General features: G+C 37.8%; 124 protein-coding genes and 1 pseudogene (2 of these 125 running past the window's edge). 51 read left to right on the top strand and 74 right to left on the bottom strand.

The features are described 5' to 3' along the window. The 7 genes from QPL79_RS06455 to QPL79_RS06425 form a co-directional block, all read right to left on the bottom strand. On the bottom strand, positions 1-554 hold the start of the coding sequence (locus tag QPL79_RS06455) for a DNA double-strand break repair nuclease NurA (RefSeq protein WP_285273984.1). The gene continues 679 nt to the left of window position 1, outside the view; 554 of the gene's 1,233 nt are visible here — the first part of the coding sequence; its start codon is at positions 552-554; the stop codon falls past the left edge of the window. Beyond that, the gene (locus tag QPL79_RS06450; RefSeq protein ID WP_285273983.1) at positions 544-2,109 is read right to left on the bottom strand and encodes an ATP-binding protein; all 1,566 of its coding nucleotides are present in this window, start codon (positions 2,107-2,109) and stop codon (positions 544-546) included. The genes QPL79_RS06455 and QPL79_RS06450 overlap by 11 nt, the downstream gene beginning before the upstream one ends. Positions 2,110-2,292: 183 nt before the next feature. Beyond that, on the bottom strand, positions 2,293-2,568 hold the full coding sequence (locus QPL79_RS06445; RefSeq protein ID WP_285273982.1) for a hypothetical protein: 276 nt from the start codon (positions 2,566-2,568) through the stop codon (positions 2,293-2,295). Positions 2,569-2,967: 399 nt separating this feature from the next. Next, entirely contained in the window at positions 2,968-3,114 is a 147-nt protein-coding gene (locus QPL79_RS06440; RefSeq protein ID WP_285273981.1) for a PIN domain-containing protein, read from the bottom strand. Then, on the bottom strand, positions 3,111-3,344 hold the full coding sequence (locus QPL79_RS06435; RefSeq protein ID WP_285273980.1) for an AF_0619 family ribbon-helix-helix protein: 234 nt from the start codon (positions 3,342-3,344) through the stop codon (positions 3,111-3,113). Before QPL79_RS06435 ends, QPL79_RS06440 begins: the two co-directional genes overlap by 4 nt. 481 nt (positions 3,345-3,825) lie before the next feature. Further along, the gene (locus QPL79_RS06430) at positions 3,826-4,047 is read right to left on the bottom strand and encodes a hypothetical protein (protein ID WP_285273979.1); all 222 of its coding nucleotides are present in this window, start codon (positions 4,045-4,047) and stop codon (positions 3,826-3,828) included. A 155-nt stretch (positions 4,048-4,202) separates the two neighbouring features. After that, on the bottom strand, positions 4,203-4,667 hold the full coding sequence (locus tag QPL79_RS06425) for a hypothetical protein (RefSeq protein WP_285273978.1): 465 nt from the start codon (positions 4,665-4,667) through the stop codon (positions 4,203-4,205). Positions 4,668-5,449: 782 nt separating this feature from the next. On the opposite strand from QPL79_RS06425, the gene QPL79_RS06420 reads away from it, so the two are divergent. Further along, complete coding sequence (locus tag QPL79_RS06420; RefSeq protein ID WP_285273977.1) at positions 5,450-5,602, top strand: hypothetical protein; 153 nt, start codon at positions 5,450-5,452, stop codon at positions 5,600-5,602. Between the two features lie 69 nt (positions 5,603-5,671). On the opposite strand, the gene QPL79_RS06415 is transcribed toward QPL79_RS06420, so the two are convergent. Next, entirely contained in the window at positions 5,672-6,193 is a 522-nt protein-coding gene (locus QPL79_RS06415) for a hypothetical protein (RefSeq protein ID WP_285273976.1), read from the bottom strand. A gap of 288 nt (positions 6,194-6,481) precedes the next feature. On the opposite strand from QPL79_RS06415, the gene QPL79_RS06410 reads away from it, so the two are divergent. Next, positions 6,482-6,805 (top strand): hypothetical protein, encoded by a 324-nt coding sequence (locus QPL79_RS06410; RefSeq protein WP_285273975.1) that lies wholly within the window; start codon positions 6,482-6,484, stop codon positions 6,803-6,805. A gap of 1 nt (position 6,806) precedes the next feature. Here QPL79_RS06410 and QPL79_RS06405 read toward each other — a convergent pair whose 3' ends face one another. Next, positions 6,807-7,526 (bottom strand): purine-nucleoside phosphorylase, encoded by a 720-nt coding sequence (locus QPL79_RS06405; protein ID WP_350309093.1) that lies wholly within the window; start codon positions 7,524-7,526, stop codon positions 6,807-6,809. An 89-nt stretch (positions 7,527-7,615) separates the two neighbouring features. On the opposite strand from QPL79_RS06405, the gene QPL79_RS06400 reads away from it, so the two are divergent. After that, complete coding sequence (locus QPL79_RS06400; RefSeq protein WP_285273974.1) at positions 7,616-8,020, top strand: DUF120 domain-containing protein; 405 nt, start codon at positions 7,616-7,618, stop codon at positions 8,018-8,020. Between the two features lie 53 nt (positions 8,021-8,073). Here QPL79_RS06400 and QPL79_RS06395 read toward each other — a convergent pair whose 3' ends face one another. From QPL79_RS06395 to QPL79_RS06385, 3 genes are read right to left on the bottom strand one after another with little or no spacing between them, the layout of a single operon-like run. Further along, positions 8,074-9,240 (bottom strand): tryptophan--tRNA ligase, encoded by a 1,167-nt coding sequence (locus tag QPL79_RS06395; RefSeq protein WP_285273973.1) that lies wholly within the window; start codon positions 9,238-9,240, stop codon positions 8,074-8,076. A 57-nt stretch (positions 9,241-9,297) separates the two neighbouring features. Next, positions 9,298-9,945 (bottom strand): LysE family transporter, encoded by a 648-nt coding sequence (locus QPL79_RS06390; protein WP_285273972.1) that lies wholly within the window; start codon positions 9,943-9,945, stop codon positions 9,298-9,300. A gap of 6 nt (positions 9,946-9,951) precedes the next feature. Next, on the bottom strand, positions 9,952-10,332 hold the full coding sequence (locus tag QPL79_RS06385; RefSeq protein ID WP_285273971.1) for a hypothetical protein: 381 nt from the start codon (positions 10,330-10,332) through the stop codon (positions 9,952-9,954). Positions 10,333-10,423: 91 nt separating this feature from the next. Here QPL79_RS06385 and QPL79_RS06380 point away from each other — a divergent pair, with 91 nt between their 5' ends. Continuing rightward, a complete protein-coding gene (locus QPL79_RS06380; protein WP_350309088.1) occupies positions 10,424-10,945 on the top strand; it encodes a nitroreductase family protein in 522 nt (173 codons plus the stop codon). On the opposite strand, the gene QPL79_RS06375 is transcribed toward QPL79_RS06380, so the two are convergent. Beyond that, positions 10,946-11,827 carry a ParA family protein gene (locus QPL79_RS06375; protein WP_285273969.1) on the bottom strand — a complete coding sequence of 294 codons (882 nt, stop codon included), beginning with the start codon at positions 11,825-11,827 and terminating at the stop codon, positions 10,946-10,948. A 57-nt stretch (positions 11,828-11,884) separates the two neighbouring features. Then, positions 11,885-12,136 carry a hypothetical protein gene (locus tag QPL79_RS06370; RefSeq protein ID WP_285273968.1) on the bottom strand — a complete coding sequence of 84 codons (252 nt, stop codon included), beginning with the start codon at positions 12,134-12,136 and terminating at the stop codon, positions 11,885-11,887. A gap of 147 nt (positions 12,137-12,283) precedes the next feature. Here QPL79_RS06370 and QPL79_RS06365 point away from each other — a divergent pair, with 147 nt between their 5' ends. Genes QPL79_RS06365 through QPL79_RS06355 form a run of 3 tightly spaced genes read left to right on the top strand, consistent with a single transcriptional unit; the run spans position 12,284 to position 15,022 of the window. After that, positions 12,284-13,054 carry an ECF transporter S component gene (locus QPL79_RS06365; protein WP_285273967.1) on the top strand — a complete coding sequence of 257 codons (771 nt, stop codon included), beginning with the start codon at positions 12,284-12,286 and terminating at the stop codon, positions 13,052-13,054. Continuing rightward, positions 13,026-14,321: an ATP-binding cassette domain-containing protein gene (locus QPL79_RS06360; RefSeq protein ID WP_285273966.1), complete on the top strand. Its 1,296-nt coding sequence runs from the start codon at positions 13,026-13,028 to the stop codon at positions 14,319-14,321. Before QPL79_RS06365 ends, QPL79_RS06360 begins: the two co-directional genes overlap by 29 nt. Continuing rightward, on the top strand, positions 14,318-15,022 hold the full coding sequence (locus tag QPL79_RS06355) for a hypothetical protein (protein ID WP_285273965.1): 705 nt from the start codon (positions 14,318-14,320) through the stop codon (positions 15,020-15,022). The genes QPL79_RS06360 and QPL79_RS06355 overlap by 4 nt, the downstream gene beginning before the upstream one ends. A 37-nt stretch (positions 15,023-15,059) precedes the next feature. Here QPL79_RS06355 and QPL79_RS06350 read toward each other — a convergent pair whose 3' ends face one another. Next, complete coding sequence (locus tag QPL79_RS06350) at positions 15,060-17,630, bottom strand: ABC transporter transmembrane domain-containing protein (protein ID WP_285273964.1); 2,571 nt, start codon at positions 17,628-17,630, stop codon at positions 15,060-15,062. Between the two features lie 266 nt (positions 17,631-17,896). On the opposite strand from QPL79_RS06350, the gene QPL79_RS06345 reads away from it, so the two are divergent. Further along, positions 17,897-18,466, top strand: coding sequence for a chromate transporter (locus QPL79_RS06345; protein ID WP_285273963.1), 570 nt, complete (start codon positions 17,897-17,899; stop codon positions 18,464-18,466). A 189-nt stretch (positions 18,467-18,655) separates the two neighbouring features. Then, positions 18,656-21,322: a cation-translocating P-type ATPase gene (locus QPL79_RS06340; protein ID WP_285273962.1), complete on the top strand. Its 2,667-nt coding sequence runs from the start codon at positions 18,656-18,658 to the stop codon at positions 21,320-21,322. An 8-nt stretch (positions 21,323-21,330) separates the two neighbouring features. Here QPL79_RS06340 and gapN read toward each other — a convergent pair whose 3' ends face one another. Then, on the bottom strand, positions 21,331-22,857 hold the full coding sequence (gapN, locus tag QPL79_RS06335; RefSeq protein ID WP_285273961.1) for an NADP-dependent glyceraldehyde-3-phosphate dehydrogenase: 1,527 nt from the start codon (positions 22,855-22,857) through the stop codon (positions 21,331-21,333). Between the two features lie 190 nt (positions 22,858-23,047). Beyond that, entirely contained in the window at positions 23,048-23,386 is a 339-nt protein-coding gene (locus QPL79_RS06330) for a hypothetical protein (RefSeq protein ID WP_285273960.1), read from the bottom strand. Between the two features lie 116 nt (positions 23,387-23,502). On the opposite strand from QPL79_RS06330, the gene QPL79_RS06325 reads away from it, so the two are divergent. The 3 genes from QPL79_RS06325 to QPL79_RS06315 all read left to right on the top strand — a co-directional run bounded on the left by QPL79_RS06325 (position 23,503) and on the right by QPL79_RS06315 (position 27,778). Continuing rightward, the gene (locus QPL79_RS06325) at positions 23,503-25,773 is read left to right on the top strand and encodes a hypothetical protein (protein WP_285273959.1); all 2,271 of its coding nucleotides are present in this window, start codon (positions 23,503-23,505) and stop codon (positions 25,771-25,773) included. Continuing rightward, positions 25,770-27,299 carry a hypothetical protein gene (locus QPL79_RS06320; protein WP_285273958.1) on the top strand — a complete coding sequence of 510 codons (1,530 nt, stop codon included), beginning with the start codon at positions 25,770-25,772 and terminating at the stop codon, positions 27,297-27,299. Before QPL79_RS06325 ends, QPL79_RS06320 begins: the two co-directional genes overlap by 4 nt. 236 nt (positions 27,300-27,535) lie before the next feature. Beyond that, the gene (locus QPL79_RS06315) at positions 27,536-27,778 is read left to right on the top strand and encodes a hypothetical protein (protein ID WP_285273957.1); all 243 of its coding nucleotides are present in this window, start codon (positions 27,536-27,538) and stop codon (positions 27,776-27,778) included. A 28-nt stretch (positions 27,779-27,806) separates the two neighbouring features. On the opposite strand, the gene arlJ is transcribed toward QPL79_RS06315, so the two are convergent. The 8 genes from arlJ to QPL79_RS06275 form a co-directional block, all read right to left on the bottom strand. Continuing rightward, positions 27,807-29,333, bottom strand: a complete 1,527-nt coding sequence (arlJ, locus tag QPL79_RS06310; RefSeq protein ID WP_285273956.1) for an archaellar assembly protein ArlJ/FlaJ — start codon at positions 29,331-29,333, stop codon at positions 27,807-27,809. Positions 29,334-29,404: 71 nt separating this feature from the next. Continuing rightward, on the bottom strand, positions 29,405-31,081 hold the full coding sequence (gene flaI / locus QPL79_RS06305; RefSeq protein WP_285273955.1) for an archaellum flagellar ATPase motor FlaI: 1,677 nt from the start codon (positions 31,079-31,081) through the stop codon (positions 29,405-29,407). A gap of 4 nt (positions 31,082-31,085) precedes the next feature. Continuing rightward, a complete protein-coding gene (locus QPL79_RS06300; RefSeq protein WP_285273954.1) occupies positions 31,086-31,796 on the bottom strand; it encodes a PRK06067 family protein in 711 nt (236 codons plus the stop codon). 5 nt (positions 31,797-31,801) lie between these two features. After that, complete coding sequence (locus QPL79_RS06295; protein WP_285273953.1) at positions 31,802-32,320, bottom strand: hypothetical protein; 519 nt, start codon at positions 32,318-32,320, stop codon at positions 31,802-31,804. Positions 32,321-32,324: 4 nt separating this feature from the next. After that, positions 32,325-32,807, bottom strand: coding sequence for an archaellin family protein (locus tag QPL79_RS06290; protein ID WP_285273952.1), 483 nt, complete (start codon positions 32,805-32,807; stop codon positions 32,325-32,327). Next, positions 32,808-33,659 carry a hypothetical protein gene (locus QPL79_RS06285; RefSeq protein ID WP_285273951.1) on the bottom strand — a complete coding sequence of 284 codons (852 nt, stop codon included), beginning with the start codon at positions 33,657-33,659 and terminating at the stop codon, positions 32,808-32,810. A 20-nt stretch (positions 33,660-33,679) separates the two neighbouring features. After that, the gene (locus QPL79_RS06280; protein ID WP_285273950.1) at positions 33,680-33,964 is read right to left on the bottom strand and encodes a hypothetical protein; all 285 of its coding nucleotides are present in this window, start codon (positions 33,962-33,964) and stop codon (positions 33,680-33,682) included. Next, positions 33,957-34,616 (bottom strand): flagellin, encoded by a 660-nt coding sequence (locus QPL79_RS06275; protein WP_285273949.1) that lies wholly within the window; start codon positions 34,614-34,616, stop codon positions 33,957-33,959. Before QPL79_RS06275 ends, QPL79_RS06280 begins: the two co-directional genes overlap by 8 nt. A gap of 305 nt (positions 34,617-34,921) precedes the next feature. Between QPL79_RS06275 and QPL79_RS06270 the strand changes: the two genes are divergently transcribed. Then, positions 34,922-35,179 carry a death domain-containing protein gene (locus QPL79_RS06270; protein WP_285273948.1) on the top strand — a complete coding sequence of 86 codons (258 nt, stop codon included), beginning with the start codon at positions 34,922-34,924 and terminating at the stop codon, positions 35,177-35,179. After that, the gene (locus tag QPL79_RS06265) at positions 35,176-36,102 is read left to right on the top strand and encodes a MarR family transcriptional regulator (protein WP_285273947.1); all 927 of its coding nucleotides are present in this window, start codon (positions 35,176-35,178) and stop codon (positions 36,100-36,102) included. The genes QPL79_RS06270 and QPL79_RS06265 overlap by 4 nt, the downstream gene beginning before the upstream one ends. Here the strand turns inward: QPL79_RS06265 and QPL79_RS06260 are convergent, their stop codons facing one another. Then, a complete protein-coding gene (locus QPL79_RS06260) occupies positions 36,103-37,101 on the bottom strand; it encodes a hypothetical protein (RefSeq protein WP_285273946.1) in 999 nt (332 codons plus the stop codon). A gap of 131 nt (positions 37,102-37,232) precedes the next feature. On the opposite strand from QPL79_RS06260, the gene QPL79_RS06255 reads away from it, so the two are divergent. Continuing rightward, a complete protein-coding gene (locus tag QPL79_RS06255; protein ID WP_285273945.1) occupies positions 37,233-37,556 on the top strand; it encodes a hypothetical protein in 324 nt (107 codons plus the stop codon). Positions 37,557-37,592: 36 nt separating this feature from the next. Here the strand turns inward: QPL79_RS06255 and QPL79_RS06250 are convergent, their stop codons facing one another. Next, the gene (locus tag QPL79_RS06250; RefSeq protein ID WP_285273944.1) at positions 37,593-39,602 is read right to left on the bottom strand and encodes a S16 family serine protease; all 2,010 of its coding nucleotides are present in this window, start codon (positions 39,600-39,602) and stop codon (positions 37,593-37,595) included. A 109-nt stretch (positions 39,603-39,711) separates the two neighbouring features. Next, complete coding sequence (locus tag QPL79_RS06245) at positions 39,712-40,161, bottom strand: hypothetical protein (protein ID WP_285273943.1); 450 nt, start codon at positions 40,159-40,161, stop codon at positions 39,712-39,714. Positions 40,162-40,238: 77 nt separating this feature from the next. Between QPL79_RS06245 and QPL79_RS06240 the strand changes: the two genes are divergently transcribed. Together QPL79_RS06240 and QPL79_RS06235 are read left to right on the top strand one after the other, a co-directional pair. Then, complete coding sequence (locus QPL79_RS06240; RefSeq protein WP_285273942.1) at positions 40,239-40,502, top strand: C2H2-type zinc finger protein; 264 nt, start codon at positions 40,239-40,241, stop codon at positions 40,500-40,502. A gap of 53 nt (positions 40,503-40,555) precedes the next feature. After that, positions 40,556-41,524 carry a hypothetical protein gene (locus QPL79_RS06235; protein ID WP_285273941.1) on the top strand — a complete coding sequence of 323 codons (969 nt, stop codon included), beginning with the start codon at positions 40,556-40,558 and terminating at the stop codon, positions 41,522-41,524. Positions 41,525-41,526: 2 nt separating this feature from the next. Here the strand turns inward: QPL79_RS06235 and QPL79_RS06230 are convergent, their stop codons facing one another. From QPL79_RS06230 to QPL79_RS06215, 4 genes are read right to left on the bottom strand one after another with little or no spacing between them, the layout of a single operon-like run. Further along, positions 41,527-42,102, bottom strand: a complete 576-nt coding sequence (locus tag QPL79_RS06230; protein ID WP_285273940.1) for a DUF429 domain-containing protein — start codon at positions 42,100-42,102, stop codon at positions 41,527-41,529. Positions 42,103-42,108: 6 nt separating this feature from the next. After that, positions 42,109-42,312 (bottom strand): DUF5320 domain-containing protein, encoded by a 204-nt coding sequence (locus QPL79_RS06225; RefSeq protein ID WP_285273939.1) that lies wholly within the window; start codon positions 42,310-42,312, stop codon positions 42,109-42,111. After that, the gene (locus QPL79_RS06220) at positions 42,313-42,708 is read right to left on the bottom strand and encodes a putative metallopeptidase (RefSeq protein WP_285273938.1); all 396 of its coding nucleotides are present in this window, start codon (positions 42,706-42,708) and stop codon (positions 42,313-42,315) included. 21 nt (positions 42,709-42,729) lie between these two features. Then, complete coding sequence (locus tag QPL79_RS06215) at positions 42,730-44,001, bottom strand: amidohydrolase family protein (RefSeq protein WP_285273937.1); 1,272 nt, start codon at positions 43,999-44,001, stop codon at positions 42,730-42,732. Between the two features lie 345 nt (positions 44,002-44,346). Between QPL79_RS06215 and QPL79_RS06210 the strand changes: the two genes are divergently transcribed. From QPL79_RS06210 to QPL79_RS06195, 4 genes are all read left to right on the top strand, one after another. Then, entirely contained in the window at positions 44,347-45,126 is a 780-nt protein-coding gene (locus tag QPL79_RS06210; RefSeq protein WP_285273936.1) for a hypothetical protein, read from the top strand. A gap of 83 nt (positions 45,127-45,209) precedes the next feature. Further along, on the top strand, positions 45,210-47,297 hold the full coding sequence (locus QPL79_RS06205) for a Sip1-related alpha-galactosidase (protein WP_285273935.1): 2,088 nt from the start codon (positions 45,210-45,212) through the stop codon (positions 47,295-47,297). A 125-nt stretch (positions 47,298-47,422) separates the two neighbouring features. Then, positions 47,423-47,554: a hypothetical protein gene (locus QPL79_RS06200; protein WP_285273934.1), complete on the top strand. Its 132-nt coding sequence runs from the start codon at positions 47,423-47,425 to the stop codon at positions 47,552-47,554. Then, positions 47,551-48,957, top strand: coding sequence for a sodium:solute symporter family protein (locus QPL79_RS06195; RefSeq protein ID WP_285273933.1), 1,407 nt, complete (start codon positions 47,551-47,553; stop codon positions 48,955-48,957). Before QPL79_RS06200 ends, QPL79_RS06195 begins: the two co-directional genes overlap by 4 nt. Positions 48,958-49,066: 109 nt before the next feature. Here the strand turns inward: QPL79_RS06195 and QPL79_RS06190 are convergent, their stop codons facing one another. The 5 genes from QPL79_RS06190 to QPL79_RS06170 all read right to left on the bottom strand — a co-directional run bounded on the left by QPL79_RS06190 (position 49,067) and on the right by QPL79_RS06170 (position 55,270). Continuing rightward, positions 49,067-50,098 (bottom strand): hypothetical protein, encoded by a 1,032-nt coding sequence (locus tag QPL79_RS06190; RefSeq protein WP_285273932.1) that lies wholly within the window; start codon positions 50,096-50,098, stop codon positions 49,067-49,069. A 78-nt stretch (positions 50,099-50,176) separates the two neighbouring features. After that, the gene (locus tag QPL79_RS06185) at positions 50,177-52,873 is read right to left on the bottom strand and encodes an alpha-L-rhamnosidase (RefSeq protein WP_285273931.1); all 2,697 of its coding nucleotides are present in this window, start codon (positions 52,871-52,873) and stop codon (positions 50,177-50,179) included. Positions 52,874-53,036: 163 nt separating this feature from the next. After that, positions 53,037-53,417: a CopG family ribbon-helix-helix protein gene (locus QPL79_RS06180; protein ID WP_285273930.1), complete on the bottom strand. Its 381-nt coding sequence runs from the start codon at positions 53,415-53,417 to the stop codon at positions 53,037-53,039. Then, positions 53,410-54,279 carry a metal ABC transporter permease gene (locus QPL79_RS06175; protein WP_285273929.1) on the bottom strand — a complete coding sequence of 290 codons (870 nt, stop codon included), beginning with the start codon at positions 54,277-54,279 and terminating at the stop codon, positions 53,410-53,412. The genes QPL79_RS06180 and QPL79_RS06175 overlap by 8 nt, the downstream gene beginning before the upstream one ends. 4 nt (positions 54,280-54,283) lie before the next feature. Next, a complete protein-coding gene (locus QPL79_RS06170; protein ID WP_285273928.1) occupies positions 54,284-55,270 on the bottom strand; it encodes a metal ABC transporter solute-binding protein, Zn/Mn family in 987 nt (328 codons plus the stop codon). Between the two features lie 72 nt (positions 55,271-55,342). Here QPL79_RS06170 and QPL79_RS06165 point away from each other — a divergent pair, with 72 nt between their 5' ends. Beyond that, complete coding sequence (locus QPL79_RS06165; RefSeq protein ID WP_285273927.1) at positions 55,343-56,110, top strand: metal ABC transporter ATP-binding protein; 768 nt, start codon at positions 55,343-55,345, stop codon at positions 56,108-56,110. A gap of 19 nt (positions 56,111-56,129) precedes the next feature. Here QPL79_RS06165 and purB read toward each other — a convergent pair whose 3' ends face one another. The 5 genes from purB to QPL79_RS06140 form a co-directional block, all read right to left on the bottom strand. After that, positions 56,130-57,476: an adenylosuccinate lyase gene (gene purB, locus QPL79_RS06160; protein ID WP_285273926.1), complete on the bottom strand. Its 1,347-nt coding sequence runs from the start codon at positions 57,474-57,476 to the stop codon at positions 56,130-56,132. Positions 57,477-57,486: 10 nt separating this feature from the next. Then, entirely contained in the window at positions 57,487-58,596 is a 1,110-nt protein-coding gene (locus QPL79_RS06155; RefSeq protein ID WP_285273925.1) for a formate--phosphoribosylaminoimidazolecarboxamide ligase family protein, read from the bottom strand. A gap of 83 nt (positions 58,597-58,679) precedes the next feature. Beyond that, positions 58,680-59,609: a DHH family phosphoesterase gene (locus QPL79_RS06150; RefSeq protein ID WP_438839353.1), complete on the bottom strand. Its 930-nt coding sequence runs from the start codon at positions 59,607-59,609 to the stop codon at positions 58,680-58,682. Between the two features lie 37 nt (positions 59,610-59,646). Continuing rightward, the gene (locus QPL79_RS06145) at positions 59,647-60,651 is read right to left on the bottom strand and encodes a zinc-dependent alcohol dehydrogenase family protein (RefSeq protein ID WP_285273923.1); all 1,005 of its coding nucleotides are present in this window, start codon (positions 60,649-60,651) and stop codon (positions 59,647-59,649) included. 429 nt (positions 60,652-61,080) lie between these two features. Then, the gene (locus QPL79_RS06140; RefSeq protein WP_285273922.1) at positions 61,081-62,235 is read right to left on the bottom strand and encodes a zinc metalloprotease HtpX; all 1,155 of its coding nucleotides are present in this window, start codon (positions 62,233-62,235) and stop codon (positions 61,081-61,083) included. A gap of 89 nt (positions 62,236-62,324) precedes the next feature. Between QPL79_RS06140 and QPL79_RS06135 the strand changes: the two genes are divergently transcribed. Beyond that, positions 62,325-62,612 (top strand): MazG nucleotide pyrophosphohydrolase domain-containing protein, encoded by a 288-nt coding sequence (locus QPL79_RS06135; protein ID WP_285273921.1) that lies wholly within the window; start codon positions 62,325-62,327, stop codon positions 62,610-62,612. Here the strand turns inward: QPL79_RS06135 and QPL79_RS06130 are convergent. Beyond that, complete coding sequence (locus tag QPL79_RS06130) at positions 62,586-63,515, bottom strand: cation diffusion facilitator family transporter (protein WP_285273920.1); 930 nt, start codon at positions 63,513-63,515, stop codon at positions 62,586-62,588. The two genes, QPL79_RS06135 and QPL79_RS06130, sit on opposite strands and share 27 nt — an antisense overlap. Before the next feature lie 76 nt (positions 63,516-63,591). Here QPL79_RS06130 and QPL79_RS06125 point away from each other — a divergent pair, with 76 nt between their 5' ends. Beyond that, on the top strand, positions 63,592-64,113 hold the full coding sequence (locus QPL79_RS06125; RefSeq protein WP_285273919.1) for a hypothetical protein: 522 nt from the start codon (positions 63,592-63,594) through the stop codon (positions 64,111-64,113). A 3-nt stretch (positions 64,114-64,116) separates the two neighbouring features. Here QPL79_RS06125 and QPL79_RS06120 read toward each other — a convergent pair whose 3' ends face one another. Then, positions 64,117-64,824: an Rv1265 family protein gene (locus QPL79_RS06120; protein WP_285273918.1), complete on the bottom strand. Its 708-nt coding sequence runs from the start codon at positions 64,822-64,824 to the stop codon at positions 64,117-64,119. Positions 64,825-65,034: 210 nt separating this feature from the next. Here QPL79_RS06120 and QPL79_RS06115 point away from each other — a divergent pair, with 210 nt between their 5' ends. Further along, positions 65,035-66,552, top strand: a complete 1,518-nt coding sequence (locus QPL79_RS06115) for a hypothetical protein (RefSeq protein ID WP_285273917.1) — start codon at positions 65,035-65,037, stop codon at positions 66,550-66,552. 81 nt (positions 66,553-66,633) lie between these two features. Further along, positions 66,634-68,487, top strand: coding sequence for a glutamine--fructose-6-phosphate transaminase (isomerizing) (gene glmS, locus QPL79_RS06110; RefSeq protein ID WP_285273916.1), 1,854 nt, complete (start codon positions 66,634-66,636; stop codon positions 68,485-68,487). A gap of 36 nt (positions 68,488-68,523) precedes the next feature. Here glmS and QPL79_RS06105 read toward each other — a convergent pair whose 3' ends face one another. From QPL79_RS06105 to QPL79_RS06070, 8 genes are all read right to left on the bottom strand, one after another. After that, the gene (locus tag QPL79_RS06105; protein ID WP_285273915.1) at positions 68,524-69,384 is read right to left on the bottom strand and encodes an amidohydrolase family protein; all 861 of its coding nucleotides are present in this window, start codon (positions 69,382-69,384) and stop codon (positions 68,524-68,526) included. A gap of 117 nt (positions 69,385-69,501) precedes the next feature. Beyond that, positions 69,502-69,747, bottom strand: a complete 246-nt coding sequence (locus QPL79_RS06100; protein ID WP_285274026.1) for a HepT-like ribonuclease domain-containing protein — start codon at positions 69,745-69,747, stop codon at positions 69,502-69,504. A gap of 119 nt (positions 69,748-69,866) precedes the next feature. After that, positions 69,867-70,196 carry a hypothetical protein gene (locus QPL79_RS06095; protein ID WP_285273914.1) on the bottom strand — a complete coding sequence of 110 codons (330 nt, stop codon included), beginning with the start codon at positions 70,194-70,196 and terminating at the stop codon, positions 69,867-69,869. After that, entirely contained in the window at positions 70,186-70,620 is a 435-nt protein-coding gene (locus tag QPL79_RS06090) for a hypothetical protein (protein ID WP_285273913.1), read from the bottom strand. The genes QPL79_RS06095 and QPL79_RS06090 overlap by 11 nt, the downstream gene beginning before the upstream one ends. A 148-nt stretch (positions 70,621-70,768) precedes the next feature. After that, entirely contained in the window at positions 70,769-70,921 is a 153-nt protein-coding gene (locus QPL79_RS06085) for a hypothetical protein (RefSeq protein WP_285273912.1), read from the bottom strand. Between the two features lie 418 nt (positions 70,922-71,339). Then, complete coding sequence (locus QPL79_RS06080; RefSeq protein ID WP_285273911.1) at positions 71,340-71,687, bottom strand: nucleotidyltransferase domain-containing protein; 348 nt, start codon at positions 71,685-71,687, stop codon at positions 71,340-71,342. After that, entirely contained in the window at positions 71,663-72,055 is a 393-nt protein-coding gene (locus QPL79_RS06075) for a HEPN domain-containing protein (RefSeq protein WP_350309087.1), read from the bottom strand. Before QPL79_RS06075 ends, QPL79_RS06080 begins: the two co-directional genes overlap by 25 nt. Positions 72,056-72,223: 168 nt before the next feature. Continuing rightward, complete coding sequence (locus QPL79_RS06070) at positions 72,224-73,174, bottom strand: DNA-3-methyladenine glycosylase family protein (RefSeq protein WP_285273909.1); 951 nt, start codon at positions 73,172-73,174, stop codon at positions 72,224-72,226. Between the two features lie 267 nt (positions 73,175-73,441). On the opposite strand from QPL79_RS06070, the gene QPL79_RS06065 reads away from it, so the two are divergent. The 12 genes from QPL79_RS06065 (at position 73,442) to QPL79_RS06010 (ending at position 86,322) form a co-directional block, all read left to right on the top strand. After that, a complete protein-coding gene (locus tag QPL79_RS06065) occupies positions 73,442-73,840 on the top strand; it encodes a HEPN domain-containing protein (RefSeq protein WP_285273908.1) in 399 nt (132 codons plus the stop codon). Further along, on the top strand, positions 73,809-74,135 hold the full coding sequence (locus QPL79_RS06060; RefSeq protein ID WP_285273907.1) for a nucleotidyltransferase domain-containing protein: 327 nt from the start codon (positions 73,809-73,811) through the stop codon (positions 74,133-74,135). Before QPL79_RS06065 ends, QPL79_RS06060 begins: the two co-directional genes overlap by 32 nt. Positions 74,136-74,327: 192 nt before the next feature. Next, positions 74,328-75,671: an ABC transporter substrate-binding protein gene (locus QPL79_RS06055; RefSeq protein WP_285273906.1), complete on the top strand. Its 1,344-nt coding sequence runs from the start codon at positions 74,328-74,330 to the stop codon at positions 75,669-75,671. A gap of 10 nt (positions 75,672-75,681) precedes the next feature. Then, positions 75,682-76,749 (top strand): FecCD family ABC transporter permease, encoded by a 1,068-nt coding sequence (locus tag QPL79_RS06050; protein WP_285273905.1) that lies wholly within the window; start codon positions 75,682-75,684, stop codon positions 76,747-76,749. Further along, complete coding sequence (locus QPL79_RS06045; RefSeq protein ID WP_285273904.1) at positions 76,746-77,531, top strand: ABC transporter ATP-binding protein; 786 nt, start codon at positions 76,746-76,748, stop codon at positions 77,529-77,531. The genes QPL79_RS06050 and QPL79_RS06045 overlap by 4 nt, the downstream gene beginning before the upstream one ends. 2 nt (positions 77,532-77,533) lie before the next feature. Then, positions 77,534-79,960, top strand: a complete 2,427-nt coding sequence (locus QPL79_RS06040; RefSeq protein WP_285273903.1) for a cobaltochelatase subunit CobN — start codon at positions 77,534-77,536, stop codon at positions 79,958-79,960. Continuing rightward, on the top strand, positions 79,935-81,506 hold the full coding sequence (locus QPL79_RS06035; RefSeq protein ID WP_285273902.1) for a cobaltochelatase subunit CobN: 1,572 nt from the start codon (positions 79,935-79,937) through the stop codon (positions 81,504-81,506). Before QPL79_RS06040 ends, QPL79_RS06035 begins: the two co-directional genes overlap by 26 nt. Then, positions 81,493-83,424 (top strand): VWA domain-containing protein, encoded by a 1,932-nt coding sequence (locus tag QPL79_RS06030; protein WP_285273901.1) that lies wholly within the window; start codon positions 81,493-81,495, stop codon positions 83,422-83,424. The genes QPL79_RS06035 and QPL79_RS06030 overlap by 14 nt, the downstream gene beginning before the upstream one ends. A gap of 22 nt (positions 83,425-83,446) precedes the next feature. Further along, positions 83,447-84,439 (top strand): hypothetical protein, encoded by a 993-nt coding sequence (locus tag QPL79_RS06025; RefSeq protein ID WP_285273900.1) that lies wholly within the window; start codon positions 83,447-83,449, stop codon positions 84,437-84,439. A 208-nt stretch (positions 84,440-84,647) separates the two neighbouring features. Then, on the top strand, positions 84,648-85,442 hold the full coding sequence (locus QPL79_RS06020) for a hypothetical protein (RefSeq protein WP_285273899.1): 795 nt from the start codon (positions 84,648-84,650) through the stop codon (positions 85,440-85,442). A 155-nt stretch (positions 85,443-85,597) separates the two neighbouring features. After that, positions 85,598-85,873, top strand: a complete 276-nt coding sequence (locus QPL79_RS06015; RefSeq protein ID WP_285273898.1) for a DUF6364 family protein — start codon at positions 85,598-85,600, stop codon at positions 85,871-85,873. Continuing rightward, on the top strand, positions 85,873-86,322 hold the full coding sequence (locus QPL79_RS06010) for a type II toxin-antitoxin system VapC family toxin (RefSeq protein WP_285273897.1): 450 nt from the start codon (positions 85,873-85,875) through the stop codon (positions 86,320-86,322). The genes QPL79_RS06015 and QPL79_RS06010 overlap by 1 nt, the downstream gene beginning before the upstream one ends. A gap of 491 nt (positions 86,323-86,813) precedes the next feature. Here QPL79_RS06010 and purE read toward each other — a convergent pair whose 3' ends face one another. The 3 genes from purE to QPL79_RS05995 all read right to left on the bottom strand — a co-directional run bounded on the left by purE (position 86,814) and on the right by QPL79_RS05995 (position 88,680). Next, positions 86,814-87,287 carry a 5-(carboxyamino)imidazole ribonucleotide mutase gene (purE, locus tag QPL79_RS06005; protein ID WP_285273896.1) on the bottom strand — a complete coding sequence of 158 codons (474 nt, stop codon included), beginning with the start codon at positions 87,285-87,287 and terminating at the stop codon, positions 86,814-86,816. A gap of 645 nt (positions 87,288-87,932) precedes the next feature. Beyond that, complete coding sequence (locus QPL79_RS06000) at positions 87,933-88,145, bottom strand: HEPN domain-containing protein (protein ID WP_285273895.1); 213 nt, start codon at positions 88,143-88,145, stop codon at positions 87,933-87,935. A gap of 10 nt (positions 88,146-88,155) precedes the next feature. Next, positions 88,156-88,680 carry a nucleotidyltransferase domain-containing protein gene (locus QPL79_RS05995; RefSeq protein WP_285273894.1) on the bottom strand — a complete coding sequence of 175 codons (525 nt, stop codon included), beginning with the start codon at positions 88,678-88,680 and terminating at the stop codon, positions 88,156-88,158. 188 nt (positions 88,681-88,868) lie between these two features. On the opposite strand from QPL79_RS05995, the gene QPL79_RS05990 reads away from it, so the two are divergent. Together QPL79_RS05990 and QPL79_RS05985 are read left to right on the top strand one after the other, a co-directional pair. After that, positions 88,869-89,261, top strand: coding sequence for a HEPN domain-containing protein (locus QPL79_RS05990; protein WP_285273893.1), 393 nt, complete (start codon positions 88,869-88,871; stop codon positions 89,259-89,261). Beyond that, entirely contained in the window at positions 89,239-89,565 is a 327-nt protein-coding gene (locus QPL79_RS05985; RefSeq protein ID WP_285273892.1) for a nucleotidyltransferase domain-containing protein, read from the top strand. Before QPL79_RS05990 ends, QPL79_RS05985 begins: the two co-directional genes overlap by 23 nt. Positions 89,566-89,922: 357 nt before the next feature. Here the strand turns inward: QPL79_RS05985 and QPL79_RS05980 are convergent, their stop codons facing one another. From QPL79_RS05980 to QPL79_RS05960, 5 genes are all read right to left on the bottom strand, one after another. Next, positions 89,923-90,438: a hypothetical protein gene (locus QPL79_RS05980; RefSeq protein WP_285273891.1), complete on the bottom strand. Its 516-nt coding sequence runs from the start codon at positions 90,436-90,438 to the stop codon at positions 89,923-89,925. A gap of 1 nt (position 90,439) precedes the next feature. Further along, complete coding sequence (locus QPL79_RS05975) at positions 90,440-90,940, bottom strand: hypothetical protein (protein WP_285273890.1); 501 nt, start codon at positions 90,938-90,940, stop codon at positions 90,440-90,442. 189 nt (positions 90,941-91,129) lie between these two features. Then, positions 91,130-91,900, bottom strand: a complete 771-nt coding sequence (locus QPL79_RS05970) for an AAA family ATPase (RefSeq protein WP_285273889.1) — start codon at positions 91,898-91,900, stop codon at positions 91,130-91,132. Then, positions 91,901-92,110: a hypothetical protein gene (locus QPL79_RS05965; RefSeq protein WP_285273888.1), complete on the bottom strand. Its 210-nt coding sequence runs from the start codon at positions 92,108-92,110 to the stop codon at positions 91,901-91,903. 145 nt (positions 92,111-92,255) lie between these two features. After that, entirely contained in the window at positions 92,256-93,629 is a 1,374-nt protein-coding gene (locus QPL79_RS05960; RefSeq protein WP_285273887.1) for an amidohydrolase family protein, read from the bottom strand. A gap of 565 nt (positions 93,630-94,194) precedes the next feature. Here QPL79_RS05960 and QPL79_RS05955 point away from each other — a divergent pair. After that, the gene (locus tag QPL79_RS05955; RefSeq protein ID WP_285273886.1) at positions 94,195-94,512 is read left to right on the top strand and encodes a hypothetical protein; all 318 of its coding nucleotides are present in this window, start codon (positions 94,195-94,197) and stop codon (positions 94,510-94,512) included. Positions 94,513-94,581: 69 nt separating this feature from the next. After that, a pseudogene (locus tag QPL79_RS05950) lies at positions 94,582-94,827 on the top strand (DUF4352 domain-containing protein); the annotation flags it as partial. A 287-nt stretch (positions 94,828-95,114) separates the two neighbouring features. On the opposite strand, the gene QPL79_RS05945 reads toward QPL79_RS05950, so the two are convergent. Beyond that, the gene (locus tag QPL79_RS05945) at positions 95,115-95,519 is read right to left on the bottom strand and encodes a HEPN domain-containing protein (protein ID WP_285273885.1); all 405 of its coding nucleotides are present in this window, start codon (positions 95,517-95,519) and stop codon (positions 95,115-95,117) included. A 12-nt stretch (positions 95,520-95,531) separates the two neighbouring features. Then, positions 95,532-95,831 (bottom strand): nucleotidyltransferase domain-containing protein, encoded by a 300-nt coding sequence (locus QPL79_RS05940; protein ID WP_438839355.1) that lies wholly within the window; start codon positions 95,829-95,831, stop codon positions 95,532-95,534. A 624-nt stretch (positions 95,832-96,455) separates the two neighbouring features. Here QPL79_RS05940 and QPL79_RS05935 point away from each other — a divergent pair. The 3 genes from QPL79_RS05935 (at position 96,456) to QPL79_RS05925 (ending at position 97,768) form a co-directional block, all read left to right on the top strand. Next, complete coding sequence (locus tag QPL79_RS05935; protein WP_285273883.1) at positions 96,456-96,629, top strand: hypothetical protein; 174 nt, start codon at positions 96,456-96,458, stop codon at positions 96,627-96,629. A gap of 446 nt (positions 96,630-97,075) precedes the next feature. After that, entirely contained in the window at positions 97,076-97,327 is a 252-nt protein-coding gene (locus tag QPL79_RS05930) for a hypothetical protein (protein ID WP_285273882.1), read from the top strand. Between the two features lie 3 nt (positions 97,328-97,330). Continuing rightward, a complete protein-coding gene (locus tag QPL79_RS05925) occupies positions 97,331-97,768 on the top strand; it encodes a type II toxin-antitoxin system VapC family toxin (RefSeq protein WP_285273881.1) in 438 nt (145 codons plus the stop codon). A gap of 392 nt (positions 97,769-98,160) precedes the next feature. Here the strand turns inward: QPL79_RS05925 and QPL79_RS09280 are convergent, their stop codons facing one another. The 6 genes from QPL79_RS09280 to QPL79_RS05900 form a co-directional block, all read right to left on the bottom strand. After that, the gene (locus QPL79_RS09280; protein WP_350309085.1) at positions 98,161-98,292 is read right to left on the bottom strand and encodes an antitoxin VapB family protein; all 132 of its coding nucleotides are present in this window, start codon (positions 98,290-98,292) and stop codon (positions 98,161-98,163) included. A 429-nt stretch (positions 98,293-98,721) separates the two neighbouring features. After that, positions 98,722-98,904 (bottom strand): EVE domain-containing protein, encoded by a 183-nt coding sequence (locus tag QPL79_RS05920; protein ID WP_285273880.1) that lies wholly within the window; start codon positions 98,902-98,904, stop codon positions 98,722-98,724. Positions 98,905-99,777: 873 nt separating this feature from the next. Continuing rightward, positions 99,778-101,544 carry a hypothetical protein gene (locus tag QPL79_RS05915; RefSeq protein ID WP_285273879.1) on the bottom strand — a complete coding sequence of 589 codons (1,767 nt, stop codon included), beginning with the start codon at positions 101,542-101,544 and terminating at the stop codon, positions 99,778-99,780. After that, positions 101,520-102,689, bottom strand: a complete 1,170-nt coding sequence (locus QPL79_RS05910) for a hypothetical protein (RefSeq protein WP_285273878.1) — start codon at positions 102,687-102,689, stop codon at positions 101,520-101,522. Before QPL79_RS05910 ends, QPL79_RS05915 begins: the two co-directional genes overlap by 25 nt. Positions 102,690-102,835: 146 nt before the next feature. Continuing rightward, a complete protein-coding gene (locus QPL79_RS05905; RefSeq protein ID WP_285273877.1) occupies positions 102,836-103,789 on the bottom strand; it encodes an AAA family ATPase in 954 nt (317 codons plus the stop codon). Positions 103,790-103,880: 91 nt separating this feature from the next. Further along, positions 103,881-104,153: a hypothetical protein gene (locus tag QPL79_RS05900; RefSeq protein WP_285273876.1), complete on the bottom strand. Its 273-nt coding sequence runs from the start codon at positions 104,151-104,153 to the stop codon at positions 103,881-103,883. An 814-nt stretch (positions 104,154-104,967) separates the two neighbouring features. Here QPL79_RS05900 and QPL79_RS05895 point away from each other — a divergent pair. The 3 genes from QPL79_RS05895 (at position 104,968) to QPL79_RS05885 (ending at position 105,788) form a co-directional block, all read left to right on the top strand. Continuing rightward, positions 104,968-105,192 carry an antitoxin family protein gene (locus tag QPL79_RS05895; protein ID WP_285273875.1) on the top strand — a complete coding sequence of 75 codons (225 nt, stop codon included), beginning with the start codon at positions 104,968-104,970 and terminating at the stop codon, positions 105,190-105,192. A 117-nt stretch (positions 105,193-105,309) separates the two neighbouring features. Next, positions 105,310-105,498 (top strand): hypothetical protein, encoded by a 189-nt coding sequence (locus QPL79_RS05890; RefSeq protein WP_285273874.1) that lies wholly within the window; start codon positions 105,310-105,312, stop codon positions 105,496-105,498. A gap of 152 nt (positions 105,499-105,650) precedes the next feature. Then, on the top strand, positions 105,651-105,788 hold the full coding sequence (locus QPL79_RS05885) for a hypothetical protein (RefSeq protein WP_285273873.1): 138 nt from the start codon (positions 105,651-105,653) through the stop codon (positions 105,786-105,788). A 198-nt stretch (positions 105,789-105,986) separates the two neighbouring features. Here QPL79_RS05885 and QPL79_RS05880 read toward each other — a convergent pair whose 3' ends face one another. The 4 genes from QPL79_RS05880 to QPL79_RS05865 form a co-directional block, all read right to left on the bottom strand. After that, entirely contained in the window at positions 105,987-106,421 is a 435-nt protein-coding gene (locus QPL79_RS05880; RefSeq protein WP_285273872.1) for a hypothetical protein, read from the bottom strand. A gap of 15 nt (positions 106,422-106,436) precedes the next feature. Further along, positions 106,437-107,564, bottom strand: coding sequence for an AAA family ATPase (locus tag QPL79_RS05875; protein WP_285274025.1), 1,128 nt, complete (start codon positions 107,562-107,564; stop codon positions 106,437-106,439). Positions 107,565-107,610: 46 nt separating this feature from the next. Further along, a complete protein-coding gene (locus tag QPL79_RS05870; protein ID WP_285273871.1) occupies positions 107,611-107,769 on the bottom strand; it encodes a hypothetical protein in 159 nt (52 codons plus the stop codon). A gap of 896 nt (positions 107,770-108,665) precedes the next feature. Beyond that, positions 108,666-108,905 carry a hypothetical protein gene (locus tag QPL79_RS05865; RefSeq protein WP_285273870.1) on the bottom strand — a complete coding sequence of 80 codons (240 nt, stop codon included), beginning with the start codon at positions 108,903-108,905 and terminating at the stop codon, positions 108,666-108,668. A gap of 407 nt (positions 108,906-109,312) precedes the next feature. On the opposite strand from QPL79_RS05865, the gene QPL79_RS05860 reads away from it, so the two are divergent. Next, complete coding sequence (locus tag QPL79_RS05860) at positions 109,313-109,489, top strand: AbrB/MazE/SpoVT family DNA-binding domain-containing protein (protein WP_285273869.1); 177 nt, start codon at positions 109,313-109,315, stop codon at positions 109,487-109,489. Between the two features lie 205 nt (positions 109,490-109,694). Here QPL79_RS05860 and QPL79_RS05855 read toward each other — a convergent pair whose 3' ends face one another. Together QPL79_RS05855 and QPL79_RS05850 are read right to left on the bottom strand one after the other, a co-directional pair. Then, positions 109,695-110,300 carry a hypothetical protein gene (locus tag QPL79_RS05855; protein ID WP_285273868.1) on the bottom strand — a complete coding sequence of 202 codons (606 nt, stop codon included), beginning with the start codon at positions 110,298-110,300 and terminating at the stop codon, positions 109,695-109,697. Between the two features lie 576 nt (positions 110,301-110,876). Next, positions 110,877-111,674: a hypothetical protein gene (locus tag QPL79_RS05850; protein ID WP_285273867.1), complete on the bottom strand. Its 798-nt coding sequence runs from the start codon at positions 111,672-111,674 to the stop codon at positions 110,877-110,879. 96 nt (positions 111,675-111,770) lie between these two features. Between QPL79_RS05850 and QPL79_RS05845 the strand changes: the two genes are divergently transcribed. After that, positions 111,771-114,770: a DUF1156 domain-containing protein gene (locus QPL79_RS05845; RefSeq protein WP_285273866.1), complete on the top strand. Its 3,000-nt coding sequence runs from the start codon at positions 111,771-111,773 to the stop codon at positions 114,768-114,770. 25 nt (positions 114,771-114,795) lie between these two features. Beyond that, positions 114,796-115,343: the 5' portion of a DUF499 family protein gene (locus QPL79_RS05840; RefSeq protein WP_285273865.1), read on the top strand. It continues 2,902 nt past the right edge of the window; only the first 548 of its 3,450 coding nucleotides appear in the window; its start codon is at positions 114,796-114,798; the stop codon falls past the right edge of the window.

Here is a 115,343-nt window from a genome sequence, read left to right as displayed (position 1 = left end):
TTCGAAACATTCTCCAGGGGATCCCCATGTACCTCTCTAGCTGGTTTGAAGAAAGATGGGCGTGTTGAGAAGTACAGAGATCCGTCGAGCATAACCATATCTGCATAACTATGCTTATCCAAAGCCTTTGCAGCTGCATCATACTCCATAATCTTTGCTGAGATCTCTATAGCAGTATTAATATGTTTTTCACTATTTCCAACAAGCGACACCACTCTGCATATCTCATAAGATGAGGTGCCGCTAGGGCCAACAACAACATATCCTGAGGCTACAACCCCAAAGACCCCGGATACTATCTCCAGTACAGGCTTGCTCCAAGTACTATCAACAGCTATAACTATTTTACTGCCTTGCTCCAAAGACCCAGAGAATCTCTTGATTTCTAGGATACTTCTGATCCTATCTCTATTCTCTAGAGCAGGCTTTGCATAGTTTGCATAGACCTTGTTTATAATGTCTCTAGCAGCTTCAACTAAAGCTGTTGTGAGCTCTGGATTCTCGTCTGTTAGCTCTATGGATCTCCCAGAAACCTCCTCATCTTCATGAAACATCTCTGACCCTCACCAGAAGTGGTCTTCTAAGTAGGTTGCCCAGGCCCGTGAAGAAGAATTCCCTTGGTGATAGAAGTGGAAGTGTATACTCCATATACTCTACACCCTCTAGCCAATTCCTCAACTCGTTATAGTCTCCAGATGTTTGCATCCTTGAGAAGAAAACAGTGTTTATGTTCCCCCTAATCTCTGGTGCAAGATCTATTACCCTTTGCGAGGATAGAATTAGTCCAAATCCCCATTTCCTACCCTCTCTACTGGTCTTAGCAATAATATCTTTTGCAGGGTCGCATCCATATGCACAGCAATAGTTGTGTGCCTCGTCAACTACAGCCACTAAATTAGCTTTACTTCTTCTGTATAGAATGTGTTCCCATATTCTCCTAATAAATTGGTGCACAATTGCGTTCTTAGCTCCATACTCTATCTCTGTAGACAAATCAACTATTATAACTCTTCTACCATTGCCACCAAGAAAATCTCTGACAACATCGTCAATCACAATAGATCTTCTAGAGAGGTTCTGCTCGAAGAAGCCTCTCCCAACCCTTGTGTATAGCAGTAGCTGAAGCTTCTCAATGGTTTGTTTCCTAGCACTCAGAGATAAAAGATAGTCGCTGAGGACTTTAACAAACTGGCTAAAGCTCCATTTAAACAGCCCCTTTGAGCTAAGCTCTTTATATCTCCTCAGAATCTCTTCGACATCCGTGTCCTCATCTCTTTTTCCAGTGCTCCTCATCTTTATTGGTAGACGTGTAGAATTAGCTTGCTCCTCAACGACACTTCTAATATATTCGATTACTGCTCCATAGACATATTCTTGTTGATCAGATTTTTTTAGACCCATTTGATCAGAAAGAATCTCGGTTATGATATCGGGGTCTAGAACTATCTTCGACGAGTCTATAACTGTAACCAAATCTTCTAGGCCTACCCATCTAGATAGATCGGCATAGTCAACACCTGTATGATCAAATATGATTACCTTGTAGTTTGGCACCTTTCTCAAAACCTCTTCGATAATTGCTTTCACTAATCTAGATTTGCCAGATCCAGTAGCACCCAAAACAGCTATGTGGTAGTCCAAGGCAATTGGATTAACATTTATCTCTAGATTAGCGAATTTGTGATAGCCTATGAAGAGGCCCTGGGGAAGTTTTAGTATATTTGATAGTGCATCACCTCTATCAACCGTGTATACATTGCTCCCAGGCCTCGGTATCGCAAAGCTGAGGGACACCCCACCACCAGGGTTTATCTCACCAATGATCTCAACATAGCTGTGCATAAGGGGTGCTGAGAAGCTGTGGCTTTTCTCGGGATCGAAAACTGTTGGAAGAACATTTACATCTATAGCAAGATCCTTTTTAGTGCTACTCTTAAACACTCCGAGGAACCTCCTGCCCTCGATAAAGTCGTCAACCACAGCCAGCATCTCATCCTTCACATAGTCCATTGCCTCTCTAGAAATTCTCACAGGTGCTATCGATGATCTTGCACCAGATGTGATAACACCTACAAGCCTACCGATATTCCTTGGATTCCAGCTCCACAAAGATTTCAACCCACGTGACTAAAGTTGTTCTTAAACAATATTTTTGAGGAGAGAGTAAAGCGAAAGTAACCCTATAGAACAATCCAGAGAACATAGTTTTTATCGTAGCAGGCTCTGAAATTGACATACTTAGAAACTTTCTCAAATTAGATGATCCAGCGGGTCACTATATGGTAGATACATTTATAAAGTCATTGTTGAGAGATTCGATAGGAATAGATCAATAAAGTTTCTGTTGAAGAGTTTCAGGAAAGAGGGTGTTGAACCTCCCACCAATGTTTTGGAGTAGGCTATAGACTTCTTTAACGCATTGTCGCATGGCTTGTTCTCTTTGAGAGAAGGTATGTAGATGGCATACGAAGACGATTTGAATGGAAGATGAGTCAGAGGCTTTACTATTGATATCAGATATGAGTATATGCCTACAGTTGAAAATGTAACTAGTCTATGGATATTCATTAAACGCTATTACCACAAAGATTCTGACTTTTCTCAGATCTTTTAGAGCTGCTGTTGCATGCTTGGTGTAGTGATGCTTAGGCCCTTCGACTAAAGAGCATTAGATGGGAAGGTGGTTATCTATCTCACTCAATAGAACAATATTGGCTAGGTCTTTTAGTTTGTTATAGAATTTTTCGTCGCTTGTCACAAGAAGAGCTTTTCTGTCTATGGTTAGTGATGTGTATACAGCATCGTAGATGCTGATGCCTGTTTTGAGTGAGAGTTCTACAGCTATAGTCCATGTATAGACATCTGGTTCTGTTGCTATCCCTAGATCTGCGATAGCCTTGACAGCTTCTATTATGTGGTTTGAAGAGAACTTGTATACCTTATGGAATCTAAGTGCATTAGCTACTTCTATAGTATGAGGTTCGGAGCCATCAATCTAACCAAGCCCTTTAAATGCATATCTCTAAGCTCTACAGCTTTCTCGAAATATCTTTCGGGTGTAAACCACTTAACAACTACACTAGCATTAACAACAATTATTTTCTCTCCCTTCACCTCATAATCTCATCAGCAGAATCATAGTCGCTAGGACCATAACTCCTCAGCATCTCCTCTCTAATCCTATCCATAGCCTCAGCAGCTCTCCTCATCCTCTCCAACTCCTCGAGCTCTCTCAGCTTATTCAAAATAGCTTCCTTCACAACCTCACTCCAGTTAACCTTCCTAAACCTCCTCATCTTCTCTCTAACCTCCTTTGGAACCCTAACAGCAAAGATCTCAGCCATGTATATACACCGTATATACATTACAGAAACAGGTCACATAAAATTTTATCAACTACCTACATTGAAAACTATTCTTCTAAATAAATCTTAGTAAGGCTTCCTCCACAGCTACACACTCTTTCTATTGGGTATCATCCTCTACTTGCCACGGCTATATAGAATAGATTGGGAAAACAGTCTCAAGTAAATGTTTTGCTATTTAGGGTTCTACAACTCTTCATATCCTCCACAACCTAGTCTACTATTTGCATGGACCTGTAGAAGCGAAGATTGGGTAGATTCAATTGCCTAGGTATATGTGAACTCATCTGTGCATTGAAGAAAACTTGGTATTTCCACCCTATTTAGAGTCAATACAACCCCATTTCACTTCACCACCTAACTAAAGCCTTTACACTTTACAATGCCTCACCAAGTGCCCTAACTGATTTAGTTAAGCCTTAAGAGGAGTCGGGGGCAGCGTCTACTCTTAGACCTAGTCTCAATCAATATCATTGTCACTTCCCACAAATGTGCAAATATAGTGGAAAGAGTCTTCATATCCCCAAGGCTCTGCATATCTGATGAACCTTGGAAGAACACTGAAGACAAGTAGATAGCCAGGTATAGCAGCAACTAACTCAGCTATTACATACATAGAGAAGCATAAAAATGCCCTGGCAAAGCTTCTAGATTTACTAAGAGGTTCCATAGAGACATGCAAGCCCAGCAACCCATGTGTTGCAAAACCTCAAAAATTTCATCGCCTTAGCCATGGCGGCAAATAGGCTACAACCTCTAGTGCTGCAAGCCTTCGGCGATAACCTCTGCTGCAAAGTTATTAGTAGAGGGTTTGTTGCTTAATGCACACATCTTTTTTCAGCTGGCTAGACCATTTGCCACTGGCTTTCGTTTTTGCTGTGTGAATCTTTTTATCAGAAATGTAATAGCTATAATAAGAGCTGACACAGTGATTATCCGCGAGATTATTATCACGGCAAATGTGATGTCGATGTTTAGAATCTTTGCCACAGCTCTTGGAAGTACATAAAATGAAAGTACCCATACAAGAGCTACAGGAAATGATGCTACAGCATATGACCCAAGGCTTATCAAGTGATTTTGGTAAAGCAATAGGAGCTTTCCTTGCACATATGCGTTGAGTATAAGCAGAATTGTCGATAGTATGAGGGCATTTGCAGTGCCAATAGAATCTATAGCACGTATTACAAGCCTCTCATTGTAGCTTAAAAAAACTATCCAAAACATAATGTAGAGGAGAAGAACCAGGCCTGTAGCCGAAATCCTTAACTTCATCTTCTTCTCCCTCGATGGCGACTGCAATGTGCTCACAATTAGTTACGGTATATAGAGTCTGTGGCGGTAGAGCTAAAAAATTTATGCAAATATGGTTAATGGAGCAGCTGTTGCGATGATGATCATGGTTGTTAGGGCCTTGGACAAAACCTGTTTATTTATTCAAACCGCTGGTTAGGAGAAGGCTGCTACCCGTCTATAAATTTGGAATTAAATCATGTGTATACCCAGCAAATCTACAAACTCATGTGTAGCTCTATGGAGTGGTCTTCTCTTTAGCAGTGATCGACTTTGCTGTGGCTTCGTGGCAAGGGGTTTCGTGTCTTGAGAAAGAGGTTAGGTGGCTATAAGTTCTGAAGCCTTGAACCTAGCCTATTAGCCACTAGTTCATCAGCTATGGCATACCGTGTACCAGGGTTAACCAGAGCCACATCCTCAAGAATGTCTATAGTAGTTATGGTGGGAGCTGCATACATATTTATAAAATTTAAGGGAATGAGATTTTATACTAATAAAGCTATCTATTGAATAAAAACAGTGTCAAAGATATTTACAACACCTCCACATTAACTACATTGAGTACTAAGGCCTTTATACTATTATATTAATCTTTTTGCTTCATTTTAGACTTTTGAGAAGTTTTCTAGCTGGGCATGCAGCTAACTATGGATTGGCACTGCCAAGAATCCTTAGGTTGGGGTAGAATCGAAGAAGCAGTGGAAAGGGGTAGAGGAAGATATGTATAGAGGTTATAGGTGCAGTGGCGCGCTTAATGCCTAACATAGTTCAGCCTTAAAGCCTTGGTGTATATGGGTAAAAATCAACGTAAATATCGTGATTCGCTTGGTATATTCTCATATGCAATAACAATCAGGTGTGGGGGTGGATATGGGAACCTCTGGACTATTCCAAGTACTTCTCTAGCAGATGTTGAGTCTAAGAAAATGAAGGCAATGATGTGAGATAAAATAGGTGATTGAAAAATGTTTACAGAAGGTTACAGGCATTTGCTAAACCTAGGTTCCTAATCCTCAAGTTCTATACTTGAATATGTTTGTTTCAAGTTTTGTGGTTATTGCTAATGGTATTTCTTTGAATATCTCAATGGTTCTCCCCATCACCTCTGTTTGAACCACACCTTGATTACTATATCTGTTTTTCTCTCTGTTTCCTATGTGATTGTACCACAGCTTGGGTGTCTTCGAATTGTCTATTGTAGCTGTGAAGACTAGTGTATCTGTTTCTCCGGTTACAGCCTTCTGCTCCCAATAGCCCAGCTGTATAGTTGCTGTTTCAATGCTGAACACAACCCCCTTGATGTAGAGCAGTATTGCTTTGAGCCGATTCTCCACTGTTAGCTCAATCTTTAGCCTCATCTCCGAGCGTGTTACATTTACTAGCTCAACCCTTATGCTCTTAGCTATGATCTTGCCCAGGACGCTTAGATCAACCTCATTATTCAGATCTTTTTCTATTGGAAACATCCTTGTTTTGACGATTGTTGAGCACCTCAGGGGTGTGCCAATATCCCCAACAGGGGTGCCGACTATCACATTACCATCTACACTTAGATTCGATTTTTCTTTGTGACTTAGGTGCCTTTACCAAAATTCATCCAGAAGCGTATTGTTTAAGACTATATTTATAGTTGTGTTGTTTAAGCCTTTCCAAACATCTTGCTCTGGTATCGTTGTCTTCACAAGTTCTAGAACCAGATGTAATAACGTCAACAAGCTTTCCAACGTCTCTTGGACACTAAAATCACAAAAATATCGCCAAGAAAATGTTTTTATATTAGCTAATATTTTTGAGAATAAAGTGAAAGTTTTGTGTGATTAAAATTGTTTAGTGTTGTTGTAGAGGCATCTTTGCAGGGTTTGCCAGAAGAACAGGTATGTATATCGAAGCTGAGAGAAGGTATAGAATTGCACGGGTTTTGCACAGGATCTCAGGCATCGTTTGTATGCAACTTTGACAATGTCTTGGTTAAGACGCGTCCAGTTGAGACCTCGAGGCAGTTTTCTCAACCACCATTTGTTGGTAGACCAACGGTTTTTGTTATTCAGATTAGCATTGAGGGAGAGAAGGCTGCTGATGTTGTTAAGGTTGTAGATCTTGTTTATAAAATATTAAAAAGTTGTAATATTCTTTTGAGAATTGTGTAGGCTATGCACTAATCTTTATTAAAGCCTCTAGAACTATTTTAGAAGCTCTGTTAACATATTCTCTAAGCTCTTCAGCTGATGCAAACCCCAATTCCTCAACAAGAGAGTCGCTAACCATTAGAAGAGCACCTGTTTTTAAATTCCTCATAGCACCAAGCATGAAAAGTCCTGCACACTCCATCTCAACAGCTACAATACCTCTACTAGTCCACTTCTTAACAAATTCTGGGTCTTCAGCATAGAATGCATCACTACTTACAACAGGTCCTAGAACATAGTTTACACCAGCTTTTTGAGTTTCCTCAACAAGTGTTTTCAAAACATCGAAATGAGGAGCTGTAGCTGTGCAAACAGCCTCTTTTAAATATTGATAAAATGCTCCACCAGGATAATACGCAGCTGCTGTTGGTATAACAATATCTCCTATTTTAAGGCCCTTCACCATGGCTCCACATGTACCAAATCTGATAACAACTTTTGCACCAAGCATTGCAAGCTCTTCAACAACCAGCATAGATGATGGGTGTCCAACACCATGAACAGCAACAGATACTGGAACACCTTTATATGCTCCAGTATATATTATAAAGCCCCTATTTGTGTTAACAACTCTAGGATTTTCAAGCATTTTAGAAACTTGCTCAACTCTTGCAGGGTCACCAGCAACTATGACTCTTTCCGCAACATCTCCCTTCTTAGCCTTTATATGTATAGGTCCAATCAATCTTTCCACCAATAAATATTGAGAACTTGTATAAAGATATAAGTTTTGTGTTTGTATGGCTAAAGAAATAAGGTGTAGGAATTAGAATGGTTTTTGTTAAGCTTGTAGGTGTTGTTGTTAAGGGTGTTGGAGAAGGAAGAAAGTATGTTGAGATTTACAGTAAAGCTTTTGAAGATGCACTGGGGTTTAAACCATATCCAGGAACATTAAATGTTGAGTTAAATAAAGAATCTGAACTTAAAATGCCTACTATTCTCAATTCAAAACCATATGCGGTAATAAATCCTCCTCAAAATCATCTAGTAGCAGTGTATGTATGGAAAAGCTTTGTAGGCAAAATCAATAGCTCAAGCAAAATAGTTGCATATGTTGTAAGACCCATGAAAACTGTTCATGGTCTTAACATTGTAGAGCTTATATCGAGTGAAAACATTAGGAAAAAACTTGGTCTTGTTGATGGGGATTTTGTTGAAATAGATGTTGTTTTGTAGTAATACATGATTTGCTGTAATACGGTGATGCATCTGAGCTTTTGATTATAACATTATTTTGTGTTACGGTTTGGGTTTCTAACCTTTGGCACATCAAATTTGTGTCTAATTAAATACTTCTCTACATAGTTCAAAGCCTTTCCTCTTCTTTCCTGGTGATTAATTAAAAATTTTGCCACTCTTTCTGCTAGCTCAGCTTTGCATTCCCCACATAATAAATTGCCTGTTTTACATGCATTGTATCTATCTAAAAGCTTTTTATCATCATCTTCAAAAAGCATTTCATACATTTTGTAAATAGGGCAAGCATCTGGATTACCCCCATACTTTCTCTGCAGTTGTGCTGTTGGCTGACCTCCTGTAAATGCCTTCATTATTTTTTGCTTTGCTACATCAGGTGGATCTGTTGTATATATTGCCGTTTCTGGTTTTGATGAAGACATTTTTCCTCCTATTCCAAGTCCTGGAAGAAGCTTGTTATGTATCTGAGCTGGTTTTGGATAGTTAAGCGATGGTGCAATATCTCTTGTGAGTCTCCAGTATGGATCCTGGTCTATTCCGGCAGGAATTAAAACCATTACCTGGTCTCTGTATAGTTCTGATGGTAGAAATGCTACAGCCATTTGAAGAACTGGGTAGTAGATCATTCCAATGTTTGTTGAGTCTGTAAATCCAAATGATGCTTTTTGTGTGGAATATGTGATTTTCTTAGCAATTTTTATAGCTATTGGATATAAATAGCTAATATCCTCAGAATCGATAATGACATGGGTTTTCGATGGGTCTAAGCCAAGAGCAGCTAGGTCAAGAATGTTTTCATATGCTAAGCTATTGAACTCTTCCAGAGACCCTGATTCACTATGCCAATACTTCTCATCGTCAGTCATTTGAAAGAATAGCTCTAGTCCAAGTTTATCCTGCAACCACTTTGTAAATATCCATGGAAGAATGTGACCAAGATGTGTATGTCCCGATGGACCTCTGCCAGTATATAAAGCACATCTTCTTCCAGATTTGTATGCCTCTAAAAATATGTCAAAATCTCTGTGAGAATAGAACACTCTTCTCCTAATCATTACATGAACTTCTCCAGCAACATTTGCTAGCATATCAACTTCTCTATCCGTTAACGGTTTTGCACCAAAAATCTTTACAAGTCTTTCATAATCTACAAAAGCCTCTGCCTCCCATGGAGTTATATGAATTTCCTCTATTTCCACAAAAGCTCATCACCAACTTGCTAATACTAATGAAGATTTAGCCAGGGTTATAAAGGTTTAGGGTATTATTGACAATCCTGCGAACCTCTTTAAAACAATGTTTACTGCAAAGATTATTAAAAGCAATCCGAAAAAGCCTAGCATAACTCTATAACCTTTTTCACTAAGAAGTTTAGATCCCTTTTTAGTGGCTTCAGCAACCGCCATAAGCCATAAAAAATCCATCCAAACATGAGCAGGGTACATAACAAGTATTGAGAAAATTCCAAGAGAGGCTATAGTTGAAATCAATGTCATTCCTATACTAATCCACCACAGTAGAAAGAATACGTTTAATGCTGTAAAGAAAAAGCCTACAACAATTGGATTGCCATAGAAATGCGATTTTCTAGTAGCTAGATTAAAACCCTTTGCAGCATCTCTTAGAAGCATATAAGCAAAATACAGTATTATAATGACTCCAGCAACAGCTATGACATTGCCAATAGATGTTGACAAAATTCTATTCACTTCACTAAACATTGTTGTAAGTGCTAAAATATATGGAAACTCGAAAAGCATGTGACCCAAGGCAACCAGGGCACCACCTCTCCAACCAGATTTCACACCAATGGACATTGTTGCAATTGTTAGTGGGCCTGGGCTCAAGGCTCCTGATGGTGTTACCATAATTGTTTGAAGAGCAAGCGAAACTATTTTATCCATTAAACATCACGCTACAGATCCCATTTCTATCCACTGAAAGGATATTATATCGTGAATAAACTGAGTTATTATGTCTAGTACATGGTGAATACACTCCTCATCACTGTTAAGACCTTTTTCATTACACAAATTTTTTATAATACTCCATCCAGCAGTGTCTTCACTTAAAATAGTTATGCATCCACTATCAAATCTTTTACTAGGTGTTTTATACAATGCTATGTATGCTCTGAGACTATTCAACAAATCCAGAAGTCTAATCATTCTATATTTGGATGTGCACACATCTAATCCATAGAGATTGAAGAAAGCTGTTCTCTCGATACTATCTATTTCAATAGCTATTCTAACACCATCAGCAGATACAAAAATACTTTTTCTCTTCACATAGCCACACCTCTAAACAGTGTCTCTAGCAACTATAAGCTCTTATTTCGATATATACCACTAAATTATGTGGCAAGTGGTTAAATTGTCTGTGAATAGTGAGACACTTATAAAATTTTTGCTTAGTAGAAGAAGCGTTAGAAGGTTTAAGCAAGAGTCTATTCCAATTGATCTTGTGAAGAAAATTCTAGATGTTGCTCGATATGCTCCAAGCGCTTGGAATAAACAGCCCTGGATATTCATTGTTGTTACAGACTCTGTTGTTAAAAACAAGCTTGCAAAAATTCATAAATGGGCATATCCATTGGAGGAAGCTCCAATATGTATTGTGGTGGCATGTAACAAGAATGAATCACCTGACTCATTCCATATTGATTGCGCAAATGCTGCAATGTACATAATTCTAGCTGCTCATGCGCATGGGCTTGGCACTGTATGGATACACACACTTAGGAATGTGGAAGATATTCAAAGAATTCTCAACTTGCCAAGTAGCTACATACCAATTGCTATGATTGCAATGGGATATCCTGCTGAGATTCCTTATCCAAGGCCTAGAAAAGAGCTTAGGGATATAGCATATCTAAACTCTTTTGGTAATCCATTGCCATAGCTACTCCAATGCTTTGCTAACCCTATGCTCAACTTCTTTAACCAAGGGCTCTACAAAAGATATTATGCTAGGAGCATATTTGACTCTTCCTCTCAAAACTCTTAAAAGCCTAACATTTTCGCTAGGATCAAAAGGCAAAGCTCTTATATCTGCTAACTTTGGATGTGCAAAAAACACATTTTCAAAAACTGGGGAAGGTATTTTTCCCTCGAGCTCCCACTTCATACCATATGATGAGTAGGCCTCTTCTACAATCCTTTTTGTTCTTCTTCTATAAATATCTATATTGATTTTCTCAATAGTTCTAAACCTAGTCAAAACAGCTCCAATAAATGGTGGTTTATCATTTGGGGGGGTACCCCTAATATCTCTAATTAGATAGTAGAGAGCTGTTAAAGCAAAACTTGTTTTGGTTACAGGTGATATTAGTGCATCAGCCATTTTTATTAAAGGCCCTATCAATCCATACATTTGTGGTGGAAGATCTAGGATTACATATTCAAATTCTGAAAGCTTTTGATCAACATCATTTCTGAGACTATATATTCTCTCAGCAGGAACTATAACATATTTGGCTAAGCCGATATACTCAGGCTTTGAAGGAATAACTGCTAAGTTATCACTAACTCTGTAAATGACAGGTTCTCCAGAACCAGCTATCCACTCAATAGAAAAAACCTTCTGATGAGTTTTCGAAAAACCAAGAAGCTTTTCAAAACTTGTGGGAGGGATAAAAACCTCTGTGATGTTAGCCTGTGGATCAGCATCAACAATCAAAACACGTCTTCCAAATCTTTCAGATAATGTTGCGGCTATAACACTTGCTAAAGTTGTTTTTCCAACACCCCCCTTATAGTTTGCAATAGCAACAACCCTTGGCACAAAAACCACTCAACACAAATTTATCAACTCTTAAAAAATTATTAAACTTTTCTTATTCTATAACCTAGAAAAGGGCTTATTCAATTTTTTGATTAGAGCAACTATGCCTAAGCCTAATATCAAAAAGGAATTGATTATGGAAATCAAAAGTAGATATGTTAAAGCCTTTAGCATTGGATCTGAATACAAAAAGTTTAAGATGAATGCCACATTACTTTTTATAAAATCGATTTTTATCAATGTAATAACTGGGGATAGTACTGTTGTTAAATAGGCTATAACATCTTTCAATCTATAACTTAGTTTCATGACATTATCACAATAACTTTTTTAAGCTGATAATATGTTATAAACACGTTTTCACAACATAATTTTCTCTACTTACATACTTCGATTAGATACTTCGATTAAAGCTTATATATTGAATCATATGTTTTTAATAGACATGGCGATGCTATGACCAGCACAAAGCTGGAAAACGTTGTTAGAGTTGTTGTTTACACAATTATAACTTTTATTGCAACAGTGCTTTTAACAGTTGAAACACCAGCAACTGGTGGATACTTTAACCTAGGTGAGGCAGCGATATACACAATAGCTTTCATGGCTCAACCACTCATAGTTGCAATAGCATCTGGCTTAGGACCAGCTTTAGCTGATATGGTTTTGGGTTACTGGTATTTCGCGCCAGCAACATTTGTTATAAAGTTTTCAGAAGGATTTGTTGTGGCAAAGCTTATTAAGTGGCTTCGCTTAAAACCACAAAGCAAAGGTGTTGTTAACATTATTAGAATTGTTGCTGTGGTTTTAGCAGCTGTTTTAACATATGTTGTTGTGGCTTTGTCTTTTGGTGTGGGAGTTGTTGCTATTGAGTTTTCATGGACGCCAACAACAGTTTTTGGAATTTCCATGCCAATACCAAATCTCAAAGTGTTTTTACCGCCAATAGCGTGGGTTATTATAGCAGTTCTATTCATTGTTATCGCATTGACATCTATTTTTGTGTGGGGCAAGCCATATGTTGTTTCCATGGCTGTTGGTGGACTGATAATGGTTACAGGGTATTTTCTTTATGAATATTTTGTTTCAAATCCAGTTATACTCCATAGAGAATCCATAGCCGCAATATTTGAAATACCTGTAAATATAGGGCAGTTTGTAGCTGGCATAGTCTTGGCATATCCACTGGTGCAATTCATTGAAAAAGCCAGAGGCTCTAGAGGTTAGAAACCTTTTTGTTAAATCATCTACAAAAATAATTTTAAAAAACATAAGTTTTTCTCTTAGTGAAGGCGAAAAGCTTTTAGTTGTTGGAAGATCGGGCTCTGGAAAAACAACCCTGTTGAGAAGTATAGTGGGTATTGCTAGAGAGTTATATAATTTACATGTGCAAGGAGCTGTAACAGTCTATGGTGAACATATTAATGATGCTTATAAAGCATCAAAATACCTTTATTATGTTTCTCAAGAACCGTGGTATTCAATATCATCTCCTTATCCAATAATGGATATAATGTTTAAGAATAGTGGTGTTAGTATTGATGTTGTAGAGGAGATTGCTAGAAGAATTGGGGTTTACAACAAGTTGTTTGATTCTGCAATGAATCTTAGTGCTGGAGAAGCACAGAGAATAGCTCTTCTAGAAGCGCTGGTGTCCAATGCGAAGATTGTGTTAATAGATGAAATAACGTCTTATCTTGATAAAGAATCTGTGAAGAATGTTATTGACGCTATTAAAGTTGCTTCAGAATGTGGTGTCACAGTTATTGTTGTTGATCACGATGTTTTTACGTGGCGTGGCATAATAGACAAGGTTCTTTACATCGAGAATGGAGTTGGAACATTATTTGAAGACCCTATTCAAACACCTGTATACGAGGACTTTAAAAAACTTAAAGAAATGCTAAGGAACATTGATAAAACAGGTATTGGGGAAAACAAGATATTTGAGGTTAATAATTTGTGGTTTAAATATCCTGACTCACCAGAGTACATATTGAAAAACATTTCATTTACTGTCTTCTCAGGAGAACTTGTTTGGCTTAGAGGCTCTTCTGGAAAGGGCAAGTCAACACTATTAAAAATTTTGGCAGGAGTTCTAAAGCCTAGTAAAGGCATTGTCAAGAAGTATGCTAAAGGCATTCAGCTTGTGCCAGAAAACCCCTTACATTACATATCAAATCCTACAGCTGGTGATGAAATTCAGTGGAATGTTGAAATAGCTAGAATTGCCGGCTTGGAAAATGTTTTGAATACTCCAATAGCTTTTCTGAGTAGTGGTGAGAGAAGAAGATTAGCAATAGCCTCAGCATTTATTAAACAACCCAAGGCCCTGTTAATTGATGAGCCAACAGTTGGTTTAGATCCTTGGAATGCAATAGCCATTTTAAAGCTTTTAACAATGCTTCGAGAACGTGGCTCAGCAATTGTTGTTGCTAGTCACGGTGCTGAAATAGAACATGTTGCAACTAAGATTATAGGTGTGTGTTCATGAGCTTTTCAAAGGTTTTTTCAAGAATAGTGCTATTACTGCTTAGATCACTATTTCTCTATGGTTTTGTTGAAGCTCGAAAAGGCTCTACAGCAATTCAGTTAGCATTCACTATTCTCTCGCTTTACATAACAATAAAAAATCCTGTTGTATCAATACCAATACTTGCAGCAATCTCAACATTCTACATTGTTTTTGGCATTGCAAAAGCTTTGGCTTATGCTGCTCTGGTTTCGCTGGTTCCAGCTACATGGATGGGGCTAACAAACCTTCTATACACACTCTCTGGGAAAGGGCTCCTAAACCCAGCATCATTTATAGATGTTTTTATGAGAGCAGAGATAGGATCGTTAATAGTGTTCACACTTATACACACACTAAACATTTCAGAGCTGTGTTATCTTGTGAGCAAATTCTCAACAGCAACGTCGCTTGCAATAGAATATTTTTGGAGAATAGCATCTCAGTTGCTGAAAGAATCAAGTGAAATGCTATATATTCATGGGTTGAAAAAGGAAAAAACTTGGAAAACCCTGGCAATGCTTTTCATTAGAGGTGATGAAATTGTTACACAATTTAGCGAAGGGGTTTACCTAAAGCAATTTAGATATGCACCAAAACCAATATACAGCAGAAAAACAGTTCTAGCTCAAATCACCTTAGCAGTATTTGGAGTAGTTGCATTCCTTTGGTTTGCTCATTGAATTAGTTGGGTATGCAAGATTTTAGAGATTTTGTTGCTTAAAGCATTTCCTCAATTATTTTAATGCTTCTATTATCTAAATCGCTAATCAAAGCCTCAAATAAGTTGTCGTATCTATCTTTCATAACAACCTTGTCTTTAAATATCATTATGCTTCTTCTACCATAAGTCTCGATAGTTGTTAAACCACTGTCTGTTTCCAACTCCCATTGAAGATAGTCGCCTTTGAAATCGACTTTTCTAATGCTTTTTATCTTAAACACCTTGTTGTTAAGTGATATTGCCTTTTCTAATACTTTTTTAGATTCCTCATCTAGTTTTCTATAGTCATCGATTATCAAAACCTCGCTTTGATTATCTGTGTAAAGACCAACAATATATCTAGCTGTTATGGGAAAGAGAAGCTTTGGTGTAACGTCAGCGTAGCTCTTACCTCTATAAACCACGTTTACTTTGGCTTGCGATGTTCTTGAAGGAGTTATCTTAACCTCTTCTGCTTTTGCTATGTTCAGTTCTAGTGATTTCTTATCCAGCTCCTTTTTAGCTATGTCAATAACAGTTAAAATCTCTCTTACATCATCGCTAATCAACTGCTCTTTAAACATGTTATACAGTTTTGATTTCTTGTTTAGCAAAAGGCTTAGAGGATCCCCTTCTTCAACAATAATCCCATTCTCTAAAACAATTACTTTATCAGCTAGCATAACCTCGAAAATGTTATGGGTTATAAATATAGTTGTTTTGTTTTTGGCAACATTCATTATAGTCATAAAAACTTCTCTCTCATTTATTACATCAAGATTTGATGTAGCTTCATCAAATAGATATAGGCTTGGATTTAGCAACACTGCTCTAGCAATTGCAAGTCTTTGTCTCTGTCCACCAGAAACTTGAGATCCTCTTTCACCAAGTGGAGTGTCATAAGCAAATGGCATTTTAACTATTTCATCATGTATCATAGCTATTTTACAGGCTTTAATAATTTCAATTGGGTTGTAACTACCTGAGCCATAGGCAACGTTTTGACCTATTGTTGCATCAAATAAAACAACTTCTTGTGGAACATAGGCTACTTTACTTCTTAAGCATTTAGGATTCAAGTCTTTTATGTCATAGTCATTAACTATTATTCTACCCTCGTCGGCATCATAGTATCTTAGCAATAGTTTTGCAATTGTTGTTTTTCCAGATCCGCTTTTTCCAACAATTGCTATTTTCTCGCCTTTTCTAACAACAAGGTTAAAGTTCTTTATTACTGGTGTTCGTGGATCATATCCAAATGACACATTTTCAAAAATTATGGTATCTATATCATTTATGCACAGATTCTTCCCAGTTTTTAGCTTTGGTGTTAGTGATAGCAACTCCCTTATTCTCTCGGCTGAGACTAGGGATTGTTGCATAGCAGGAATAAGATTGCTTAGGTTATTTACAATGCCATAGAATTGCGATGCATATGATATAAATGCTGTTATTGTTCCAAGCTCCATTCTTCTACTTAATACCTGCAAACCACCATACCACCATATACCAACAGTAGCAATATTTAGAACAAAGCCTAGCAAAGGCCATGTCCAATTATTTAGTTTTGCAATTGCCACATTACTTTCATAAACCCTATCTAAAAGAAATCTAAATGTTTGAACTTCATAATCCTCTTTCACAAATGATTTAACAATAAGATAATTAGGAATTGTTTCATAGATTTTGGAATAGAGCTCTGAACTTCTACGCCAATTAGCATGCCACAAAAACCTAGATCTTTTTCTATAGCGGAGAATAAGCAATATTATGACTGGTGTTGGAACAAGTATGAATAATGCAAGCTTTGTGTTTAAATAAAACATTACACTACTAGTTGCAACAATGCTAAAACTATTTGATATTATAGCTGGAATAGCCCATACAAGAAGCCAGTTAAGGCTATTAACATCGTTAATTATTCTTGAGGTGAGTCTGCCAACACCAATAGCTTCTATTTGTGGAAGATCCAAGTTCATCACATGTCGATATAGAGTTTCCGAAAGATCTACTGTAACCTTGTATCCAAGCCTGCTTAGAACAAGTCCTCTATATATTGTTGTTAATGCTATTATAATGTGTGATGCAACAAGTACTAGTATTATCATCACAAATAAGCTTATTGAAGGTGATGATGATAACAACACACTATCTATAAGTATTTTCATTAGATATGGTGGTAAAAGACCTATAAATGTTAGTAATAGCGATGACGATACGCCAATTACTAAAGCCTTTTTGTATTTGCTTAGAATATTCCAAAGCCACTTAATAGTTCCTATTGATGGTGCTCTAGGCTTTTTCTCCTCAAAACCATACTCAGATCCTCTATTAAATGCATCTGCAAATCTTCTAAAAGCCTCTTCCTTTCTTCTTGTAAAATAGGCAACATCAATTCTATCACCATTGCTAGTAACAGCAACAAGCCTGCATACACTAATTCCACAAACAACATCAAGTTTGCTAACACTATCAATATTCAACAGAAGCTTATCTTTATGCCAAACAGATATGGACTTTCCATCAACCTTCACAACTAAGCTAGAAAACCTTAAATCCATATCAAGATCTGTTTCAATAGAGCTCATAAAAAAACTCGCCACAGATATGTCACGATTCAAGACGTTTTCAAAATAAAAGCTTTTATCAATATCTATAACTAGCTAAGAAAATGAAATACATTGCTACACAAACTACCTACATACTGCTTTAATTGTTTTCATCTTTTTCTACTTCGTTATATAGAATTCAACATGATACAAATTCATGTGAAAATGTGAAAACAAGACTTATAAACCCTGGATTACTACAATACTCGATGCAATTTCAAGTGCTTTTAGAGAGGTGTTGAATTGTGGCAGATCTTGCAACGCTTTTCTCATTATTTATAACATTTCTGAAGATTGGTGCTGTTATGTTTGGTGGCGGCCAGGCAATGATTCCGATTCTCAGATACGAAGTTGTTGTTCGCAATAATTGGCTTTCTGAGGAAGAGTTTCTTGATCTTGTTGCAATAGCAGAGTCTACCCCTGGACCTGTAGCAGTTAATGCTGCTACCTATATAGGTTATAAAATAGGTGGGGTGCTAGGATCTGCTATAGCAACAATAGCTGTTGTAACACCAGCTTTTGCTGTTATACTATCTATTGCCATAGCTCTTCAAAAATTCTATGAGAATTACATTGTTAGAAGTATTTTGAATGGTATTAGAGGTGCTGTAATAGGTCTTTTCACAGCTGCTTTAATAACTGTTGTGAAAGGTGTTTATAAAGGTCTTCAACCTGTTTCAGCAACAATGACAACTCTTATCGCTATAACTGTTCTAATATCTATTGTTATGTTCGATGTTGATCCAATACTATTAATTATTGCATCAGCAATTGCTGGATTGATTCTAGGGCTTCTAGGTGTTTGGAGGATTTAGAATCTTCACATTCTAATGTTTTTCCACACCTATATTTTATCAATATTACTTTTCGAAAATGTGAAGAAATCCAAGAGTTGATACTGGTAAGAAGAATCAAAAGCTCTAGCCATATAAATGTGTTTGTTTTTGAAATTGTTATAAAGTTTTTTAGCTACTTGCTAGGTATTGTATTGTTTCGGATCTATAATGGATGGCAATAGCATTTACTGGCACTCGCTCACAGTTCAAGAGGCTTTAGAGAGGCTTGGAACAGATAGTGTTGCTGGTCTTGACGAGTCTGAGGTTTTGAGAAGGATTAACATATATGGAAGGAATGAGATTAAGGCAAAGGTTAAAACACCACTTGAGATGTTTGCTAATCAGTTTAAAAGCATTCTCATAATAATTTTGCTTATTGCAACGCTTATCTCTGCTTTTCTTGGAGAATTCTTCGATGCATTGACAATAGCCATAATAGTTTTTATGATGGCTATATTTGGCTTTGTTCAGGAGTATAGATCTGAAAAAACTATTCAAGCTTTGAAAAAACTTGCTGTTCCTCGTGCCAGGGTTATTAGAGGTGGTAGAGAGGTTGAGATTCCCTCTACAGATCTTGTTCCTGGCGATATTGTTTTGCTTAGAGAAGGAGATAGAGTACCGGCTGACATAAGACTTATAGAATCCAATGATTTAGAAGTTGATGAATCTCCGTTGACAGGAGAGTCAACACCTGTTGAAAAAGATGCTAATGTTGTTCTCGATCCATCTACACCAGTAAGTGATAGAGTAAACATGGTTTTTATGGGAACATACATTGTTAGGGGTAGTGCAAAAGGTGTTGTTGTTGCAACAGGTTCTTCAACAGAGCTTGGAAGAATTGCTAAAAGTGTTGCAGAAACCAAGGAGGAGAAAACACCTCTTGAAATAGAACTAGACGATTTTGGCAAGAAAATAGGGCTTATAATCATAGGTATTGCAGCAATTGTTTTTGCAACTTCTCTTCTGGAGGGATGGGCCAATGTCTTAGAATCATTTATGATTGCTGTTGCACTTGCTGTTGCTGCTATACCAGAGGGTCTTCCAGCAATAGCAACAGCTGTTCTTGCTATAGGTGCTCATAGAATGGCTAAGAAAAATGCCTTGGTTAGAAAACTAGCTGCTATTGAGGCTCTTGGATCTGTTGATGTTATTTGCACAGATAAGACAGGCACCATAACCAAGGGGGAGATGACTGTAAAGGTTGTAAGAACATTCAATGGTTTTTGCAATGTTGAAGGCTCTGGATATGAACCAAAGGGAAGAATAAGTTGTAGTGGTGTCAATATTGAAAACCTTTTAGAGATGCTTGCTGCACATACATTTAGTGATGTTAAGCTTGTTAATGAGAAAGGTGTTTGGAGCGTTAAAGGCTCTCCAACAGAAGGAGCTTTGCTTGTTCTAGCATATAAGGGTTTGGGTGAGGAAGGTGTTGGAAAAGCTGTTAACAAGCTACAGCTTGTTAAAACATATCCTTTTGACAGATTCAGAAAGAGAAAATCCACAGTACATATATTTAATGGTAAATACATTGTTGTTGTTTCAGGTGCTCCAGAGATTTTAGTGGAGCTTTCAAATACTATTCAAGTTGGTGATGGAGTCAAGCCATTTGATAACGACTCGAAGAAGAAGGTTCTTGGATATGTCGAGGAGCTGGCTTCGCAAGGCTATAGAACACTTGGTGTAGCATTCAAAGTTGTTGAAGCATTTTCTGAAGAAGATTCTGTAGAAAATGTGGAGAGGGATCTAACATTCTATGCGGTTTTAGGTATTATAGATCCTCCAAGGGAAGGTGTTGCAGAAGCTGTTCAAATTGCTAAAAGAGCTGGAATCAAAACTATTATTGTCACAGGAGATCACAAGCTAACTGCTATGGCAATAGCTAAGATGATTGGTCTCGATGTTGACAATTCTATTGCTCTTGAGGGCAGGGATTTGGATAGAATGAGTGATGATGAACTTGCTAAGATAATAGACAAGGTCACAGTTTTTGCTCGTGTTACTCCTGAGCATAAAGCAAGAATTGTGAAAGTCCTTAAGAAAAAGAGTTACAGAGTTGCTATGACAGGTGATGGTGTAAATGATGCACCAGCATTGAAAGAAGCTCACATAGGTATTGCAATGGGTATTAGAGGAACTGATGTGGCTAAAGAAGCTGCACAGCTTGTTCTACTCGATGATAATTACTCAACTATTGTTGAAGCTGTTAAAGAGGGTAGGGTGATATACGAGAATTTGAAGAAACCTATAAACTATCTCTTAACAGCAAACATGGGTGAAGTTGCAACAGTTTTTGGTTCTCAACTTCTATTAATGCCACCACCTCTGGAACCAGTACATCTTTTGTGGATAAATGTTGTAACAGATGCATTGCCAGCAGCAGCTCTTGGTCTTGAGCCTCCAGAGCCAGGTATAGTGGAAAGACCTCCAAGATCAGCAAAGGAAAGGTTTGTGACTAGAAGAAAGCTTGTTTACTACATAGTCATGGGGTCTCTACTAGGTGCTGCAACTTTGCTAATATTCAACATGTTTAGAGAAACCTCATTGCAGCTTGCAAGAACAGCAGCATTTACAGCAATTGCTTTATCGGAATTTGGAAGAGCAATTTCATCTAGAAGTGAAAATCAAAACTTTTGGAAGCTTCCAAGAAACAAGTGGCTTTTGCCGGCTCTTCTAGCATCAATGGCCATGCAGCTAATAGCTATATACACACCATTGAACAAATACTTCCATGTTGTACCATTGGATTGGTGGATATGGCCAGCAATATTTATTGCACCAGCAACTATCTTAATTGTTGATGAAGTGAGAAAGGTTTTGGGAATAAAAATTAGTTGATTTTTATTTTATAGAATGTATCTCCAGACTCCTCTTCCCCTGTAGTTGTACACAATCGTCTTATATGCTGTTACATATTCTATTGAGTATCCAATTCCCTCTCTACCAATTCCAGAATCTTTTCTTCCACCAAATGGATAGTAGCCAACGCCATGTCTTGGCATATCGTTTATGTAAATTGCTCCAACCTCTAAAAATCTAATAAGCTTTCTTATCTTAACAATGTTTTCACCAAACACAGCTGCGTCAAGACCATATCTTCTCCCATTTGCCAACTCAATAGCTTCATCTACATCTTTGAAACTTGTTAGTAGCGCTACTGGTGCAAATATTTCTCTTTGGTAAAGAACTGATCTTCTAAGTGCTTCCTTGTCTTGGAATTCTATTACTGTAGGCTCTACATATGTTGGTCCTAATCTCTTTCCTCCATAGACTATGCTTCCACCAAGTTTTACAGCATCTTCTATTGCGTTTATCATTTCGTCAACAGTTTTTGAATCTATTAACGGACCCATTGTTGTTGATTGTTCTCTTGGGTCTCCGACCTTAACTTTTGAAAGTTCCTTAACCAGTATTTCCTTAAACTTTTGATATATAGGCTCCTCCACAAGAATGAGTTTAACTGCATCGCATCTTTGTCCAGCATAGCTATATATTCCAGCAGCAACTCTTTCTGCGGCAAGCTCTAAATCAGCATCGGATAGAACTATTGCTGGATCTCCACCCCCAAGCTCCATCACGAATTGTTTAATTCCTGCTTTTTCAATCACCTTCCTACCTGTTTCGCTACTTCCAGTAAAGCTTATTACACCAATTCTGTTATCAGCAACAAGTTTATCGCTTTCACTACCAGGAATTGTTATTACTGCAAAAGCATCTTTTGGAAAACCACTAATCTCCAAAACTTTTGCAAGAAGCAAAACAGGTAGTGGATCAGCTGAGGGAGGTTTAACAACAACTGCATTACCAGCTATAAAACTATAAACAATTTTTGATACAGTATCGAAAAGTGGGTAGTTAAATGGTATTATTGCCAGAACCACGCCAACAGGCTCTCTTCTAACAATAGCCTCTGTTTCAACTGTTGTCTGATCCCAGTCACCAGGCATGTACTCTCCAAAAACTTTTCTAGCATCTAAGTCAGCAGCCCTCAACCTATCTATGCTAGCTGTAACCTCTCCCTGGGCCTGGGAACGAGTTTTACCAGCATTTAGAATAAGAGCTTGTATAAAATCCTCCTTAAGTTCCTCAATCTTCTGGGCAGCCTTCTCCAAAATCTCTAAACGCCTCCACCCAGGCAAGTCTCTAGCAGACCATCTTCCACTTCCATACACTTTGGACAGGGTCTTGTCAACTAAAGACCAGCTAAGCCTAGAAACCTTTGCAATAACGGACAAGTCTATAGGTGTTCTAACATCTAGATACTCTCCACTATCAACCCATTCACCAGCTAAGTAAGTCTTGAAATAGACCATGCCATTTCTCTCACTAAACACATCTTCAAACACATTTGACAAAGGCTTAAATGGATGCAAAAATGCTCACCTCAATCTGGTGCTAAGTCACAATGCATTTTTAACCGTTTAGTATATGAATTTCAATACAGATGTTATTGTCAAAAATGTTTTAACATGTTTAAGAGTAGTTACTTAGAGCATATATGGGAAATATGATGGGGGTTTCATCACTACATCAGTGTTTTCTTATTGGAGAGCAAATTGATTTTTAAGACCCTATTACCCTCTTTGAAATATTCTCAAATACTTTATTTAAATAGTCGCTTGCTATGCTTATTAGCTGTGACAATGTTGCTACAAGAACTATGCTAGAAACAAACACGGCTATTGCTGCAATAGCTACAGCATATTTATTATCTGTAGTTAGAATTATTGTTGTGCTTATCATAATTACTATTGTAGAGATTGTGAAAAGCATTATTAAGACGACAACATTATGAAGAATGCCAGAAACAAACTCTGAAGCTATGCCAAAAAGAATGTAGAAGATTGTTGCTATAGTTATAGAAACTAGTATCAATAAAAGTACTAGTTTATGCTTAGTCATGAACTCTCCTCTCAAAAACTAACATTCTTAGCACATTTTTAAATCAATGCCTAGCATAGATCTGTAGTCGCCTTAGATAGCAATGCTCTTTAGAGTCAACACTATTTGCTCTAGATATGAAAAGTACAAGAGCTATTGCCATTACTGCAATCATGCTGTTAACCCTTTGCTTTTCTTCTATATTTGTAGATGTTCATGCAGATGATTCAATACCAGTAGCTGTGTTCAGTGGTTTTGAAAAACCACATCTAAAGGTAATTCTTAGAGACCTGGTAACATCGATACAAAGTGGTGTTGAGGTATCAGCTTATATTAATGGTGGAATACCAAGTGGTTTTGTGCTCAAATCAAGTAAAGATTTTATTATTTTAAACATGAGCATTCTATTGAATAAGAGAAGTTTAGAAAGCATAAACCCAAGGTATTTCGAAATAGAGGTTGGAGGATTCTACACAAAAGCTTTTTTTAATTTCAACAATTTTAGTATTACTCTATACTCAGTGCCTCTATATTCAACAAAATCTTTTTACGTTTCTATATGCCTTAAGGCAACAACCTCTATAAATGTCACTATAGCTGTGAATCTTGGTAAAAAATACTCCACTGAAACATTGCTAGGCAGTGGAGCCATTTTAGATGTTAATGGAACTAGTTTTGCTGTTTATACCCCCCTGGAAAAAGCCATTACAAAATTCAATGAATCTACAATGCTTCTTCAAATTACTTTGCATCCAGATTATTGTACCAATGTTTTGCTGGGCTTTAACAAATCTATTGTTGATATAGCGAAGAACATTGCTGAACAAATTGACTATACAAAAAATGTTTTTAAAGATTTTATTCATCGCTTTCCAATGATACAAACTGTTAATACTCAGATCAATAACTTGTATATATTGTCTCTTTACAACACGTTGAACATGGTTTCTAAATATGGCTTAGAAGATAACGTAATTGGTTTATACCCAGAGGAGCTCTCATCATACATTTACTTAACAAGGCTTTCAAATATTACGCTTAGCCTGAAAAATGAGACCAAGGTATTTGAAGCAGGCAAGGGTTTTTCGATGGAATTAGCAAATTACATCTATTACTACATTGATAAGTATCCTCACATCATTAGCTTGGCAAATAATTTGCTAAACTCTTTGAAAACCCTTGTAAAAACTTGTAACAGATCCTCTGAACTTGCCAAAATATATAGTGCTGTGAATGCCATATATGTTGCAGCACTTTACATTGGAAATAGCGATACTGTCTTCAAGGCTAAGAATGCTGAGTCTTATGTACTAAGCAAACTGAATAGTCTATACCAAGGCAACTTCTATGCATTATCTATGGAAGAAAAAATTTTGAATAGCAACAACATTCTCGAAGCAATTTCTATAGCTTTATACAGTGTTCCAAACAGTGAGAATCACATAAACTATGCTGCAAGCTTTCTTCGGTATATAGACGTGAATAGTATTTCCATCGCTAGGAGGTTTATATCTGATGCTCTAGAAGCATTAATAAGACATGGATTTTCGGATCTAGCACTAAAAATACTTCTCAAATACTATAATGCTGTAGTGTATGCTGGTGTTCCATGCATAGACTTTTACAGAGTTGTTTTGAGAGGTTTTCTAGGAATTCAGCCAATATTTAACAGCATAGTCATTTCACCGAATGTTCCAGCAATAATTGCAAACACATCACTTAAAACATTTTTATGTGAAGCCAATATCAATGTTAGGTATTTGAATTGGGGAAGCAAGGTAATGGCCATATACATAGATACGCTTTACCATATGGAGACAGCTATTCCATGTAGCATTTTACAAGAACATAGATTGTTAACGATTTTGCTTAGCAAAAGCATCTTCATCCCCATATACGTAGAGTTTTACCTAGGTGGTGTTCCAGTGAAAAACACATATATAGAGCTCTACACATCAAGTGGCTTAACACAAATTGGATACACCAATGATAGTGGAGTAGCAATTTTTACAGTGCCATGTAATGAGAAGTGGATTTCTATAAAAACCAACAACATTACTACAAACATTGATTTAAGTGGGTGGAGCTGTAAAACATTTAAAATAACAATCAATGCTCCTCCTCAAAAAGATAATGAAATTGCAAAAACTGTGAATAGCTTGGTTAAAAATGTTAATGAATTGAATGATAAGGTTAATAAAATTGGCACAAATCTCACTATGCTAATAAATAACGTGGTGCAAAGACTTAATAACGTAGTTGAAAACAATAATCAAGTTATGGATAAGATTAATATGTTGAAGCAAAGACAAGATACTTTTAATATATTGTTATACACATCAATTTTATTGGCTGCTTTTTCACTAGGTTCAACACTATTGCTAGTTTCAATGGCGAAGAGAAAATGACTACATGCAAAACATTGACATGCATAACGCTATGTCTAGCCGTTCTTCTTTTAGTAGATACTGCTACTGTTTTTGTTCATGGGGCTGAAACCTTTGTGGAGTATAGCTATGTAATTAGCAACTGGTTTGGCTGGGTAGTTAAACTCTCCTTGAATGCTCCAAAAATTTTTGAGATTGGATCTACTTCAACACTAAACTTCTCTATTCAGGTTCTTGAAAAAGGTTCTGGACTTTTTCTATCCATAACAAATTTAGATGTCTCATTGGGCAGTATTAGAACTTCTAGCTATGTTGGTTTGTTTAATGACACAAACAAGAAGGTTTTTACATATGTAAGCATACCTGTAGCCATAGATACACAAGTAAAGCCTGGGTCTATAATCACAAGCTCACTTGTTTTTTCGCTAAGTGGCTACATAATGTTTTCTAATGGGACTAGGAAACAGGTTTCCTTTTCTCAAAGCATTCCGGTAACATTGTTTACTCCTCTATCACCTGTTTTTGCATATGTTGATGCATTCACTATGGATAATAGTGCTCTTCTACAAATCAGGTTAGTTAATTTCGATGCTCAACCAATATATAGAGTGTATGCAAGCATATACATTAATTCAACACTATACAAAACAGAGTACTTCAGTTTCATAAAAAGTAATAGTAGTGAAACAATTACACAGCTTGTGCTTCTAAGCCCAGGCATATACGTACTACGTGTCAATGTAAGTTATGTGACATCCTATGGCATTCCAAAAAGCTTTGCAACATCAACAAGAGTTGTTATTCCATTGAGACCAAATATTGCAATTTGGGTAAATACATCAAGGTTAAATCTAGGTCAAAAGGTTTTGATCAAAGGATGCATAAATCCAAGAACAGTTATTGGAATAGCACTAGAGTATAGCTTGAATGGGGTATCGTGGAACCAAATAGCATTTGTTGAAAGCAATAACACTGGTTGTTTTCAATATATTTGGAAGGTAAATAAAGCAACAATTGTATATGTCAGGGCTAGAAACGTGGAGACAGAGTTATATAGGGAAGCAACAAGCAATGTTATCACATTGGAGGTGTCCAAACTTAAACCAGTAATCAAAATACTATCAAACAACACACTTCTTCGCGTTGGAGACTCAACAAGAATTCAAATATTAATTGAGCCACCAATGTCAATACCAATCACAATTCTATACAGAGAAGGGTTAGCAAGTAAATGGATTAATTACACATCACTGAAAACAAATGGGAATGGAGTTGCCTACATACCAACACCATTCTTTTCTAAACCAGGTACATACATATTCAAAGCAATAGCAGCAGAAACTGATGAGACAGAGCAAAGCGAAAGCAACGAACTAGTGATAAATGTTTATCAGATACAGCAAAACACCAATACTCAAACAACTCAAGAAACATCTGTGCAAATATTTAAAGGAAGACTAGATGTTTTTAAAATAGCAATGGTAATAGCGCTAAGCATAGCACTTTCACTACTTCTTTACGCATCTGGTCGCAAAAAACCTGGTTAAGTACCTTGATTAAAATGGGCTTCTTACCACTATAGATGACTAAGTTTCTGAATAAGCCTATGCCTTGTGACTTTTTGCATGGTCAAAACATGGATAGGAAAGAATTTGGGTTTTGCGATAGTTTTTAGGCCTGTCTTACGATGAAGATGATGTCAACTCCTTTTTGTAGATTGGTAGTTGACTTTTTTTGGCAATACTTATAGAATATTCCTGTGCAAAGCATTTTGCGTGAGTTTATGATAGAGTTTACTTGTGAAAGATTCTTTAATATCTTGAACAGAATTGCTCCTGGCTATGGAAAGTTTCTTCAAAGATATTTGCTAGGGAAAAGCAGTGTTTACTGCAAAAATATTTGCATTGTTTTAAAAGATATTGAGATACAATTTGGAGAAGCACTTGCAAATCTGCTAATTAATTTCATTAAAATAGTTGATTGGGATATGTATAAAGAGATTTTGAAATGTTTAAACAATGGCTAGAAAGGCTTTTAGCTATAGACATTGTTTTCTATGGTGCTAGTTGTGGAATTTGTAGCATTTTGTATAATGCTTGTGAGAAAATTGATGCAACTATCATTGTTGAACCACTTAGAATGAGCAATATTGATGCATGTAGCCATGCAGCACCGATGTACCCTCCTCTAGCAAATTGAAGTGCAAAGGCATTGAGTATTGTTATTATAAATACAAGACCTACTTTAAGTATCTGTATAATTATTGGCTCAATGAATGTAAATGGAAGGATATGAACCCCTGTTCCACCAGCTGTTACAAAAACATTTTGCAGCATTAGGGTTAGTGTAAAGACAAATTCTGCTAGTGCTACAATTAATGTGTTTAGCACATATATAACTCCTTGAAAAGCTCTTGCAACTTGCTCTCTTTGTTTCCTTAAATTTAGGGTTCTTTGTATTGTTATACTGAGTGTCTCTCCAATTTTTGCAGGGTCTCCACCTGCTTCAATAGCATCATAGAAAATGTCTATTCCTCTTCTAACTGTTTCACTACCTGTTTCACCGATAAAGTACAAAAAGGCTACTTTGGTTTCTATGCCATTTCTAAGTCTTGAGTATAGCCTCCTCAAATGTTTTGTAAGCAAGCCCAGGTCTGACGCCAATATACTTCTAATGCTCTGAGCATAGTTTCTTAAAGTACTATAGGTAAGGCCAAGACTTCTAATAAATATTATGAAGAAACTTTCAATGCTTTTAACATTACTCTCTATTCTCCTGCCAATCAATCCAGGTACCAGTAGGAAAAATCCAAATATTATTAGAGTATAGGAAAGCTCACCTAGTTTTGCTATTATAGAAAAGCTTACAATACTACTCATTGCTATAGAGGCTACAAGAGAAAATTTATACACCATAATTTCAGGTATGTTTATACTAAGATCATGAACAAGTATTTGCCTTGGCAAGGACTTTCTAATCAAAAAAACCAATATAGTTAATGCAGCTATGGTTCCAAGGAATGACACAATAATTGTCATCACATTGCCTATGAAGAAGGAGAGTAAAACAATGTTTATAACTATGAACATTGCAGAACTTATTGAGGCTGTATATATTCCTAGCAAAAGTTTTATAGCTTCTAAAACCCTGGTATAATCAGCTTCGTATGTTACAAGAATTGTACTCTGCTCTAAGTTGAGAAAAGTCTCTAAATCTTCTCCAACATTTATAGCCTCAGCCAATCTATTTAAAAAATCCTTAAAAATTGTATTTGTTGTCTCCTTGGACTGGATCTTGGTTGCTATAACATATCCATAGCCCCACTTCTTTCCTAGAGAAGCTATTTTGCTAAGCACTTGACTATACTCTCCATAACCTCTTCCAGAGACGCTGCCAAGACTAAAAATTCTTTCATGAGGAGGCTTACCAGTTGCAACACTATATATGTGTGTTACAAGATATAGAAGATTCTCATCAACAACAGCTGTTATACCTTTTCTCTTAAGAAAATCAACAATGTAGCCAATAATTATTGGTATGGGGGAAAAAATTAAAATAATAAATCTTGTTGGTGTAGACATAAAAACAGCTGTTGATGCAATGGCTATGGAGAACCAAAGATAGGGGCTCCTAAAGATTTTTCTAGCCCATGCTATAATAGAACACCTCTCTCAAGTCTTTTTATAGCTGTGTCGAGCCCAATCTCATATGTTTTCACTATAGCGTTCCACACATCAAAATAGTTGAAAATTTTCTTGTCAACAAGAAGCCTTAGAAAATACGCTCTTTGCTCTAGCTCATCGTATATGCTCTTCATTTGAACTCTTGAAATTCCTCTCATAGCAGCTATTTTGTTTTCTAGAAGATAGCTTGCTCCCCTACCCCTAAAAACAAATGTGTCTTTAACAGAATCCCAAACAAAAACCGGTACATAAACAATTGCATCTGCTTTTGGATCATAACCTATAATCTCGTTTACACTTAGAACCCTTCTAGCCATTATACCTCCTCTCCAAACAGCACTTTGAATTAGAACAAAGTTTAGATTATCCATAAAACTCTTTGGAATGTTTATAGGGTCTCCCGTAAGTCTTTGAACAACTCTTTCAACACTTGCGGCATGGAATGTTGAGAGCACTGGATGCCCGGTTTGCATAGCTTGAAATGCTATAGATGCTTCAACACCTCTTATCTCCCCAACTATTATATAGTTTGGTCTTTGCCTAAGAGCAGCTCTGAGAAGATCGAACATTGTTATAGAGGATTCCTTAACCCCTGTATCTCTTGTTAGCTCCCTAACCCAGTTCAAGTGTGGTAACTGAACCTCTGCAGTATCCTCTATAGAAACAACTTTGTATGTTGGTGGAATAAAAGCAGCAATTGCATTTAATGTTGTTGTCTTTCCACTTGCTGTTTCACCACATATGAAGCCACTCATGTTGCTGTTTAGAAGTATCCAAAGATATGCAGCTATTCTAGTATCCATTGTGTTCCACGCTATTAGCTGTGTAATGCTAATTGGCACTTTGCTGAATTTTCTAATTGTAAAGTTTGAGCCGTGTAAACTAACATCATGCCCATAGACAATGTTTATTCTAGACCCATCTGGAAGCGTTGCATCAACAATTGGCTTTGCATGAGATATTGGCTTTCCTATTCTCTCAGCAAGCTTTATTATAAACATGTCGAGCTCTTCTTCAGTTCTAAACTCTATGTTTGTTTCTAGAGGGCCAAATATCTTGTGAAAAACATACACATAGCCAAGACCTCTACACGTTATGTCCTCAAGCCACTGATCCTTGATGAAAGGCTCTAGAATACCCAAACCAATTTTATCTCTAATCACATAGTATTTGAGATACTCAAAATCCCCTCTGTAGACAGGTATTGACTTTGCATCCTCTTTCAGTTTCTCATAATCAACTTGGTAATCAACTATTTTCACAATTTTCTCAAGTTTTTTAAGAAGAATAGCCTTTTTCTCATTTGGATCCTCAGAAACATCGTGCTCAGTTATCGCCTCAGCAAGTCTAAGCTCAATAACTCTAAACAGTTTTGGATGGGGCTTTGGAGGCTCAACAGCAACATATTTTCTGTATCCACTTACAGTGCCTTTTGGGGGCATGTAAATGTGTATGTATATTCCATCGCCTATGTAGTAAACAATGTTCACATTTCTGAGTTTTTTCATGTCGTAGCTAAGCTCATAAGATTCATAGAGTATTGGCACCCCAATCTCCTTAGCCACGGAGTTTATATATCTCAACAGATATGGATGCTCCTTGCCATGCTTAGCTATTTTGGGGTCCAAAACTGTTTGAGCTTCCATGGCTCTAGGCCTTTGCAAGTGATAGTGGAAGAATCTTTATACCAAAAGCTGGATCAACATCAAAAGCTATTATTGTGTCTACAGGTCCTAGAGCACCTCTAAGCTTAATAATCTCCATGGCTTTTATGAGCATTCCCCCAATCTCCATGGCTCTGAGTTTTACATAGCCATCGCATATGCTTCTAGCTCTAATCATAATATCTTCGCTGAGAGCCCCTGGGTGAACAGATAGAATAACAACCCTGTCTTGAGAAACAACATTTTTTGCCACTGTTAAAAAGTCTAAAACTGTGCTAGTGCCTGCATAAACAGCTAATACTGAGAATGAGTCAACAACAAAAACATTCCAATCACTCATTGTTTTAACCATGAACTCTCCAACAACTTGAAGAAGAAGCTTTGCAATGTTTTTAGCCCACCTAGCCCCCTCAACATGAACAGGAAAAATCTTGAGAATGTTCTTGAGAAAGTAACTAGTCATATCAAAACTTACTCTCTTAGCCTGCAAAAGAAACTCCCTAACAGTTGACTCAGTTGTTACATAGTAAACCCTGAAACCATTTTTCAAAGCTCCATAGACAATCTGCTGAATAACAACAGATTTCCCAGTTCCATGATCACCCTCAATAAGAAGAAGAGATGGTATCGGTATTCCACCCCCAAGCCTATTATCAAGCTCCTCATTACCTGTAGTCACAACAACTCTTCTAGTCACTTTCATCACCCATTTGAAGAAACTATTACTCTCTCAGCTTTTGAACAACTTGAGAAAATAGCTACATAGCCATAGCTAATAGAGGATGTGTTTAAACCCAGTAATGCTTTTGCATAAAGTTTTTCACCAGGTCTAAATGGCTTGCCAACACCATAACCAAGTGTTGCAGAGCCAACAACAATTTTTTCAGCAAACCAACACCCATGGGAAAGAGTATTGCAATTCTTTAACGTGTATGTATACTGACTTTCATTAGCATATATCACTACAACCATCCCAAGGCTACTAATATCATTTATTGTATTTGGACCATCATTATCAATTACAATTTCCATTGTCGAGTTTGGGTATAGAACAGCACTGGCTATTCTCAAATAGCTGCACTCCACATTGTATGGATTTTTGAGCAGTCTATAAACCTGAACCATTGAATTAGTGGTGAGCAGTGTTGTGTAAATAGCTAGAGCAATTATTGCAAAACTAATTATTGCTGCTGATACTGGTGATGAGACCCCTCTCCCCATGGCCTCACCCAGTGTATTGATACTCAGCAGAAACACCATTTGGTAATACAAAAACTATTCTTGTTGGAATTGACAAAGAGGTTGCATTGAATGCTTTTATAGTTATTGTTTCACCAACATCCCAAATACCATTCTGCACACTTTCCGTGTAGTTCCACTTCCCCAACCCACCACTACTACTATACAAAAGCAAAATTGTTTTTGCACTGTCCTGGAGATAAACATCTGATTGTACAAGCTCCTGCTGTGATATTGCTCTAGATCCAGTGTTCTTAGCGTATATAACAAAGTATTTTGTTGTTGATGTGTTCATGGAGACTAGAACTATTGATATTTGCGTACTTATCTTGTTTTGAGCACTTTTTATGATTAGCCTCATAGAAGAGTCTATTACACTTATTTGAGATAGTAGCATTGCTGAAACCATTGAAGCTAGAATAATACCAGCAATAACTATAATGGCCGTGTTTATGCTTTCAGAAACCATTTACTCAACACCATTGCTTGTAGCAAGCTTCAAAATCTCTTCACTAGCCTCCTTATCATCAACTCCAAAAACCTTTGCAAGATTGTATATGTGTATTATCTGCTCATTAATCTTCAAACCAATTTTCCTAGCCCTATAAACAAAGTCTACAACACTTAAAACAATCTTCTCCTCCTCATCATCAACAACATTAACAGCTTTCATAAACTTTGCAATCTCCTCTATAACCTCCTTAGGAACCCTGTTAAGCATGTCATCAACCCACTTCACAAGTTTTATAAGACCAGACAACCCAAGCTTTCTATACCCCCTATACACAACCTCTCTAGAAACCTTCTTAAAATCAATCTGAGACCCAGGCTCCCGCCCAGCTTCAGAAGCCTCAGATGCTGTGGCCTGTGTAGCTATGTTTCTAAGGGCTTGCTCAAAGCTTTCTATAATGCGATTGGCTTTAGGAGCCTCCTTCCTTGTTTTTGAATACTCCCTAAGAACATTGAATGGGTTTGTAGCCTCAGCAACAGCAGCTCTAATATCAACCAAAGCACTTTTTATCTCATCAACACTTTTAGAAAAATCCTCTCTAATCTTCCTAATCTCCTCCTCAACAGAATCAACTCTAGAAGCAAATTCCTTGAGCTTGGAATCAACAAGAATAGAAACATGTTCAGCAACAGCCTCTTTAACACCATTAACATCTATCACAGGTTGCTGAACAGCAGAAACCTCAACAGGCTTAATCTCCTCCACAAATTGCTCTTCAGAAGCATGAGAAGCAGCAACAAATCTTCTAGCAATTGGATGAACAAACAATCTGCAGAAAACACAATTGCAAGGCCATTCAGAGCCAGCCACAGCAAACCCCCACCACAAAATTATCTATGTCTAGACCTGCTTAAATATATTACTAAGCCAAACAAAATGTGAAAACCTATCGCAAGAGAAACAATAGCAGCACCAACAAGAATATAGAAAACCAGATCACTTTGAAAAGAGGAGAGATATAGCACCACAAAACCAATAATAATGAATCCCAATGCCTCAAAAACAATTAAAGCAATAGAGAAGTTTGAAAGAGAAGAGGGTTGAGAACCAGACAAAAAAATAAACTTGTTTTTAATACTCATACTCATTTCAAAAACCTCCACAGCTCTAGCCAAAGTCCATTATCTCAGCTGTTAGTGAAGCTGGCACAGTTCTCTCAACAGTTAAGGCAGCACCAAGAGGAGGCTTAATCTCAACCTTTATCACATCATATGAGCTAACATCCAAAGAGCTTCCTGGCGACAACGGCAAGGCAGTGAAGCTTATCACAACTAATGCTTTTTCTCCAGGACCCAGCACAGTATCACCATTGGAGCCAGGACCCCAAATAATAGCAACACCATTCGGCACTCCTTCAGCTTCCCCACATAGATCAGATACGCTATATGAAGCTTGAGGATCTGGTACTGCTTGCTTAGAGCTGCTATAAATGTTTGTAAATGCAGCTTTTCCTATTATCCACAGAGCTATGGTTGTTTTGTTTGGTGTTAAATCAACTTCTTTTTGACCTGCCGACAATCTAATTGGTATGACAATGCACTCAACTTTCTTACTAGTTGTATCTACCTGTGCTAGCACAGATCCATCTAGTTCTAGAGAGCTGCTTGCTTGCGCTAGCCCAGCTGCCATAACCTCTTTGCTTCTCTGTGTAGTGTAGAAGCCCATGTTTAGTGCTACAAATGCTAGTGCTGCTGCTACTACAACGAATGCTATTAGCACTATTGCTGCTTCTATACCAACTATTCCCTTTAAGAGTCTTGTTTTCACCTGGGTTTCACCTTCGGTTTTCACTTTTCTATTTGCGTGTATTCAGAATACTGGTTTGAGGCGACTAGCTGTCTTGAACTCTAATCTTGGTATTTAATTGAATGTTGTTTCTCCAGCTTGTTTAGCCTTTCTGCTTATAAAATTCTAATGTTGAAACAAGATATGTGAAATTGCGCATGTTCTTCTCTACTGCTACTACTGCGGGTTTCTACGAATCATTTCCTTGACCCCACTCCTCTTTTGATTGTTTATAGCCTAATTTCTCTCTGTTTGCTACTGCCACTGCTTTTTGTTGGGGATGAAAAGTGTGTAGTGCTGAAAAGACTTTGCTCAATAATTTGAGGAGTAGTGGAAATGTCGCTGATGTTGATTTTGAGTGTAGCGATACTAGTATTCTTGTCAGGGTTACTTTTATGGGTGTTCTCTCTATGAATGATCTTGATAGTGTTGTCAGTGTTTTGAAGAGGGTTTTCACAGGCTATAAACTATCGAATATTAGTATATCCTCTCCTAGCTTCATAGATGTTTTTATTGAGTTTGAGAAGGTTGGTGGGAGAAGATGAGCGGCTTTGATGGTGAAACAGCATTAAAGGTTGGTAGAGACCTTTCTTTTTTCAATTCTAGGTTGCAGATGCTGAGAGAGCTTGATTCTGTAATCGATTTTGCTAGGGGGTATTTGCAGCTTAGAATAGTTTTGTGTCTTGGCTCAAGAAACTCTTTGAGTACTAGAGACATTGCTTCCTTGCTTAGTGAAAGACAAAAATCTGTTGTTGATGCTATTAGAAAGCTTGTTGCAAAGGGTCTTGTTGCTAGAGAGTCTGATGGTGGTGTGGATCTATACAAGCTTTCTGACTCTGGTCTGGAGTTTTATAGAAAGCTTCAGAGCATTGTTGGTGATGGGTACAGGTATAGAGTTTCGAGAGAAGAGAGAAGGGAGATGGTTCTCGACATAGCATCTGAAATGACTAGATATACTCACTTGGCTGATGCGATCATAGCTATTGCAACAAGCAAAAATGGGGAACTGACTCTAGCGGACATAGCCGATGCTATGAAGCTTGGTGTGGATAGGGCTAGAACATACATGGAGATGTTCAGTGAGAGAAGAGGTGGTGTGAGAGTTTTTAAGAGAGTTGAGAAAACATCAAAACTGCTTGCAGCATTAGCAAAAATATTGAGGCCTCTGAAAATAAACATAAAAACAACGACAATCTCCTACAGAATTACTGACGAGGGTTTAGCAATTTTCTATAGACAGCCATATTACTTGAAGTACAAAAAGAGCTTGGCAAGCAAAATAGCTACAAAAGTTTTTGGCTCTGCTCACCCAAGAATAGTGCTAAAGAAAATGACGCTAATGATGCTAGCAGCATCTTTAGTGACAAGTTTAGCGGCTTTGGCAACTGTAACACCAGTAGCAATTGCTTTATGTGGCAGCATGACGTTTGCAACCTCGCTACTCTACATAGGCTATAAAGCTGTTTAGCTACTTCTCCATATAGGTACATATAATTGGTAAAGCCTCGGCAACAATGCTTTCTATCTTGTCTAAAAACCCATCAAGTTTAGCATAAATGTTGACTGTTGTTGGATATGCAAGTATGGTGTAGTGTTTTCTCGTTATCTTAGCCCTCTTCCCCTGAACCTCACCATTTTCATGAGCAGCCAAAACATTTATATTTACTCTAAACGGAAGTTTTATAACAATTGTTGCAACCATTGGCAATGGCTTCGACAGTTCCACTCCAAGTCTTCTACTTAAATAGCTTAAAACATTCAACACATTCTCAACCTCACTCGCCTTTGATGATACATCCACTTTATTAGCTGTTATTTGCACACCAAATCCATCGATCTTCGTTGTTATATACTTCAACCTTCCAATGGTTCTAATCTCTGCATTCAGAACTGTAGCAGCAAATGAAACATCTATTTGGTTTTTCAGCGGCTTTGAAACCCACCTCACAAGAGTTTTTCTTCTACACATTCTAACTTCTTGAAATAGTTTAGACAAAAACATTTGAAGAGGAGCTTCATTATTTGCAGAACCTTGAATAACGTTGCTAAGAGCCTTGATTATGTCCTGAGGCTCATAACCAGCTTTCCTAAAACATCTATACATACTCAACCCCGGCAAACCAGCAAGATTATATGCTTTTGCCTCATAAACATCTATTTCCTCTTCTAATCTTCTTTGAATTGCTTTACCAACTATGTTCGCTGCACTAGAACCCCACAAACTTTGCAAAACATTTTCTATTTCATTGTATCTGGAACTGCAAAGACTTTTTCTTAGATAAAGCTTGAGAATCTCTACAAGTCCAGGAACAATACTGTTAATAATTCTTTCAACACTTTCTTCGTCAAAGCATGTATAGCTATTCCAAGAAAGATCTTCCAGAAACTCAAAGGGCTTATCATCAATAACCTCACCAGTTTCAGAATCAATTACAAACCCCTCTCTAGTTCTTATTATTCTCCCCATAACTTCTCACATGCTTTTCTATAAAAATCTAATGTTAAGGCAAATATAAATACTGCCAGTAATGCTTAAAGCGAAAGTTTTATCTAGCCCGGAGATTCAAGAGATTTGAAGAAAAGTTGGTGTGTAATTGTATGAGCGAGGTTGTCGTTGAGAAAGATGATTTGAGAATTGTTATAAGGTCTTTGAATGGTGGTGTGAGAGAGGAAGATGCAGAGATAGTCTTAAAAGCAGTTGAAGCTATTTTCAATGGCTCAGCATCTCTAATTGAAAAACCTGGTGATGGATTTGCTCTGGGAAATGGCAATAATGGCAATGGAGATAACAAATCCAATAAAAGAGTTTACTATTCTCCGTGGCTGCTAGCATGGATTGCTGAAGCAAATGGCTATAGAGATTACCATCACATTGTTTTTAATGCTTTGATTGCTGAAGAAAGGTTCTTTAGAAAAAGATGATATTTAGTCTAAGCATAATTCTTCATAGCTACATAACTATGTTTTAATAAACTTTATTGCAATAGCTATAGCTATAATAGCTAACAATATCAAGACAAATACCATGATATTAACTCCTTGGGGAGCTTTGCTTGCTATTGTTTGTAGTGTTGGTGTAACTGTTTGGGTGTAGGTATATGTTGCTGTGGCTGTTTCTGTCTTTACGATTGTTACTGTTTTTATCAATGTAACTATGTTTGTTATAGTAATGCCTGTTAGTGTTTTTGGTGAAGTTGTTGTGGTTATGTATTGAGTTGTTTTTGCAAGTGTTTCTATCTCCAACATTCTATACATTGACAGCAGCATTGATAGTTGTGCCAATCCATAGATTCTTGTGTTGATATCAGCACTTGTACCAAGCTCTAGTAGAAGTGGGACATCAACTGGAATATTACCATCTAGTTGTGTTAACAGAATATCTATTGTTTTGTTTAATGCTTCTAGAGATGAGGTTATGTTCTCCATAAACATTGATAGCAGTGTTAAATACATGTAGCTAATGGAGCTTATCCCCAGGGCCATTCTCTCTATAGATGTGTTAGCATAGGATGCTAAACTATATCTGGTTTGAGCCTCCGAGAAAATATTTTGAGGTATTGAAACAGATGATGAGAATGCTATTATGTAGCTGTAAATGTTTTGAGCAAGAGCAGATATTGTTGTCGCCAAGGACTCTATATTCGATGGTTCAACAAAAACATTTGTAGGGATGTTAACATTTACTAGACTCTTCCAAAACATTGCTGTGTAGAGTCTTGCAGAAGCAATTGCAAGATACTGAGTAGACATGTCTATGTAGCTTGTTGACAAGCTTCTATTGAGGTATATATAGGCTTCATAAAGTCTATCAACAGTATTTATAATTGCTGAAAGTTTTGACAAATCAACTGTTGTTTTAGACATTGAAACAACATTAGCGATATCCCTTAAGATTTGGCTTCTCAAACTACTTGCAAAATCTTGTAAATAGCTTTTATTCAAAACGGTACGCAATAGGTAAAGTCTCCAATAAGCATATATCAAAGCTTGGAAATATGATGATGCTGCTAGGTATAGCTGGTTTTGAGATTCAAATTTACTACCATTACTCATGTACGTTTTCAAGTTATTATCTATGCTACTCAACAACTGTCTTACATAATAATTCTGAACCTTGCTCTCTAAAGACTTGCTCTCATTGACAGCTTTACTAATCTCAGTCTTTATGCTCGAAATCATGTTTGCTAAAAATGGTTTCATAGAGTTGTATATCTCATCAATTCTCTTCTCATAGCCCCCCACAACATAGGAAAACAGCCCATTTGTAAAAATATTTAAAGCCTCATAAACATTGGCAACAGGCTTAACAACAACACCTAGACGAGCACCATAGGAAACAAGATCAACTGTTTGAGCAACAGTTCTATACATAATCAACGGCCCCACTCTCTGAGCAACAACTTTATAGATAACATCTGTTGTTTGCCCATATGGAACAAGAAAAATCTTGGCACCTCTAGAAGCTGCAGCACCCAATTTGTAGTAGATTCCTCCAACAGGTCCAATGCTGCCATCAGGCATTATCATACCAGTCATAACAACACTTTCATTTAGTGGAAGTTTTAGAAGTGCAGAGGCAAAAGCAACAGCAGTTACACCACTAGCGCTAGGCCCTCCAATAATTGGCGAATCTGATTTTACCGAGGCGAAGAAGTCGCAGCTACTAAAACTCATGTTGGCAATGCTGCTAGCAACAATTGCTGCAATTCTTGTCGATGCCTGCAAATCTATTTCAGCAAGAGGATATGTCTCAACATATACATGCCCCTGGCCAGGGCAAGCCACTCTCACATATAGATCTGCAGCAACACCAATGTAGGAACCATTTGAAAGCTGGGAAACAGCAACTATTGTTACATGTCTAGACTCATCAACTATATAACCCTGTGATAGGGTTGTGTACAACCCTATTGCAAGTGTTAATAAGAATAGAATTGAAAATACTTTTGCCCATCTATAAAAATCCATTGTTTATCCCTCTACAGAATAATTTCATCATTTCAGAATAAAAATTTTTCTCACAGAAAGGATACTTCAGTACTTAAGATTAGTAAGTGTGAAGAATACTCTGATGTGCTTAGAAACCCCCAAGAATCTTAATAACCTTGTCTATAGCATCATCAACTCCTCTGAGAATAGCTCTTAGATATTGGTGCGGCATTGATTGTGAAAACTCCTTTAACAACTTAGCATTTTGCAGCAAACTTCTAAAAGCTAGTGATGTCTCTAAAGAAAGTTTTTGTATGTTTTCATCAATGCTAAAAGTCTTAGACTCATCAATTGAAATCTTGGCTTCATTTTCCAAAATTCTTCTAAGAGTTTGTATAGTTTTATCTAGTTTCAACATAGTCATTGAAAAATCGTCATATACTTCCCTAAGCCTTCTTTCGGCAATGTTATAGAAAGATTCTACCAAGTCTTTTCTAACATGTAGAAGAAGTCTATATGCAGCTAAAGTCTCTTCAATACTCATTTCATTTGCTCCTTTTCGTCTAATCTTCATTAAAACTTCTCTGAGAAAAGCCATTGCTACTCACATTTCTTAGAGGCTTCAGAAAAAGTTTTAAACATTTAGTAGACAACTGTATACAGTAAGGTGCGCTTATGGCTTTAAAGAGTAGAGACAGGGACAAGGTGCTTAGATCCATTGCTCGCTGGCTTGCAGGCTTAGAACCTCTCTTTGGTTCTAATCACTATTTCGAGAAGTATTCAACAGCTAAAAGAGCAATTGAAAAGCTTTCGCCATATAGAGGTCTTCTCATATGCCCATTTTGCAAAAAGAGGCTTTTAAGAGCATCTGCATTTGTTACACACATTCTGAAGGTTCATGGAAAAGAACTTGAAGAACTTGTAGATATTGAGACTTAAAATGCTGTGTGCTGAAATCAAATTGAATTTAGAAGTTTTTGAGAGCTGTGTCTATGTTTGTAAAAAAGCTTTTTCCACAATCGAGAATAGATATTGAGAAAGTGTATGTGCGATACAATGTAAATAAGCTAGATAATCAAATCATAAATGATTTTCTTGAAACAAAAGCAAGAGTAGTTCCATTTGATGCATCAACAGCTTTATCGAAATTAGCTAAAAAAGATTTGAAAACCTTTTCAGAAGCATTTATAGACTCCAACGTCTGTACAGAGGTTCTAAATCTTTGTAGAGAGCGTGGACCTAGAATAAAATGTGGTATTAGTATAGACAACGATGTAGAGATATATTCTGAGTGTTTCGATCCAGAACTTTTTTCGGATATAGTCCTAGGCGATATTTCAATGTTCTTGCATATAATCAGTGGCTATAGAGATTTTGTCAAATTTAAAAGTGTTGTAATACCCAAAGAGCTTATGGCGGAGGATGTTATAGCAAGTGTTGAAAATGTTGCATTAAAAAATGAGGTTCAAGTTGAAACACCTATAGCTAGAGGCGATACAGCATATAAATTACTTGAAAAGCTGGTAAATGGTGCTATAACATACTCAGAAATTATTATGCTGATACCATGTTTAAGCATCAATTCAATCAAGTTTATAACAAGAATTGCTGAAAATGCGCTAAAGAATGGTAGAAGAGTTTATGTAGCAACACTTTCCCCATCTCAGGAAAATGCATCATTTTGCAAAACCCAATACAAAGACTTTTTAATTCTTTACCTTCATCTCATTGATGAGGCAAAGAAGCATGGTTTCGTTGTTTGTGATAGTGATGTTGTTAACATAGGTTTTATACTGGATAGGGCACACTACCTAGTTTCAAACGATTTTATATTAAGTAGAGAAACATTCATAACACCTCTCTCAGACTTTAAATATTCAAATCGCTATGCAACATACATACTGAAGCACTGTCTATGCTCAAACCACTTGATAAAGGAGGATAGAAAAATCATTAGATAACATTAACTATTTAAGTTGCTATATAGACACAGTTCTTTGATAAGCCATATAACACCATCAGATTCTTGAATGGGGTTAGAACAGTTAAAATCAAAACACAGCGCAGCTACAGCAGCTAGAAACGCATCTCTAATGTCCTTGTTTTTAGCAATGTTTGGTTTAAGTTCTATGCCAAGCTTCTTGGCCAAATCCTCAACAGAAGAGCACTTGCTGCTTTTTAAAACACTTCTTGGATGAGTCTCTATAACTGTTGCACCATATTCCCTTAGCTTAGTGGCTATGGAAATTGCTCTACTGGTCAACATCCTCATATGAGGTAATGACGGTGGCAAAACTCTATAACCAAGCAAAATCATTTTTCTATCAACACTTCTCAAGGGCTTGTCGCTAGTTGTTAATGGAGCATCTATAGCAACTACTGGGTTTTCGAATCTAGTTACAGCATAGACTATTTCATCGTCTAGACTAAGACACATTGCCTCAACAACATCAAGTTTTTGTTTGTGTTCTATAGCTACAAAACCTGTGCATCTACTTGGTTTCGCAGCCAGGTCCAAACCTATGTAGATTCTCCTCACAGCTCTCTACTCCTTGCATACATTCCTTAACTCTTCTAACCTCATCAAAGCTTTTCTAAGCTCGCTCTTCAAATAATTTCTTCTCATCTTCAATTCGCTTATCTGCTTCTCAACCTCCTCCAACTCTTTTTGAAGAAGCTCAGCCTTCCTCTGAAGCACATCTTTATCTAGACAAATCTCTTCAATAAAACTAATCGGTTTTCTCCCCAACTAAGTCACACAAGCCTTTCTTTTCACATATTCCTTATATAGTTTATCAACTAAATAGCTGTTAACATACTTGCCATGAGGCCTTAAACCACCTGAAAAATTCTTTGGTATGTGTAAAAGCTCGTGTATAAAAACCTTGATCTTTTCGCTTTGTGTTAAAAGAGAAAAGTTCTTTTCTATAACCTCAATAACATACATTGGCTCAAGACCCAAAACAAATCTCCAAACAGGTGGAAGCATGTATATTCTTGCAAGAGCCTTGGATTTGCAATTTCTACAAACAACAACCTTGACATTATCAATTTTGATGTTTGGAAAATAGTCTTTTAGAGTATTCACAACATCTTTTAGAAGCATTTCAAGGTTGTTGTCATAGAAGTATCTTTTTCTATTCAATGGAAAAACCATTGAAAAACGCTATAGATTGTAAAGCTTTTCAGCATTTTCATGCAGTAAAGCATTTGCTATTTCAATAGCTAAATCCCTATCAATGTAGCCTTCGTAAATCATTTCGGAAAGTACATAAGCTATTTGCTTTTTAGCTAAAACAACTTTTCCATATACCCAGTCAGCAACATATGCATCGCTAAAGAAACCACATGTTTTGTTGTAGGGAAGCATTTGTATTCTTAGCCTTAGATACTCTCTTATAATTGCTTGATACATTGAGTACCACCAATATCCACTTACATAAACATTTCTATAGTTTTTCGCAATAACTGTTAATGGATGTACCAATCTCATATCAGCTGAAATAACATCAAATTTAACATTTGGATAAACAGCAAAAAGTTTTGTCAAGTTGATTAACTGATCGTAGTTAACATGGGTTATTGCATAATCTGGTGGTGCAGCACCTGGAACAGGTCTTTCAACACCTATCATAAGCTGGAAAACCTTTTTGTGTTCATTGCACAGATCTAGGAATTTTTGTAGTACATATGATGATAACAAGCTTTTTGCGTAAGGCTCTAAATAACCTCTTGATTTAAGCTCCCTGAGATATAGCTGTATTTCAGATGGCTCAACAAAACTATATAACTCGCTTGGAAGAGGACTTAGAGCAACTGCAACAATGTCATTTTCAAACTTTTTAAACAAAGTCTCAACAGCTTTATCCAAATCCTCAGCTGATCTAATTTCAACTCCTGTTACATTCTCTAAACTGGTCAAAGAGTCTTTACTTAAATATGTGACCAGATTATCTATTCTCAGAACACCTGTAAAAACATCTTTTCTAAACTCTTTAACATTTGCAAATGGGTTTAGAGTAAGAAACGACTTTTTAACTCCACATGTTTTTGTTAATATTTCAAAAGCTCTTTTCTCATCATTAGCTCTGCTCTCAATAGCACTTACCACATCTCTCCAATTATTCTCATCAATAGTTTTTATATCAAGGCCATACAAATCCTTTAGCATTTGTCTAAGAGACCAAAAAGTTGCTGTGTTCCTCACATATTTGAAGTATGGAAGGGCATATAGTAACTTATCAACACCTCTTCTCTTCTCAAATTCGCTTCTGTCCATGCCAGAAGAGGAAAGCTCTGTAACGATGTAATGATAGAATAGTATGTCCTCGAAACTAGCATGAGAAAGCTTCTCAGGATTTAAATGCTCATGAATATCCACTACAAGTATGTTTTTTACCTCGTTGTATATCTCATTGAATACATCATCAAATTTCATCTTAATTCACGAAATAATGATTGGAGGCTACTCTATAAAAACTTATCTCAGTTGTTTCCAACTGAAAGCCTCACTATTTCAAGGCGGGAATGAAAAATTTATAAGCTTTATGTTCCATATTTTCTTGTGATGATGAATACTAGTTGTATTCAGTGTTTTGGTGATGGGTTGCCCCCAAGGATTCGATGCGGGATTAGCAATACAGAGTATTCAGATGGGGGAAGCTCTGGCCCTCCCAACTGCTCAGCAGATGACAGATGTGAAAACGAATAGATGCTGGGAACCGATGAGCTAATAGCGGGGAGGAGGTCAGTCAGTTAAACAAAGTGTTAATTGGCTTGAATATTGCTGAGGGTTGATGAGATGCTCTGCAGAGAGTATAGTGTTAGGGCGATAAATAGTGAGAAGGATTTGTGCATGATTTTATGTTATCCCATTGATGATAGCATGTGCTGTAGTAATAGATTGCAAGAGCTTGCTGTACTTGGAGTAAGAAATGTTTATAGCTTTGGTAATGTGGTTTTTGGAAAAAATCTTAGAGTTGTTGGCAAGGGTCATGCAGCTGTTGTTGTTCTTGCTAAGCATGTGAATAGCGATTTTGTTGCCTTGAAGATTAGAAGAGTAGATTCTAAAAGAGATTCTTTGGAAGGCGAAGCAAAAATACTTGAAAAAGTATATGGAATTGGCTACTCACCTAAGCTAGTAGCATATAGCAGAAACTTTATTGTGAGAGAATATATTGATGGATCAACACTAGAAGGCATTATCAAGAATTTTGATGTAAACAACATTAGAAAAGCTATTGCAAGTTTGGTGAAAGCATCTTTTGAAATGGATAGAACTGGTGTAGACATTTTAGAAATATCCAATCCAACTAGGCAAGTAGTTTACATGTGCAACAATGTGAATAAACCATTTTTCATAGATTTTGAATCTGCAAGACAGCATCCAAATCCATCAAATATTCCAAGAATTGCATCATTTATTATTAGAAATAGGCAAATTCTAAACATAGATGTTGACGAAAGCACCATCACTCACCTGGCTAGGCAATACAAGAAAGCTTTCGATGTTAAGGAGAAAGAGGCTGTTGTAAATAAATTGATTGCTTTGTTGACAAATTAGAAATCCTCAACTTTAACGCAATGCATACTTTCATATAAGTTTTTATTTTTGCCTCATGAGCTTCTAGCTTCTTGGCGATGTGAATGGGTTTTACCCTGAAAATTGCTGGTTTAAATCTATTCTATGCCGATGGATCAAAAGAAGTTTGCAAAACTGCTGAGTCCCAGGCTCAGAAAACTGTTTTTAAGTGTGATAATGCTGTTGTTGAAGTATCTTTTGAGAATGGTTTAATTGGTGTTGAGGTTACTTCGTTAAAGCCGTTGAATAGCTTCATATTTGGTGAGATTAGTCTTGAGATTGGTGTTGAGGGCAAGGTTTTTGTGCTTACACTTCATCCAGATGCTGGCTCTATCTACTCTCAAGCATTTGGGTATTACAATCCATTGGCTGTGGATAGAGAGCCTAGGGTTCCTAAGCCTAGTGACTCTCCTCAGTACCCTCCACAATTCTCTATCATGAGCCATATTGATTATGCTAGAAGATTTCCATGTTGGACATATCCAGTAGTTACAGATGTGGATAATGTACCTAGCTACAGTGTTTTTGCCTTGGGAAGAACAGGCAATGCTTTTGCAGCGCTTTTGACTCTTAGCAATGGCGATGTAACAGCTTATTTAGGGCCTGGGCTAAGAGTCTCTCTATTTCTTGGTAAAGAGAGATATAGTGTTAGAAAATCATGGGCTGTCTCCATAGCTGTTTCTAACAATCCCTATGATGCTGTTAAGCAATGTATTTTAAATGCATCGAAAAAAGCTGTTTTAAAGCTTAGAGTTGAGAAGAAAAAGCCATTCTTTGTTGATAAGCTTGGTTGGTGCTCGTGGAATGCTCTTTTAACTGATGATCTATCTCATGATAATGTTGTTAAAATTGTTAAGGGGCTTCTTGAGAGAGGTGTGCCAATTAAATGGGTTATTATTGATGATGGTTGGCAGAATGAGGTTAGAAGAGGTGATTTGTGGTTTGCTAGAATATTAAAGACATTGGGTGCTGATGCAAATAAGTTTCCAAGGGGTTTATCACAAACAGTTGAAGAGCTTAAGAAACTTGGCATAGAGTTTGTTGGTCTTTGGCACACAATAAATGTTCACTGGGGTGGGTTTGAAAAAAGTGTTGTTGATGAGATTGGTGTTGAGGGACACAGATTCACCATTACCAATGCCTATGTTCCTCCACCACAACTAGAAAAAGCTGTGAACTTCTATACAAAGTTTCTGAACTGGGTTAAAGGCAACGGCTTTGACATGGTTAAAGTAGATAACCAGTGGGTTATCCATGCTCTGTACTGGGGTGAGGAAACAGTTGGTGAAGTGGCTAAAAATATTCAAATAGCTTTGCAAGTTGCTGCTAAGGTAAATGGTTTAGAAATACTTAATTGCATGTCCATGGCACCAGAAGACTATAGCAATTACTTTTTGAGCAACGCTATGAGGGTTTCAATGGATTACATACCATTTTGGAAAGCAGATGCAAAACTTCATACAATGTTTAGTGTCTATAACTCGCTTTTGTTTAGCCACATAGCCTATCCGGATTATGACATGTGGATGAGCTACGACCCATATGCATTGGTACATGCAATTGCGAGAGTGTTTAGTGGAGGACCAATATATATAACAGATAGGCATCCAGAGAAAACAAATGTTGAATTGTTAAAGAGAATTGTGTTACCAAATGGAGAAACTGTAAAAGTTGATGAACCTGGTTTACCAACGAAAGACATTCTATTTAAAGATCCATACAACGAGAAAACATTGTTAAAGATAGCATCTAAAGTTGGAAACTCATATGTTATTGCCTTAGTTAATGTTAATAGAGAAGGTGTTGAAATAGAGGAGAGTATTGGACTCGACATTATGCCATACAGTATACAAGGCAAGAAATACGCATATTACATGGTGCTTAGTAACAAAATGGGTGTTGTGGAAAGCAATGAAAAAATTAGTGTTAAGCTGAAAGAGCTTGAGGCAGAGATCATAGTCTTTGCTCCTATAGAGAATGAGAAATCGGTTATAGGATTGAAGGAATATTTACTGCCTCCATATCCAATTGAAATTCATAAGCTGAACAACAAGCTAATTATCAAATCAAAAGCTTCTGGCACGCTTCTGTACTATGTAAATGGACAGTTCAAAGAAATGTATGTTAGTGAAAAGCATGTAGTAGAAATATGACCTTAGCTTAACACAATAATTTCATTTTAAGAGTTTTTAATACTGCTAATATTAAATCAAGAATTTTTGGCTTATGTACAACAAAGCTTTTTAACTAAACCTCTTCGCATAACTATGTTCTGGTGTTGTCTATTGTATCGTGGGATATAGTTTTAGGCATATCAATGTATTTAATTGCCGTAGTTTTGGCAATAGTTTATGCCATTAAGTCTAAAAATGGATATAGCGAAGATAATGTGTGTGGTGAGAGTCGATGATTATTTACTTTGTTGTTGTTTTAGTTCTCTACATGTTGGCAATGATTTTAATAGGATTTTTTGCTATGAATAGAGTGAAAAGTGTTGCTGATCTTCATGTTGGTGGTATGAATGTTGGTGGCGTTTTCGTTGCGCTATCCTTTTTTACAACGTATTTCAGCTCTGTTGTATTCATTGGTGCCACAGCTCTTGGGTGGAAGTATGGGTTGCCAGTTGTGTGGAAAGATGTTTTTGTTGTTCTTATTGGTACAGCACTAGCCTTTATATTGCTTGGCCCAAGAATTGCGTGTCTGTCAAGAAGACTTGGCTTCATAACTATTTCAGAATTTGTAGAGAAGAGGTATGGATCTAGGTTAGCAGGTTTAGTAACCTCAGTTGTGATGTTTGTTGGTTTGCTTATATACAATGTCTCTGCTCTTATTGGCACAGCTAGAGCGGTAGAGGTTGTGGCATCTATAGATTATCTTTATGCATTGCTTTTAACAGGTATTGTTACAGCAATATACACGGCTGTTGGTGGTTACATAGCTCAGATGTGGACTCAAGTTGTGCAAGCAATTTTCATGATTTTCATGGCTATAGCTATATGTGTTGTTTCTCTATTAAGGGTTGGAGGCTTAGACACATTATCAACACAGCTAAGAGCAATTGATCCTTCTCTTGCTGGCTGGCCTTACAAAGACGCTCTACCACTGTTTACACTTTATCTAAGTCTAGGATTTTTAGGATGGGGCAATCCAGCATTGCTACTTAGGTTTGTAAGTGTAAGAAATAGAATTTCGCTAGGAACAGCTACAGTTATTGCAACAGCTATTTCAGCTGTTTTCACACTATCTCTAGATCTTGCATCTGCAACATCAAGAATTATTGTTGGTAATAATGTTGCACCTGACTATTCATTTGTTTATCTTGTTCAAAACATTATGCCAAAAGGATTTGATGCACTATTTGTTGTAGCAGTTCTATCAGCATCCATGTCCACGATAAGTGCTATACTAGGTGTGATGACTCAAAACATAAGAGATTTCATTAAAAACTTTGTGTCATTGGATCATGGAAAGGAAATTGCTCTTTATAGAATAGCAACAATAGCTGTAGCTGTCTCGTCCATAGCATTAGCCACTAAACCACCAGAGATGATAATTGTGCTATTCGGTGTTACAACATCCATATTAGCAGGGGTTCTAATAGGGCCCATTATATATGGGTTATACTCAAAAAGAGTATCGCCAATAGCAATAATAGTTACAATGATAGTGAGCTTTGCATTGGCTATAGGTGTTAGTGCCTATGGCCAATTCAAGTTTCCTTGGACGTACTACTCCTTCATACCAACAATACTAACCTCAATCACATTACCACCAATCATAACCATCTTCACAGAAGCGAAGCATCCTAAATAAACAGCATCTCAACTACCCTAGAACATTGCATGAAATTAAAACAAACTCAAAATGCCATGCTTTTAAACATTGTACAAAAACTAGGAATTTTTATATGCATAACTCTTCTCTATTGTAGAAACGCCTTTGCCTCTATAACTCTCAGCACTTTTCTTGGTTTTATCACTAACCTGTAAAGAATGCCCATATTCTCTATAACTATGTTGTGAATCTTTTTTGGATCTATATCTGCCTCCACAACGCCAAACCAATTGCCATTGACAAAAGCTTCTATTGCCAATCTACACTCGTTATCAGCAACAAATGTTATTTCCTTGTGTCTTAGTGTTCCTGGTATTGGTGCAGAAACAACCTCCTTGTCAATTAAAGCATCAACCAGCTTTTTATCTTCACCATGTTTGTAAAGATCTATCACAATTGGTGTTTCTGAATCACCATTAGATATTCTGAGATCCCATGGATGAAGATCTTGCCACTCAAAAGACTTTTCAACATCTCCACCATCAATATCGAGTAGAACTGGTAGTGCAGATGATGGAGCATCTCTTGTAAATCCTATTACATATGGATCCCCATTGTATAGTATACCAGAGTCTCTAACATCACCAACACCAATAATTGCCATAGCCCTTAGCCTATTGTCTATAAACCACATTGCAAGACCTCTTCTATAAACAATTCTATAGAGATGCTTCCTATCACTTGCATCTACAGGAAGATACTTTGTTAAATCCATTTCAACTCTAGAGCTAAAACCACCAGCAAAAGCCTTTAAAACACCTTCTCCACTATGCCACATAAAATGAACTACACCACCACCAAAAAGATCATCAAGTTCAAAACCAAACCAAAACATAGGTCCTTTTTCAAATCTTGGAAGCTTGGCAAAAACCTCGAAAACACCCCAGCTAAACAACTCCTTAGATCTAAGAGAAACAGTTATGTGACCAGAAGGCTTAACATATTTCGAAACAAATTCTGTGTATCTTTTCTCCCTATCGCTATAAAGCCAAAAATCACTTGGTCTACAAACTCTAAACTCCTCTTCAAAGCCCTTAACACTACTAACAACCCTGGTCCAGCAATAGAAAATGTTTTCCAAACCTTCACTAGCAATAGGTGAGTATCTAATACCTTTCATGCAACTCACACATTGTTTTATCTAGAAATAATTTAAAAATGTTTTAGTTTTTAGTTAATATTGTAGCGAATTCTATGTTTATCTATAGTATGCTTTGAATTTATAGCTTCCAGAACCAACTTCCACTACTAGATACTCCTTTTCATTCACTATGTTTCGAACACCATCCACCTTATATACCTCGCCTTGTCTCCACAAAGGCCTTTCTCCTTCAAATACATCGCTTATTTTGCCACCATTAACATGCTTTGGTATAAACAGTTTAGCTGTAGATCCCACAGGTACAGAGAAGTTTACCTCAAGTTCATTGCCACTTCTACTCCATGATACATGCACTAACCCCTTTACTGTGTAGATGTATGCTGAGGCATGGTCCAAGCCTTTGATTATTGGTGGTTTTATTGTGAAGCTTCTAAACCCTGGTTCACTAATCTGTATTCCTGCTAACCATTTGTAGAACCAAGCATCTATGCTTCCAAACATGTGATGATTATGAGAGTTCATACCAGATCCTGTTAGCTTTTCCCATCTTTCCCAAAGCGTTGTTGCCCCCTCCTTGATCATGTATCCATAGCTTGGGTAAGTTTCTTGCGTTACCACATCATATGCTAACTGCAAATTGTTGTATCTAGCCAAAACCTCTAGAACATATTTTGCTCCCAGTATCCCAACATTTAGATGCTTATCCCAATCAACTTCTATACTATGAACAAGAGCCTTCAAAATGTCATCTACCCTCTCTCTTGGCACCAAATCCTCTGCCAAAGGCAAAGCCAGACATGTCTGAGAACCTCCAAATCTTGGCGAACCAAGGTAAAGCTTTGTTCCTGCTGGTGAAGTGTATACTGAGTAGTAGCCCACTATTTTGCGACCAAACATATCTGTTTCATGTAAAAACGTCTTGTTAAATGCATTGCTTATTTCAAGAGCTTTGTTCTCAAAATACTTTGCCTCATCATATTTCCCAAGAACCTTGGCCATGTTGCTCAATATTTTAGCATCTCTATAGAGTATCCATGTGGCTATGATCTCCATCGGACAGTCCTGAATGTTGAATACTCTTCCAGGAGGAACCCAATCACCATATTTTCCAAAGTATAGAATAGAGTCTTTAGTATTGGAGTACAGATAATTCCACCACTTTTTTGCATGCTCATAAACTCTTTCAATAATTCTTCTATCCCCATAGTATAGGTAAAGCGCCCATGGTATGTATATGAATGCTGTACCCCACGCTGGATCAGCAGGGTAAAGAACCCAGTATGGTGGTACAACATCCGGTATGGAACCATCATCTTTCTGAGCATCTATAATATCATTAACTATCTTCTCATAGTATTTAATCATGTTAAAGTTTAGAATTGCCGAATCTGAGGAAAGCCACGCATCCCCAAGCCAACCCATTCTCTCAGCTCTTTGAGGACAATCAGTTTGAACACCATTTGTTAAATTCCCTTTCAAACTCCAAATAACAATTCTGTGAATATCATTAATGAGCTTGTTGGAGCATGAGAAAGAGCCTATGGGCTCTAAATCTGCGTGAACAACAATAGCTTCTACATCATCTAGTGATGGCGGTGGTATAGACCCTGAGATTTCAGCATATCTAAATCCATGATATGTGAATTTGGGCTCCAAAACCTCTATAGGATCTCCACGAAGAATGAAAACATCTGTTGCCTCAGCACCTCCAAGATTCTTAGTATTCAATGTTCCATCAGAATTCAAATTCTCTGCATACCTTATCCTAACCTCAACACCACTACAACCTCTTACACGAACTCTAACCCAGCCAGTTATGTTTTGACCAAAGTCATAAACATAGACATTTGGCTTTGGATTATACATTTCCCTAGGCTTTAAAACAGCAACTGCTTTTGTTCCTGGGATTGTGGATGAAGATTTTAAAACACCATTAGGTGGTGAAACCTTTATACAATTCTTCCAATTTGAATCGTCAAAACCTGACTTATCCCATCCAACAGGCTCCAACCTTCTATCGTATTTAAATCCTCTATAAATGTCATCATCTATTATTGGGCTTTTGTCAATGCATTTCCATGTTTCATCAGAAACAACCTCTATAATTCTTCCATCAACAAGCTTTATTCTAAGCATTAGAAGAAGCTTTGGCTCATCATAGTACTTAACCCCTGCAAACTTCTGGCTATATCTACCCCTTCCAAGCATTACAGCAACAGTATTCAATCCTTTCTTCACAAGCTTGGTAACATCGTAGACGGTATAGTAAACAGTTTTGTCATAGTCACTCCACGGAGGGTCTAAAACCCTATCACCTACCTTCTCACCATTTACCCTAAGCTCATAGTATCCAAGACCAGATACATATGCTCTAGCCTCTTCAACATCACCATCAACAACAAACTCCTTTCTCAGAAGCTGGCCACCACCAATCCAAAAGCCCCTCCACTCCTTAGAGTCCATAACACCTGTTTCAAACAATGCCACATCACTCCAAGCACTTTCTCTACCATTTCCATCCCACCACTTAACCCTCCAATAATATCTTGTGAAACTCTTTAGAGGTGGTCCACCATATTCAACTATGTTAGAATCAGACTCAACAACACCACTATCCCAAACATCTCCAACACAATTCAAAGCCTTTTCCATAGAACTAGCAACAATAATTCTATAAGCCTTTTGGATCTGGTTTCTCTCACCATGAATGCAAACCCATGAGAGCCTGGGTCTTGGATCATCAACACCAATAGGATTAACAACAAACTCTGTTCTAAGATTTACTGCCTTCAACTCCGACCCCATTTTATCCAATCCAAATCTTAGTAAGTTAATGAGAAGTAAATAAGTTTTGCTGAATTACTAACTGAATTGATTCATGTTAAATGAAGTGTTTATGGCATTGAAATAGAGATTTGCATACCTCAATTCAAAAGCATTTTGCAATAGGAATCTACTACTTGGTGTGTAGTGGGATGTATCTTCTGTTAGCACTTTTCACTCTAGAGATGCTGCTATAAAGCATTGCTAAATCCATTGAATCTCCCTGCACAATTATTGTGTAAACACATTTATTGTTTATGTGATAATGGCTATAGTTTAGTACAATCCTCTTATTTGCTGTTAGTATCTTCTCTATCTCAGTGTTGTCAGGATCCTCAACTATTATCATGCCACAGCAATAGTGTTTCTCTACAAAATGCCCCAAGTCTCTCACATAGTTTTTAACAGCTTCTTCAACAACATCTGATCTGTTAACATTAAGTTTTTTCGCTATTTCATCTAGTTTCAAATAAAGCGACGCTTCTACAGATACACCAAACCTCTTTTTAGGCACTTCTCCGCACCGAAACAATCTTTGCTATTATATAGATGAGTAGGATTATAAATCCTATGGCACCAGCTGGAGCAATGTTAACTCTTATTGATAGAAGCAAACCAAGAAGTGATGATGTAACAGATGATAAAACACTAATATGCATTGCTTCCCTAGCACTCGAAGCAATGTTTGCAGCAATTATTGCTGGAAGCGTTAGCAATATGTGCTCAAGCACAAATCCAACAATTTTTAGAAGTGCAACTGACGACACCCCAAGTATAATGTAAAATGCTGTGTCATACAGCCAGATATTCTTTGTTGAGAGCTTTGCATAATCAATGTCTATACCCATATATATGCTAATCATGTAGAGATAAATTGTTGCAATGACAACAACTATGGTTATAACCACTAGTTGATAAGCCTCTCTAGATGTTACGAGCAGTGGATCGCCAAGAATGTAAGACCATAGATTATATTGAACACTATACATTGTGAGAACATAGTATGTTGCAACAACACTTCCAGAAGCTGTTAAAGAAATCACAATTGATGTTGCAACATCGGGATCAGTACCAGCTCTAATAAAATAACCAACAAAGTTTATTAGGATAATGGATATTATCAAAGCCCATAGAAACTCATTCAAAACATTAGTCAACTTATAGATCAATATCCCCATAACAACAGAGAATAGCGATGCATGTGGAGCTTCTGTAGCAAGGAAAAACAGTTTTCTAGATGCTATAACAGGACTTACAAAGCCGTAGAGAAGAGATGAGAATGTGAATACGAGAAACCATGTCAAGGGCATGTAAATAGCTGTGTAAATTGCTAAAGCAATTGCTAAAACCGTTAAAATAACCCCCATTGTTTTCATATACTCACCTACTTCTTCTAGCAATAAACACAAGAATTATCACTAGAATAGCCACTGCTAAAGCAGTTGTGGTTATCACAACAAAGTTTTTGTCACCTTCACTTTTGGTATGTGAAAAAGTTATGTTATAGCTGTTCACAATTTGCGAAACACTCTTCAAATAGTCTAAAGAGCCATTATATATCAGCGGATTGGGAAAAGCTAAAAATGGTTTTCCATAGGCATTAGCCAATTCACGTAGCTTATCACATGCTGAAGAACCTTGAGTACCAATCACCACAACATCTCTATTTGTTTTCAAAATAATTTCAATATTTTGGTAGTCCTGAGGTGTTATGGGCGTTTCCTCATCTTTTAGCAAAATGTATGAAATGTTTAGCTCTAGCCACTTAACAACATATTGAATCTTTGGAACATCTATTATAGCTAAAAACCCAGTTAATTTCCTTGTTGAGTTATCTAATTTTCTAAGCTCCGTTAATACAGAGTCCATGTTCCTTCTATAAACATCAGCACAACTCCTTCTCATATTCTTTAAAACACTCTCTAAATAGATGATAAACGATACATAGTTTTTAGGATAGAGCAACAAACCATGGTAATTTACCTTACCTGTTTGTGGATGAATCAAAAATGTTATGTTTGGTATCCTAGGTATTTCAACAAGTTTTGCCTTCACCTCACCACTTTTAACAAGATTCTCAATCTGCATTTCAAATGCTGTATGAGCTGTTGATACAATCAAATCAGCTTTTCTAAGCACATCAACATCTGATGGTGTAAGCTGATATTCGTGAGGATCTATACCGGGTTTTACAAGAGATATCACAGTATCTCCTTGGCAAACAAGCATTTTAATATCGTTGTAGAGAAATGGAAATGTAACCACTATAGTAAGTCCATTGCTATTCTCAGCTACGGTATGAGGAGCAATAGCTATTGCTGTAACAATAATTAGCAAAGTTACTGAAACCAGACTTTGATTTTTCATAGTCTTTCACACAATTTCTATTGTGCACAAACATATATAAGCTTTTTTAATTCTGTGCACATAGGGATAGAAATGCTACAGGTAGTGAATCTGTCAATAGGTTTTGACAAGCCCTTAATTGAAGATATTAACATTGTTGTTAACAAGCCTATGCTGATACAGGTTATGGGGCCCAATGGAGCTGGAAAAACAACTTTTTTGAAAACCTTGGCAGGTCTTTTAAAGCCTATTAAAGGCAGTGTTTACATCAATGGTGTTGATGTTACTGGAGATGCTGAAAAAGCTGGTAGGTTTGTGACTTTATCACCTCAAATGGTCTTGTTTAAACAAAGTGAGGTGTTTCCAATAAGTGTATGGGAATTTGTTGAATTTGGTACTGAGCTTTGCCATAAGAAAAAAGGTGTTGTTGTAAGCAAAGATGAGCTGAGAAACATTGTTAAAAGTGCTTTGAGTTCTGTTGGCATAGGTGGTGAGCTGTGGGGGAAGAGCCTGTGGAAATTGTCCGGAGGGCAGAGACAGAGAGTATTCATAGCGAGAGCAATAGCATGTGATATGCCAATTGTTTTATTGGATGAGCCACTATCATCTATAGACCCAGAGGGAAGGGTGGAAATAGCAAATGTTATTGGCTCTCTAAGTAAAACAAAAATAGTTTTTGCAACATGTCATGATCCAGAAATGTTGCTGAAGTACACAAGTTTTGTTATGCTTCTTGGAAAAGGCAAATACGTTATGGAAAAACCAGAAAATGTTTTAAGAGGTGATGTTCTCAGGAAATTCTACGGGGATGCAGTAATAGAGTTTGTAGATCACATACATGTGTGTGACTACCACATTTAGTGCTTCAAATCTGGATCATTCAAATGTTTTTGCAAAGCAATTTGGCTTTTTGTGCATAACTAATTGATCGATAGATCAACTCCCTGTAGTTTCCCAAGTAATTTTCATACTTCATTAACTCTCTAATCTCCTCAGTTGTTAAATAACTTAGTACTCTACCATCCTTCACCAAAATGGTGTAGAAATCCTCCTCACCAACTCTAGATGCTAACTCAGATAAGAGTTTGTGTGCCTCATGCCTAGCCATACCCTTTTCAACAAGTTTAACCATTAAGGCTTCTGCCATTATAGCGCCTTTTGTTAACAAAAGATTTTTCCTCATAGCTTCTTCATCTATGTGTATAGTGTTTAGAAGCTTCTCCATATCAACTAGCATCTGGTCTAAAACCATGAATATGTGTGGTATCAAAACTCTTTCACTACTACTATTAGTTAAGTCTCTTTCATGCATAAGAGGAATATTCTCTAGCGCTGCTATTGTTAATGACCTAGCAATTTTTGCTAATCCAGATATCCTCTCAGCTGTTACAGGATTTCTCTTCTGAGGCATTGTGCTACTACCAACTCTTTTAACAGCCTCATAAACTTCTCCAATTTCTGTTCTGGAAAGCTCTCTAACTTCAAGAGCAAATCTATCAAGCTGGCTTGCAAGAATAGCAAGATTTGAAACAAGTTCTGCAAAACCATCTCTTGGAGCAACTTGTGTTGATATTGTGTGTGGTTCTAGGCCAAGCTCTTTAGAAGCTGTGGATTCAACAATAAGCCCTTTCCCCATCCACGCAGCCATGGTGCCAACAGCACCAGAAATCTTGCTTCTAACAACCCTCTTCTCACATTCACAAATCCTCTCAAGGCTTCTTGAAAATTCATAGACATAGTTAGCAAATTTAAATCCAAGTGTTATAGGAACTGCGTGCTGCCCATGTGTTCTCCCAGCCATTACAGCATCCTCATATTTTTTGCTAAACTCTACGAGCTTTTCAACAACTCTCCAAAGCCTTGTTTTTATAATTGCCAGTGCATCTCTTATTATCAAAGCCCATGCAGTATCAACAATATCATAACTTGTTGCACCAAGGTGCACAAACCTTCCACACTCACCACATTTCTCACCAAGAATGTAAGCCAGAGATGCTATGTCGTGACCAAGAACAGTTTCCCTCTCATATATCTCCTCAGGTTTTATAGTCTCGGCACAAACCCTAATCTTTTCTGCACAGCCTTTTGGTGCTAGACCAGCTTCCTCCAAACCCTTCATAATAGCAACTTCAACATCTATGTATCTTTTCACAATAGATTCTAACCCAAAAAGATTTCTCATTTCGTTGGATCCATATCTCCAGTCAAAAACACATGTAATGACCATGTCTAATCTCCTACGTAACAATATCCTCTAAACACTTGTTCTCTACACAATTTCTAATCTCCATAGCTATTCTCCTCCCCATGCTGATCGGCTTTCCGAAATAGAGCTTGCTATACTGCCCCCCAATACCCATGTGAACATTTGTTCCACCACCAATCCTAAAAGCAACATCAAATACAACAACATCCATATCAGATGTGACAAAGAGTTGAAGAGTAAATGGGCCTATAACACCGGGAGGCTCTATCTTCCTAGTAGCTTCAACAAACCTATCCCCAACATCAAACAGCTTTTCAAGCATACTTTCTCTTATCGTTGCCATTTCATGACCAATTTCAATCATCTCAACATCTACATATTCAGCAAGATCCAGTTGAATATTTGCAGGTATTCTCAAAAAGCCATCGAGATTTGTCTGAATCCTTCTATCAATAGATATTATCTCAACATCTCTTCTAAAAACACTTGCAAAGTAGTTAACATTGAAGTGCGCACCAATAACAAGCTCTTCTATTGACGCCTTTGGCAAATCATCTTCTCTTACAACACCATCTCCAACAAGTTTTCTAAATTTTCTCCAAAAATCATCTCTATCAACAGCTACGAAAAACCCTCTCTCAACTCTTTTTCTAGCATGAGGCATTTTAACCATAACTGGTCTATCAATTTCATCAGGACTTGAAAATGTTTTTGGTCTTCTAATACCAGCTTCATCAAGTATTCTATAATATGTTTTCTCTCCCACCCTCTCCTCATATCTAAGAAGATATCTGTTTCCAAATATTGGAACATTGAAAAACTTCTCAATATTATCGTAACCAACATAAACAGAAAAGCTTCTATTGGGAATAAACACTGCGTTGTGTTTTCTAAGAAAATCTATGTTCTCAGGCTTAACAACATCTGCAAACCTCTCCAAAATAACTGGTGTGTCAACAACTCTTCGAAATCTTAGATAGGGTTTCTCCCTACCCCTTTGGCAAATAGCTATTGTTTCAAAACCCTCATCCTTAGCACCATCAAAAACATCGAGAGCAGAGTGGCTAGCTATTGTTGCTATGCTCAACTTGTTTATGTCATATCCTTTTAGAAGCTCAGATGAATTGAATTTTATACCCATTTTCAGTACCCAAGTAAAAAGTGTGTGGTTTTTGATCAAATTATATGTTTTATGCTTAGAATACTTATGTACAAAAATATGCTTTAAATGTGGCTTTTAATAATGTTCTCTACATACTCTAAAATAGCATTCTCATTAAAAATACTCAACAGCTTTACATGCAAAGGAATATCTATTTTAGCACCTGCAGCAGCTCTATGACCACCACCACCAAGTGCAACAGCAATACTTCTAACATCAAAACCTCTACTTCTCAAACTTATTTTGCCACTTCTATCAACTATTGCAACAATATCAGCATTTGAAATGCTCATTACTCTTGAAGCTAAGATGCTGTTCTCAACTCTTTGATTCTTCAAAGCAATACCTACTCTAACGCCATTAGTTTCAAAAACTCTTATCCTCATATCCTTGCTTAACTCTTTAATTTCCTCCTCAATACGCTCAACAACTTTCTTCTCAAAATCATCACACCACAAAACACCTTTGGAAATAACATTATAAACATAGAGTCTCCAATCATTAGAATCACCTCTTCTCACAAGCCTCATAAAAAATGGTGAAAGACTGTGGTCAAATCTCCATAAATCAGCACCACAAACACCAGCAACAAGCTCATCAATAAACTCTTTATCTACACTTTCCTCACCACTAACATACTTCGCAACAACACCTGTAGCACATGTTGATCTATCAACAAACAGCTTTGCACCACTTTCAACAATTCTATTGATCCACTCATCATTCCACACATGATGATCAAACCAAATAACATTGCTATTTTTGCTACTCAAAAGCTCTACAACACCAGCCACAAAGTCAACGTGATTAGCGTTTAGACCAAGATCAAAAATAGCAACAAGCTTTGGTCTCTTCCTATAGACTTTATACAAAACCTTGTGTAAATCATGTGGTTCAGCAAATATAATATTATAGCTGCTTCTAGTTAGGTAGGTGTATAGTGCAGCTGCTGCAACGCCATCAATATCGGTATGCGTTATTAAATAGCTCAACATTTTCACCAAAAACATTTAACAGTTTTTGCCAAGTCTATGGCACATCCAATACTATTTGCCCAAGAGGATTTCTATGCTTAAGCTCTTTCAAAGCCTCATTAGCATTTTTAAGTGGGTAAAGCCTAACCTCTGGTCTTATCCTATGTTTTGAGGCTATTTGAAGCACTTCAGCAACATCTCTTCTAGTAACATTTGCAACACTCTTCACCTCTCTCTCATGCCAAAGCAAACTATATGGAAGCTTCTCGACATCACTCATATATATTTCTGCGAGAACAACCCTACCACCCCTATCAACCTTCTTCAAAGCCTCTATAAATACTGATGAAACAGGGGCATAGACAATTGCAGCATCAAGTGGTTTAGGAGGTGAATCATCTGTTTTCCCAGCCCAGTCAGCACCATTCTCCAAAGCTTTTCCTATTTTCCATGCAGAGCTCGTAAAAACATAAACAGTTAAACCCAGTTTTTTAGCTATTTGCAAAACAAGATGAGCTGCTGCTCCATAGCCAAAAAGCCCCAAAACACCTTCGCCACGCTCAACAAGACCTGTTAGCTTAAGCGATCTATAGCCTATTGCACCAGCACACATAAGCGGTGCTGCAAACTCATCAGCTATGCCACTAGGTATTTTGTGAACAAAATCAGCAGATGCAACAACATATTCTGCATAACCACCATCAACACTATACCCAGTAAACAAAGCATTTTCACAAAGATTCTCTAAGCCTCTTCTACAATACTTGCAAACACCACATGATTTGTAAAGCCATGGCAAACCAACTCTATCACCCTTCGAAACACCTTCAACATTTTCACCAACATCAACAACATACCCAATAATTTGATGTCCAGGAATCACAGGTAGTTTTCTAGGAGGTAACTCCCCCTCAACAATATGCAAATCAGTTCTGCAAACACCACACTTCGAAATTTTTATCAAAACCTCTTTACCCTCTGGTTTAGGAACATCAACATCAGTATAAACAAGAGGATTTTCATCCACGGACATTGGCTTGTAAAGCACCATTGCCTTCATATTTTCAACACCAAAACCAAGCCCCTATTATTCCACATCTGCTCTCAACAAGTTCTTAATGCTTAAAACCCTTTAATTCTTGACTATTTTAAATAACTCACATTGCTTTTGTATGCTTAACCAAAAGTTGATATTCATTCTAAATAAACTAAAATGAAAATAGATCAGCTCGGAGAGTTTAAATCACCGCTCATCCCGTCTTGAACTCATCACATCAAAAATATTAAAAACATGAAATCTTTACATATTTTAAAAGGATTAATATATATATTCATTTGCCTCAATTCATTAAATTGCCTTTGTTTTGCATATCTGTGGAATAACTTTGTTAAATTATTATCAGTAAGCCATCCTAAGGTCACTTATCCCACCAGCTCACCCTTTTCATCATCACAAAAAAGATCATAAAAATTGGTGATGCTACATGGTTTAGGCTTCTGCAAGATCTGTGAAGGTAAGTGTTTTTAGAAATGCTATTCTTTTGTGTATTGGTGGATGTGTTGCAAGCACTTCTTCAAGTCCCATAAACGGTTCGGCAAATGCGTATATGAACAAAGCTTTTATTTTGTTTCCTTCAAGTCTTGTTAAAGCTCCTCTATGTGTGTTGTAGAATCTATCTAGGGATTGTAGAGCTGATATCATTGCTTGTGGAGATGTTACCTTGGCTCCATGGGCATCGGCATAGTATTCTCTTAGTCTAGACAGGGCAAGAACAATAAGCTGTATAATTATGCTTACAACAACAAGAACTATGCCAATGATTATCAGCAATGCTGCACCACCAGCATTTCTTCTTTCATTACTACCACCATCTCTGTATGCTCCAGAGACCATGCCAGCAAACATGAGGAATCTGCCAAGGTAGTATATGAATGATGGGAACATTCCAAATACAAGCATAACAGCATTGTCTCTGTGTTTGTGATGCCCAAGCTCATGACCTATAACAGCCTCCAACTCCTGCTCACTTTTAACAGTGTTTAGAAGACCTCTTGTAACAGCTACATACCTGCCCATCAATGGTGATGAATATGCAAATGCGTTTGGAACAGCAATATCAGCAATCATGGCTTTTGGAGGCTCTATACCAGCTCTGCTAGCAACTCTATCAACAATTCTTTGCAGCTCTGGATCGTGTTTACAGCCATAGGATAAGTTTATTAGAAGTGGTGAGATGAGCCATGATATAAGCGATGGGAAGATAGCAAAAGCTAGTGCAAATGATGCTATGGAAACTGTGGCTTCATAACCAATTAGATAAGCTATAGCAGTTACAACAAGAACTGTTGCAGCTATAACGCCAGTACCTGTAGCAATCATAGAGCTTTTCAAATGGTCCATGCCAGCAGGAACCCTACTTCTTATAAGTCTCTCAAATGATACTCCAGCCAATATCAGTGTTGATATTGCAACAATGTATGCTAGCAAATCAACTAAAAGCCACCCCCAATAGAATGGTGGAAGCCCGTAAAGTAGTGCTGCTCTAGGATATAGAAACGATATTATAATGCCAATAATTGACATAACAAGTAGCATAACAGCTACAACACTAATTACATACAGTACCTTGCCTCTAAGAGCCATGACTTACTCACCTTCGCATTTTCTGTTATCAGTATTTGGATAGCTAGCTTATTAAGTTTCGATATTAACACTTTAAAAAGGTGTTTATAGTGCAGCTTAAGTGTATTCAGGAATATATTAGAGAGGAGTATTTTGAGAAGGATAGTAGAAGAGGTCTTTATGCAACCTTTGCATGGCTTGTTGAAGAAGTTGGTGAATTAGCTGAAGCTCTTTTGAATGGTGATAAGAGCAGTGTTGAGGAGGAGATTGCAGATGTTATTGCATGGACTATTAGCGTAGCTAATCTTCTTGGTATTGATGTTGAAAAAGCTTTTGCCAAAAAATATGGTGGAGTGAAAAAATGTGAAGAGCTATCTTCTCTTGGCCAAAAGCCTTAAAATCCTCTTATGTGTACCAACATCACTATCTGGTTTTCTGGGCTCAACATGAACATATGTAAAGCTGGTTACATGCCTTGCTATACTATTCTTTATATCATCTATAACTTGGTCAACATCCTCCATACTCAAACCAGGGTCAAGCTCAACATCCATGAATATAGCGTATTTGTTAGGTTCTAGAGCAAATGTCTTAACAGAGTTAACATCTCTAACAGCAGGATTTGACAATGCTATTTTAACTGCTCTTGCAATTATCTCAGAAGGGGCTGATCTATAAACCAAAACATTTAGATTCTCAATAATCATTTTGATTAGATAGGAAACGAGAACAATGTTGAGAATAAGAGATGCTATGCCATCGGCAAGTGGAAACGTGTTTGTAAGAACTAAAGATGCTATTGCTATGCCCTCACCAGCAATGTCATAAATGTTCTCAGCTATTATGTAACTTATGAGAGGATTTTTATAGCCCTTTTCAGAAGCAAATGCAAAGCTATCTTTTGCAGCTAGAAAAGCAACTATGGTGTCTATACATAGTGATGTAAGCATTATGAAAACTCCAGTTGATGTGTTTTCAATTCTTGGTTGATTCATCAAAGCACGGAAACTCTCCAAAAATCCTATAACAGCTATTGAAGCAAGTGCGAGAAGAGCCACAGCAAATCCGAAAACATATAAATACATTGTTTTTCCGAATGGGTCAAAAAACTCTTCTCTCTCTAATGCAATCCTATTTCCCATATATGCCAAGCCACTGTTAACAAGGTCGCTAACACTTCTCAAAAACTCTACCAAAACAGCTGCCGAGCCTGTTAATATAGATGCCAATATTTTTAGAATAAGCACTACGACATTGGATAGAAAAGATATTTTAGGGCTTTTCAAATCAATTACAGACACCGCCAAATATTGTTGGTGTTTTGCGTGCTTATAAGCTTAAAACCAACTACTTAGGGCAACAATATAAGGGGTTTAAATGCCTCATCCACAGTCTTTAGTAGTTGATGTGCCTGCATACATAATTGCTACTGTTATTGGTATCGTGCTTTGTTTTTGGGGTCTTCAAATATCGAGGTTCATAGCCTCAATAGCATTTGCAGCTGTCCTAGGCTATCTAACATATGTTTATGTTTATAGAGCTTTTGGCAGCATAGCTTTATCAATAATAATCATGTTGCTGGCCATAGCCATTGGATTTGCACTAGGCTTTGTATTTTTCAAAGCAGCACTATCAATAGTGTTTGGATACACCCTGGCGTCTATAGTTGTGAGAAGTGTTGTTGGGAATAGAGAGTTCGTGCTTGTAGTTTTGCTTGCAATAATATTTTCAATACTGATATATATTCTAAGCAACTATGTCTTGGCGCTGTTATTTGTTGCAGCAGGTTCTGCATTAATATATAAAAGCCTTGTTGCATTGGGCTTGCCACACATAATGTCATTTATAGTTGTGATTATTGTGGCTGCAACTGGTTTATATAATCAGTTAAGGAAATGATGTTTAATCCTTTTTATCCTCCTCTTTCCCAAGACCCTGAAACTCTTTCTTTATAGACTCTTGAAGCTCCTTAATCTTCTTCGCACTTTCCAACGCCTTCTCAATAAGCTCCTTATTTGCTTCAATACCTCGCTTAACAAAATATGCAACAGCCTCACTTCTACTTCTAAAAACACCAATATCAATAAGCTTATCTATAATCTCAAGCTCGCTTCTCCCAATTCTAGCAGAAACAACTTCTGTAATCTTCTTAGAAACACTCTTCAAACCCTCCTCAATAGCTTCATCAATTTCCCTAAAAACATTATCAAGAGACTTAACAAAATCCTCAAAAGACTTTACGAAAATTCTTGGCTTTTCACCAAAACCTGGAATGGAAATGAAAATACCTGTTCCAAAGCCTCTAAACCTCTTAAACATTTCGTTAAGTCGTGTTGAAAACTCATCAAAAATGCTTTTAACAGATTCTCTAAAATCCTCTAAAACATCGCCAAGACTTTTCTCATCAATACCTCTACCAAGCTCCTCAAGATCTTCAAGAGATTTTCTAAGTCTCTTCATAATCTCTCTTGACCTTTCTCTCCAAAGCCTATATGCCTCTCTCACATCCCCCTTATTCAGAAGATTCTCAACACTATTTAGAAGATTCCTCAACTCCTCCTCAAATTCCTTCAGTATTCTCTCAAACTCTTTTCTAAATTCCTCACTCATATGTAACACCAGTTACATGTAACTAATTTTACAGAGTTATTTTGTGTATGTGGCTTTATAAAGCTTTATATATCTTTGGAAGTAGTTCTACTCTAAGGAGTTTTGTCTATGCATATAATAAGCAACAAAAGTTTGTTGCTTATTGCTGTATCTATCCTAATTCTAATCATTTTTGCAACTAGCAACGTCTTTTCCCAAGGCTCTTTATATTTGAATTGGTTTGTTTATAGCAATCCATCTCCACTAGATGAAAAACCATTTTCTGTTTGCCTGCTTGGAAACTACATATATGTTGTTGGCTATGATGCAACAAAAATAAATTCTGGTTATAGAATTGAGAAAAGGCTTAGAGATAATGGTGAGTTGGTTAAGGTTTGGCAGTATAACCCAACTGTTAGAGAAGATGTTTTGTTTGATTGTCTTGTTTTAAATAGTACAATATATGTTGTTGGTGTTGAAGGTGTTCTCATATTTCCAAGTGCTGTTGATTTTGGAACTGTGGTAATTATTTCTTTAGATCCGGATTTAAACATGTTGAAATATTTTAAAACAAATATCACAGGTTTTGCATCATCAATTACAACAGATGGGCTTTACATATATGTTGGTGGTTTCTATGTGAAGGGTGTTGATAGAGGAATGTTCATAGCGAAATTCAATCAAAGGCTAGAGCTAGTTAAATTAGTTTTCTATAATCCTTCTCCAGTTGGTGACTATATTTACCAGATAAAGTATGATAGGATAAGCGATGCGATATGGATTGTTGGTGTTGAAAGCGAGATGTATGCTCTAATTGCTTATGTTGACAGGGATCTCACCTATAAAGAGCCTGTAAGAGTTTTGAGCAAGAGCATAACTGGATATGCAATATCAATTGATTTTGATGGAAATGGAAATAAATATGTTTTGACCTATGGTCTGATGGGAGACAGATTTACAGGTTTTGTAAAGCTTGATAAAAACAATAATCTTGTTGCTACTTCAAGCAAATACTATGGAGATAGAGTTGTTTGGGCATGGGGAGTTCTCTACGTAATTCAAACAGGTCAAAAAGTTGTTGTAACAGCTTTGGATTCTAATTTGAATGAGGTATACACATACACAGTGAATGAGTCGACGTATTGCAGTCAATATCTTCTACTAGGCAATGTGGCTTTCGATGAGAACAACCTCTATTTTGCAACAGGTATTTGCCCAGCTGGTAATAGTGGATGGGGTATCTACTCAATAAAACTTGCAATACAATTAAGATATAGAACAGTAACTGAGATGAGAATATTCATAGTAACGAGAACTGTTGAAAAAACTGCTACAGTAACATCAACAGTGGTATTGCCAACAACAATAACAAAAACAGTTGAGCAGACAATTGTTCAAACTCAAACAATAGAAAAAATAAATATAGTGACACTACCACAAAACTTTACTGAAACCACAACAATTACACAAACAGTGTCTGCATCTGCATTCGTAACAATTACAAGTACTGTGACAAGAAATGTGGAAACAACAGTTTATCGCACAATTGAAAAAACTTTAACAAAAACGCCTTTACTAACAACCACAGTTACAGTTGCAACACAAAAGACAGTTACACAAACAGCGACAATAATAACAATGTTTCATGAGAATGTGAATAGCGTTAGAGAAAACATCTTATTATTAATTGTAATAACAAGTCTTGTTGCAACAGGTTTGGTAATTGTGCTGAGGAAAGCAAGATGCTAAACAATAACAAAATAAATATAAGAAGGCTTCTCAACACATTTGATACTGAAAAGCGTTTAGCTATAGATACTTGGGGTTAGAGTGGGGAAAGCTTTGTGTGGCATTATAGGAGTTGTGAAAAAAGCTTCTGGCTCCTCCATCTCTATCAATTGTGTTGAAATTCTTAGACAGGGTTTGAAGAAGCTTGAGTATAGAGGGTATGACTCAGCTGGTATTGCAGTTATTTCTCAAAACAGTATTGTTGTTATTAAAGATGTTGGTGTTGTTGATAAATTGTTCAACTCATCTGAATTGCTGTCAATAGAAGCAAGTGTTGGTATTGGCCATACGAGATGGGCAACACATGGAAAACCATCTAAAAACAATGCTCATCCACACATGGATTGCAGCAAAAGAATTGCCATTGCTCATAATGGGATCATAGAGAACTATATCGATTTAAAAAACTTTCTCTTGGCCAATGGACACACATTTTCTAGTGAAACTGATAGCGAGGTTATTGCACATCTAATTGAGCATTTCAAGAAAAGTGGGATGAAAACTTTTAATGCATTTAAAAAAGCTGTTTCAATGCTTAGAGGTTCTTACGCAATTGTTGCTATAGATGCTGATGAACCAAACAAAATATTTTTTGCTCGAAATGTTTCCCCACTTATTATTGGTGTTGGGGAAGAGGCAGACTTTGTCTCAAGTGATATAGCAGCATTCATTAGGTTTGCAAATAGGGTTATAGTGCTAAATGATGGTGAGCTTGGCTTCATATCTCCAAACACTGTGCATATAGAAACATTGAGTGGGGTTGTGGTTGATGTCTACAACAGGTTAAAGATTGTTGATTCCTTTATGCAAGATGTTGAAAAGGGTGGATATCCACATTACATGCTGAAAGAAATTATGGAGCAGCCATATGCACTTGCACAAACATTTTCATCTCTTCAAACACAAGATCTTTCAGAGGTTCTGAAGATTCTTGAAAATGCTAGGAGAATATATGTAGTAGCTGCTGGAACATCTTATCACGCATCTCTTTTAGGGGCTATAGCATTTAGAAGATTTCTTGGTGTAGATGCAGAGGCTTTGATATCATCAGAGTTTAGAGTTGTTTCAAGAGTTGTTAAATGGGGTGATGTTGTTATTGGTGTTAGCCAATCTGGGGAAACAATAGATACTTTGCTTGCCTTGAGAGAAGCTAGGGAGAGAGGAGCTAAAACAGTTGCTATTGTAAACAATCCTTTTTCAACAATTGCAAGAGAGTCAGACTATGTAGTATCTATGAGGGCAGGTCCTGAAATAGCTGTTGCAGCAACAAAAACATTCACATCACAAGTTCTCACACTTCTCTACATCATTGCTAAGTTAGCTGAGAAAAGCTCTGCAATAAATGTTGATTCAAAGGCTATGATTCATGGAATTAAAATGAGTTATGAGATTGCTGAAAAAGCTCTTAGTGTTTCACAGGGAAAAGCTATGGCAGTTGCCAACAAGCTTTTCCAAAAACACTCTGCATACTATCTTGGCAGGGTTTTTGGTGTTCCAATAGCTATGGAGGGCGCTCTAAAGCTCAAGGAGATTGCATATATACATGCAGAGGCTTATCCAGCTGGAGAATCTAAGCACGGTCCAATAGCACTTGTTGACAAGGACTATCCAGTGATATTTATCTACATAGGATTTCTAGATGAGCTTATTGAGGGAAACATAGAGGAGATGAAGGCTAGAGAAGCATGGATAGCTACAATAGCTCCTGAAAACATGGTTCGTGGAAGCATAGAAAAGTATAGCAACGTTGTAATTGAAATGCCTAGAGCACCATTGGAAACAAGACTAATAACATATGCCATACCACTACAGCTAATAGCATACTACACAGCAACTCTAAAGGGCTTAGACCCGGATAAGCCAAGAAACCTAGCAAAAACAGTTACAGTTATATAGATTTCAGTTCATTGCTTTTTGCAATTCAGAGATGAACTAGCTCAGCTTGCCTGAAATAAACCACTCAAAATTTTTTCTAAATATCTTCTCTATTTCTTCATCGCTTCTAGCAAGAATTGTTTTTAAAATCATTAAATCTCTATTAACAGCTGCATTTATACAATTTGCATCAACACCACAATCAGAGCCAAATATAAGCATATCGGCACCTAAATATGTTATAGCTTTAAACAGTGCATCTATTTTCCACTGCATTGGAGCACCTGACGAGATATCGATGATTAGCTGGGATCTTCCATACGGAGATGATATCCAGCCATATTTTGTTGGATATAGAAACCTGCCACCAACTGCAAGAGCTTCGTCAACCCATGGCCAGCATATATGTGCTAATGCAAATCTCAATTTTTTGAATTTCATAAGAGCTTCGTAGTGTGTTGGTCTGCAAAATCTTGAGGAATCTGGAAATCCCCAGGAGATTCCACAGTGGAAAAGTATTGGAACGTTAAGTTCCTCAATTTTTTCATACAAGGGGTAAAGCCATTCCTCATAGGGATACCAACCAGCTGGAATCATCTTAACACCTCTCAACTCCCTATCAGCAATAGCCCACTCAACCAACTTAACCAACTCGTTAACATCTTTAACCATGCGTGGATCAACAAAAGCAAATCCATAAACTCTACCACTCAACATCTTCTGAATACCAGATATGTGCACTATGGAATTTCTAAATTCTTCAACACTAATAGGAGTCCACACATCCCTTAGAAGATGTGGGTGATAAGAAAATATAGCACCTTTTTCCACATTTGCCTTATCAAATGCCTTCTCCACATCCTCAGCAGTTTCCTTTCCCCATGAATGAATATGAACATCACAAATACCTTTGCTCAAAACAATTTCACCACATCAAATTAACTAAGTCAGATGTATATAAAGTTTATTGATAAAACAGGTGGAGGGTGTTTCCATTAACACAAGCTCTATGAAATCTTAAACTTTTAATCATTGCTAAGGATCTACTAATTTACTTTCCTCTAACCTTTTATGTAGCTCTTCTATGATTTGAAATGCCTTGGCATATCCCCTCGTTTCTATAACTCTTTTCACACGTTCTATGTCGATGGAGGCATATCCATGCACTAGTATGTTGTTTCTGAATCTCACAACTCTTTTTATGAATTCAGCATCCTCAGATCTGATTACCCCTCTTCCTTTCAATTCTTCTACACATTTAATTGATGTTTCAGAGGATATGCCTCTCGCTGCTGTTTTGGGTTTTACGTCTATTCATAGCTGTTTATATAAATCCTATACAGAAATTCTTATAAACTTTTCTATCCATAGTAAATATTTTGAGAAGTCCACTGTGAACTCTATGAGCAGTTGCGAGGGGGAGGAAGGGCCTCTATGAAGCCCCCCACTCGCTCGAGGGAGACAGGCTCCCGAAGAGCGGGTGAGGAGGCTGGATAGGGGGTGATGAGGCAAGCGGAGATATCAACAAGCACAAACCGCAATGAAACCAGAACCCCTATGATTGCACATGTATGTAGAAGATAATCTATAATTGCTTGAGCATGTATCTGAAGCGTGTGCAGAACCGAGTAGAGCTCTAGGATATTATCCCAATCAACTTTCCTCTCCCTTATCTTCTCTAAGAGATCTGTGTGCACTGCTATTATCTCTAAAAGTCTCTTATGTAGCATCCCTCATAACCCGTTTAACCAATGTCTCGGTATAGCCAAGCTTCTCACGCGACAACATAAAGTCGTAACATATGTTTATGGCCTTCACAAGCTTCTCTCTACCAACAGACTTCTGATAAACTATTACACCATTGCGAAGAGCTTCCCAAAGCAAAAAGCAATTAGCATCACCAGGATCCTTAACAATATAAACATCAGCCTCCAAACCAAATCTGCTTTCAACAAACTCCATAATTCTCAAAGCAACATCATCCTCATCAACATTATCACTCACTATAGCCACAAGATCTATATCCCTAGGAGTCTCACTTCTCAAAACAGACCCATGAAGAATCAACAACTCAACACCTAACCCTATCCAATCAACACTCCTAAGAGTATCAACCACAACCAGCCACTTCCGACCCTCAGACCCCGAAACCATAATCAGCTACACACCTACTACAAAAATCTTGAGACAGCAACTATAAAGTATACAACACAATAAAGTTAAAATAAAGCTATGGCTCCAACATCTAAAACATCATAATGAAATAAATCATCAATAATCAATACACCTGTACCAATTAGCTTCATCGGATCTTAAACCCTTTTCTGAATTTCTCACTCGATTTAACTATGTTTTCCAGCTTCTCTTCAGACAACAATTTTCTGAATTCATTAAAGGATTCTTTAGCCCTATTACACTTAGCTTCTTTATAAAGATCTAGCGAAAATTGCTTCAATTCTTATCACCTTTTTCCTTAGCTAATGATTCTTTGAATTCCTTTAAAACAAATACACTTGCATTATATTACCATATAACTATGTGATTATGTTAGTTAATATTCTCATTTTAGAATTAATCAAAGTATCAATAATTATGTTAAATAAGAGATCTTTAATGCAAAGAATTTTAGATGCTTAATGAACTAAGTGCTTCTTTCTCAGATTTTTCCTCAGTCTTCTTGAATTTATTAACAATGGTATTATCCATACTTTTTATAAGAGCATTGCAATGTTTTACTTTGCTATTGCAAATCAGAAATGATTTTGATGAATTATTTTCAAAATATTAGTTAATAGCATAGAGGCTGTATCCTACAAAGAGATTGTTCTAGAAGATTTTCTCTTGAGTGTGTTTTGTTTTTGCTGCTAAATTATTTATTGTTTTATTTCTACTGCTTCTTTTTTTAATTCTTTGATCCATACTGATTCCTCACCAAACCACTCGCTAGGTGTGTATATGAATAGATCTACTCCAGGTTCTAGAGCATATTTAAATGCTTCAAGCCTCTCTAGTCTATTCATCTTCTCTAACCCATCGACTACAAGCACTATGTCCACATCACTTTCAACAGTGTAGTCTCCTCGGGCCCTGCTCCCAACTAGGTATGATGCTATCAATCTCCATCCACGATTCAAGCAAATTATCTTAGCCTTCTCCACAACCTTTCTAGCCTTCTCCAATGCCATTTCCTGAGACTTTAATGCAGATATTGCTTTACCCATTCCACCACCCTTCTAGCCTTCTCCACAAGAGATTCAGCAATATCCTTGGTATACAGCTCTGCTGGTATACCATTTGCAGCATTTGGATATCTAGATATGACATAATGTATTGTTAGATCTCTAAGTAAATTCCTCACCTCATCCACATTAATATTCAACTCCTTCTCAATAAGATTAGCTATTTCAAGCAATTCATGACCTCTATAGACCAGGCCATGCTCCAACAACAATGCTTTCAAAGCCTTTTCAGCTGCTTGCTGAGACCAAAAAGCAGCCGAGTCCCAATCACCAGTCACTAAATCATTTAAAGCTTTTTTCAAATCACTTTCTGCTTGCTTTAACCACATAAAAGCTTCTCTACGCAACACTTGCACCTAGTCACAATTTTTCACTAAACAGAAAGATAATATATGTGCATCTCAAAGCTAGAGAAGTTAGCATTAAAATTTTGTCAGTTTTCAATATATTTATTGTTTACAAAAGCGAAATACGTAATTCGATTTCATTTGTGAATAATTTTAACTAGTATGTGGGTCTTACGTAGAATTGCAAAAACCGATCATGTTTATTGGTGTTGGTGTAAGGTTTTTCATTGGTAGAAGCTGTTTGTTTTTCACTCTGGTCAATGCCTTTGTTAAGGGCTCTGCATCTAGTGCTATGGTAACTGCTATTGCTGCTAGTGCTGACCATTTGCCCCATTTGCTAATCCAATATTTTTCAACGCTTTTCTCATCAATTGAGTAAGCCATGCTTGCAATTTTTCTAAGCCACTTGTCTATTGGTGGAAGCTCGTAGCGTCTTAGTGAAAATGCTAGTGCAAGTCTTGCTGTGTATAATCCAACACCATTTATCTCCATAAGAATTGACTCAGCTTCTTCTGGGCTTGCACTGGCCAAGTCATCTTCAGAAACTTTGTTTTCCAAAATAAAGCGAGCAATATTTGTAATTGTCTTGGCTCTATAGCCAACTCCAGCCTCTAAAAGCTTTTCACTATTCTCAAGAACTTCTCTTGGTGTTGGTGGTCTAAGAATCTCCTTATCACCAACACCAACTCTCTTCCCATACACCTTAACAATGTTGTGAAGCATTCTCCAACCCTGCTTAAAACTTGCATTCTGCTGACAAACACCTGTTACAAGCGCCCACCACAAGCTTGTTGATCTTAGTCTCCAACCATAGTAGCTTTTTGCAAATGGGCCTAGCAAAGAATCTTCATGAGCTATGACATAGAAATCCAAGGTGTTTTCTCGAAGCCCAAGAACATTCTCAAGAATTGAAACAAGCCTATCAACATCATCACAGTTCTGCGAATAGATATTGTATTCACCACTGATTTTCACAAAAGCAACAGCAAAATAATCCACAGGTAGATAGACATAGGCACCGTTTTCTATAAGCCAAAAGCAGAGGTTATATGTGGAGAGAATTAGTCTCAAATCAACATCTCCACTTCTGATAAAACCCTCAGCACATAGATTCAACCTCAAAACGCTTTCACCAAGCAGCATAAAAGCTGCACAAAATGGTTTATAAGCAAAAACAACATTTACTAGAATCTAATGCAATTAACCAACGGATCTTGCAAAAGCTTTGAATAAACATTTATAACATGCTTTCAACAAATCTTATAGTGGATGCAAAGCATTTAAAGCTATTGTAAAAATAAATAGATGCTGGGATTCGATGAATAGCTCTAAAGAAATCCTTGCTCTTCACGTTTGGGAGGAGGTTAGATTTGCTGAGGTTGTTTGGATATGCCTATAAGAGATGAGGTTGTTAACTGGCTTGAGGAAGCAAAAGCTGATTTGAGACATGCTAGAAACAGTATTGGTGTAGGAGATTACAACTGGTCTTGCTTCGCCTCCCAACAAGCAGCTGAAAAAGCTTTGAAGGCTCTAGCAATACATGTACTTGGAGAGTATGTGAGGGGTCATGATATCGTTAAGTTGTATAGAAGATTGAAGCAGTTTATTAATCAAAAAATTGATGAGGGTTTGCTAGCAAAACTTTCAGCATATTACACACTAGCTAGATATCCAAACGCAGGAATTGAGAGACCTCATGAGGAAATTGATGAGGGTCAAGCCAAGGAGGCTTTGCAAATAGCTGAGGTGATTGTTAATGAGGTCTCAAAAGCTATTAGAGATCCGTAATCAAGTTATTGAGGCTCTTAAGAAGGTTGCAAAAGAGCTTAACGCAACAATATATCTTTTTGGAAGCTATGCCAGAGGTGATCACATGATTGATAGCGATGTTGACATAGTTGTTGTTTCAGATATTTTCAAGGGCATGGATTTTCCAAAAAGAGTTGAGCTAGTTAGACTGAAGCTACCAAGAGAAATAAGCTTCGATATAATCCCTCTAACACCAGATGAACTAAAAAAGAAAATGGAAACAGCTTTCTACAAAGAGATTTCAAAGTATTGGATAGAAATCAAACCAGATTAGCTTATGGAATTTAAAACAGTTCTGCTATAACAAGTCAAATGCTTTTTAATTGAAACTATTAGATTGAATGAAAAAATAGAATAGTGTTTTTACAGCTTTTCTGCATTGAACATAGGTTATTTTCGTAAATACAAATCATTAGTGCAAAAGCTTTTAAATTCTAGCCTTGGAATAAATATTGGTGCACTTAATATGGTGTTTAGTGTACATATACTCAAGTTTTTAGCAGCTTTGGCTGTAGCTGTTATTTTATCATCTGCTGCAACATATGCTTACTTCACATATGCAACACCTCTGAAAACAGCTACGGAAACAGTGGTCAACACCATAACCATGACTACATATGGTACTGTAACTGAAACCAGGGTTGTAACAACAACCGTTGCTCAGCCTATAACAATGACCTTTTATCAGCCCACAATGTCAACATATGCTGTACCACAAAAAACCGTTACATTGGTAGAAACATTAGCAACAACAATAATAACGCCAATAACAGTAACAACGACTATAGGTGTAACAGCAACTGTTGGTAAATTTGAGGTTAAATACCCAATAACAATTGTTGATAGTGCTGGAAGAACTGTAACATTTGAGGATGTGCCTAAAAGAGTTGTGGTAGTGTCTTCAACTCATGCCATGGTTTTACTAGCTCTTGGCGTTGGCGATAAAATTGTTGGTGCCACTGATACTGTAACTAAAAATCCTTTGCTCATGTCCCTGCTTCCAAATAAAAACATTGTAGAGATTGGTAAGTGGAGTTCTCCAAGTGCTGAGGCTATAATGTTGGCTAACTCAGATTTGGTGATATTCTATGCAAGCTTCTATAGAAGCACATACGATGCTGTGGCATCAAAGCTTCCACAAAATGTGAAGGTTGTTTACTTCGATTTATACAAGCCTAGTACAATGTTTGATGAGATATACAAGCTTGGGCTAATATTTAACAGAGTTGATAAAGCTCTTGAAATAATATCTAAGTGGTCATCTAGACTAACATCTATTGCAGCAAAAGCTGCGGAAATAAGGCCTAGCGATAGAGTAAGGGTTTTCTTCGAAACATATACAGAGCTTGCAACAGCTGGACCTGGTAGTGGATGGTACCAAGTACTTACTTTTGCTGGTGGAATCAATGTGTTTGGCGATGTCCAGCAACCCTATCCGAAGGTGAGTCCCGAGGCTGTTATTGAGAGAAATCCCGATGTAATTATAAAGGTTGTTTCCTCAACAACATTCGATCCCTGCAGAGCAAATACAACAAAGACTCTTGAAAACATTTATAATACTATTGTTTCAAGACCTGGATGGGACAAAATATCAGCTGTTGCAAATAAGAGGGTTTACATATATTCAACAGCTTATTTGGATGGCCCTGGCTATGTCATTCAAGTGGCTATTACAGCAAAGCTTCTCTATCCACAAACATTTAGAGATATTGATGTTCAGAAGTGGATCTATGAATGGCTAGCTGACATGGGGTTAAACAATCCTGAAAAAGTTTGTGGAATGCCTTGGGTTTATCCCGAAATTCCATAGGGTTAGAGAAATGAATTTAATCAACTTTCCATATAAAAAACTTTTCCTAACTTTTTTAATGTACATAGCTTTGTTACCTATAGCCATGATCTCCATAGCTCTTGGAGCATATAACATGCCATTAAAGGAAGTTTTTAGGTGTTTGCTTAGCCCATGGAATAGCCAGGGAGAAACATCAATAGCATATACAATTATGTGGCAATATAGAGTTCCCAGAACACTAGCAGCTATGCTTACAGGAGCCACATTTGCTTTTTCTGGTGCTGTTATTCAGGGAGTTACCAGAAACCCTCTAGCATCACCATTTACTCTAGGAATCTCTACTGCAGCTAGCTTTGGTGCTGCAATAACTATCATAGCTGGGGTTAAGGTTCTTGGGCTATCACAAACAATTTTCTCAACAACTCAAGGATTTGCAGTTATAGCTGCAGCTGCACTTTTGTTTAGCTTTATTCAAACAGCTATTGTCTTGACTCTTGCCTATCTCAAAGGTCTTTCACCTGAATCGATAGTGTTGATGGGTATTGCAACCACATACATATACTCAGCTGGCATAACATTTCTACAGTACTTTGCTGGTGAAACACAGCTTAGAGAATATGTGCACTGGGTCATAGGGGATTTGATGAGGGTTGATTGGAGCAAAATCCCAATACTAGTACTTGTATTTGTAGTCACAGTCTCATCTATTGTTTACCTTGCTTGGGATCTCAATGCTCTTTCCCTAGGAGATGATGTTGCTAAAAACCTTGGTGTTAACCCGAAAAGGGTAAGGCTTCTAGCCTCATTATTATCATCAATAGCAACAGCAATAGTTGTAAGCATTACAGGGCCCATAGCCTTTGTATGTCTCATGGCACCTCACATGGCAAGACTTTTTATAGGATCGGATAACAGATATCTCTTGCCATTGTCAATGGCCATGGGATCTGCACTTCTAACACTATCAGATACTGTGGCTAGAATTGCTATGAAACCTGTTGAGCTTCCTGTAGGAGCTGTAACAAGTCTTCTTGGAGCACTCTTCTTCGTTTCTCTATACCTTGCACATAGAAGACGTGTGGTGATGAGCTTTTGAATAGCTATGTTAAGCTCAAGGTTGTGGGAGTTGATGTTTACTATAAAAGCTACAAGGCTTTAAGCAATATAGAGTTTGAGGTTAAACCAGGAGAGGTAACATCAATTTTGGGACCCAATGGATCAGGTAAAACAACATTGTTGAGAACCATAGCCAAGGTGTTGAAACCAAGATGTGGCACAATATATCTCGATTCTAAAAGTATTTATGAAATAGATGACAGGGAATACGCCAAAATTGTTGGCTATTTACCACAGCAACAAGTTTTTTCAGCATCTATGAAAGTTTTTGATGTTGTTGCTCTTGGGAGAAGACCATATGTGACATGGTCTCTTGGGAAAAGAGATTTGGAGGTAATTTGGAATGCAATGAAGCTTCTGGAGGTGGATCAGTTTGCTTATAGGAATGTGGATGAGTTGAGTGGTGGTGAGAGGCAGAGGGTTATGTGCGCAAGGGTGTTGGCTCAGGAGCCCAGGGTTCTGCTTTTAGATGAGCCTGTAACACATCTTGATTTGAGGTATCAAATAGAGTTTCTTGAGCTTGTTAAGAAGCTGACGAAGGAAAGAAACTTGATCACAATAATGTCTTTACATGATCTCAACTTGGCCATGAGGTATTCAGACAAAGTTATTCTGATGAGGAAAGGTCTTATATACTGTGTTGGGAAACCTGATGAGGTTTTAACACCTCAAGCAATAAGAAGTGTATTTGGGGTGGAGGTGGAGATTGCGAAAAATCCAGAACCATACATAGTGATTAAGGGTTTGGCTTTGGGTGAGTAGAAATGAGAATCTCTTTAATACTAGGCTATGGAGGGTCATATGCAAAGCCATTTAAGGAGGTTCTAGAGTCTATCTCTGTTAAATACAGGGTTCAGTATCTCATTGTCACAGATGCTTCAAAACCAACAAAAGATGTTGTTGAGTTTATCAAAAGCTCTGACGCAATTCTACTCTACACACATACATTGCCTCAGGAATTGGTTGAAGCTATTAGAAATAGTGTTGCAAAAGTTGTTCTAAGTTTTAGTGAAAACTTTCAGGAGTTTTCACGAGGTGTGGCAATACTATTTGATGCATGGAAATATTTTAAGATTGGTGGAAAGGAGAATCTCAAATCTCTTATAGAGCTTGTGCTTAACTATTTAGGAGTTGATGCCAAGCCTTCTCCACCACAGGAAATTCCATGGCATGGGATTTGGCATCCAGAACTTGGCTTGTTCAACTCTACGCAAGAGTATTTAAAAATCTATCCACATTCAAACAAGCCTCTTGTAGCAATTATTTTCTATCGCAGCTACTGGTTAACAAGCAACACAAAACCTGTAGAGGCTTTGGTTAAGGCATTGGAGGCTGAAGGTCTTGGAACACTACCAGTTTTTACCCATGGCTTCAAAGACTCTTTCCTAAACACGCCAACCATTGAGGATTCTATAAAAGAGTTTTTGATTGTTAATGGAAAACCTATTGTTGATGCAGTACTGGTTCTAACATCGTTTTTCATATTGGATCATGGCAAATGGCATAGAAGCTTCTACAAGGACAGATTCAAAACTGTTGATGGTGTTGAGCTACTTAAAGCATTGAACATACCTGTTATAAAGCTTGTTATAGACCATTACCAAAGTGTTGGAGAATGGCTTGCAAATCCAGCTGGTGTTTCACCACTTACTCAGGTATATCATGTGATAATGCCTGAGGTTGATGGGGCTATAGAACCAATATTCATAGCTGGTGCTAAAATAGATGAAAATGGGGCAAAAACCTATGAGCCATTCATGATGCATGCTAGTTATGTAGCTAGGAGAGTTAGGAAATGGATTGAGCTTAGAAATGCAAAGCCTTGGGAAAGAAGAATAGCCATAGTTTTGAACAACCCGCCATGCAGAGGTGTTGAAGCATCTATAGGTGTTGGCATGGGTCTAGATGTTCCTGAAACTGTTGCAAGGATTCTGCATAGGCTTGCAGAACTTGGTTATAATGTTGGAGACTTGTCTGCTTTGCCAAGAGATGGTAAGGAGCTGATGAAAATGTTTCTAGAGAAGAGAGCTACAAGCGAGTTTAGATGGACTAGTGTTGATGATATAGTTAAAAGAGGTGGGTATGTGGATATGGTGCCAATTGATCTCTATATGCAGTGGTTTAATGAGCTGCCTGAAGAGGTTAGAAAGGTTATGGTTAGTGAGTGGGGTGATCCAAGGAATTTAGCAAGTGGAAAAATTGAGAAGATATTTGCTGGTGGCATATACAATGGAAAGTTCGTTGTTCCAGGTCTTAGATTTGGAAATGTTGTTGTTATACCACAGCCAAAGTTTGGATGTGCTGGAGCTGGATGTGATGGAAGAATATGTAAAATACTTCACAATCCGACAGTACCACCACCACACCAATGGCTAGCTGTTTACAGATGGATAACAAGAGTTTTCAAAGCTCATTTAATACTTCATGTTGGTACACATGGAACTTTGGAGTTTAGACCTGGTAAAGGTGTTGGGCTATCATCTTATTGCTGGCCTGAGACAACATTAGATGATGTTCCATTTCTATACATATACATTGTGTCAAATCCCATGGAGGGCGTGATTGCTAAGAGAAGAGGCTATGCAGCTATAGTTGATCATGTGTATCCACCTATGATGGATGCTAGAAATGGTCTTGAGGAACTTGATAAGCTTGTTGAGGAGTTTGAAAATGTTCGTAGACTTGGTGAGGAGCACAGGGCTAAGGTGGTGTACAGTCAGATTGTGTCAAAGGTTAAGGAGCTTGGGCTACCAATAAATCTAAATTTGAGTGAGGAAGAGATTGTGAGCAGTGTTCACAGATTTTTAGATATGGTTAGATCGAGTCAGGTTGAGAATGGTCTTCACATTTTTGGCTATATGAATCAAGATGTTGAGAAAATAGCTAAGTCAGTTGTAACTGTCATGGAGTTTGACACACCATCGTGGAAATCCATAGTAAGGGCTGTTGCTATGTATCTAGGACTTGACTATGATGAGATATTGTCTAATCCCTCAGGCTATTGCAGTGTTCTTGGTGTAAGCAATAGAAAGGCCAAGGAGATTCTTATGGATATTGCTCAAAGAGTTGTTAAGAAGCTACTTGAAATGGGTGTAACAAGCTCTTCTCTCACTCCAGACTTTCTTGAGAATGTTCTAAATGAGGTTGTTCGTGAGGTGGTGTTGGTTGGATCCTACATCCACAAATCCTAAATATGTTGAAAAACCTAAAGCAGTAGCCTTAGCCAGAAAGGTTTCGGAGGAGGTGCTGGAAAGCTTTAGAACAGCTTTGAAAATTGCAGAACTCTACAAGTTGTCGAGCGTTAAAGAAGCTGAAGCACTTTTCGAAATAGGGTTTGAGGGTGGCTATGTAGAGCCTGGTGCTAGTGGTGCTTTAACCAGGGGGAAGATAGATGTTTTGCCTACTGGAAGAAACTTCTATGCTGTTGACCCAACATCTATACCAACTAAAGCTGCTTGGGAAATAGGTGTTAAAACCACTAAGATGATGCTTGAAAAGATTTTGAAGGAGCATGGCAAATACCCTGAGAGCATTGGGCAAATTCTGTGGAGTATTGATGCATACAAAGCTGATGGTGAGCAACTGGCTGAGATACTGTACCTCATAGGTGCAAAACCTGTTTGGGATTCTTCGGGTAGAGTTGTTGGTGTTGAGCTTATACCTCTTGAAGAACTTGGAAGACCTAGAATAGATGTTGTTGTTAGAATTAGTGGTATTGTGAGAGATACTCTACCAAATTACATACATCTCATAGATGAAGCTGTTGAAAAAGCTGTTATAGCTGATGAGCCTGTGGATATGAACTATGTCAAGAAGCATTACCTAGACAACATAGAGAAGCTTGCCAAACTTGGCATGGGATTTGAAGAAGCTAGGGAGCTAGCCAAAGCCAGAGTGTGGGCAGAGCCCCCAGGGGCATACGGGGCTGGTGTAAATCTAGCTGTTTTTGCATCTGCTTGGAAAAATGATGAGGACTTGGCGAAGACATGGATACACTGGAGTTCCTATGCATACACAAAGAGGTTTTATGGTAAAAGAGCACCAGATGCAATGGTTCTTCAGCTAAGACATGTTGAAGCTGTTTCGAGGCATCATATAAGCGATGAACATGATTTAACCAATTGCTGTTGCTATTTTGCCTACCAAGGAGGATTTCACACAGCTGTGAAAAGTGTTAGTGGCAAGGAGCCTTTGAATTTATGGATTGATACAAGAAATGTTTACAAAGCAGAGATTAGAAGTGTTAAAGAGGAGTTGCTTAGAATATCATATTCAAAGCTTTTGAACCCTGCATGGATTGAGGAGATGAAGAGACATGGTTATAGAGGAGCCTACGAGTTTATGAAGAAGCTTCAAAACTTGTATGGATGGCATGCAACAACAAGGTTTGTACCTGATGAGGTTTGGAATCAATTGGCTAAGAAATATGTTATTGAATTGAAGAACTGGTTCGTGGAGAACAACAAGTTTGCTTTAGAGGAAGTGGCTAGAAGGTTTCTAGAAATGTATAGAAGGGGGTTGTGGAAAGCACCTGAAGAGCTCATTAAACAAGTTGAGAATGTGTATATGGAGATTCAAGCTCTTCTCGAAGGTGAAGTATCTGGAGAAGCTCAAATGGGTGAGATATGGATTTACACATCAGAAGATGTTAAGTCTTGGTCTGAGAATGTAAAGGATGTTGAAAAGGCTATGGCTTTAGCTAAGAGTGATAAAGGTGGGGGGAGTGGATCAAAGTAATAGAGTATATTTTCCATTTACAGCCATAGTTGGCATGGATAATGCAAAGCTTGCTCTACTGGTAAATGCTGTTAATCCGCTGATAGGAGGTGTTGTACTAGCAGGAGATAAGGGAACGGGGAAATCAACACTTGTAAGAGCATTTGCACAGGTATTGCCCAAGCAGCCAGTTGCAAAGGGTTGTCAATTCAATTGCAACCCATTTAATCCTCTGGAGATGTGTGATTACCATGCAATGTTGTGGTCCAGAGGAGAGAGAATAGATTATGAGCTTAGAAAAATACGTGTTGTGGACTTGCCGCTCAACGCCACTCCTGATAGAGTTGTGGGCTCTATAGATGTTGAGCAAACAATAAAAAGTGGAGTTGTTGTTTTCAAGCCAGGGCTTTTGGCTGAGGCAAATAGAAATGTTCTGTATATTGATGAGGTTAATCTTCTCGAAGACTATATAGCGGATCTAATTCTAGATGCAGCTGCTAGTGGTTGGAATATTGTTGAGAGAGAGGGGATATCATTTAAACACCCAGCAAGATTTGTTCTTGTAGGGTCTATGAATCCTGAGGAGGGTATGCTGCGTCCACAACTTCTTGACAGATTTGGTCTTTATGTGCCAGTAGAAGCTTCTGCAGATCCTAATGAGAGAATTGAGATTGTTGAAAGAGTTGAGGAGTTTGCAAAAGATCCTATATCGTTTTATCGAAAGTGGGAATCTTATGAAAAGCAGCTTGAAGAGAGGATAGCAAGGGCGAAGGAGATAGTAAAAGATGTTGCTATGGATAGAGATCTTCTCAAATTGGTGGCAACAACAATTATAAAACTTGGTATCAAGACTCATAGAGCTGAGATAGTTGTTACTAGAACAGCTAAAGCCATAGCAGCATTAGACAATAGACTAAAGGTTAATATTAATGATGTTGTTAAGGCTATGGAGCTTGCTCTTAGGCATAGACTAAAATCAAAGCCTTTTGAAGAACAGCAAAAGAAACTTGATGAAGTATTTAGGGAGTTAGCTGGTGAGAAACCAGAGCGTGGTGAAAGCGAGGCTAGGAGTGGAGGCGGCAATGCAAAAAGTGGTGGAAACCCAGGTGCTATGGGTAGTGGTGCAAACAACAGAATTGAGGCAAGACTTGGAAATTTTGATGAAAAATCCGCTAGCCTGCCTATAGATGTTTCATTGCCTAGAATTGAAGATTCCACCACCGGTTTTGGTAGAGGTTCTAGAAACTTTAAATCAGTTGGTATTGCAACTCTAAAGGGTGTTGCAATAGATGCTATACCTCCTGTCAAGCATGTTATTGTTGATGTGGATATACCTGCAACGATAAGAGCTTCTGTTGCCTACAAACCTTCTGTACCAATAGCTGTAGACCTGCAAAATATTAGGGTTAGGGTTAGAAAAGAGAGAATACCAGTTCTCAACACAATAATTCTAGACACTAGCAGTAGTATGACAATAGGAAAGAGAATTTCCTTAGCAAAGCACATTCTGAAGAAGCTTATTGAAGACTCATATGTTGCAAGAACCTATGTATCCCTGGTTATATTCAGAGGCTTAAGCGCATCAACAATTTCGTGGCCTACAAGAAATGTTGAGTTGGTGTATAAACTACTTGATGAGGTTCCAGTTGGTGGTTCAACACCATTCACATCAGCTTTGGCAGAGGCTTTGAAACACCTCAAAGCATTTAAAACGAGATTCTCCAATGCTAAGCTTGTAGCTCATATACTATCTGATGGTGGTGCAAACATATTTTTATCGAGAAATCCCATAAACGAGATTCTGGATTTAGCTGAGGAATATAGAAAACTAAATGCAAAGGTTATTGCGTATAACACACAATCCAATTACTTGAGGATTCTACCTGACTACCTCAAAATATTTGTTGATGCAGTCAACGGCACTTATCTAAATATCTAAGTTTTTCAGAGGATGCTAAGAAATGTACTTAAATAGCTTAGCTGATGCTGCTTTGGATTATGCACTCTATGTTTCTAAGCCAATTCTTCAGTTTATAGCAATATCAATTATTGCGATAACAGCTAGTGAATTCTTGTTCTCATCAAAATTCGCATTGAGAATGCTAAAGCCCTTGACACATATTTTAAAAGTTGCTAAGCTTCCTCAAAAATTCGCTACACCAATGCTTCTTGGAATTCTAGACTCAAGAGCTGAACACTCAACAATATCATCAATGGTTAAAGAAGGCTTAGCTTCCAATGGCGAGGTTGTGGTCTACAACCTTGTTTCAAAGCCTATAACAAGTCCAAAGTCCATATTACAATACGTGGCTCCAGTGGTTTTCTCATTTCTAGGAACATTTCTTGGGCTTATATACATCGCATTTTCGTTGGCAACAACACTCATAGGTTTTGCTCTGGGGGTTGCACTATCCCATGTACTTATCAAAAACAGTGAACCCTCTAGCTATGCACAGCTAAAAAATGTTGCTATTGGCGTTATGCAATATAGAAGCTCTGTGGAAATTGCTAAACGTGGTCTGGGAAAAGCATTGAGAATTGCAAAATATGTTGGCATAAGATTCCTAATAGTTTTGACCATTCTATACATTCTTACACAACTAGGTATATTCAACTACATCAAAAGTGCTTTAAAGCTATTGCCACTTCCCATACTACAAAACCCAGAAGCAGTCGCAATAGCAATAACATATGCAATATCCCCATCAGCAGGCTTTGCACTAGCTGGAAACACACTCGGAAAAGGTGCTGCAACAGCCAAAGAAGTTTTAACAGCGTTGTTTCTTGGCAAAATCCTATTTGGAATTGTATCTGAATACCCAAGACACTCATTCCCATTCTACGCATCCATATACCCAATACGACTAGCAGCAAAACTCACAGCAACACTACTCCTTTACACAGTAATATCATCAACAATCATAATTCTCATCATAAACACAACACTACTTTAAACAGCAAATTATCTTTACATACATTATTCTGTTTGCTAAAGAATTTTGAACTAGCTAAGAAAGGTTCATGTTTATGGCTAACACAATCATATATGTGGGTTTTTCGGCTTGGTATTTGTCTATATATTGACATTTTTGGTTTTTGGGTTCATTTAACAAAAGATTTATGTATATGTTTCACTATATTAAATTCGTGAGGATGCTAAACATGAGTACACCAAGAGATGTTCTGATTAGAGCTTTTGAGAGGATGAGAAATGGCTCAATTGTTGTCTTGATAGGATGGATTTTTCTTGGGATAGTTAGTGCAGCACTAATTGTAATGACTGGAAGGATTTACGAGATTTTATCGTATTTAAAAGAAGTTTATGAAAAAACATCAAAGTTGCCACAAGATATTCTCATATCTAGTATCGAAGAGCTTAGAGGTATTGTATCAGGGTTATTAATATGCTTTGTAATTACAATAATATCATCCATAATTATATTGGTGGGTATTCGAAACCTCTTCCTTCCAGGTATCAAGAGGTTAACACGCTTTAAACCAGAATTTTCAATGAGTGAAAAGCTTATTAGAATAGGCTTATTCTATGGCATGACTGTTTTAATAATACTAGAAGTATTCAATCTTGTGGTAGCATCACCTGAAACTGTGAGCTATATACTGTTATCTGCATCAATAAGAGACTTCTTTATGATTATAGGATTCATTGGTTTAGCAACTCTTTTCCTTAAGCTCAATAGTCTAGATAAAGAGTCTTTATACCTTGTAGCAGGAATACTCTTCATAATTGTGGTATTGATGTTCGCACTAGACTCAATAAATAATATTCTTGTATTTGCTAAAATCAAACAATATTCATCAATGGGAGTAGAATACACGTATCTCTTAATCATCATAGCTTTAATTATGCAAACAATTGCTTTAAGCAGAACTTTAGACAAAATTGAACTAGGTTTAATTTCGCTGCCTCTTCCTCAAGAAACTAAATTCGGTATCTAGTCCCCAAAGTCTATTTTAACACAATTTTTACATTATTTGTTAACAAGTTTTCAACTCTCCTATGATTATTAGGAAACTTGAATTGTTTGTTAATTTCACCTTTAAGAATAGAACCTTTATATACCTCCGTACGTATATACGTATAGGGTGAGATGATGTCTAAGAAAAAGTTGACGTTAAGTGTGAGGAGAGATCTTATTGATGAGGTTAGGAGAGCTGCTTTGGGCGAGGGAAAGACATTAAGTGGTTTGGTTGAGGAGTATCTTGAGTTTTTAGCGTTGGAGAGTTGGGTTACTAAATTAGCGAAGGATCTGGAGTTGGGTGATTTAGAGACTGTGTTTGATCAGGAAGTTGTTTCTTCAAGGCCTCGTGGATTAGATGCTGCAAGTGTGGTTAGAGAGTTGAGGGATGAGCGAGCAGGGATTTCTTAATGAGTGAAGAGACATATTATCTTGATACAAGTGCGATGGTTAAGAGGTATGTGGTTGAACCTGGTAGCGAAGTAGTGGATGAGGTTTTTAAAAATGCATATAGAGGTTTAGCAACGCTCTCATTTTCATATTGGAACATTGCTGAAGCAGCTGTAGTATTCGATAAATACAGTAAAATCCTAGGGCTTAATGCAAAAGAGTTGATGAAAAACATGCTGAGAGAAATAAAGACTCTAAACAGACTTCAGAAGCTAAAAGTTATTGGGATAACCCCAACATTAATAAGAAACTCTATACAGCTAGTATTTAAGCATCATATATACGTGGCAGATGCACTACAAATAGTATCTGCTAAAACAGTTGAAAGCAACAAGTTTTTAACAGGGGATAAGAAACTGGCTAAGATAGCTGAGCAAGAAGGCTTACAAAGTATATACATTGGAAAATAATGATGAGAAGAACCCCAGAATATTTATTGCAGAATCGTTCACCAAGCATCTAATTATTTGCTGTGATGAAGCTTCATGAACATGTACAATACGATTCATGTCCAAGTTCCAGCTTTTTTCAGATGAAGATGTAATAAAGACTTAGGTAATCAAAGATTAGATATTGCATAGCTTTATTACATGATCATTGTTTATTCTTGTAATGAACTTTTGTCAATCTTTTTATCAAGTTACATCAAATTCATTCAATAACATAAAGATTATTGAAAGGTTCTGAAAAATTGTTTCTGTTCTCATGTTTTGGCTACACTAGGTAAAGAAAAAACTAAAATTGTTTAAAAAGTTGCAAAATGTGATGTAGGGGAAAGCGTCTTGCACATTTTTGTGGTTGTATATGGCTGGGGCAATGTCTAAGAGGAAGCTAATGTTGTGGTGAATGCTTTGGAACTCGCCAATGGAGTTCTCGAAAGGAGGTGAAGGGGAAATGGGATTTAAGGAAGTTTTGTGGAGAGAACCTCGTTTTTCATTTCCTCGGCAAACTTCTTCAGCTTTTCAGCAATCTCGGGGTACTTGATTCCGAGGATTCTCAGGGCTAGTAGTGCAGCGTTTTTTGCATTGCCAATGCCAACAGTTGCCACGGGTACCCCAGAAGGTGTTTGAACAATGGAAAGCAAAGAGTCTATACCATTAAGATGCTTAGATGGAATTGGAACGCCGATAACAGGTAGGTGTGTTAGGGAAGCAACCATCCCTGGGAGGTGAGCAGCTCCACCAGCACCAGCAATTATAACCTCGAAACCCTTTTCAGCAGCGCTCTTCGCAAACTCGAACATGTGCTCAGGTGTTCTATGAGCTGAAACAACCCTTGCCTCAACCTCGACACCAAACTGCTTAAGCAGCTCAACAGCTTCCTTCATATACTCCCAATCATTTTTACTACCCATAATAACAGCAACCTTAGGCACAAAACCACCAATACACAAAAACCATGTATGGAAACTAATAAAAGCTCCATATACTTAACCAAAACAAAATATACACAAACCATGAAAAATAAGCTAAAACAGTTAATTTCACATCTATAGAACATGGGAAACTAGAAAATTGTATGGTAAGTAGTTTCAATGTGTTTGAACATATTCTTCAAAAAGCTTTTTAACATATGCTGCAACAAGTTTAGCACTCTCAACAGCTTTAACTGCATAGGGCTCTGTATATAGTTTTGATGGTGGCAAACCCAATTCTTCATCACCATACATAGACGGCTCTCTTTCGCATCTAAGTCGTTTGAAACTGTTTCGAGTTTCGTAAAAGCTTATAAGGGTTGACATAAAATTCTTTATCAGTAACAAGGGTGTTAAGACCTAAGGAGGGGAAAACCTAGGATGTGGGGGTTTCCCCACAGCAATGACCCAGAGGCCTCGATGATGGTGGAGCTGTGGGCTGGGGTCACCACAAACGGGTGAAAGCCAATGATATGGGCTCCGATGAAAGGAGCTCTGAAGGCGATGAAGCCAAGGGTGGAGGGCTTAACACCAAACAATACAAAGCCCTATGAAACCCGAACCCCACCTGGATATAGCTGCTAGCTCAGGTATTTTCTCTCTGAATCAGCTGGGGAATCTCTCAGAAAACTCAACCAGCACCGGGCCCACATCACGCCACTTTGGTGGTTCAACTCCAACAAGTCTTAAAGCAGCTTTTAGTGACAATTCAACAGCTTCCTGGCACTGTCTAATGGTGTATGCATAGGATTTCTCCTTTAGCATCATTTCAGCTACTCTCAGCCTCTTCTCAGCTTCCTCAATATATGACTTAACCATTTCAATGTTGTTAAATCTCTATCACCTCCCCAAACCTGTACTCTTTCTTCAGCACAGTAACCCACTTTCTTCCAATTCTTCTTCTCTCAGCACCATACTCTTCAAGCTTTCTCCTTACACGCTCCAAAACATTTTTCATAAAATCCTCTCTGTCATACAGTATCCTAGCATCAAAAACCATGTCTAGGTACAGAGGCCTTGTTTTAGAAGCCATCGCCTTATCCACCACGATCGGGGATAGAACAGGGTTAAGCCCATGTCTCTTTAAACAATCAAAAAATGGTTTAAGAATTTCTTCAACCAAATCAATTTTCTTGTGAAGCTCAAACCTATCCCCAATCTCATCAACAACCACAAAAACATCAACATCGCTATCACATTCAAAATCTCCTCTGGCATAGGAGCCAAAAAGAACAATGGACACGAGATTCTCGCCAAAAACACTTCTAAAAGCATCTACAATACCAGCTTTCAGAAACCCCACCAAACGCTCTCTAGATGGGCACTTCACAGCATTAAGCCCTTGAATACTCACTTTCACAATCTCTCATTACAAATTCTAAGCTTTACATAATAACTCATATCAAATGAGATAAAAAGTTTTAGCTAGTTAATCACATGTGAATAGAAGCCACTTAAAGGGAATAGAAAAAGCTTATTAGTTGCCTAGATAGTTAAAAGTTTTGGAAATTCCAAAAGGAGTAGAAAGTTTAGGGAAAGTGCTTGAGTCATTTCGAGGAGTATGAGTATTTGATTAAAAGATCGAGAAGATTTTATGAAACTGCACTTATTCAAATTGATAAAGGGTTTTACGATTTAGCAGCATTTAGTTTAGAACAGAGTTTGCAGCTTTTTCTAAAAGCTGTTCTTCTGAAAATGGGTTTGGAATATCCAAGAACACATAGCGTTAGAAGGCTTTTAGAACTTGTCTACGAGATTTCGAAAGAAAAAGAGGTTGAGAAGCTGATACGTGATTTGGTGCTCGAGCTTGCGCTTTTAGAAGATGCCTACATAACCTCTAGATATATTCCCAGAGAATATGGAAGAGAAGAGGTTTTGAGGCTTAAGAAAGCTGTTGATGAGGTGATGGAGGTTGTTGGAAAAATTGCTTGTTGAGGAAGCTAGGAGAAGAGCAGAGGTTTTCAAGAATCTAAATCGTTATTTAAGAATAATCTATCAAACAGTTAAGGAGCTAGATGAAAATGCTGAAACATATGTTTTTGGCAGCGTGGTTGAGGGTAAAAGCCTTATCTCAAGCGATATAGACATTCTTGTTGTAACCTCGCATCAACCAGAACATGTAATTTCAAAGCTTTGGGAAAAGGGAATTAAAGAACCATTCGAAATACATGTTGTTGACAAGGAAAAGCTGAAGTTCTATCTCAAACATGTTAAAGCAATTAAGAAACTTGAGTTTTAACAAACAACCAGTACTAGACCTCCTTCTATCTCCAGATTAGTAGATGCCATGCATAAACTCCGCCTCTTGAAACTGTTTTGAGTTTCGTAAAAGTTTATAGGGGTTGATACTGCATTCTTTATTTGGATACTAAATCCCCGGATGCGGGTAGGGGGATAAAGACCCAAGGGGGCTAAGGGCTAAGCCCGGAATGTGGGGGTTTCCTCACAGCGATGATCCAGAGGTTTCGATGGTGGAGGAGCTATGGGCTGGAGTCACCCCGAATGGGTGAAGCCCAATGACATGAGCTTCGATGAGAGAAGCTCTGAGGGCTGTGAAGCCAAGGGCAGAGGACTTGACATCAAACAATATCAAGCCCTATGAAACCTGAACCCCCTTGTACACTACCTCCCTTTCTGGAACTCTAATCACCGATTCGAGAATTAAACCTATGATGGTTCCAACTAGAAACCCCATTAACCCACTAGCAACAATTTTTGCCAAGGCATTGGCTTTCCCCCTATCCTTTTCACCCAACGCAGTTGCACCACCAATAATTGCTCCAAGCAAAGCACTTGCAACAATAGCCGATGGCACATAGCTCTCCAGCTTCATAGTTTCCACAGCACCGCCTGCACACACCCTGTATTCTGATTTGCAAATTGGGCACTCAACAACCCTGCACCCACTTTCAACAACAGCAAACAACCTAGTTCCACAAGATTTGCACTCAAAACGAGTTACACCCTCCTCGAATGCGTCGCCAGGACTATAAACACCCTCAAACCCACAAAACGGGCATTTAACACTAAACACAAGTGGCAGCTGCGTTCTCACCTTAGCTGCAAGAGGTACTCTTCTCTTACACTGCTTACAAACAATATACACAGGCAAGCTAGTCACACATGCAACAGCTTCCTATACACTTCACTATTTCAATTAAATTGTTTTTGACAATAGAGTTGTTTGCTTCATTCACTCTACATCTTTCAAAAATTTCTGAAATAACTTCGCATAGACTATTATCAAGAGTTATAATTAATATCTTCTTCTTATTTCTAACATTACTAGTCTTATCTAATGATGTTACAACGATATCTATATCAACTTCTTCTTTTAGTTCTTGGTTTATTTCATCAATTATTTGTTTTCTACTTTCTTTGTCTTTAATACATCTTCTAAGTTCTTCATCGAGATTTTTTAGAAGCTCCTCTTTTTCAGGTGTTCTCTTAAGGATGATATTTCCACAAGATACTGCTAATTGTTTAAGTATATACATTAAGAAGCGTTTTCTTAATTCCTCAACACATTTACACTCAGTTCCATTTTCATTCTCCTTACAATCAAACTCTTTTCTTGCTTCATTGAATGCTATGTTAAGTTCTTTTTCAAACAAGATGAATTGAATACATTTAGGTATGAGCTGTTTGAAGATTGTTGCACAACTTGTTTTTTGGATTTGGGTATGTCTTTGAATATATGTCCATAGATGAACGAATATGGATATAAAATGCTTAAAAACATTTGTATCTACTATGGCCGTGCATGTTTTTGATTTTTTTGTCGCAATTGAAATTCAATTTGGCTACCTGAAGTATATCTCTTCTAGTTCCTTCTTCATGAATTCTATGACTGTAAAGCCATATTCATCTACTTCACGTTCAATAACTTGTCCATTCTTAGTAAACTCGTATACATGCGTAGCTTTGTGAAGCTCCTCATTCTTTGCTACTTCTCTAAGCATTGATATCAAAAATTCTTCGCTATGTGTTGACATCACTATTGAGAGTTTCGGGTTTTCGTTAACAGCTTTAACCATGTGCCTTGATAGAATTCTGCATTTTTCAAAGTCTAGACCAAGCTCAGGCTCTTCAACTATTAGTAATGTGTTTTTACTTTTTCTACTCATGTTATCAGCTCTTGCTAGTCCAATAACAATTGGAAAAGCGTTTAGCACACCACTTGGAAGTGTTGGTATATGTGAAGAGCGTTCCTCACCAGGTAGACAAATCCTTAAGCGTTTCACCTCTGGGAATAGCTCACTTAGAATCTTGTCATAGCCAATTGGATATGCATCAGAATCTTTTTCACGTAGAACCACAGGTTCAATAACATTGGTAAGATCTCCATCAAATCCAGTAACAGGTGATAAGAACTCATATGCAAGTGCGTGAATGAATTCAGTTGCATAGGGCAGGCGCAATTCTTTGACGAAATTATAAATATGTTTCACCATTTCTGCAAGTGAAGATGCTTTAGCTAATTCTCTAATTCTTTGCTGCAGCTCCTGAACAGAGACAATGCCTAGGGATTCGCTTTCAGAAATAGACTTTAATGCAATTGGTAAAAGCCTCATTTAAGGATATGCATGAATAATTGCCAAGACCTTATTGCTTGGAACAAAAATTGTGTAAGGCATTTCACTACTGCACTCAGCTGGTTTTGTAGATGCATCTGGGTGTTTTATACCAACTACTTGCACTCCGTCGATGTATAATTCAGCTGAGAAATTTTCCAAGGCATACACATTTTTCAATACATTGAAACACGCAACCCCCTCAACCACAACATCATTGCAAAGCAAGATCGTTGTGTATTAGAAAATGGTTTTTGCCATTTGCAAGTTTTTGTAGAACTCAAAATAGATTTGCAAAGGTGGTCTAATGCTTTGAGAAATCCTGGTGTGTTGCTAGGAAATGAAGTGAAATCAGCTATGATGAACCTGTACGAGTTCTTAACTTCTTTATCAGCTCTACAACCATTTCCCTTATCTCTTCTTCTCGATTCAATAGCTCCTTTGCAACCCTTTCTTCATCTATAGTCAAAACCTTTCTATCTTTAACAACAAGTTTTCCATTGATTATAACATCTGTAACGCTATCTCCCTCAAGATAGTTAACTATGGTGTCTACCGGGTTGTGTATAGGCATGTTTCTAACATCTCTAATGCTTAGTATTGCAATGTCTGCTGAATAGCCCTTTTCAATTCTACCAATTTTCTCGTTTACCAAAGACCCTGCAGCACCTGTTACCATATTGATTAAAGTGTTTGAGTCTAGATGCGCTTTGAAATATGTTATGGAGGTGCTAACAGCTTTTGCTAAAGCCTTGGCCACCTTCATTTCATGCAACAAATCTAATCTGTTCCACGCACCTCCATCACTTCCAATCCCCAGCTTAAGACCTTTTACATCAGCTAGCCCTATCCAGTGTATGCCCATAAGCCATGAGTCTACAGATGGGCACCAGCAAAGCCCAAGTCCATAATTTCTCAAAATGCTTATTTCCCTTGGCGAGAAGTAAACGCCGTGAGCTATGATCACAGGATTTATCTTGTTGATTCCACACTTGATTAGATATTCCAAAGGCCTTAAACCATGTTTAGCTAAAACATAGTCTACCTCACCCTGGTACTCACCAAGATGAAGCGTAATTCCAAGGCCATGCCTCCTGCTAAACTCAATAACTTCGCTCATCAACTTCTCAGAAACCATCATCACTTGTCTTAAGCTAGCCCATACATGAAGATTTGGTCCACGACCACTATACTCCCTATAAAACTTCTCAAACCTGTTGAACACATCCTCAGGTTCAGCAATCTTCTCCTCAATAATATCGTAAGTTGCATATGTGACAACACCCTTGATGCCTGAGGCGAGAACCTCCTCAGCTAGAATCTCAGGGTATGGAGCACCTGCCTCAACAAAATATGTAATTCCATTCTTCAGCATATTAACTATGCTAGCTCTACTCGACAACTTCGCTAAATCCTTGCCCATAGCTCTTTCAAAAGGAACTAAAACCTTTGTCCAAATCGGGGGCAGCTGAAGCATTTCATCGCTGATAGCAGATCTAAGCAAATATTGCTGTGTATGTGTATGGCAATCTATTAGCCCAGGAACCACAATATGATCTCTTCTCTCAACAACTTCTTTAGCATTGTATTTACCACGAACGTCCTCCTCCCTACCAACATCAACAATAACACCATTCCTAACAACTATAGCACCCCTAGAGATAACCCTATTACAACTATCCAACGTCACAACATATCTACCATAAATTACCAAATCAGCTTCATCCATACCGCAACCCAACAACTAATACAATTAATCTAGACAAAAACTTAAATTTGTCTAATGTTTTGCCAAGAAAATCTGAAATGTTTTGAATGTAAAAATACTTTCAACTCCATTTTGGATTCTTGTTGAGTCCATGCAATGGCAATTGCAAATTGTTTTGTAAAGGGTTTAGAGAAGAATTAACTTAATCTCATAACATCTCATTGGTAGAGAAAATGGTTATAGCTTGGCAAAAAACTTTTAGCAAACTCTTAACCGTGTGTGGCAAAAATGCTTATGTTTTGTGAAGTTGGATAATTAAAACTCTATTGCTTTATGTGGAAATCAAATAAATGAAATTAAACTGCTGAACTAAGGCTTTTATGCTGGGATCTAGTATTACAGTAAAGATTTGTTGTCGAGATCTTCTATTGGACTCTATTCTATTGAATTTCAAGGTCTTTTTCCCATACTCGAGACAGTTTATACCCTTGCACCACATGTTCATTGCTTTTTATTAAAGATGCAAAGAGTTTTCATATCTAATGGCTTGTAAAGAGCTGCAACATTTTGGTGGGTGTGATAAGCTGTGAGGGGTAGGAGGTACCTCGTTCCCGTTGTGGAATCGTTTTTGGATTGGAGTCATGGTATTTACGAATATATTGAAGAGGTTTATCTACCTGAGCTTGGAATAGCTTTTAACGAAAGGGGGTACGTGTTTAGAACTGGGGATGAGAGGTATAAGCCGTTGAAATTACCAACTAGGGAAGAGGTGCCTGTGAAATACCTTGGCGATGTTGATGTAGATGAAAAAGATGTTAAAATAATTGAAGAATATCTCAAGTATAAGGAGATGATGGACAAAATCATAAAGAAATATATTGAGGTGAAAAGTCGAGGGAGTTGAGGAGATGAAGCAGCACCAACCTCTGCGTAAGCCTCCACACCAGTACTCACCACCACAGCTAACAAAAGCTATGAAAGAGCCTATCTCATAGATTTCAAGCTTGTGTGGTCTGTTGATAGTGATTATCAACAGGCATTGCAACAAGCTGTTGCATACAATGATATTAACTTGCGATCCAAACTTGCACCAAACACCTATGTAGAGGGCGACCTACTTTTCAAAATTCCAGAGGGAGAGAAACCAACAAAATTATACATAATCCATTGGCCAAGCTTTTTCGAGCCCAAGATAGTTATAGAAATCAAACCAACCTAAAACAATACATTTTCACATTCCAAACCTTGCCATACCAACTTTTTGCTACTGGCTATAGCCAAGCCAAACAATGCTTGTATCATATAAGAGAAGTCTGTGCAGAATGACTTCAAGGAGGCAAGGCATCATCACGTAAGAGAAACAGTTTTAACCAGTTCTTGAACTATGTTTTAGCTTTATTAAGGCATTTTGCAAATCAGAAACTTGTTGATGCTTTTTCCAAGTTTCTTTAATTTCTCTATGGCATTTTGTAATCGATTTGTAGTAAAGGTGATTTGACTTGGGTTCTAGACACATCTGCTTTGAGCTAGCTTCTCTTTGATTATGCTCAAAATTTTTTCTCCAATGGAAAGAAATCTTTCTGCAGTGCCACGACCTATTTCTCTCCACGGTTTTCTAAGTCCAGCATTTGGATATCTCGATATTGTGTAGTATGGCGATAGCTCAGACAAGGCCTCGTAGATGTCTTCCCCCAGCTGCAACCCTGTGTGGTTAGCTAGCTCAACCAGGTCATGGGTTCTTGGAGGCCTTTTTCTCAAACAGTCAATGATGTAAGCCTTTAAAGCTTTTTCAACTGATTGATGCACTGGGAATACCGATAGATGGTAGCTTCCACGCCTATACGCTTCTCTCGCTTCACTCAAATCAACCTCTGCACTTTCAAGCCAATCCATAGCCTCTTCTCTACTCAACCCCACAAGCCCCTACTCTATTTTTATCCAGTACTTCATAGCATCCTGCAACACAACACTTCTCCTCTTCGCCTCTTCAAACTCTTCAGGTGTGTAGGTTAGTATTTCAAAGCCCATGTCCTTTGGGAGAAATCTTCTAACAATAGAATACCTCTTCCCAACATCCAAACCTCTGAAAGCCGGGGACACAACAATCAAATCCACATCACTATCCTCAAGCCAATCACCTCTCGCATAACTACCAAACAAATACACCTCAACAGAACCCAGAAGCTTCTCAGCCTCAGCAACAAACCTCCTCAAGATATTGATGAGCCAAGTTGGCGGCTCCCTCAAACAACAACCCCACTTCTAACTTCATTCACCAAACTCTCAAATACATTAAAAAGGTTTTTATATACAAATGCATTACCTTCAATCACATCTATTTGATTTCTACACAAATTAATTATCATTTACAACATATAGTTCATGAGCTGCTAAGATACATAAACCCTTTAAAAACATTTACCAAGCCACAAAAATTTCTTTGTCTAGGTAACCTAGTCAACTTAAAACCCTCATGAGCCTCACTGCAATAACCATGCTGTACTTATCACTTCCTCAAATCATTGATGCTTGAAAGTTGTTATTCTCACGTCACTTTATTCAGCTTAAAAGCTTTTGCACTTGATTCAACACAATTTATAATGAACACTTCAGAGCCCATAAATGAAGAATCTCAACTGGCAGAACAAGGATCAGAATCCATCAAATGGAATTGAAAGGATTTGAGGAAAGCAATTGCAACTGCAATAAATATCACACCTATTATAATCAGGACAGTATTTCCATTCACTATTGTTTTTGTTTCTTTGGCTGATTGAGTAACTGTTTCTTTTGATGTCTCATAGGTGTTAGTAGCGTTGCTTTGGTTTTGAGCAATTGTTGTGGTGAATGTTGTTTTCTGAAGCTGTGACAACAACAATTGTTGGTTATGTAGTTGTTATAATATATATTAGTTGTTACAACTTCCCTTGCACTAAGCCCAATGAATACCCAATTGATTCAGCTACAACAATTGCAATTATAAGAGCAACTAGAAGGAACCTAGACAAAATCTCACCATGAAAAGCTACAGGAAGAATGTTTTAAGCTTAACATGAAATTCCTCTCAATGTCGTTTAACGAATTCAGATTTTCAGAAGCCAATAAGCAATAGAGTTTTAAGCTATTCAACTCTATAAACATTTGATATGGACAATAATGGTATTGCAATGATATTTAAGTCTTTTAAAAGCTTTTATAAGCCATAAAGATTTTCTTTATGATATAATTTAGTCAATTCTTTACAATTAGAGTTTATGAAGCTCATTTTAATAGAGGCATTGTAGTGATGACTTCTTCAGATCATTGATGATTAATGATCATAACCATTACATGGTGTTAACTAGCTAAAAACTTTTATACTCAATTCAACATAGTTTATAGCAAATGCTTCAGAATCCAGCAATGGAAAGTCTCATCCGACAGAATAAAATTCGAAATCCATCAAATGGAATTGAAAGGTGTAGCTTATGAGTGTTTCTGTATCAATTAAGGTGCGTAGAGAGTTGGTGGAGCTTGCTGATAAAATGGTGAGGTATGGTATTGCTAGGAGTAGGTCTCACGCTTTCAACATAATGATTGAGAAGGGTTTGAAAGAGGTTGTGAGGGAGGTTGAATTCTGGGAAGATGTCCTCAGGAGGGTTGAGGAGTTGGAGAGACAGGGATTTAGGCTGAGGCATGGTGGCCTAAGCAGGGTGTTGGAGGAGGATAGGGGTCGCTAGTTCATGAACAGAAGCTCAAGAACAATCTACATAGACACTAATGTCATCATATCCTATGTTGATGAAGCGGATCCAAATCACGAGAAGGTTGTGGCATTGGTGGATAACATTAATGGAAAGAGAGTAGTATCCAAACTGACACTTGTAGAACTAGCTTCGGTTTACTCAAGAGCTGGGTTAAGGGATCCACTGCCACTAGCGATTTACTCAACGAGGAGAGTGGGGGCCGAGCTCGTAGAAATAGATTTCAACGATGTCCTAAAGGAGTCTTTCACCTATGCCCCCATCCTAAAGCTTAAAACACTCGATCTGCTCCATATTGTAGCCTGTAGTAAAGCTATGTGTAGTGAGTTCGTCACACTCGATACAGATATAATTAGGAAAGCTAATGAAATACGCAATGTCTTAAACATTAATGTGATTACTCCACTCAAAACCTGAAAACACCTCCTACTAGAAGCTCGCAAAGCGTGCTGGAGTTCAATTATGTTGGTGACTGCAGTCGGATAACTCTTGTATTATAAATATGATGAGTTTTCGGTCACGATGAATAGTGATTGATATTCCTTCCACTAATGCCGTATCGAGAAACATTTTCTTATCTTCTCCAGTAGCTCCTCAATCTCATTTACTATTGAATTCAGCGAGTTCTGATCCCCCTGCTCTAATAGCATTTCCCCACTCATGGCACTTTCAATTCCGTGTGTGAGGTTGGTACCTGGTCTGACATCACAGGCTTTGCCTAAAGCCTCATGGAACTTCATTTTAGCCAAGCTTCTCTTATTTCCTTCATTACCTTATTCAACTCCTTGTCATCAACATCTCTCCACACATCAGCAAAAATCCAGTAGACTTCTCTTCTTCGCAAGTCTCAGCATCACCTCAGAGAAACTCTCATCAGGTCTTTTAAGCTTCAGTAGAGCATCATAAGCATTAATCGATATAGTGATTCTTTTTACATTCATTCTCACATTCTTATAAATTCACTCGTCTTTCTGCTCTAAAGACATAGAGCTTGTTGAATATTGAGGGGGTGGCATGGCACCTGCCACTCCTAGAATCGTGAAACGGCTTAGTCTATGATGAAAGCTGCTGACACTAATCAAGCGCTTTGCTCGATAATCTGTGGTCTGTGAAGTGTTAAGGAAATGTGATTTAATTGATGTTCAATTGTTTAATTGTTTCAGGGAGGCAGGGTATCATCACATTTCAGTTACCAGAAACCTCATCACACAAAATAGCAATTTCTGTCAGCTCCTAAATACGTTTTTTACCATTGTTGAAGCACCTTGAAATCTGGAACACTTCCTAGAGGTCTGGGTGAAGATCTGTTAGCTTTCTAAAATTTTAATTGGTTAAACTTAAAGCTTTTGCCAAGACCCATGCATTGTATTCTACTTAAGGCTTTCAATAATTAGCTTCGCATCCTCTTCTGGGATGGGCCTTTTCAAATTGGCTGGTGTTCCAACGAGGTATGCGTTTGGCCTATTCCTTCTCTTCACAAAGCTTAGCTTCTGTGCAAGCTCGTTGAAATCACCAGTTTTCACAGGTTCAAGCCTAATTCTCCAAGGATACAAAACCCTGCCACTTCTAATCCCGTCGGGCCAAAGATGCTTCTCCTCCCCAAACCACGTTGAAACTTGACAGGCTGAATAAGCTCATGAGCAACCCTAAACCCTCTGGACTCTAGCGCACCATAAACACTCATGTTTTAAATTATATGCCAGTTCCCCTCAGACGCAACTTTAGATAATTTCCTAAGATATTTTGCATTGAATTGTGAGAGGAAGAACTGTGGTATTGTTTATAATTAACAATTTCACTTGCCAATCTTTTTTGCAGCATAGAATGATTTAGTGTTTAGTGCTAGCTCTTGGTGCATATATTGTTGCTAAACATGAAGCTAAAACTCTCTTCTACATCAGGCATTCCATTGAAAAACAATAAATGTAGGCGACTAGCAAATAAACTGTTACAAGTGTTAAAGAAGCGGAATATGTTAAGAAAGAGGATAGTTATTACTATATTAGAGAAAATAGCAAAACAAGATAATCCTAATAACAATTACGATAAGAAATGTTGGGAAGGGTGCTAGAAGCACACATCTGCAACCTAAGAAATTGTTTAAGTGGCAACTGAGAACATAAAGCTCAAGGCTATTAGCTATCAACAACTTGATTTATTTAGCAAATTAGCCCCATCACATATATTCAGGAAGACCTGCTATTCCAAGTTCCGGCGCAGAAACACTTGAAGCATTATACTTCAAAGTTAATGTTATCGGAGGTTACAAAATTAAGGTGAATTTTAAGCAATAGTAGCTCACATAACAGTATAAATGCTTAGCTTAATTTTTAATATAGAGCTAGCACTCTAGAATTCAGCAATGGAAACTTCTGGGTGAAGAATCTAAATTGAACTTTATGAAAATAGTGATGTGTTTAAGCTTATCAATTATTTGATGATTCTCTTTGTAAGGTTATAAGTTGCTTGACTTTCTTTACAATTTCTGAGAGCTTTACCAACACTCCTTTTTCTATGTCCAGCGTGTAAAACTCTACTTGTTCTCCATATCTTTTTCTATATATGCTTCTAAGTTTCGATATGTCTGTTAGGAATAGCATGAGCTGTGGATTTGGAATAACTATCCATAGTCTAAGTCCTTTGGATAACCTTGCTTCTATTGTGTTTCTAAGTTTTAGCAGAGGTATTGTTGTGCCATATAAAGTCTCTACTTCTATTGCTAAATCACCATATTTAGAATGCTTAGTATATACATCAACAACAATATCTCCTATTGCATACTCTGTGAAGATGTTGTGATCAGGGATTTTTTCATGTTCCTTCAAATACTTAACAACAAATGCTTTAACGCTGTAGTGAAGCAGTGATTCTCCACCAAGCCTCTCCTCATCCCTTTTACTAGGCTCCACACTGATTATTATATCTAAGTCTGAAGCAAGCATAACAATTTTTCTATAGAACTCCTCTTCAAGTTTTACAGCATAGGAATCCAGATCAACATCTTCCCTCATATTCTCAATTTCAGCAAGTTCAAAACCAACCTTGCCCCACACTAGGTTAGCTAAGCCATAAATTCTCCAATTTTCAAGCACAGCTATTTCCACGGGTTGCACTGTTTTGCAAAGGACTTTCCGCAAGCTCTCCTTTAATTTGATTAGTTTGTCTTGAGAGCCATAGAATATTAGAAATCCTAGACCTTGTGAATAGAGCTCTCTCAACCTATCCGCAACATACTTTGCTACATCATCTTTAACTTCTCTTTGAAAAGCCTCATCCACATCAATAACATAAATGTGTTTACCAGCTTCAACATCGAGCTTTATCTCCTCAAAAGCTGTTCGTATATCAATGGGGGTGGGCAATCCACCAGCACAAACCCTGTACAACTCTCTTAAAAGCCTCTTAAGAAACTCTATATACTCAAACCTTTCTTTAAATACCATTGGTTTTCTAGCCAATATCAGGAAGGGTCTATCCATAACCATTCTAGATAAAGATGAGTTGAAGAAGTGTTTCACAACATCCTCATGCTCCAACAAAACCTCGTCAGATGCTGATTCAACATCACCAGCAAGGCTTTGAATTCTCAGAATCTTGGCCCCAACCTCCTTATCAACCCTAACATAATTAATTTTATGTAGTTGATGAAAAGCTAGCCTGGGATGCGCCACATAATCTAGAATTTTTATCGATGGCTCAACCTCTATATCCACAACCTTTTCAATTCTAAGCATCTTAACAAATTCAGCTTTCTCAAATTCTATGAGTGGCACCTTCTTCAAAACATCAACTATTATACTACTTGCAGCAGATGCGGTGTGAACACTCTTCTCAACATCTCTTAAAGCTATTTTGGAAAAGTCCTTGGGGTTGTACATAACTGGAGAGACGTAGTTAAGAGGGTTGACCGAAGTTGATACAACAATGCTTTTATCGATACTAGACTCTATCTCTGCAAACTGTTTTATCAACGGCTTCACTAAAAATATTTCTAAAGCCTCTTTCTTTTCAGACTCAATCTCCTCTGCGGAAACAGGTGTCGGTGTCTCCTCCCCCGGCTTCTCCTCAGAGGAAATGGGTATGACAATAACAACTTCTAGATCCTGATCTTTGATAACAGTCTTCTTCCCATACCTAATCCTCTCCAATTCTAGCATTGCTTCTTCTTTCATTTCTCCCAGCCCAATGTACATAACCAATCAAACCACTTAGCACTAGTATATGGTCTTACCCGAGCTAAGCCCAGAAACATTTGTGGTGCTAGAAATGCGAAGAACTTGGTATAATTCACCCCATAATCTCTTATCTTTACTTCTCCACCAACAACACTGCCTTCGCCATAATAGAATTCATAATTAGATATCATCAAATTCATATCTTTTATTATGTTTAAAGCATTTGCTTTAGAACCAACGTTCTTCAGCGCGCCTATTACATCATTAAATTTCTCAACAACTATGCTCACCTTCAATTTATTTGCATAAATGTTGATGTACTTATTGAATTCGTCTTCAATGGTAAAGAAATGCCGTAATATTTCACGTTGAAATAATAAGTATATGTTTAGGATCACCTTTCTGATAAGATATCCTACACAATCATCCTCCAATCCTACTACTTCACGTTCACTTCTTATTTTCTCATCTGGTAAATCTGGTTCCACCAACTTTGTTATGTGTATACCATATTTTTTCAGTAGTGATTGTGTGTCTTTTTCGAATAGCTTGGTGTATGCTTCGGTGGCATAGAATTTGGGTATTGAGTATATGGATATTATGAAGAATGATAGGGGGTTGTAGAGTGGCAGCAGCTTCTTCCCAGCATTTAACACATCTTGCATTGCCTCCAAGCCTATTGTTGAGGTATTTAGCTTGTATTCTTTTGGCTTAGGCTTCTCCACAACACCCCTCAAACTCTTGTAAACTGCTTCTAGCTTCAAAGATGTGTCCTGCAATATCTCGAGAATGGAGGTGTTTTCCACGGTGCAGTGCATGTCTTCTGCTGCTTTTTCCAGTGTCAAACCCTCTCTAAGTCTTGTAACCACCTTTCGTAAATCCTCGTCCTTCAGCCCCACACCAAACACATTTTTGTAGAACAGCGCCAAGGCATTGTCTGTAAGAGGCTTGGATTCGCTAACTCTTAAACCACCAAATAGGATCTCCATATAGATATTGGATTTGGTTATGAGATTGCCAACAGAATCCGATGTAAGCTCCTCTACAAGTTCACGCCTAAGCCTAAGCAACCCCTCTACAGAACTATAAAACTCTGCCACATCAACACTGAAATACCTTCTCCAAGAATCCTCATCGTAATACTTTATCACATCCTCAAACAAGGCAAGCACTCACCAATGCTAAAAACATTTAAAACTTTAAAAAACCTTTATTTTTAAAAGCAGTCTCCAAACCCTTGAGCAGACAATCTTAAAGCAGTTGAGATGTGGTGTTTTTGTATGGAATCAGTTGCTAGGGGTTAGCATGTTCAGAGGTCTAGAACAAGTCTTCTCATTATGGGATCGGGTATTGTGTAGGTGTTGCCTTTTTTCTCTATGATCATGGCTTTTTCTAGGCTGTTCAGCATTTCAGCAAGCGTCTTAGCGTTTACAGCTAGTGAGTTTTTGAGCTCGCTCCACCGAGCTGGGAGAAGCTTTAGGAGCTTTATGTACCTCTCTGGGTATTTTCTTGTTGTGAGAAATTTTTTGAGTTCTTGGAGAAGAATTTGCTTTCCCTCGGAGTAAACACGCTCCAAGGCCTCTCTATGCCCAAGGTTTCTAACACATCTCATGTTCCCGTAGTAAACAAGCCACCCGGGATAGCCATTGAGGGTTTCAACAGCCTCCTCTATCTCAGCTATTGGGGGTGTGACACCAAATTCCCTAAAACCATTCACCAGAAACTCTATGCTCACATCCCTGGGGAAAGGCTTTAGCTCTATTCTCGCAGGCTGTCTCCCATATAAGGGGCTTTGTGGAGTTGGTTCGAGAAGCCCCGTGATAACCCCCACCAATGAACCTGTAAAAACAAGTTTAATATCATAGGTGTCCCAGATTTTCTTAAGCAACTTCAGCATGTAGTTGCTTGGAAGCTCCTGAACCTCATCAAGCCCAACAACCCTCCCCTCAAACCTTGAGAAAACATCCTCAGCAAGCCTAGTCCAGCTAATTGACACAGGCCCTATCCTAAACTCCATATCCAACCTCCTAACATGCTTCAACAGCTCCTCAACAAAACCCCTAATGCTTCTAACCCCAGAGAGGTTAACATATATACCGTTTACCTCATTCAGAAAAACCTTGAGAAGCGAGGTCTTTCCCATCATTCTTCTCCCAAGTATCACCACCCACTCACTTCTAACAAGCCTGTGAAGCTCTTCAAGCTCCTTTTCACGCCCATAGAGCTCCTCCCTTCTCTCCTTAGGCCTAAGATCAAACAACATATAGTTACCCAGGTAACCAGTTACCTGGGTAACCTTTTAAAAATTTTTCATATTCCTGAATACGCATTAACCATTCAACATCTTCCCATGGTTATATCAAGAACTTTCCATTGTGTATGAGCTGAGAAACCTCTTGAAGTAGCTTGTGTATATTCTCAAGCAGCTTCTTCCTAAAATCACAATTCTTCAAGAAATTGTCTCCATACATCTCCACAAGCTTATCAACAAATCTTGTTGCAGCTTCAAATGCTTTGGCATGGTCTATGCCCAGCTCCATAAGCTTGAAGTAAGCATCTCTAGCCTTCTTCAAAATCTCAGAGCCTCTGTTTCCGTGTATAGAGCCAACAAAGTATTCTTCCCCCAAATATGTTAATGCTATGTAAACCCCTATAACCTCATCATCTGTTTTTTAGAAACTCATCAACCCAGCTAATCTCAGTGCTCAGCAAAATCACCTAAATAGCGATAGTTTTTGAAATTAATAAATTGTTTGTGGACTTCCTATCAATATATGGCAAAAAGCTATTGCATATCCCAATATGGATTCTTCAACACATTTTCTTTTGACAAAGGCTATTCACAATTGCATTTGGAATCATTGGCATATAAATGTTTATTGGTGGCTCACAGCTGTGGCTCTTTTCAAACATGTGGTAATAGATGGTTGCTAGCTACATGCACATGCCACAGGCTCTTCACAAGTTGCTAGGGCTTTGCCCATGCTTCATGCACTTGGCGCTACAAATACAACTGCACCTAGTTTAGTTGCTAAGCTGATAGAATAGAGTAGTAGAGCATAATATCAATTAGCTTTTCGCAGCTGTGTTTGAGTTTTGTATAGATAAGAATTTGGTGTTATGCATATGATTTTATTTGATGCCTCACAATGAAGTCTATGAGCAATGTGATGTGGAGGAAGGGAGCTGATGGAACCCTCCTATTCTCGATGGAAGTTAGTCCCGTGGACAGCACGTAGGGTTGATATGGGGTATGAGAACAAGGGCTGATATGAAATATCATAAAACCCAATGAAAGTTCAACCCCTAGAAACTAAACCAAATTTAGAATAACTAAAAATCGAGAGTAAGAGTAGAGAATGGACTCTAATCGTGTATTGCATAGTGTTGCTAAAAACATATTTAATTTAGTTGAATTAATTTACTTGTGGGTGTGTATTGTTGACCAGGGTAGTTAGGGTGAGATTTGAGAAGGGGGTGCTAAAGCCCTTAGAGCCGTTAGACCTTAGTGAGGGGGAGGAGGTTCTGGTAGAGATCAAAGAGGATATCATTGAATATGCTAGACGTATTCGCAAACTCATCAACACGAATGAAGAGCCCTCAGAGGTTTTATCTCGTGAAAGGGAGAGGTTTTGCTTCGGCTACAGAGTTGAGGGTTGTTATTGATGCCTCGGTATACATCGATCTATTTGCTGGAAGGGACAAGGAGAGGGTGCAGATTGTAGAAGAGCTATTCAACTGTATAAAATCGAGGGGGGTGGAATAAGGTTATATGGGCCAAGATTGCTCCTCGTAGAGCTTGCTGGAGTGCTTATCAGGTATATCCCTCCAAGAATGATAAGTGATATTGTTGAAAGGGTGGAGATGGAGGTAGTTCTTCTAGATGATGGTGTTTTCTATGAGGAGTCTATTAAGGTAGCTTTGCAAACGGGCTGTAGAGGAGCAGATTCATACTATATAGGGGGTTGCTAAAACCCTTAACGCAATCTTAGTTAGTAGTGATAGAGTGCAATTCAATAACACTAGGCGGGCAGGTGTTGAAGCATATTATCTTCCAGGAGATCTCAAGGATATTCTAAACAGTCTTAAATGTGGATAAATAAGTTATATGAAGTGGAAAGTATATGGTTTACAACCTTTGTACTACGCTAGTTGTGAATAACTCGATGACAATCAATGAGGTTTTGAAGCTGTGGCTAACTCTCTGTAGCAATGCAGGAGTAGCTGGAGGAGCAAGTATAAAAAGCAATGATAACATATGAATGGTGTGAACAGGTTCTCGGGGAGCAATTTCATGTATTAATTTTGGGAGCTAACAGTGCTGGGACTGGTTTGAAAATCGCTTAGTAATTGAGGTATCTAGAATGGTGTATCAAAAACTGGGGAAAGGTCAGCTAATGGGATTGATTAAGGAGTTTAATAAGATTTTTAGCTAGTTCTTCCATTATGTGTTTTATATGCTAATTCCCCAATATCCCCGCCTTCTCTAGCTTCTCACAAGCACTCTCACCTTTGAGCTCATGCAAATCGCTTATGTGATATCCCAGTGCCTCGAGAAATGTTTCGATGTTGGGATCGAATATTATGGTTATCACATTACGAGCTCTTTTCGAAGCACCAATCCATAGACCTTCTCTGATTCTAGATAAGCTAAAGTTTTCATCGATGTATTTTCTGCTTATACCAATCTCATAGTCTATTACAGCTATAATGATTTGAGCAATTCTCTTTTCCACCATGTTATGAACTTCATTTACTATTCTATCACGACCATATTTCCTCTTATGGCTAACTCTAATGCTGAGATTAAACTTGCTCACCAAAGTATCCTTAAGCATATTAGCAATACAGTTGTTGGCATAGCACTCCGCCATTAGCATAATTCCATAACTCAATTTGATTGATTCACCTTAGCCTTCTTGACTTCTCCTTACAGTGTAATCCTTCACAACCTTGCTTGGGGGTGTCAGTAAAAGCTCGTCTGTTGTAACAAGGTTCTTAGCCAGGGCGCTAACATCTATTTCAGCAACCTTGGTTGAGCCAAGCTTATCCCTGTAAACATAGTATGTTTTGATGTTGCTAACTTTATCCCAGAAACTTGAAAGCAACAGAGGGTTGTGGGTCGATATAACAACGTAGATCTCATTTAGAACTTCTGTCACGTGCTTCCCAAGCACATCCATGAGAAATGGATATAGATGTGCCTCGGGCTCCTCAAGAGCTAGAATGAACTTGCCCTCAAGTCCATAGAGCTTAACATAGTCTCTAACTGATAGCGTTGCTAGTATCGAGTATAGAATCCTCAGAATGGAGTCAGACAATAAAGATGCTTCAATCTCCACATCAGAATCAAACACACAAATTGAACCACTTCTCATTAGTTTTAGCTCAACAGGCAGCTCTAGATACTCCTTGAGCACTCTATTCAATTCACTTATAACATTAACATAGTTTTTAATGATGTAGACTATGTTCCATGCCATCTCGTTTAGCACATTCTTGGGCAGTGGTCTATTTAAACCAGGATCTCTCAGCCTTAACTGCAATCCACAAGGAGCAGGGAGGGAACAGTACGTTAGTGACAAGCCATATCTGTCAAATCCATAGAGCCTAGCCTCCATATTAACATTAGCAGCTTTTAAGGAGCTTCTCACAGAAGACATTGTAACATCTGTAACTGGTTGTCTAGGATCCCACGGTATTGGCGTGTCGTTGATTATAAGTTTTAAGTTACCACCCTCAAAGTATAGTCTTACATCCAGCTTCACATTGCCAGATATCGAAATACCTATTTTCTTCAACAAGTTGTGGTTTCTGAAAAGCTGGGATACATCACTAAATCGAGCTACATAATTTAAGCTCTCAACATTGGAAAAGTTATTGTCATATTCCTTGTCAAGCAGCTGGATTCTATTAAAGTAGCCTGCTAACGCTATAGCATCCAATATGTTAGATTTGCCAGCTGACGGAGGCCCAATTAGAATTGTGAGTGGAGCCAGCTCCATCTCAGCGCTCTCAACACTCTTAAAGTTCTCTATTTTAAGCCTTAGAACTATACCCCCTCACCACTTACCAAAATCACCTCTAACTACTCACAGACCCTAATTCTCCACTTGAGATCATCCTCTTGTACTTATTCACCTCTACTCTCTGCTCCTCGCTAAGAACCTCCTCCACAACCTCTGGGTTAATATCAACAACCCTGGGTTTAAGAGCTTTAATAACAACCTTACCCCTCTCCAACATCTGACACCTCTCTCAACTTTTTAGGTAATACCATAACCCCCTTTCTACAAACCTTTAAAAACAACCCTTAACGATATTCCCAGCTAGAATTAGCATAATCAGCTATATAAAGTTTAACCTTCATAATCTACACTAAAATGATCTATAATGAGATTTCTCCACATGCACACTCCAATCTAGCCTCATCAAACTGCTTTATAAGTTAATAAATATGTGACTTCAACTTACGAACAATACTCAAATTTATGGAGGTGCCATTATTTGTATCATGAATTGTGCAAAAACACTTAAGTTATCTTAGGCAATCTAATTCTTAAAAGAATTATTTATTTCTCTTATTATGGAGTCAGAATCCTTATGTTCTCCTTGCCAAAGGTTTTCCAAGTCCAGTTCTGCAAAGCTGGAAAGCACTCAATAATTGCGCATCAGCACATATGTAGATACCAGGCAAATATTTTGTAGATGGTTCTAATGGGCTGTGGCGTGAAGGTTGTATCTGTGGGTTGAGGCGGGGTTTAAGCGAGTTAAAAACGTATACGTCTTTTGCTAGGGGTTTTGGCAAAGCTGTCACAGGCTTTTTGGTGGGGGAAGCTGCTGCAGAAAATTATGGTGATTGACCATGGCTTCGTTTCCAAAAAGCTCTAGATATTTAGAAATGATTTTAGTTTTTTCTTCACCTCCTGCTTATTCCAATACCCCCTGTTCCTGTCGAAAGGCAGTGTACACAAAAAATTTTGAAGTTATTTGATTTCACAACCCTTCCACAATCCTTAGCTACTCTATAATTTTTCAGCTCCTCAAAACCCAGCATTGCTAAAGCGCTGCACGCTGTTTCCCCAAGTACAATAATTTCTTGGTGTTTTTGCATTTTGCTAACATATCGATTTCAAGCCTCAAAATTTTAGGCAGTTGCTTATCACAGCTCTTGGAATAGTTCTCACAACCTTTCTACTAACTCTACACTTTATCGCATTGGTCAAGAATAATCCCATGCTCCTAAACTTGCACAGCCCCTCATAGACCCTCTCCCTAATTCCTAGAATGTTGAAGAGGTTTCTCCTAAGATTGTCTTCAGCAAGGGGATTGTAGAAGAAGGTTTTCTCCACAAGTGGTGACTCGTCAATAAAAAACACAGTTCACATTCCCCTCAGGAATACAATCCTCATAAACTTTAAATTCTAAGCATGGCTTGCTCCCAGTATCAACCATGCCAAGCCCCTTCATAAAGCCTCCCATTCACAACTAGCTCCAAAGCACGTAGCTTATAAACATAAACTACAAGACCTCTCCACAACCAAAATCCAAATCATTAATTTAAAACAGGCCACCCCCTTCCCCAATTTTATATAACATTCTTCCACTTTTTCTTTGATTAAAGAAATAATGGTGTTAAGCAGGGGAAACACATTTAGGATTTCTCCTCTTTAGACACATGAACATGTTTCTCAATATTCATAGCAAACTTTTTAAAGAGCTTAACCATAACTACGCAAGTGAACCACTTGTGAACGTCATTAATTAGGTTAGGGAAGAGAGGGATTTGATTCTCCCCAAGATCATCATGAAGCGTACAGGAATTGATGAGAGGGATATACTGGCTGTGGAAGTTAAGGATGGAGCAATAATTCTAAGACCCTTGAAGCCCAGAGTTGTTAATGTTGATAACAGAATGGTTGAGGAGATACCGGAGGAGGAGAAGATTGAAACAGGAAAATAGAGGAGAAGCTAAGAGAAGTACGTAACTAACACAAGAATTTTGATGGAAATCATAAGAACAGTGCATAGCCTCGCTTGCCACATCAGAGCTGCTACATATGATATTCAGGTAACATAACAGTGTAAAATTTTGGCTAGAGAAATTGCTAATAGTTATTCCATTCAAGCTTACTCATCCTTGCACAGCTCCAAACCCCTTTTTGGAATTACAAATCTTGGCTCAGAAATATGTATGACGGAAAGTTGATGCTCCATAAGCATTTTTCAAACTCGTTTCTCAACTTCTTCTCTAGCTCAGTACCATTTAGATTTGCTAGTTCTTCCAGCAACTCTGTTAAGTCCTCAAAAGTTAAATGTTCTCCATGAGCACGCTTACATCGAATTCTATATATTTTCTGAAGACTTTTCATACCATTTTCAGTAATATCACTTTTTTCAATCAATTTCTTAAGCATGCCATTAAACGATTTGTTATTGAGCTTTGAATATTGCTTTAGCACATAGAAACGCAGGGGCCTCTCTATGTAATCAGCAAAACATGTCACAATCCTTTCATTCACTATAGCTAGTTTTCCATATAGCAAAAACACTTTGCTAAGATCTAAATTCATCTCATTAAAATCAAAGACCTTGCATAATGATGAAAGATCAATTTGTGGAAGAAGCTCTTTAACCATTTCTGTAAGATCGATACCAAGCATATTTTTAAATATATCGTCTTGGAATTCATTGAAATACTTATCTAGTGATTTGCTGAAATAATGTGTAAAGGCATTTGCATCAAACAAATCCATATTCAGATACATAGTCATTCCTTCATCACACCCCTAAAATCATAATTCAATAAAGTTAAGGTTTTCAAAGTTTTCGCCAAATTTTACCCTGTTGCGCCAGGGTAAAATTCTACCCCCTACCCCATAGTATAGGAAAAGCTGTTGCAGTCATAACTTCACAAATTCCATATGTGACAACTGTTGAGATTTAGCCAGGTGTAGGGATTGAGATGCATGAACCTCAAGATGTATAGATTGCTCAGAGCCACGCCAATGGAATACACAATCTCTTCCAAAAACAACATGCCATCTAATTCACAGGGATAATGACAAGTCTATAGATGCTATTGACGGCTTGGTTAAGGTTCTACAACTGCTTACTAAGGTGATTACACTGCAGATTAGTGGAATGCGAAAACAACATTGTTATTCATAGAGGCACCAATTTTAGCAGCATAGACAATAATAATGTTTTTAGCCATATCTATGATCTCATAATATCATTGATAATTTACGATCACATAAACTACAGTAGGTGCTCCAGAATTCAACAACAGAAAACTCCCAAGCAAGGAAGCAAGGTTCAAAAATCCAATGAATGGAGTTGAAAGTTGCTTATAGGTTTTCACCTTTATCCATATAAGCTGCTAGATATCTGCATGCTGATACAGCTATATCCTTGCTTAGCTCAGCCTCCGGTTTAAATCCTTGGGTGCCGCTATGCATACCAAAATTGCTTATAAGCTGAAACGCTTTGGAGAGGTAGTCCCTAAAGAGCTCTGCTCTCTTCTCACCGGGTATGGGAATCACACCTTTCTCAACAAGATTTCTAAGTCCTTCAACAACTTTTCTTGCAAAGATAATAGACCCTTCATAATCTGGTGTATAGAACCTTCTTAATGCCTCTAACAAATCTAATGCAACGTTTTTCAGTTCCGCTTTGTACAAGAATCCCACCACTTCAAAATCTTTAGCAACACTCTCAAGAATTTCCACCTCAGTTCTAACCAGTTTCTTCACTGTATCGGGAACTCCAGAACCCTCTAACACTAAAAATTCATTGGGAGCTATTGGCGTCTCTATTATCTTGTCATTCAACTTGTGTATGAAATTTACGAAAAGAATACTGATATAATATCCTGGCTGAATACCCTCTATTATATGGATGTATGTAAGATCTACATAGTAAGAGAAAAACCAGACTCTCACAGGTAGTTCTTCAAATCGCTTAAGCTCCATTATAACTTCTCCATCTTCCCTATAGATACGACTTAGATAACCCCTTATCTTAATCTCCTCACTTCCTCTACTCTTTTCCAGGATTAAGCTATACTTATTATATAGGTTATAAGGAATCTCGCCAAGAATAAACTGGTCTATTCTCTTAAGCTCAGTCACTACTAGAGCGGGCATCTTAGCTCCTCAGATTGTTAAGAACTTAAAAACATATAACGGTTACTAAAGTTTTATATATAGAGAGTTTGTCGAAACTGTTTATGTGGTGAGCCTATGGATCGAAGGTTTGTAGAGTCTCCTGGTTTCCCCGTTGATGTTGTTAATGAGGCTTCTGCTAGGGAGAAGGCTGGTGGTGGTAGGCCGGAGTTTTGGGAAATGGTTTTTTGGTGGACTAGAAAACCTCTTGCAAGTGCCAGGGCTGTTGTTGCTGCTTGTTTGCTTCCTGATAGTGTTAACCCTGCTGAGTTTCTCTATATGACCAAGCTGAGAGGTGTTGAGGGTGTTCCACATAGGTACAACCCATCGATTTCTCCAAGGTATCGAGACTTGTTTAGAAACGCGAAGCTTTTGGATCCATTCGCAGGCTTTGGATCGATACCTCTTGAGGCTATTCGCCTTGGCGTTGGAGAGGTTGTTGCTGCTGAGCTTCTTCCAACAGCCTATGTCTTTCTAAAAGCTGTTATCGAAATACCCAAGTGGGCTGTTGACAACGGCTTTGGTAAGAAGCTTGTTGAAGATGTTGGGAGGTGGGGTGAGTGGGTAGTTAACAGGCTTAGAGAGGATAGGGATGTTCAGGAGCTTTACGACAATGAAACAGCTGTTTACATAGGCTCCTGGGAGGTTAGATGCCCACACTGCGGAAGATACACTCCTCTAGTGGGCAACTGGTGGCTTGCAAGAGCATCTGGAAGAGAAGCGGAGAGTGAGGAGAGCGAGGAGGAAGAGGAGGAGAGTAGAAAGAAATCATACAAAAGAATTGCTTGGATGGAGTCAGCAACACAAGGCAACGAGGTTTATATAAGAATCGTAGACTTGAACAAGGTTCTCGGAAAAAAGGAGATAACAGCAAAAATAAACACTAGGCAAGGCATTGTAGAAGTGGGTGAAAACAGGTACAGAGTTCCAAAACCAAACATAGATGCAAGAAGAGAAACAGCAACATGCCTTCACTGCAACAACCAGATAAGAACAGTAAAGGGAGAGTGGTACGTTAAAACAGCATTAAAAGAGTGGAACGAAAACATAGAAAAATATTTAACAGGGGAAATACCACTAGAGCAACTACTAAACTCAAAAGCAAGGCCAAAACTACTAGCAAAAGTGAAGATAGTTGGCAAAGACCTGGAATTCGAGCCAGCAACAAAAGAAGACAACGAGAAGCTTTGGAGAGCACTTGAGAAGCTGAGAAATATATGGGGAGACCCAGACATACCAACAGAACCAATACCACCATATGGTAATGTGGGAGGTGGACTAAGATTTCCAGTTCATACTACAAATAAATGGTATCAACTCTTCAACCCGCGCCAGCTTCTAACCCTGGTTAAGCTCGTTAAGCTTATCAGGGAGGCTGGGAAGAGGGTTGAGGAGGAGAAGCTCAGAGAAGGGTGGGACAAAGAGAAAGCACACAAATACGCAGAAGCAGTAACAACATACCTAGCAATAGCGTTAGTAAGATACGCAGGATATAGTAATATTGCAACTCCTTGGAAGAATTATACTGGTTTTGGAAGTTCAACGGCATTATTAAGAGCAGTTAATATAATGGTTTTTCGAGGTATAGCGATGACGTGGAACTGGACAGATTATAATATTAGTTACGCTGGAGTGGGTTTTGAAAGAGATATCAGTTCACTAATCAATGGTTTATCTTATCTTGTTTCTGCTGTTTCTGGCAGTCCTAGCCCTGTTAGGGTTCTGCTTGATGATGCTACTGTTTTGGGTAAGCTAGATGAAGAGAAATTTGATTTAATAGTTACTGATCCGCCTTATAGGGATGATGTTGCTTATGCTGAGCTTAGCGATTTTTACTATGTTTGGCTTAGAAGGGCTTTGAGTGATGTTGGTGATGTTTTTGGTGTTGTTAGGCTTGTTCCAAGGTTTTATGGAGAGGCATTTTTTGATGATAGTGGTAACGAAATTGATGTTCAGTGGAGGTTTTTTGCTTCTAAAGAGGTTAGCGAGGTTGTTGGAAGGTCAAAGTTTTTCGGGGGTGGTGTTGGTAGCTTCAACTATTTTAAGGAGCTTCTCAAAAAGTCTTTTGTTTCAATGGCTTCTAGGCTTAGCGATGAAGGTGTTATAGCTACTTACTATGCCCACACCACTCCAGATGCTTGGGAGGCTCTTTTGGAGGCTGGGTGGCTTGGCGCTGGGCTAAGAGTTGTGGTTGCTCATGCCATTGTTACTGAGTCTGCTCAGAGGGTTACTGCGCGCGGCAAGGCCTCTTTAGACACTTCACTTGTTGTTGTGTGGAGAAGGGGTGTTTCTGGTGAGGCTCTAGCTGATGAGGTTTATGCCAAGGCTGTTGAGGTTTGCAGGGATGTTGCTGAGAAGAGTAGAAAAGCTGGCTACAGAGGCTACGAGCTGTTCACAACTGTGCTTGGCTGTGTTCTTTCACAGTTTACTCAGTTCAAAAACATTGTTGGTGTTGGCAATTTGCGTAACCAGGGGTTGAGAAAACTTCTTGAGGGCTACATATACCCAGCTACGGCAGAGGCTATAGCCCAGTCTCTTGGCGCTCGGGCAACAGGCTTTAGATTCTCCCCGCCATCAATGTTCTACCTACTTTCAAAAGTTCTTGTTGAGCGTGGAAGAGCTCGTAGAAGGCAAATGGATAGAAGCACAGTCACAATATTCTCAATAGGTACAAGAGCAGAGCTTTCGCTGTTGGAAAGCCTTAGAATTGTTGGAAGAGATGGCGAGAAGTTTTATTTGATTGAGCCTGAGCAGTCAACAGATTTTGTTAAGTCTATTGAGGGTGTTCTCATGGACAAAGGACTTAGTGCATCAAATCCAAATATAAGATGCTCAATAGACGCTCTTCACATTTTAGAGTATTTAGCATCATCTCTTAAGAGAGATCAGTTTAGAAAAAGATTTGATGAATTGAGAACCAGGTATCCACAACATGTTGAAGAGGCTGTTGCCTTGGCTAAGGTATTGCTTGGAACACTTCCAGAAAACGATGTTGAGTATAAAGCTGCTAGGGCTTTGCTTGAGGCTTTGGGTCAGCTTCCAAGAACTGGTCTGGAAAGCTATGTTGGAAGAGGTTGAAGTGGTTTGTAGATGGTGAAACAACATGCTTATTGGAAACAATAGGATAAGGGAGGATGTGTTCGACACTAATCTCGATGAAAGACTTGCACCGGGTCTTGGAGCTATTGTTCTTGGTGAAGAGAAAGCTTTAATATATACAGACGCCAATCAGTTCTTTGCACGAACACTATTAACAGAGAACATGATCGATATTCTCGAGTACATAGCATCGACACTGCTAGGCCATGGAGAGAAACAGCGAAAAATCATATTGTTGAATGCCCTTTTCGGTGGTGGAAAAACACACACCCTCATAACGATATACCATGCTTTGAAGAATCCCAGAAGCCTGCTTCAAGCATCTACAGAGAATGAGTATTTGCGCAAAAAATTGTTTGATATTGTCTCAAAGCTTGAGAAGGCGTCACAGTCTACAACTGTTGTTGTAATTGATGGGTATATGACCGAGCTTGCTCCAAACCCTGTTAAACCCCTTGACGTAGGGGTTTACAAAGTCTATACGCTGTGGGGCTACATAGCTCATTGCCTAGGCAGTTATTCACTTCTAAAAGATTTTGATGAGAAGCTTAC

Origin of the sequence: Ignisphaera cupida (assembly GCF_030186535.1) — an archaeon.
GTDB classification, from domain to species: domain Archaea; phylum Thermoproteota; class Thermoprotei_A; order Sulfolobales; family Ignisphaeraceae; genus Ignisphaera; species Ignisphaera cupida.
The sequence above is the reverse complement of the archived record's forward strand: the minus strand, read 5'-3'. Positions and strand labels throughout refer to the sequence as shown.

Excerpts from the sequence above, each read along its gene's own strand:
- QPL79_RS06370 (WP_285273968.1), bottom strand. The coding sequence starts at position 12,136 with ATGAAACTAAGTTATAGATTGAAAGATGTTATAGCCTATTTAACAACA.
- QPL79_RS06260 (WP_285273946.1), bottom strand. The coding sequence starts at position 37,101 with ATGGGGAGAATAATAAGAACTAGAGAGGGGTTTGTAATTGATTCTGAA.
- QPL79_RS06400 (WP_285273974.1), top strand. The coding sequence starts at position 7,616 with ATGGTTTTTGTTAAGCTTGTAGGTGTTGTTGTTAAGGGTGTTGGAGAA.
- QPL79_RS06445 (WP_285273982.1), bottom strand. The coding sequence starts at position 2,568 with ATGAATATCCATAGACTAGTTACATTTTCAACTGTAGGCATATACTCA.
- QPL79_RS06215 (WP_285273937.1), bottom strand. The coding sequence starts at position 44,001 with ATGAAATTTGATGATGTATTCAATGAGATATACAACGAGGTAAAAAAC.
- QPL79_RS06290 (WP_285273952.1), bottom strand. The coding sequence starts at position 32,807 with ATGGTTTCTGAAAGCATAAACACGGCCATTATAGTTATTGCTGGTATT.
- QPL79_RS06205 (WP_285273935.1), top strand. The coding sequence starts at position 45,210 with ATGGGTTTTACCCTGAAAATTGCTGGTTTAAATCTATTCTATGCCGAT.
- QPL79_RS06250 (WP_285273944.1), bottom strand. The coding sequence starts at position 39,602 with ATGGATTTTTATAGATGGGCAAAAGTATTTTCAATTCTATTCTTATTA.
- QPL79_RS06435 (WP_285273980.1), bottom strand. The coding sequence starts at position 3,344 with ATGGCTGAGATCTTTGCTGTTAGGGTTCCAAAGGAGGTTAGAGAGAAG.
- QPL79_RS06190 (WP_285273932.1), bottom strand. The coding sequence starts at position 50,098 with ATGAAAGGTATTAGATACTCACCTATTGCTAGTGAAGGTTTGGAAAAC.
- QPL79_RS06235 (WP_285273941.1), top strand. The coding sequence starts at position 40,556 with ATGTTTGTAAAAAAGCTTTTTCCACAATCGAGAATAGATATTGAGAAA.
- QPL79_RS06165 (WP_285273927.1), top strand. The coding sequence starts at position 55,343 with ATGCTACAGGTAGTGAATCTGTCAATAGGTTTTGACAAGCCCTTAATT.
- QPL79_RS06055 (WP_285273906.1), top strand. The coding sequence starts at position 74,328 with ATGGTGTTTAGTGTACATATACTCAAGTTTTTAGCAGCTTTGGCTGTA.
- QPL79_RS06390 (WP_285273972.1), bottom strand. The coding sequence starts at position 9,945 with ATGGATAAAATAGTTTCGCTTGCTCTTCAAACAATTATGGTAACACCA.
- QPL79_RS06255 (WP_285273945.1), top strand. The coding sequence starts at position 37,233 with ATGAGCGAGGTTGTCGTTGAGAAAGATGATTTGAGAATTGTTATAAGG.
- arlJ (WP_285273956.1), bottom strand. The coding sequence starts at position 29,333 with ATGTCTACACCAACAAGATTTATTATTTTAATTTTTTCCCCCATACCA.
- QPL79_RS06295 (WP_285273953.1), bottom strand. The coding sequence starts at position 32,320 with ATGGGGAGAGGGGTCTCATCACCAGTATCAGCAGCAATAATTAGTTTT.
- QPL79_RS06015 (WP_285273898.1), top strand. The coding sequence starts at position 85,598 with ATGTCTAAGAAAAAGTTGACGTTAAGTGTGAGGAGAGATCTTATTGAT.
- QPL79_RS05970 (WP_285273889.1), bottom strand. The coding sequence starts at position 91,900 with ATGAGGCTTTTACCAATTGCATTAAAGTCTATTTCTGAAAGCGAATCC.
- QPL79_RS05925 (WP_285273881.1), top strand. The coding sequence starts at position 97,331 with ATGAACAGAAGCTCAAGAACAATCTACATAGACACTAATGTCATCATA.
- QPL79_RS05960 (WP_285273887.1), bottom strand. The coding sequence starts at position 93,629 with ATGGATGAAGCTGATTTGGTAATTTATGGTAGATATGTTGTGACGTTG.
- QPL79_RS06020 (WP_285273899.1), top strand. The coding sequence starts at position 84,648 with ATGAGTACACCAAGAGATGTTCTGATTAGAGCTTTTGAGAGGATGAGA.
- QPL79_RS06315 (WP_285273957.1), top strand. The coding sequence starts at position 27,536 with ATGATAGAGTTTACTTGTGAAAGATTCTTTAATATCTTGAACAGAATT.
- QPL79_RS06025 (WP_285273900.1), top strand. The coding sequence starts at position 83,447 with ATGTACTTAAATAGCTTAGCTGATGCTGCTTTGGATTATGCACTCTAT.
- QPL79_RS05915 (WP_285273879.1), bottom strand. The coding sequence starts at position 101,544 with ATGTACATTGGGCTGGGAGAAATGAAAGAAGAAGCAATGCTAGAATTG.
- QPL79_RS06355 (WP_285273965.1), top strand. The coding sequence starts at position 14,318 with ATGAGCTTTTCAAAGGTTTTTTCAAGAATAGTGCTATTACTGCTTAGA.
- QPL79_RS06420 (WP_285273977.1), top strand. The coding sequence starts at position 5,450 with ATGGGTAAAAATCAACGTAAATATCGTGATTCGCTTGGTATATTCTCA.
- QPL79_RS06145 (WP_285273923.1), bottom strand. The coding sequence starts at position 60,651 with ATGAAGGCAATGGTGCTTTACAAGCCAATGTCCGTGGATGAAAATCCT.
- QPL79_RS06195 (WP_285273933.1), top strand. The coding sequence starts at position 47,551 with ATGATTATTTACTTTGTTGTTGTTTTAGTTCTCTACATGTTGGCAATG.
- QPL79_RS06060 (WP_285273907.1), top strand. The coding sequence starts at position 73,809 with ATGAGGTCTCAAAAGCTATTAGAGATCCGTAATCAAGTTATTGAGGCT.
- QPL79_RS06010 (WP_285273897.1), top strand. The coding sequence starts at position 85,873 with ATGAGTGAAGAGACATATTATCTTGATACAAGTGCGATGGTTAAGAGG.
- QPL79_RS06170 (WP_285273928.1), bottom strand. The coding sequence starts at position 55,270 with ATGAAAAATCAAAGTCTGGTTTCAGTAACTTTGCTAATTATTGTTACA.
- QPL79_RS06330 (WP_285273960.1), bottom strand. The coding sequence starts at position 23,386 with ATGACTAAGCATAAACTAGTACTTTTATTGATACTAGTTTCTATAACT.
- QPL79_RS06040 (WP_285273903.1), top strand. The coding sequence starts at position 77,534 with ATGAGAATCTCTTTAATACTAGGCTATGGAGGGTCATATGCAAAGCCA.
- QPL79_RS05905 (WP_285273877.1), bottom strand. The coding sequence starts at position 103,789 with ATGTTGTTTGATCTTAGGCCTAAGGAGAGAAGGGAGGAGCTCTATGGG.
- QPL79_RS06080 (WP_285273911.1), bottom strand. The coding sequence starts at position 71,687 with ATGGGTAAAGCAATATCTGCATTAAAGTCTCAGGAAATGGCATTGGAG.
- QPL79_RS06095 (WP_285273914.1), bottom strand. The coding sequence starts at position 70,196 with ATGCTACATAAGAGACTTTTAGAGATAATAGCAGTGCACACAGATCTC.
- QPL79_RS06320 (WP_285273958.1), top strand. The coding sequence starts at position 25,770 with ATGACTACATGCAAAACATTGACATGCATAACGCTATGTCTAGCCGTT.
- QPL79_RS05845 (WP_285273866.1), top strand. The coding sequence starts at position 111,771 with ATGGATCGAAGGTTTGTAGAGTCTCCTGGTTTCCCCGTTGATGTTGTT.
- QPL79_RS06340 (WP_285273962.1), top strand. The coding sequence starts at position 18,656 with ATGGATGGCAATAGCATTTACTGGCACTCGCTCACAGTTCAAGAGGCT.
- QPL79_RS06350 (WP_285273964.1), bottom strand. The coding sequence starts at position 17,630 with ATGAGCTCTATTGAAACAGATCTTGATATGGATTTAAGGTTTTCTAGC.
- QPL79_RS06240 (WP_285273942.1), top strand. The coding sequence starts at position 40,239 with ATGGCTTTAAAGAGTAGAGACAGGGACAAGGTGCTTAGATCCATTGCT.
- QPL79_RS05850 (WP_285273867.1), bottom strand. The coding sequence starts at position 111,674 with ATGCCCGCTCTAGTAGTGACTGAGCTTAAGAGAATAGACCAGTTTATT.
- QPL79_RS09280 (WP_350309085.1), bottom strand. The coding sequence starts at position 98,292 with ATGAATGTAAAAAGAATCACTATATCGATTAATGCTTATGATGCTCTA.
- flaI (WP_285273955.1), bottom strand. The coding sequence starts at position 31,081 with ATGGAAGCTCAAACAGTTTTGGACCCCAAAATAGCTAAGCATGGCAAG.
- QPL79_RS05930 (WP_285273882.1), top strand. The coding sequence starts at position 97,076 with ATGAGTGTTTCTGTATCAATTAAGGTGCGTAGAGAGTTGGTGGAGCTT.
- QPL79_RS05885 (WP_285273873.1), top strand. The coding sequence starts at position 105,651 with ATGGTTTACAACCTTTGTACTACGCTAGTTGTGAATAACTCGATGACA.
- QPL79_RS06125 (WP_285273919.1), top strand. The coding sequence starts at position 63,592 with ATGCCTCATCCACAGTCTTTAGTAGTTGATGTGCCTGCATACATAATT.
- QPL79_RS06245 (WP_285273943.1), bottom strand. The coding sequence starts at position 40,161 with ATGGCTTTTCTCAGAGAAGTTTTAATGAAGATTAGACGAAAAGGAGCA.
- QPL79_RS06120 (WP_285273918.1), bottom strand. The coding sequence starts at position 64,824 with ATGAGTGAGGAATTTAGAAAAGAGTTTGAGAGAATACTGAAGGAATTT.
- QPL79_RS06065 (WP_285273908.1), top strand. The coding sequence starts at position 73,442 with ATGCCTATAAGAGATGAGGTTGTTAACTGGCTTGAGGAAGCAAAAGCT.
- QPL79_RS06265 (WP_285273947.1), top strand. The coding sequence starts at position 35,176 with ATGAGCGGCTTTGATGGTGAAACAGCATTAAAGGTTGGTAGAGACCTT.
- QPL79_RS05935 (WP_285273883.1), top strand. The coding sequence starts at position 96,456 with ATGTTGTTTTCTGAAGCTGTGACAACAACAATTGTTGGTTATGTAGTT.
- QPL79_RS06090 (WP_285273913.1), bottom strand. The coding sequence starts at position 70,620 with ATGGTTTCGGGGTCTGAGGGTCGGAAGTGGCTGGTTGTGGTTGATACT.
- QPL79_RS06050 (WP_285273905.1), top strand. The coding sequence starts at position 75,682 with ATGAATTTAATCAACTTTCCATATAAAAAACTTTTCCTAACTTTTTTA.
- purB (WP_285273926.1), bottom strand. The coding sequence starts at position 57,476 with ATGGTCATTACATGTGTTTTTGACTGGAGATATGGATCCAACGAAATG.
- QPL79_RS06155 (WP_285273925.1), bottom strand. The coding sequence starts at position 58,596 with ATGGGTATAAAATTCAATTCATCTGAGCTTCTAAAAGGATATGACATA.
- QPL79_RS06175 (WP_285273929.1), bottom strand. The coding sequence starts at position 54,279 with ATGAAAACAATGGGGGTTATTTTAACGGTTTTAGCAATTGCTTTAGCA.
- QPL79_RS05855 (WP_285273868.1), bottom strand. The coding sequence starts at position 110,300 with ATGACTATGTATCTGAATATGGATTTGTTTGATGCAAATGCCTTTACA.
- QPL79_RS06000 (WP_285273895.1), bottom strand. The coding sequence starts at position 88,145 with ATGGTTAAGTCATATATTGAGGAAGCTGAGAAGAGGCTGAGAGTAGCT.
- QPL79_RS06140 (WP_285273922.1), bottom strand. The coding sequence starts at position 62,235 with ATGGCTCTTAGAGGCAAGGTACTGTATGTAATTAGTGTTGTAGCTGTT.
- QPL79_RS06325 (WP_285273959.1), top strand. The coding sequence starts at position 23,503 with ATGAAAAGTACAAGAGCTATTGCCATTACTGCAATCATGCTGTTAACC.
- QPL79_RS06365 (WP_285273967.1), top strand. The coding sequence starts at position 12,284 with ATGACCAGCACAAAGCTGGAAAACGTTGTTAGAGTTGTTGTTTACACA.